Raw genomic sequence first — 115,343 nt, 5'->3', positions numbered from 1 at the left:
TCGAGTATTTGGAAACCCACGGCGTACCCGTGGTTGGTTTCAAAACGAGCGAGTTCCCGTCCTTCTACGCCCGCGAAAGCGGCTACGGCGTTGATTTCCGTCTCGATGAGGCAGCCGAGGTGGCGGCTATGCTGCGCACCAAGTGGGAGCTGGGCCTCGCCGGTGGCGCCATCATCGCCAATCCGGTCCCCGCGGAATCCGCGATGGACCATCTCGCGATCGAAGGCGTCATCCAGCAGGCGCTGGCTGAGGCCAAAGATCAAAACGTGACCGGCAAGAAGGTCACGCCTTTCCTGCTAGCGCGCATCAAACAGCTGACCGAAGGTCGCAGCTTGGAGACGAACATCGCGCTCGTTTACCACAACGCGCAAACGGCCGCGCAGGTTGCAGTTGCCCTTAAGAACAAGTAGTCGAGTCCATCTGACCTCGACTTCTCAAAAAAACGAGCCCCAGAAGTTCTGGCGGCTCGTTTTTTGAATGTCGCCATCTACTTGACAGGGAACTTCACCTATCCCCTGACGGTTCATTTAGGTTCGATAAATCTTTACGCTTACTCGTTTACCCATGTTGTCTTTTGAGCGAACGGCACCCGCGCTGCCTTCGGTGGTTCCATGTCTGGGTAGCCGATGTAGATGAATCCAACCAGCTCCTCTTTTCCCACTAGGCTGAACGCCTCCCGCATCTTCGGATGATAGGTAGGTGCACCCGTCCGCCATATCGTTCCTAGGCCTAATGCGTGAGCTGTTAGCAGCATATTTTGCACTGCGGCATGCGCGGCCGCATATTCCTCGATCTCCGGAACTATAGCCTTCACTGAAGGTGTTACGGCCACAGCAATAACAACAGGAGCGCGGAACGCTTTCTTCTCCTGAGCGCTTTTCAGCTTGGATAACTCCTCCTCAGAAAGCGTCGGATCCGCTTCTGCAGCGGCAACCTCGGCGTAGCCTTGGCCCAACAATCTTCTGCCTTCACCGGTCATGACCCAGAACCTCCATGGCTCTGTATGACAATGGTTAGGCGCCCAAGTACCCGCTTCAAGGATTTCTTCGATAAGTGATTTGTCGACAGGATCCTGTTTAACCTTCCCGATACTGCGGCGATGGCGAATCGCTTCGTTTATATCCATGAATCCCATTCCTCTCCCTTTTGCTTATTCTCTCTATTGTTACACGACCCAAGCTCCCTCTGCAAACCTACATTCGCTAGCTTATTCATACTGATGTTGTACTTTGTACAACACTTTGCAAGCTAATCCTTGCTTTCCACGCGATTGTTGAAAAAAATACAACAATCAGCCAACAGTAGCTCTAAAGCCTCTAATACGGCTAAATTGTTGTACAATATACAACAACCTGAGCTTTCCCAGAAGAAATTCAGGAAATTGTTGTACGCTGTACAACTTGCCTTCCTAATTCCCTCTTCCCCTCTCTCCTAAAAGCAGAAAACAAACAAAACCACCAGGAAAAATAGTCACTGGATCATGAGATTGTTTTCATTGGACACTGCATCGAACCAAGGATCTTCCAGCATGCCACACTTCTTAGCTTTAATTTCAATCAAACTCTCACTAGGCTGCACGAAAAAAAGGACTTCATCGAATTAACATTCGAGGAAGTCCTTTTCCACCTATATTTATAAGACTTATTTATCTTTTTTAGCGTGTGAACCATCGCAGTTACCTTCCGTGTTTTGTGTGTTACCACATGCGCATTTACCCATGTTCTCAGCCTCCTCACTTGTTTGTGGTGCTGAGGTAATTATATCCATTACACTTACAATTGTAAAGCGAATAAATAAAAGTTAGTGAATGAGTTTAATTATCATTCTCATTACACTTAGCACTCTCCCACCGAGACTGCCAAGAATTTGACAATGACGTACTCCATCATGCAAGGTATAGTTATAGCAACATAACAAGCACGATAGATTGCTAGTTTCAAATTATAATTAACCCTTGGAGGTACTATGAAATCCACTAAACTCACGATGATCGCGACGGCCGCAATGGCTTTCTCCTTATTTACTTCGGCTACACTTTCTCACACTGCTTCCGCTGCAGCCAAAACAAGTGCTGATTTTACAGATTTGGCCGGTAGTGATGCCGCGCTTAAAGCTAAGATTGATGCGATGATTGCAGCTGGTATTTTTGAAGGTGTCTCGGACAGCACATTTGGCATTACGCAAAATATGACCCGTGCTCAATTTGCTAAAGTAGCTACATTGATTTATAACATCACCGTTGATCCTACTGTTAAGGTGTCCAGTTTCTCAGATGTTAATGCCAATGATGCAGCAAATGGCTGGGCCATCCCTTATATTGAAGCAGCCAAAAAAGCAGGCCTCATAGACGGTGTTACAGATACTACTTTCGTTCCCGGCGATTCTGTAACGACAGCTCAGCTGGATACCGTACTGCTTAAAGGTTTAGGCAAAAAGATTTCCATGACAGGCTCACCTTGGTACGCAGATGCTGTGAAACAAGCAACCGAGCTTGGTATTCACCCTACTAATAAATCTGGCGACCAGTCTGCTAATCGCGCTGACCTTGTTTTAAGCTCCTACACAGCTCAGCAAGCTTTCGCGAACCAAACACGCATATCGATTACAAAAACGCAAGCCTCTTCTTCCGACAATAAGAAGGTTCAAGTTACTTTCAATAAAAAAGTGGATGCCAGCAAAGCAACACTCACTTTGAAAAATGGGTCAACTGTCGTACCTACGACAACTGAATGGGCTAGTGATGGTCAATCAGTAACATTAACGACTACTATTGCGCTCGCAGCAGGCGATTACACGGTTACGCTCGGTGGACTCGATGCTTCTACTGTTCAAACTGCAACCGGGAGCTTTAGCGTTACAGCTCCTAGCACAGGGAACGTTTCGATTGTCGGCACCTACACATTAGCAAGTGTGCTCGATAGCGGTCTAACAGATGCAGCAACAGGATCAAACGGTCTCGTTGACAAAGCAAAAGCTGAAGACCCAACACAAAGTAAATTAGCTAAAGAAATTGAAATTAAGGTGACATCGGCAAGTGGAGATCCCATTGCTATCCCTGGGGTTGTTCAATCCGTTCATTCCTCTGATTCTAGCATTGCTAAAGTTGCTCTTACCTCAGACCATCATGCATACGTTCTTGGCAACAAGCCGGGAACTGCAGACATCAGTGTCCTTGTTCAAATTGGAAATGGCGACGCAAAGCAATTACACGTTACTGTCACGGTTAAAAGCGACGCGATCACTGCCAAGGAAATAAAAGCAGGACAAACTTCCATCGAGAAGACGGTAACAGGTGGCGTCTACTCCTTCGATGCTTTTACGGAAATGGATCTTTCCATCACAGATAACTACGGCATTAAGTACAAAAGTGCGGACATTAAAGGCTACAATTTCGCACTAGGCACCCTTTTCATCACGAATGATATTAAGGGGGATGCTGCAGGTACCGTAGCAGTTGACGCGGCCGGAAAAGTTACTGTGACTGGTAATGTGACTTCTTTCGAATTAACAGCAGTAACTTCAACAGGTGAAAAAGCAACAAGCTTCGTGACGCTTAATCGATAGTAGAACCAAAGAAAGACCGTCAGGGACAGCACCCTGACGGTCTTTTTAAATTATGGCTTAAACGCCAGCAATGCTTCTCTAACCTCGGCCGCCGTGTCCATCTCCAAAATCCTTTCAACTAACGCCTCGCAATCGCTGCGGTTCAAATCCGTAATCACTTTCTTCACCTTGGAAAGCGATGAAGCCGCCATGCTCCATTCATGCAGACCTAAGCCGAGCAAAAGCGGTGCAGCAATCGGGTCACCGGCCATACTGCCGCACATGCCGGTCCATTTGCCTACATCGTCAGAAGCATCGATGACCATCTTGATCAGTCGAATGACGGCGGGGTGGAAATAATCGTATAAATAAGCTACCTTCTCATTCATACGATCGACAGCAACCGTGTACTGCACAAGATCGTTCGTCCCGATACTGAAGAAGTCCACTTCTTTAGCAAATCTGGAAGCAAGCAAGGCCGCTGACGGAATTTCAATCATAATCCCCAATTCTATTGAATCCGCATAAGGGATTCCTTCTTGGCTGAGCTGTTCGCGAGCCTGCTTATAGATTTCTTTCGCCTGACGCCATTCTTCCATGCCCGAAATCATCGGAAACATGATTTTCACATCACCGTGAACTCCTGCTCGCAAAACCGCACGAAGCTGGGTAATAAGCAGCTCCTTACGGTCCAGACAAAGTCGAATGGCTCGGTAGCCAAGAAAGGGATTCATCTCCTTCGGCAAATCCAGATAAGGAAGCTCCTTATCGCCGCCAATATCGAGTGTACGAATAACTACAGGACGTCCTTTCATTGCTTCTGTCACGGCCCGGTAAGCCTTATATTGGGTTTCCTCGTCTGGCATTTGAGATTGTCCCATAAATAAAAACTCTGTACGATACAGTCCTACCGCTTCAGCCCCTTGGCTCAGCAGGCTTGCCGATTCTTCCACTGTACCGATGTTTGCAGCCAATTCGACACGGAAGCCGTCCTTTGTGACAGCATTTCGTTCCACATACGCCAGCAGCTCAGCCTTCTCGGCTTCATCACGCTGCATGAGAACGTGGTAGGATTCTTTGGTTGGGGCCGATGGGTTTAAGATACAGTTTCCGGTCGAGCCATCAATAAGAAGCTCATCTCCATGCTGAATCTGATCAATCCCATCCCCTAATCCTAGGATCGCTGCGATTCCTAATGAATTGGCCAAAATAGCGGTGTGGGAAGTCTTTCCACCTATACGAGTGACAAAGCCGAGTACCAAATTTTTGTCCAATTGAACTGTATCGGAAGGTGTCAGATCATCAGCTACGAGAATAACAGGCTCCCCGATATCGGACAGTTGTGTTCCTTTGCGTTCACATAGCTGAGCGAACATCCTGTTTCCTACATCGCGGACATCTGCCGCGCGTTCCCGCATATATTCATTCTTCATACTTTCGAACAAAGCAGCAATCTGCGTGACCACTTGATGAATCGCGCTTTCCGCTGTCCTCTGCTCGCCCACGATTAATTTCTCCATGGGTGGATAAAAGGTTGGATCTTGCAGAAAGCTGATCTGCCCTTTCAGAATCACAGCCTTTTCTTCCCCAAGCGTACGCTGCGCCTTCTCAATCAGAACTTGCAGTTCAGCCTGGCAAGCAGATTTGGCTTCCCGAAGCCGTTCAACCTCGGCATCGACATCTTGGGTTTTCTTTTTCTCTACATCCGTTAGTCGCACTGGGGCGTACACGAATGCTCTGCCTGTGCGAATGCCGGCGGAAACCCCAAGCCCTTGCAGTACTCTCTCCGTCATCATAGTTCCTCCTATCCCTCAAGCTGCAATAGGCAGCTCTTATGCTTCTCCAAAGCCGCTTTCCACCAATTCAGCCAAAGCATCCAATGCCGCTTGTTCATCCGGTCCTTCTGTTGTCAGGGTAATGACCGAACCCTTCTCCAACCCAAGCGTCATAAGACCTAGAATACTTTTCCCGTCTATGATTGTGATATCAGGTTCACTCTTATATTCAAGCTTTACAGTTGATTGAAAAGATCCCGCTTTTTCCGTAAACAGTTGGGCAGGACGAATATGAAAGCCGGAATCGTTCCGGATTGTAAGTTCTTTCGTAATCATGTTTTTTGTTCTCCTCTTAAATGGTTTCTAAAATCGTTATTAATTGCTGCGCTTCAGTCACTTTCAACAAGCTTTCACGGAACTCCTCGTTAATCAGCTTACGGGAGAGCGCGATCAGAATTTGGAGATGCTCATTGCCTGCGGCCGCCTCCGGCACAGCGATCATGAAGACGATCTTAACAGGCTGGTCATCCAGCGATTTCCAATCAAGAGGCCCAGTCAACTTGGCAAAAGCAACACCCGGCTTGCTGACTCCGTTCGACTTCCCGTGAGGAATAGCGACCCCAAAGCCTATACCCGTCGAACCGGTCTCTTCCCGCTTCAAAACCGCCTCCAGGTATGCAGCTTTATCCGTAATACAGCCAGCGGCTGCAAGTCCGTCGATCATGGATTTCATACATTCTTCTTTGCTTGTTGCTTCCAATGGAATTAAAATGCTTTGCTCATTCAGCAATTCTTGAATATTCATATGGGTATCCTCCTAAATATACAGGGGACAAGATGTTCAATCCCCCTGCGCTCGGTTAATTGGTGTAAAATTTTAGTCTCTTACAGGCTTCTTCAATATATTCAGCATGATGGCTGTAACAAGCGTTCCTGCTACGATAGCTAGAGCATACATAGCCAGTTGGCCGACGGCATTCGGGATCGGCAGGACGAAGATCCCTCCATGAGGAGCGCGCAACGTAGCGCCGAACAGCATGGATAAAGCGCCTGTTAAAGCAGAGCCAACCATGATCGAAGGGATCACGCGGAACGGATCGCCTGCGGCAAACGGAATGGCACCTTCCGTGATAAATGAAATTCCCAGAACAGAAGCCGCTTTACCAGCATCTCGCTCTTCCTTCGTAAATTTCTTCGGAGCCAGTATTGTTGCCAACCACAAACCAAGCGGAGGTGTCATACCAGCAGCCATCACTGCTGCCATCGGACCGTATACACTGCTGGCCAACAAACCCACCGCGAACGTATATGCCGCTTTATTCACAGGGCCGCCCATATCGAAGGCCATCATCGCTCCCAGCAGAAGACCTAGCAATACGGCATTCGTGGATCCGAGCGATTTGAGCCATACCGTCAAACCATCCATAATTGCTTTTACGGGTTCGCCAATGACATATATCATTAAAAGTCCAGTAATTCCAGTAGCCAATAAAGGAATGATTAGAATAGGTTTCAAGCCTTCAAAATTCTTAGGCATCTTGATATAATCTTTCAACAGCTTCGCGACATAACCCGCGAGAAATCCGGCAATGATTCCGCCAAGGAAACCTGCTCCCATTTTTGATGCGAGCATCCCACCAACAAGACCTGGCGCCAAGCCCGGCTTTTCCGCAATGGAGAAGGCGATGAATCCCGCCAAGATCGGTACCATTAGCGCAAAAGCTGCTCCGCCGCCAATGTCCATTAAAGCTGCGGCAAATGTACCCTGTTCTTTAAATGCCTCAATTCCGAAAATGAAAGAGAGTGCAATGAGCAATCCGCCAGCAACAACCAAAGGAAGCATGTTTGAAACACCAGTCATCAAATGCTTGTAGGCGCCTGTTCGTGAAGCGCTTCGCTGAGATTTCGACTGCTCTACTTGCTTTAGATAATCATCCGCAGAAGCCGCTTCTTTGTTCAACGCTTCATCGAGAAGGCCTGCTGGATTTTTGATTGCCTGCGCCACAGGGACTTTAACAATCGGCTTACCAACAAAACGGGATTCTAACACATCCGTATCCGCAGCTACAATAATGGCATGAGCTTCGGCAATCTCCTGCTCGGTAAACTCATTCTCTACGCCGACAGCTCCTCTGGTTTCTACTTTAATTGTAATACCCTTTTCTCTAGCAGCTTTTGCTAAGGATTCAGCAGCCATGTACGTATGTGCAACACCGGTTGGACAAGCAGTAACAGCAAGAATCTTTTTCATAGACGCCCCCGCCTTCAATTCGAATTTATTGTTTTTGGTATAGACCATATGTTCACACTGCCTAGTTTTTGTTCCACTTCAGCAAGTGTACAAACCTGTGTTCCTGGTTTCAAAGCCGTAACAGTTCCTGCCGTTGAGCTCCACCTCGCGGCTTCTTCCAGCGACATGCCATGCAGCATGCAATAAATGAGCGCGGCTACCATAGAGTCCCCTGCCCCCACTGTACTTAGCGGAGTAATTGGAGCAGGCTTAGCGCGAATCGCCTCCGTCTCCGTTACAAGAATCGATCCCTCTCCACCTAAAGAAACGGCCACGTAAGCAATTCCTTTAACGATTAATCTTCTTGCCGCATCGATAATCTCTTCATCCGTCCGGAAGGACTCTCCGAAGAACGACTCCAGCTCATGAATATTCGGCTTGATCGCGTAGGGAACAGCCTCAATACCATGGACGAAAGGCTCGCCATCGGCATCCAATACGGTCCGAACACCTGCCTCATTCGCAATCTGAATAAGTGTCTTATAGAAATCACTCGGTATTCCCTTTGGCAAGCTCCCCCCCAGGGCAACCAACGAAACATGACGAACCTCGGTTCTGAAATGATCAAGAAATTGACTTAAAACGTCATCATCTACAGTGAATCCTGGCTCATTCAACTCCGTTGTTTCCCTGGTTTGTTCCACATACAACTTCAGGTTCGTTCTCGTTTCACCCTTCGCTTGAACAAACCAATTCGGAATACCTAGACTCGAAAGTGTATCCGTTAGCACATTCCCCTGGCGCCCTGCACACAAGCCCCAAGCCGCCACCTCAAGGGAAAAATTCTTCAGTACTTTGGCAACATTGATACCCTTTCCTCCAGCATCCATTCGCCATTCTTTAATTCTGTTCAATCCGCCAAGAACAAAATCTTCCACCGTTACTGTCTTGTCCAAGGCTGGATTCAATGTAATCGTCAAGACAGGCTTCATGACTTCCTCCCACCCGTCTGTACGACGGTAACGGTAACCCCAGCCGTATCAAGCTCTTTCAGCGCGTTGTCCGATATACCGTCATCCGTCAACAGTTGGTCAATCTCGGACAATGCCGCAACCTTAGCAAAAGATACTCTACCGTATTTGCTGTGGTCCATGAGTAAAATCACTTGCTTGGTTGAACGGAAAAAAGCCCGTTTGGTCGAAGCCTCCAACATATTCGGCGTTGTCAATCCAATGACAGGGTCTAGACCATTGATAGCCACGAAGGCTTTATCGACATGTACGGATTCCAGCGCTTTCTCAGCTAACGGACCTACCATCGCCAACGTTTCATGACGTAAGGTGCCGCCCGTAAGAATCAAATCGATTCCTGTGTTGGCAGATAATTCTTGAGCTACCGCAACGGAATTGGTTACTACTGTAAGCTTTTTGAATGTTTTCAATTCCTTAGCCAAATAATAAGTTGTAGTTCCCGAATCGAGTATGATGGAATCGCCTTCTCGAACCATAGAAGCGGCTTCTTTGGCTATCAGCTCCTTTTGTAAACGATAGCGATCTTCTTTTTCCACAAACGTAGGCTCTGAATTGTCACTGACAAAAGCTACAGCTCCTCCATGCGTACGGCGAAGCTTGCCTTCTTCCTCAAGGATCTTCAGATCTCTGCGGACCGTTGATTCAGACACCTGATAATGCTGAGCCAGCTCTTGAACGGACGCACGCTCTTTTACTTGAACATAATCGGCGATCTTCTGCTGACGTTCTTCCTCAAACAGCATCACGACCCCCCCTATTCCACTTCATAGATTTGCGCATATACGGTCATGCGTTTGATCGTTTGATCTCATTTATGATTATATGTGATCGATATTTATTTGTAAAGCGCTTTCCAGAGGTAATATCTTTCATACTAGTCATATTTGATCACAACATAATAAGCTGTCGAGCATGAAAAACCCACCCTCTAAGGGGTGGGCTTTAGAAGCTTTTATGATGAGGTCACTTTCGCTTTTCTCCGAGTTCGGGCTGAAAACGTCCAATTCACGAAAAAAATACCGATCAGGATGAGTGATCCCCCTACATACACGAACCATTCTATGACTTCTCCAAGCAGCAGCCATCCTGATACAACCCCGAAGAACGGGGCGAGGAATAAGAAGGCGCTCGTTTTACCAGGATCCCCTTGTTTCAATAAGAAGAACCATGAAGCGAATTGCACGATAGAGGCCATGATTGCAAGCCATAATAGAATCAACACGGCAGATACTCCTAGGATTAGCTTCGGAGTTTCCATGGTCAGACTCATAACAAGGAGAAGGAGACCGCCGAACAGCATTTGGTAAGCGGTAAGGACCCACACATCGAAACTGGCTCCCCATTTCTTAACGAGCAGTGTGGAGATAGCCCACGAAACCGCAGATCCCATCCCAAGCAGCGTACCCGTTTGCAACTGCATGTGAACACCTAGCGTGATAAACACGCCAGCACAGCCGATCATGACTCCAATCCATTGGGAAATTCGGTATTTTGCGCCTAGAAACAGCGTTCCCAGCACGATGACGAGCAGTGGATTGGTGAAAGTCAAAATCGATGACTCCCCAGCGGTAATCGTGCGTAAGCTTAGAAAAATGCAGCCCATGACGCCAGCTGTTTGAAACAGCCCCACGCTCATGATTTTGCCCCAGTCTCGAAGATCACCTGGACGCGGCCTTTTTCTCACAAACAGAGCCATAATTAGTCCCGCAAGCGTAAAGCGACAGCCAACCAACAGAAGAGGTGAGAAATACGTCAAACCCATTTTACCGATTGCAAAGGAAGATCCCATCAGTGATGTTGTGACAACAACTATTAATCCAAATAAATAGCGATTCATATTACCCTCCCATTGGCCACATATACGTTCAGGATCTGTTGTCTTCGCACTCAAATTTCGTTTATTATCGAAGTATGACTGTAATACTAATCGTTGTATATATCGATTATAAACTGAAATGATTTCGTTCTGTATCGAAGTATGATTGTATGAAGCGGAGGCTGATATGGATGTGTACAAATCCAAATATTGTGGAAGTGGCTTCACTGATAGGCGAACCATCACGTATCACGATTCTGCTGAATCTTCTCGGCGGCAAGTCGCTGCCCGCAAGCGAACTCGCGCGATTCGCGCGCATTACGCCTCAGACAGCAAGTTCCCACCTATCGAAGATGGTGGAAGGCGGTCTGCTCGTCCATGAGTCGTATGGACGGCACAAGTACTACCGGCTGGCAAGCGCCGAGGTGGCCTACGCCCTGGAGGCGCTGCAAACGATCGCCTCCCCGAAGCCGATTCGCTCACTCCGCGAATCGGATCAACTAAGGGCGCTTCGATATGCGCGCACCTGCTATGATCACATAGCCGGCCAGATTGGCGTAGCCCTAACGGACCGGCTTCTTGAGTTAGGCCTGCTGCAGGAGGCAGGCAAGGATTTCATCCTCAGCCCAGCGGGTAAGCAGCGGCTGGAGCGATTCGGCGTCGAGGTCGAGGAAGACCGCAAACGCAGGCGCCATTATGCGCGGCAATGCCTCGACTGGAGCGAGCGCCGCCATCATATCTCGGGTACGCTTGGCGCTGCGCTCACACGCCGGCTGTTCGAACTTCACTGGATTGAACGGCTGCCCGATAGTCGGGCTGTGCGCATCACCCCTGAAGGTCTGTTAGGACTTCGCGATGAATTCGGTGTTGTGCTGTGACTCCTGACGAATACATAAATTTCAGGAACCACACCAACCACCAGCCACATATATTGGTGTAGCCTATTTCTGGCAAAAAACTCTAAGGAGATCATCCATGAATTATCCTCCTACCTATTACACATCTCCCTATTCACCCTATGATCGTTACCCTATTCCTGCTGCTTACTATCCTGTTTACTGGGCTTGGCATCGTGATTTTCCTCCTGTCGATACGAAAATACTCTCACATTCGCTTGCATCCTCTCAAAAACTTCTTAGAGACGCCTCTCTCTTACTCCAAAAGCTAGCTGACCCAACTATAGCCCGCCAATTGATGACCAATGCCCAGAGCGGCAATCAGAAAGAAGTGGATCGGATCGTCCACACTTTCGGCACTGAGTCCATCATCTTGACCAGTTATTCACCTAGCTCTGTTCGTTTCACCATCGATCCTCGTGTCACGGAGAAACCGTGCTGTGAAATTGTATTGTCGCTTAAATGGGGCGAATGACAAAACTAAGAGCAATCTAAACCAACTTATTCGTTGGCTTGGATTGCTCTGCATAGTTCTTATCGGACGTCCGCTGCATTTAAGAATGGCCATACCTTCCCCAGCCAACCAGCTAGAATGACTAGCATAGTCCAATAAAAGATATAGTAAACATCTAACATCGAATAGGAAGATACGTAATAATAAGTTCGTTTTTTTTGCGCTGAAAAACGTTTCGCTTCCATTGCCACAGCCGTCCGGTGAGCGCGGCGAATACTCTGAGCAAGCAGCGGAATGGCATACATCCGCAGCGTCGTATACCAACCGGTGATGGGATTACGCTTCTTCTTCCCCCGCACCTTCAGCGCATAGCGAAGAGTTTGGAACTCTTCGAGCATGAGCGGCAGCATGCGCATCGCAGCGAGGAAGCTGTAGGCGTATTTCGGCGCGACTCTCCACTGCTGCATCATGGCATAGAACAGCGCAACCGGCCGTGTGGTCAAGCTGAACAGCAGCCCGACCGCGGCAACCTGAAGGCCTCGAAAGCCCAGATGGATGCCGCGATAGAAGCTTTCTTCGGTGATTCGGATGAAGCCCAGCTGGTACCACAGCGTTTCTCCGCTGCCGAACATCATCATCCCCGTGGAAGAGGATAGGAAGATAAGCAGGAACGGTGAAGCATACAACAGCAGGCGCTTCATTGGATGGCCTGAGAACAAGAATAGCGGCACCAGTGCGCCCAAGGTCAAATACATCATGGCATTCAGATTATGCGTGAACACGACAACAATAAACAGAAGGATGGACAGGATAAGCTTCACACCCGGATTCACCCGGTGCAGCCAGGTTTCACGATACGTGAATGTTATTTGCATAGCAGCGGAGCTCCTTCCGGAGCATGTGCGGCGGAGGCCGGCAGCTTCCCAGCTGGCCATTCCTCCACATATCCTGCTTCAACCTGCCAAACGCGAGTGGCGCAGCGTTTCACAATCTCCGGATCGTGCGTAACCATCACGATCACAGTTCCGCTCGCTCGCAGCCGCTCCAGCTGCTGCAAGATATGCAGCGTACCGCGCGCATCGAGCCCGAAGGTGGGCTCATCCAGCAGCAGAATGCGGGGGCCGCGCACCATCGCGGATGCCACGCTTAAGCGTCGCTTCTGGCCCATCGACAACTGAAAGGGATGCCTCTTGCGCAGCGCGAGCAGGTCGTATTCCCTAAGCAGCAGTTCTATAGCCGCCCACTGCACCTCCTGCCCCTGCTCCGCCTCCGGCAAGGAGTAGGCAAGCTCTTCCTCCACCGAATTCGTGACGAATTGGAATTCGGGGTTCTGGAACACAAAGCCGACTTGCTCCGCAAGCTGCTCGACTTTGCTGCCCTTAACCCCCTCGATCCAGCAGCTGCCGTGGGTCGGAATGAGCCGCATGATCGCTAGCAGCAGCGAACTTTTGCCAGCGCCGTTGGCACCGACAACGGTAATCCAGTCGCCCGGATAGACGCTCAAGTTATCCACAGAGGTCTTGATCTGCCCTCCGCGTAACCCTACAAAATCGCGAAGGGTCATGACCGGCACCGCAGTCTGAATGACGGAGGCCTTTTTGTCCTCAGTTTTGTTCCCAGACGTTAGCTCCATCCCATTATCGTCCCAAACACCAGGGTACCAGATCCCATAGTCGATCATTTGCTGTTTGTAAGCTTCGAATACCTCTTGAGGCGAGCCATCCGCAAGCAGTCCTCCATCTGGTGACATGACGATCAAGCGGTCGATGAATCCTAGGATGCCGCTTATTTTATGCTCCACGATAACCAGTGTTTTCTCAGCACTAATCCTTCGAATCGTTTCCCATACCTGCTCAGTACCTTCTTCATCCAGAAGCGCCGTAGGCTCGTCAAGGAACAGCACTTCCGGCTCTAGTGCGAGCACACTCGCAATAGCCAGCCGCTGTTTCATCCCTTGCGACAGATTCCCAATCAGGGTATGGGTATCTCTAAGTTGAAGTCCCACCAACTCCAGATAATACGCGATACGAGCAGGCATCTCCTCACGAGGGACTTGTAAATTTTCCAAGACGAAAGCAATTTCCTCATCCACATAAGGCATGCAGAACTGCGTCTCCGGATCTTGAAAGACATAGCCAGAGCTGCTTGGAGTTTGAATGTCATCTGCTTTGAGCGGAATCTCTACAATATCAGGCACAATACCGCTTAGCACTTGAAGCAGGGTTGATTTACCGCAGCCGCTCGGCCCTAGAAGCAGTACCTTCTCTCCAAGCTCAATCGAAAAGGAAACCCCCTGAAATAACAGGGGGGCGTCTTCTCCAGGATATTTTAACCTTAAATTCGTAACGCTCATTCCTTCGCTCATCACGTTACCCCAATACGTCGTAATCTTTCTTCGAAACAGGACGAACAAGACTTAGCACACCGGTACGAGCCAATGCACCCGCTAAATAGTAAGCGAATACGCCCGCGATCAAAGCGCTGCCCAGTAGACGAAGTCCAATAAACAAACAGTAGTTCCAGAACGTGAGTTGATCAATATAGCCATAGTAATTATCCACAACCAACGATAACCCTGCGGATGCGAATGAGGCTAGGATGGTCACGCCAACATTTGCACGACGGTAAAGGAAAAGGGCAAAAACGAGTTCAGCACCAAGCCCCTGCAGCAACCCATATACTAGCGTTGATACACCCCAAGAGCCACCAAAAAGCGCCTCAATCGTGGCAGCCGCTACTTCAGCCAATAAGGCAACGCCGGGTTTGCGAATAACCAGAAACGCGAAGGTCGCTGCCATAAACCACATGCCATAGCTCAATTGCTCCGCGTGAAGACCGAATGGTTTCAAAACATCGTACATCGGCCCCCATACGCGATAAATTACACCAAACACCGCTGCGATCACAATGGTGATCAAAATATCGGTCAATTTCAAACCCTTTGCTGCTGTTTCTTTTTGTGCCATCTGTTTGTTCGACTCCTTTACATATATAAATGTGTAAAATGAGATAGGCAAACACGAAAAAAAAGCCCACCGGGTAGCGGCAGGCATAAAATTAGTGCAAAAAGGCACTTCATTCTCTACGCTGGCATTACCCAGATCAGATTAACGGTCAGTGGCATGGGGCCACTATCTCAGCCTGACTTCATCAAGCACCCGTGTTGCTATTCATTTGGCTTAACTGTAGCGGATTGCCAACTTTTTAGCAATCCTTTTTTTGGGGCATTCGCTCTACTTTTCAATCAAATGCTGCAAATCATGCGTCAATTCGTTCAGTTGGCGAATGCTGTCTACGATATCTCACCATTAATCCATTTCTTCTGTGCAATTCCAATCGTTGTTCTGACACTGGAACTTCTCTCCTTTTTTTCTACATCAAATGACATTTTATTACATCATTCAAGTAAAGGGATGAATAACCCTCTATTTGGAATGATAAAGAGATAATCTTCACGAAGAAATTGACTTCTAGCTAATAATGAAACTACAATACGTAGTGTTCATACTTAAAATTTATTCTAAAGGAGACATTTATAATGGATCATTCAACTATGCAGCACGGACCTGATTTTATGGCTATTTTGCTTTACATAGGCTTGGCCATTTTTGTTTTGTCGATTATTGGCTATGTGTTGGCCGCGAAAGCGCACAAACAAAACACAAGTCGATTGAAAAAAGTAGAGAAACAGGCTCTGAAAAAAAAGCAAAAGACCTGGCTGCTTCTCTCTCACACCCTTGTTATTATCGCGATATGCTGTGTGGGAACCTCGCTTATTCAGCAAAATTCCAGCAAATACAGTGTAGAAAAACTGAATTTTAATGCTCCTATCCAGGTCGTGACAGATAAAGATTATGGACGAGGGCATGCTGAGGGCACACTATCCTATGAGATGAAAATCCCGACCTCTGGTACACATAGTCCACATGACTTAAAGTTCGGCTTTTATAAGGACAGACCCTCCTATGAAATGCTTGTTCATAATTTAGAGCACGGCGATATCATTATTCACTACCGCCCTGATGCTCCTAAAGAACTGCTAGATCGACTCGACTACTTGGCGCATTTCAAGAAAGCCGGTGCTGGTGTACTAGCTGTACCGAATCCAGATGTACCTAGTGATCAGGAGGTCGTCGTAACCGCATGGACGAAAACGATGCAGCTTACGAAGTTTGACGAAGCAAGTGTGGGAACGTTCATCTACCAGAACATTGATAAAGGACCTGAACAAATTCCTTCCGAAATACGTCGCGGCGGCGGTACCATGTAATTGAGTTTGATAGGTTTTACTTGTACTACTTTCGAATCGTTTCACGGTCGGATACTAAATCCGTTGGTACTAAGCCGGTTAGACGCCTGAATACACGGTAAAAATAAGATGGATCATTGTACCCGATGAACTCGGAGATCTCGGTCACTGACAGCGCAGAATGTCTAAGCATGTAGATCGCCGTTTTGATCCTTGTAGCATGGACGAACTCGCTGATCGTTTGACCTGTTACTTTGCGAAAAAGTACCGCAGTGTAGTTCGGAGATCGGCTTATACAAGCGGCAAGCTCGTCTTTGGTAACGTGTTCACGGTAATGGTTTTGAATGTAGCTTTTCATCTGCTCCACTAGCTGCGCAGTAGCGGTCGTTGTCGTATCTTGGTCCCACTCTCTATGGAGATAGACAAACAGCTCTTTGAGCAGCGCTTCACACAGCGTTAGGTAATAGGATTGTTGGTCTTGCCACTGCTGATGGATAAGCCGCAAACGATCGACAATCAACTCGTATTTACCCGTTAATCGGCTAGTATAATGCGGCAGCTGGAGGAGTGGGAACAGCTCAACTGCTGCATCAGCGGTGAATTGAACCACGTACTTTTCATGGATCTGGGTCGGTACACTTCTTCCATAAAAGGGAGTTTTGCTCGGAATGAGCAGCCATTGCCCTTTCTCAGCTACCTGCTTCTTTTCATTGATCCAATACACACATCGGCCATAGGTAACGAGAACAAGCGTCCAATTGGGGCACCCGTCTAACTCTTCCTTGTACCAATTGCTGCTCTTATCATAAGTAAAGGTTATCACCTGCATAACGGCACCCCTCTGCATACTATAGTACATATATCATACTATAGTTCATAGAACTTCGGCTCATTTAGGCATATAATGAAGCCAAAATTCATTCGTTACTATTGAAAGGAAGTCCTAAACACCATGCGTAAAACAAAAATCATTTGTACCATGGGACCCGCTTGTGATTCCGTCCCTACTCTTAAAGAATTAATTCACGCGGGCATGAGCGTCGCCAGATTGAATATGGCTCATGGCGATTTAGATGAGCATCGGGTACGCATTCAGCGCGTACGACAAGCAGCTGGGGAGCTTGGTGTCATCATCCCTATTCTGATGGATATTAAAGGTCCGGAAATCCGCATCGGTCAATTGAAAGATGCTTCCTACGATTTGCAAAGCGGCGATCACATAGTGCTCACAACTGAACAAATTATCGGCGATTCCAGCCGTGTTTCCGTCAATTACCCTGGTCTTCCGCAGGATGTTAAGCCTGGGAATCTCATTCTTATCGATGACGGCTCTATAGAGCTGCGTGTAGAAATGATTGACGGTACCGAAGTTACTTGCAGCGTCTTGAATCAAAGTGTCTTGAAGCAGCGTAAAGGTGTTAATTTACCGGGCGTGCGTACCTCCCTGCCTGGTGTAACTGAGCGCGATGTGATGCATATTAAGTTCGGAATTGAAGAGAATATTTCCATCATCGCGATGTCTTTCGTTCGTAACGGAAACGATGTTAGAGAAGTTCGCGGGATTTTGGAACAGCATGGCGCTGCGTTTACGCCGATTATTTCGAAGATTGAGAACGAAGAAGGCATGACGAACTTCGCTTCGATCCTTGAAGCTTCCGACGGTATCATGGTTGCGCGGGGCGATCTAGGCGTCGAGATTCCGACGGAGGAAGTTCCGATTGCGCAGAAAGACATGATTCGCGCTTGTAATTTAGCTGGCAAGCCTGTTATTACGGCAACGCAAATGCTGGATTCCATGCAGCGCAACCCTCGCCCAACACGCGCAGAAGTGAGTGACGTGGCGAATGCGGTGCTTGATGGAAGCGACGTTGTCATGCTTTCCGGCGAGACAGCTGCAGGCAAGTATCCCATCGAGTCCGTAACGATGATGGCGACGATCGCTGAGCGCGTAGAGCAAACCATGGAGCGCAGCTCCTTGATCGACGCGCAGCTTCAGTCGAACAACGAAGTGACTGAGGTGCTGTGTCAAGCAGTTGTATCATCCGCTAACAAGCTGCACGCTGCAGCGATCTTGACGCCAACGGAGAGCGGCTTCACTGCTCGGATGATCGCGAAGTACCGCCCGGAAGCGCCGATTATCGCGGTGACGTCCAATGAATCTGCGATCAACTACTTGAGCATGGTGCAGGGCGTTATCCCAATCCTTGGCGAATTCTGCGACTCCACTGACGCGATGATCCGCTCTGCCATCGGTCAAGCTGAGACACTCGGCTACGTGAAGAAGGGTGACATCACTGTCGTCTCCGCCGGTATCCCAGTGGGGAAATCAGGAACAACTAACCTGTTGAAGGTTGAGCGGGTTTAGACCGTCTGCTGTGTCCTTCACCAGACTTATACGAAATGTTCAGCAAAGACACCTCTGGGTGTCTTTTTTTGTTTGGTGGCTTGGGAATTTCCCTGAATTTCGCCTAAAGTCATTACTCCCTTTTGGGGCAGACTAATCTAGCAAAATGATGATGGTATAACGGAGGCCCCATGATTATCCGACTCGGATACGTGTCTATGGCGATGGCGATTTTTAATAATACCCCTAGCTCCACCTTTACATACAAACTGTTCTCACAGCGTCCGCGTGAGGAAGCTTTGCAACGAGCCATTGAGATCGGACGCAAAAATCTCGAAGCGACTCAGCGGATCCTATACTATAATGCCGCTCATGGTATTCACTTATTTCGACTATCGTCGTCGCTCATTCCTCTCGCTACTCATCCGGATGTGCAGATTGATGTGGCCACCGAATATAAAGATGAGCTTCGAAAGCTCGGCGACTTCGCGTACGCGCAGGGAATCCGCTTGAGTATGCATCCTAATCAATTCACGCTGCTAAACGGGAGTGACTCGGTTGTGGAGGCCGCTATTAGGGACTTGTTCTATCACGCGGCGATTTTGGATGGGATGAGACTTGATGAGTCAGCTATCATCAATATCCATGTTGGCGGTATGTACGGAGATAAAGCGGCCGCCACAGAGCGGCTATTTGCTAAGATACCGGATGTGCCTGAACATGTTATGCGGCGTCTTACTTTTGAGAATGATGACAAAACTTACACGCTAGAGGAAACGCTGGCCGTGAGCGAAAGGCTGCAGCGCCCATGCATGCTGGATTTGCACCATGATTGGTGCAATCCATCCGCAACCTCCCCCATCGAACTACTGCCAGACATCGCTAAGACCTGGGGTGACATTCCGATGAAAATTCACGTCTCCTCGCCAAAGGATGAGAAAGAGTTCCGATCTCATTCCGACTACATTGAACCCGATCAGCTCATCCCTTTTCTGAAGAGCTGTAAGGAGGTCGGCCTCCCCCGTATCGACGTCATGATTGAAGCCAAAATGAAAGATCTAGCCTTGTTCCGGCTCGCGGAGCAGCTTGGAAAAATTCGCGGCGTGAAACGAGTGGATGGCGGCGTTTTGACGTGGTAGAACAAAAAACCGTTTCTGACCAACAATCAGAAGCGGTTTTTATTCGCTGTCGTATCCTTTTTATCCAATGAAACCGTATGAATGTGGCTCTTCACATGCTTTATCGCATTAATTTCACCACCAATGATAATGATGAGCGCAGAAATATAGAACCAGGTCATGAGCACGATGATGCCCCCGACACTGCCGTAAGTGGCGCTATAATTCGTGAAGTGATTGACATAGAAGGAAAATCCGAAGGATGTTAATTGCCACCCTGCTGCTGCAAATATCGCTCCAGGAAGGATACTTTTGCAGGTCAAACACGTATTGGGCGCTATGTAGTAAATTCCGATGAAGACGACAAATACGATCACAAAGTTCACGATCCAGCGTAGGTTGTTCCACAGATCCACTTGTTTAGATGAAATGGAAATGTTAGCAAGCGTCCAGTCCCCGATCCAATGACCAAACACACTAAGCAGCAACGCTGAAGCGATGACAATGAGCATGCCCAGGGTCAGCATTACAGCGAGAAAACGCGAGTGTATAAAGCTTTTTCGCTCCGGCAGACCATATGCTTTGTTTACCGCGACGACGATCGCATTCATCGCTGCGCTGGCACTCACCAAAGCCAATATTAACCCGAAGGAAAGTGTGCCTCCTCTTTTCACATCAAGCAGGTTGCTAAGCGTTTCCTCGATCCACCCGGAGACTGCCCCCGGAATATATTCTTTAATGAGTCCGATGACATCATCCGAGGAGAACGGCAAATACCCCAATAAACTCAGAATAAACAGCAGAAAGGGGAACAGGGATAGCAGAAAATAGTAGGCACATTGGGCAGCAAGCCCTGTGGCATCGTGCTTTTCGAACTGATTCCAAAGCAATTTTAAGTAAGATATCCCCATGTACATATATGTCCTTTCATCGGTCTATAAATGTGATAGAATAGGTAGTCCAGTATTGCTATGAAACAGGTGATGATTTTGACTTCTCTTTCTATTTACCCTACACCATTAGGTACGAAACAAACCACGGAGCGACCTATCCCGCATGCGCGTATGGCGCTTTTAACGAATAGTTCCGATTTTGTGTCAGATAGCGATCGTGACGCTTACTTTTTCCGCGACTTGGAAAGCCATCAGATTCTCCTGAATGAAGCGCAGGTACAGGCTGTGCGCCATTTCAAAGGTCCCCTACTTACCCTGGCGGGAGCCGGGTCCGGGAAGACAACTGTTCTGGTGTGCCGAGTTGCTTATTTACTGCGTGTCCACCGGGTCCATCCGTCGAATTTGTTATTGATTACTTTTTCGAAAAAGGCCGCCGAAGAAATGCGGGAACGTCTCACGTCCATGCCGGGTCTTGATCATAGTATGACCAATACGATGCAAGTTCGGACATTTCACGCTTTTTGCCTAAGATTACTGCGAATGAACGGGTTACAACAAGAGATTCTGAGTGATGGCCGCTATCAGCAAATTGTCTTCAAGCGCATCATGCTGGGCATGGGGCTGCAGGATACATACCAACCCGAAGTGCTCATTTCCTTGCTTTCCTCTTATAAAATGCAGCTGATCGAGGTCGAAGACCTCCCTGAAGGAACGGAAGAAGATAAAGAAGTGAAGCGGATTTTCATGCAGTATGAGCAGTGGAAAATGGAACAGCAAAAGATTGATTTTGATGATATTTTGATCAAAGCCTACCACCTATTGCAACAAAATACCGATGTCTTGCGCTCGCTGCAGCGAAAATTCACTTATATCAGTGTCGATGAGTTCCAAGATACGAATACCGTGCAATACGAAATCATTCAAATGATTGCAAAGGACCACGGGAATTTGATGGTTGTTGGTGATGATGACCAGACGATTTATTCGTTTAATGGCGCGAGAAATGAATTTATTCTACAGTTCCATGAAAAGTATCCTGCTGCGAAGACGGTTACTCTTGATATTAATTACCGTTCTACTTCAAGTATCGTCGGTCTAGGGAATGCGATCATCAAACACAACATGCAGCGTAAAAGTAAGACCCTTCTAGCAACCAAACAAAGTGAGACCAAGCCGCAATATGTGAAACCTATGAATAGTGATGACGAGGCCGATTGGTTAGTTAACGATCTTCGGATTAAAGTAGCCGAGGGTGGCAGCGAGTATGGCGATTTCGCTATTTTGTATCGGACAGCCAGCAACAGCCGAGCGATTATCGAGCAGTTAATTCTTCATAATTTGCCTTTTGTGGACTACGGAAGCAATGACTCCTTCTACGATCAGTGGATGGTGAAGCCGATTATCGATCACTTAAGGCTTGCCCATGAACGCCGCAATTTCGAAGCCATAGAAGGTGTACTCCCTTCATTATATATAGGACGAGACCAAGGCATGCGGATTATTCAAGATCAGGAAGCGATTCAGGCGAAAAAGTGGCCGCTCATCCACCTGCTCGGTCTGCCGCAGCTGAAGGATTTTCAAAAAGAAAAGCTGAAGAACCGCATCCGACTCATTAAATCGCTTGCTGAAATGAAGCCTTTGGATGCCGTTCAGGCGATTCGCAAGGATTTCTATGATGCTTTCCTGGAGACGAACAAGCGCAGCAAGCTGACGAGTCACAGAGAGATGCTGAAGGAAACGCTGGACGAGCTGGAGTCTTCGGCCAAGCGGTTCGATACGGTGGAGCAATTTCTTTATTTTATCCATGAGGTGGCGGAAAAACGCAACGAAATGAGCCGGCTCCAAAAAGAACAATTCGCGAATAAAATTTCGCTCATGACGATTCACAAATCGAAGGGACTGGAGTTCCCGATCGTGTACTTGCTCTGTGCAATTGAGGGCAATATGCCGCATAGCTCGGCACTCGATGCCAGCCATCTGGACGATGTGAAGATGGCTGGTGTTACAGGGCGCGACAAGGGAACTGCCGCGCTGGAGGAAGAACGGCGACTCGCCTACGTCGCCGTCACGCGCGCCAAGGCCGAGTTGCTGATCAGCTCGCCGGCGTTTTATCGCGGGAAGAAGGCGGAGCCTTCCCGCTTCCTGCTGTCCGCGTTCTCTGGCGCGGACACGGTGGACAGCCGCAAGCCCGCTGCGGCTGTGGGTACAGCAGCGGCGCGGCGACCGGCCGCCGCTGGGAAACCCGCCGCCGCGACTGAGCAGGTCGCGGCGTGGATCTGCGAGCAGGCCGGCTGCAAGGCCTGGTCACGCATCTCTTCGCCGCAGGAAGCGAAGCTTGCGGCGAAGGCGTGCCCCTTGTGCAGCACAGCCATGGTCAAGGGCAGCCGCATGGTTTCGCTCACGCGTTAGCCGAGCATTGCCTACATGCTCCCTTCTAACACGGGTAGAATTCACCCGTATTTGTTGGAGGGATTACCTAGGCTACTCTACTGCTGTCGGCTTATGCTGTCCTTTGGCGACAATGTTTGTCAATGTTGATGCAATAAAATCAAGTACACCCAAGTCGAATGTATTGAAACATTCACTTGCTCATCCGTGAAAGTTGTACATTGTACAACTTTAGGCAAGCAAATCCCCATTTTCCACGCGATTGTTGCATAAATTACAACAATTCCAGCCAAAAGTAGCTCTATAGCATGGGATGAGGCTAAATAGAATTGTTGTACAACATACAACAATCTTTAGCTTGCACAGAAGAAATCAAGGAAATTGTTGTACGTTGTACAACTTGCCTTCCTAATCTTCCAATAGTCACTTACCGAGCCGATGATTATCATTTATCTACAATCTCACTCAGCTCAGCGGCAAATCCATAGCTAAACATGCTAAATAGGGGTAAGCTTCACCTTACCCCATAACAGAAAAAAGAGCAGCAATCCCTAGTGGGAATGCTGCTCTTTTTTCTGTTACACAAGTTCTTTCAAAGCATCTAAAGCCGCATCATAATTCGGATGCTCCTTCATCTCCGTTAAATACTCCACATAACGAACCGTATTGTTCTCATCCAAGATGAATATCGCACGCTGATCGAGCTGAATCTCTTTAATCAAAACGCCATATGCTTGGCCGAAAGCACGGCTTTTATAATCAGATAAGGTTACGACTTTATCAATGCCTGCAGCCCCGCAGAAACGACTCAGTGCAAAAGGAAGATCCACGGAAATCGTCAATATGACGACATTATCGCCTAGCTTATCTGCTTCCACATTGAAACGACGCGTCTGTGCATCGCATGTGCCCGTATCCACGGAAGGGACGACTGAAATCAGCTTCACTTTGCCTGCATAATCCGATAGGCTGACCTCTGTCATTAAATCCTTATTCACTTTGAAATCTGGCGCTTGATCCCCAACCTTAATCTCCGGTCCTAGCAAAGTAATTGGATTCCCTCCTGCTGTTGCTACCCCTGTGCGTTCTTGTACCTGTGTCATATTCGTATTCCTCCTGTAATTTTATATGTTTTAACAAATTTGATTCGTTGTATGTTATGCCTTCTCGATAACTGCTTTAAGCTTCTCTTTAGGTTGTACCCCAACCATCTGATCAACCAATTGTCCATCCTTGAAAACGAGCAGAGTAGGGATACTCATGACGTTATATTTGGAGGCGGATTCTGGGTTATCATCCACATTGATTTTTACAATCTTGGCTGCATCGCCGATCTCAGCAGATAGTTCATCTAGGATGGGAGCGATTATTTTACAAGGTCCGCACCAAGGGGCCCAAAAATCTACAAGTACAGTACCTGCTTCAATTTCATTGTTAAAAGTAGCATCGGAAATTTGTTTAACTGACATGGCTAATTCCTCCTAAAGGTTTTTATTATTAAAAGCATTAAGCATGCTGTTCTGAAATAAATCGTTCACAATCTAGTGCGGCCATACAACCGCTTCCTGCCGATGTAATCGCTTGGCGATAAATGCGATCCTGCACATCCCCACAGGCGAATACACCAGGCACAGTCGTTTGTGACGTTCCGGGAATAACCTGCAAATATCCGAGTTCATCTGTTGGCAGCTGTCCGCCTAGGAAGCCTGTATTCGGAGTATGTCCAATCGCCAGAAAAATTCCATCGGCCTCCAGCAGTTCTTCCTCACCAGTTACGTTATTGAGCACCATAAGTCCGGTCACTCCAAGAGGGCCAGCTACAACTTCAAGCGGTGTCCGATTGAGACTCCAGGCAACTTTTTGATTGCTGCGGGCGTGATCCTGCATGATTTTCGATGCTTTCAGATCGTCACGGCGATGCACAACGCGCACTTCGGAAGCGAATCGAGTCAAGAACTGTGCCTCTTCCATCGCGGTATCCCCACCGCCAATTACGATAATCTTCTTGTTTCTAAAGAAAAATCCATCGCAAGTTGCACAGGTGCTAACGCCTTTACCAATATTATCGGATTCACCGGGAATGCCCAGTTTCTTGGCCGTTGCCCCTGTTGAAATGATTAGCGAATCCGCCGTCAATTGACCTCCATCCTCTAAAAACAAGGTGAATGGACGTTTGGACATATCGACTTCTGAGACCCGACCTGGCTGAATCGTAGCACCGAAACGCAAGGCCTGTTTACGCATATTATCCATCAACTCCGGCCCCGTGATGCCATCCGGGAACCCTGGGAAGTTGTCTACTTCTGTGGTGGTAGTTAACTGCCCTCCAGGTTGTATACCTTCTATGACTAAAGGCGACATGTTCGCCCTTGCCAGGTAAATCGCTGCGGTTAACCCGGCTGGTCCAGTTCCGATAATGATCGCTTTGTGATGCATAGGAACGCCTCCTTGATGCTTCATGTTATTTGTATGATTTTTTATTGTTTGTTAGCAATTTAATTTGAAACAACTTTATGAATGAATCATACCAATTCCATTTAATATTGTCAACAATTAATTTGCATGCAATATAAATTCAAATACTTAAAACTTTATCTGGTCCATAAAAACGAGCAAAAGCCGCGACAAACGCTGTCGCAGCTTAACCTTGAAAGTGAAATCCAAAGACTTTTGGAATCGAATAAAAAACTCCTTAGCCTTGTACTAACTGAGCTAAGGAGTTTTCACTTTGTACAGCTTACTTATGGCGTCCGGCTTTTCATCTCATCGAGACTCTTGAACTGGTAGCCCTGACTTCTCGCATCGTCAATGATTTTGGCCAGTGCCTCCGTGTTATCTTTGGACACCGAATGAAGCAAAATGACAGCACCTGGATGCAGCTGCGCCATCACATTTTTGTAGGCATACTCCCAGCCCTTCTGATGCTGTGGCTCCCAATCGCGGTAAGCGACGGACCAAAACACGTTCGTATAGCCAAGCCCTTGACTAACTGCTAACGATTGGCTATTAAATATCCCCCGCGGCGAGCGAAGATAGCGCATTTCCTTTTGTACAGTAAGAGTGCTGACCTCATCTTTCACTTGATTTAATTCTTTCTGAATGCGTTCTGCCGATATTTGACTCAAATCCGGATGGCTCCAAGAATGGTTGCCGATCAAATGGCCTTCCTGTGCCATTCTCTTTAACAGTTCAGGCTCCGTCCTGATATAATGCCCCGTCACGAAGAAGATCGCGGGTACTTGCTTCTCCTTTAGCACGTCCAAAATCTTACCGGTATAGCCCTGCTCATAACCATTATCGAAGGTTAAATACAATTCCTTTACAGCTGGATCTCCTGTAAAAATAGCCCCTCGCTGCTTCAACAGAGCTTTGAAGCCCTCTTGGTCAATGGACGGGGCTTGTCCGTTTGAGCTTTTCTTAAACCCAAAATGATAAGACCCGTCGGCCGATGCCATCGTCGCTTGTCCGAGCAGCATGGCGAGCACGATCGTCAGAATTCGCATGTATTTCACGGTTAAACATTCACTCCTTGCCTTCTGTGGATTGGTACAGCCTACATAGACTGTTACTAATATGCCACATGTTAGACGGAGATTATGTGCTCTTTTTCAATCTATCACTTTCCCAAAAGCATCCACAATGTCAGCCCGAAAAGCGTGTCCGACTAGCTTCTGAATTTCTGCGTACGCTTCTCTCGGCGACGTGGCTTGGCGGTATGATCGCGGCGTCGTCATGGCGAGGAATACTTCCACTAAGCCGAGCATTTGCGAAAGCAGCGGTATTTGATCGCCCGTGAGACGATACGGATAGCCAGTGCCATCTACTTTTTCATGATGATAAAGGAACGCTTTCTCGACCTCTTGAAAATCGGGGATACCCTCGCACAATTCCTTCGCCATGAAGCAGTGCTCCTGTACCACTTCGAACTCAAACTCTGTCAATTTCCCTTCTTTTTCAAACATATAATCCGGCCCCTCCGAGTAGGCGTAAGCCGTACCCATAACGAGGAAAGTGGAGAGGCTGAGTGAAACGATCATCACTTTGCGTTTCAAACGAATCATCGTGCTGCCCTGCCTCCTTCTTGTTCTGATCTCGCTTACAAACCTATTGTATCCCGCCATACGATTCGTGACTTCGTCCTTTAGAGTAATTTATACCTACTACTTTCGCAGTGTCATATGGTATACTTTTGTACCAGATACACACCTAATCCACGATTAATGGGGGCTATAATCTTGAATTTATTAGAAGTAAACTACCTGGCCGTACTTGTTGCGACATTAAGCACCATGGTACTTGGTTTCCTGTGGTATTCGCCGGTCTTATTCGGAAATGCATGGGTCAAGCTGCGAAATATGAAAATGGAAGAGATGAAAGGCGGAGGCCCCATCACTTACATCCTTACGGCACTAACCGCATTAGGGGGCGCCTTTATCCTGGCACTTCTTTTGACGCTTGGCAATGAGACAACCTGGTTGACAGGGCTTACGATTGGCCTACTTATCGGGCTAAGCATTTCGCTGAAAATCGGGATGAATTATTTGTTTGAGAATAGCAAGCTGCAGTTGTATTTCATCACCATCGGCTACCACTTGGTATCCTATTTGATTGCTGGCATTATCATTGGATCCTGGCAGTCCTAATGTCATCGGGATAGACTCACAAGAGCGCCTCCACAGGAGACGCTCTTTTTTTATTGCCTTTAACGTGTTTCAAAATCGTCTAAATTGTTTATTCAGGTATATCCCCCCATTCCACTTGGCATTCACTCGAATATACTGGAGCACAAGATCTTTGGGGGTGGAGATAGTGCTTCAACTTAATGGAATCGTTGGCGGTAGCTCACCAATCTCGGTTGGCGCTGGAAAAACGATACTGCTGCAGCAAATACTTATTCGTGTGAAAAGTAAACAAAAGTTAATTTTGAGGGATATTAACTTCTTGTTTCACAATAAAGCCAAGAACTCGAGATCCTTGAGTCGTTCAGATAGTTGGCACATGACCTTTGTGCGGCGTTAAGTATGATGACCAAATGTTTAATCACTAGAAAAGAGGATACAATGAACCGGAAGCAAATGCTCCTGATCAGTACAATGGCCCTTACCTTAAGCATGGGGGGAACCACATGGATTGATCCTTTAAGAGCTAGTCCAATTGCAAATAAACAGAATACTGTTCCTATAAAAGAAGATCTGCTGCATGTCCTGGGGCTATCCTCTGAGGAAGACATTTACATTGCCCAGTATAATGGGTTATCTCTTGCAGATATAGCCGAAGCCAACAAAGTTGATGTTCAGAAAGTCATTGAGCTTCAATTAGCAGAGTTAACCGAACAATTAAATTTACGGCTGTCCAGCGGCAGCATTTCGCCTGAGCAATATGAAGCACAACGTGCTGAATTACCTGAAATTATTATCAAAAGTGTATACGCCATGTAAGAAACGACAACGTCGTCCTTCAGGGACAACTAAAAAACGCCCGCATGGGCGTTTTTTTATGTTACTAACTTGTTGTGAACACACAACTATGTCACTATCAAATGAAGAGAAGCTCATTAGGAAAGGATTACGACTTGATCATGAACTTTCATCAACTTATTCCGCTTGTCCCTCTCATTGAACAGATCGAGACGAATAGTTCCTCTCTTACGGCCGAATGCCCGGCCAATAAGTATCAGCTTATTATCGTACGCCGTGGACACATCACGATACTTGGCCAAGATCAAGAACCGACGGTTTGTTCACAAGCCTATGCCTGCCATCCGGATCAAGGTACCTATTCCATCCAAGTTCCCAAAACCAAAACCGTGGAGTACGTTATCATCACTTACCGAATGCTCCCTGACGAAAACACATGGACGTTACAAGGCCCACTTACCACACTCAGCGAGATCAAAATTCACTATATGCTGGATGAGCTTATCCGAACAACTCATGATCTTCATCCACTCACGGCTGAAGAAGAGGCTGCCCATATATTTCGTAAGCGAATCATGTTGGAGCGCATTCTCTTCATTTATTTATATGAATCTCAATTGACCCAAGAGAAAAAGTCTTCAGCCGAATCGATTGAAGAGACTCTTTCCTATATGAATGAACATTATATGGTTGAGCTTTCACTTCCGATGTTGGCCAGACGAGCAGGCATGAGTATAGGTTATTTTACGGTTCTATTCAAAAAGCATACCGGTGCTACGATGATGAATTATTTGTACACACTGCGTATTGAGAAAGCTAAACAAATGTTTCTCCACACCGATTTACTTGCCAAAGAAGTTGCAGGACGCGTCGGTTTTGTTGATTATTTTCATTTCAGCAAGGTTTTCAAGAAAAAAACAGGCTATTCTCCTTCCGTATTCCTTGCAAGCCAAAACAAAATCTAATAATAGGACATGTTCATTATACATATTAGACATGTCCTAAAACGGAATTATTCGGTATGATTCCAAATGAGAATAATAATCATTGTCATGGGGGAAACCGAAAATGAAAAACCATATCGCTCGTCTTTGTCTTATCGCACTGATCAGCGTATTTGCAATAAGCCTTGCAGCTTGTGGCAAAACGACGAATACCGAATCAGCTGCAACAACACCGGCTGCAGCAAGCCAGAAGCCTAGTGCTCAATCCGAGGGTAAAATTACGGTTCAAGATGCGGTTGGAACCGTCGAACTACCTAAGAAACCTGAACGCATTATTACGATGGAATTCGGGTTCACCGATATCCTCGTCACGTTAGGCGTACAGCCTGTTGGTATTGCTGACGACAACAGCCCTGATCTATTCATGGACTCAGTAAAAAGTCAGTTGACAACATACAAATCTGTTGGTTCCCGCTATGAGCCAAACATTGAGCTAATTAGTTCACTTAAACCCGATTTGATCATTGTCGACGTAAACAAACACAAGAATGCCATTCCCCAGCTCAAAGGAATTGCTCCGGTTCTGGTGTTAGATGATTTCCAAGCTGATTACAATCAAATGCTCAAGAACGTTGCAATTATCGCTAAAGCCGTTGGCAAAGAAGAAGAAGGCAAGAAACGCCTAGCTGAGCATCAAACAAAGGTTGAGTCTTTGAAAAAGAAACTAGGTTCAACGAATCTTCGTGTTCTTCCCGCAGTTGTGAATCCCAAAGGATTCTTCGCTCATTCTGATCACGCTTATAGCGGTTCCTTCCTAGCGATGCTAGGGTACACGGACCCTATTAAAAATACTGCCGCTTATCCGCAGATCACGCTAGAACAACTGGTTGAAGCCAATCCGCAAGTCCTGTTCCTGCTGCCTACGGAAAAAGAAACCATCATCAAACAATGGGAAACAAACCCGTTATGGCAAAAAATTGACGCTGTAGCGAACAAAAAAGTGTTCACTGTAGAACGACGTGACTGGTCTCTATCGCGTGGATTCCTCGGATCTGAGAAAATCCTCGAGGATATCGTGAAGAATTTGGGGCAATAGTCCAATGAATCCTACATATGAGAAGCAGAGCCGTAAATGGCCTCTGCTCTTCCTTTTTTCTATCTCTATTCTCATTATGATGATGGGTGTGATCTGTAGTTTGAAATGGGGCCAGGCTCAGGTCTCCTGGCGCACCTTGATCGAGGCCGTGACCTACCAAGGCAATGACAAAGCTCACCTCTACATCCAAACACTACGTTTACCACGTGCCATCATGGCATGTATCGTAGGCATGCAGCTAGCCTTAGCAGGATTGCTTACACAGCTAACAACCAAGAACCCACTAGCATCCCCACACATTTTCGGGATTAATGCCGGAGCGGCTTTGGCCGTGGTGGTGGGACTTGTCGTTTTACCCCACTTTGGCAATATAGGCCTAATTGGCTTCGCATTCGCAGGGGCAGCCCTAAGCGCGCTGCTCATTTGGTCATTAGCAGGAACGGGACGTCAGCAATACGTGCGTTTAGCCCTAGCCGGGATAACCATCCACTTCCTCATGTCTTCGCTGACGGAAGGCTTCATTATCATGAATCAGCATGCCACTGACAGCATGGTCTTCTGGCTTGTTGGCTCCTTGAATCAAGCGGCTTGGACGGAAGTTCGCATCATTTTACCTTTTTTTGTAGGCGGCATGATGCTATTCAGCTTCATGCTCCCCTCATTCAAGCTGCTGCTAATGGATGACGACATTGCGGTAGGTTTAGGCCAACGTGTTAACCTCGTGCGTGGAATCAGTATTCTACTCGTCATCGTACTCGCCGGATCCGCAGTAGCCTTATGTGGTCCGATTGGTTTCGTTTGTCTCCTTGTTCCGCACATGGCTCGCGCCATGGTCAGCCCGAACTTAACGATTCTTGGCCCGTTTACAGCTCTACTTGGGGGGATTTTACTTCTATACGCCGACTTCCTCAGCCGCTTTATCGCTTTTCCATTCGAATCACCGGTTGGCATTGTGACAGCTGCGATTGGCGCGCCATACTTCATCTACTTAGCTCGCAAGCAAGGAGGTGCGCGGTGAAGAGGATAGCACGAACAATGCGAAAACCTGTTTTTTCCCTGATGTCAGCATGCGCAATTATGATAGTGCTCGCTATCATCTATGCACATGTTGGCGCCGTGCGGATCCCGCTTGGAGATGTATGGGCAGGATTCATGGATGAGAAGAGTCCGTCTTATTTCATCGTGCATCAGGTTCGATTGCCACGCATCTTGGTTGCAATTTTAGCGGGATTTGGTCTAGCGGTTGGCGGTGTTATTCTACAGAGCTTGGTGAGAAATCCGCTTGCCAGCCCTGATGTTATTGGGATTACCAAAGGGGCTGGATTCATGGCTGCGGCTGTTATCTTTCTCTTTCCCAAATCGCCAAGTTACTTCTTGCCGATTGCTGCGTTCGTCGGTGCCTTCTCTGCATTCCTTCTTCTACTGCTGATAAGTCGGCGATTAACACTCCCTCCGGCCTCTCTTGCCTTGGTAGGCGTTGCCATTGGGACTGTGTTTCAAGCCGGCACACAGTATTTGATTATCAGACACCCAAGCGACATCAACATGGCGCTGCTCTGGCTGTCCGGAAGCTTATGGAGCCGAAGCTGGCACGATGTGTACACGCTGCTGCCGTGGATCGCCGGGCTCCTGCCTATCGTGTGGGCGAACTCTGCGAAGCTGAATATTTTTCAGCTTGGTGACGATATCACCACCTCGCTCGGGCTGAACATCGCGAAGCAGCGCTTCTGGCTGCTGCTGCTTGCCGTTGCTCTCGCCGGCATCTCCGTGTCGGCCGTTGGCGCGATCGGCTTCATTGGCCTGATCGCGCCCCATATCGCGCGGAGCATCGTCGGCGCTCGGCATCAATGGCTGATCCCGCTAGCCGCCTTGATCGGCGCCGATTTGATGCTGCTGGGAGACTTGCTCGGCCGCATCATTATCCTCCCGCGGGAAGTGCCTGTGGGCATCATGACCGCCGTCATCGGCGCACCTTATTTTATCTACTTGCTGCGTAGGGAGCGTCTGCGTAGAGGGTAATACACCAAAGAGGATGCAAAACCGATTCACGGTTTGCATCCTTTTTTGCCGGTGAGTAAAGTCAGATACTTTGGGGAGAAATTGTTGTATTTACTGCAACATTCCTGGGGAAAACGCGGATTAGCTGGCCTAAAGTTGTAAAAAATACAACAACTCCTTGACCAGGAGTCATCCCTTGCATGTTACGCATCAACCTGGACTAGCGCTCTCATCCAAAAGATCAGCATAAGCCGTATATGGTCCCTATTCCTTTGCGGGTTACTGTCTACCTTAACTCATACCACGCAGCCGATCCGCAATAACTCTCATCATGCTTCGCAGAACATCAATATTCTGGAAGCAAAAGGTCAGCACCAGATCCCGATGAAGCTGCAGCAGGACGGTAGCTTCCTTCGCCGTACAGTCAGCCGAACGAGGACCGCTGTCGATAATCGCCATCTCACCGAAGAACGCGCCTTCCTGTAGAACCGCGTACTCTTCACTGCCTCTATGCACACGAATGCTTCCTTCGATAATGCCATACATGGTATCTCCGAAATCACCTGCGCGGCAGACGACTTCTCCAGGTTCGTAGGCAACTTCTTCCACCATTTGAGCGAGCCAAATGAAATCCTCAGGAGCTAGATGCACGAACAAATCTACTTTTTGCAGCACGAGAATCCGCCGTAAAATGACTTCGTCCTTCGTTAAGCCTTCTGCTGTCTTGGTTACAGGCAATTGCAGGGTGGCTGCGACTTCTGCGTGACTTTGCTCCAGTTCAGACTTAACCGCTGTCTGTCCCCGCTCCAATTCGGATCGCAACCTGCGGGACAGCAGCTTCATCATTTCAACCGCAATGCTGGTCTGATCGAACATCATATCGTAGAAAACAGAGGAATCCAGTCGCCACAGAAGAACATCCTCCTCGGCTTTAATGGTTGCTGTTCGGGCTCCCTGAGTCAGAATCGCCATTTCACCGAAGCATTCTCCCCGCTTCAGCTCGCCTAGCGGCTGCCAACCTCGGTATACGCCGGCTCGACCTCCATCCATAATCATCAGGGAATCTCCTAGATCCCCTTCCTGAATGATGACTGCCCCCTTCTGAACACTCAGTTTATGTAGTCGCCGTGCAATAACAGAGAGATCTCTGCTGATCATCCCTTGGAACAAAGATACATGACGGAGCAAATGCACGCGATGCATCAAATCCGAGAGATCCTCATTTGGTGAAGTTCTGGGCTTGTCCATGGTGAGATGCTGTATCGCTTGCTTGAGCCAATCATCCCCTTGCGCGGATAACCAGTTCAACTGTTCGCTTAGTGGCATGTCCGTTACTGAATTCCTAACCACCACGCTTGAGCCTGACATAAATGTCGTCATTTCCGTGCGCAGGCTTCCTCGAAGCGTTTGATCGATCACTTCCTCCGCATTGGCCTGCTGCCTGGTATCCCCTTCGGACCAGTCGATATAGACGGCCTGCATCGTTTTCTCTTCATAGATGAGCGATAACAACTGGAAGATGCGTCGACTGATCGCTGTTCGAATTTCTCTTATGATATTCTTGATGTCCGAGCAGCCCTCTATCCCAACAATGCTCGCCCCATGTTCAGCAAACTGCCCATGCAGCTTTAATTCGCGGAGAATATAAGTCTCTACTTTGTGGCTGTCCACAAAAGGTAGTCTCTTATGCATACGAAGCAGCGATTCCAAAATGCGATCACGCATGTCGTAGTTGGCAGCCTCGTAGCAGTCGAACAGCATATCGAAGGCTCTCTGCGTAGCGATTCGTTCGAATACGGCTGGTAAATACAAGCCAATTTCTCTCTGGTTCAAATAAGGCGCTAACTGTGGCAAAATATCCTGCTCATCATAAGCAGCGAGGGCCTGGGTGGCGTAGCGCCGGGTTTGGCTGTCTTTTAACATCGCAACTATCGGTACAATTAACGGAGGTACATGAAGAATAGCGGCAGATTCTAAAGCGCGAATTCGAACCTGCGGACTGCTGTCTTGTAAGAGAGAAATCAGCGGTTTATAGAAATTTTTCACACGAATTTGTCCAAATAAGGCAGCCATCGCAATCCGTTCTTCTTCATGCCCGCTTTCCATCATTTGTTTCAATTTCCCGACCGCTCGAAACATACCTTCAATACTATAATATTTCACCAAACCAGCGATGGCAGCTGCTTGTACCTCCACTGATTGATCTTCTAGATGAACGGTTATTTCATCTACATATTCCTCATTGGCATACGCTGCTAGCGCCATTATTGCCCTAGCTTTCACCTGATTGTTTTCGGTTGCCACCAAGAATTGCAAGATAGGTTCGAAGCCGTCCGGCACCTTTTGCTCCACATAGGCCAAGGCTTCCATACACATTTCAGGAATTGAATGATGCAGCAGTCCGTCTAGATGAGGCGTTAGTTCGAAGGAGTCCATCTCTCGTAAAAGACCGAAGGCGTACAAAGCTTGCTGCTTATCTGAGCTGGATAGCGCATCAATCAGGATTTGCCGACTAGCAGGGTCCATTAGATTGAGTTCAACCTTCTGGAGATCGTCTCCCCCTGTTTTGAGATTAGATAAGAGGGTATGCAGATAGGCTTTCTTGACCTTTATCCCCGCAACGATTCCAATCACAAGCAAAACCAGCACGATATAACTCAATTGTTCAGGAGCAAGCAGCCGCGTTACGATAAGTAAACAAATGGCAGCCAACCCCTTGGCCCCATTGCGGACAATGCCATCTAGGAAGCTCTTTGCTCTGCCCCGCCACTCCGGTGGAACAGGGAACATCACTAATTGGCTCACTGAGGAGTAGAGAGTATCCCCGACAACTTTATCGCTTCCTTTCACGATTACAGCCATAGCCAGTACAGGCAGGACTAAAATACCAAAACTGCCAGCAATTAAGGTAATCGGGAAGACAAGCAAGGCGGTCATCACGCCGAATCGCGTCAAGATGCGACTGGATATAAACAATTGAACAAATAAAGCAATCAACCCGGAGAACCCATAGAAGCTGCCCATAAACCCAGCCAAGGCCTCATTCTGTAAGGTCCCTCTCAGGATCACCTTGAATTGATAATCAATTAATGTGAGAGATAATACGAGTGCTGCAGATAAAATGGCGACATATTTCAGATGAGGAACGCTCGCGAATAAACCTGATTTCCGACGTACGGCCTGCTTCGCCGTTGTTGTCCTAGGCTGAGCCGGTTTGGCTTCTATCGATTCCTTAGCGAAACTTAAGATCAAATAAACGGCCACCAAACCGAGCAGCTGTAGACCCGCATAAAAGTAAATCAGATTCGCCGTGCCTACGAGCGGAACGAGTGCTTTTAGCCCAAACCCGCTTAAAATCCCCCCCGTAATCCCCCCGCTTCCTACGATTCCAATCATCTGCTTGGCTTTCCTCTGATTCATCACTGATGTGGCGAACTGCCAGAAACAAACAATCATCAGGAAATTAAACACGTCATAGCCGATGTAGATAACAGGAAACACCCAACGCAGCTCTAGTCCCACACCAAACCTAGAAACTAGAACCAGTACGGAGATTAGCGGAATTAGGATCTTCATGAGGCTTTCCAACCGAACCTTCGGTGAGTATCGTTGAAAAAGGATCCCCGCCATGATCATGACCAGGGCCTGAGGCAAGTACATCAGAGATAAATAGGAATTATCAAACCGGCTTAAAAAAAGCGTATCTGCCGCGGTTCTCCCGATGGTTGAGGCTGAAACGACACAAAATAAATAAGCGAATAAGAGAAAAACTTTCCCATACTCTTGCTTATCTTCAGCGAATTTATGTAAAAAGATCTGATAAGTTTTGCTAAACATCATACGGCTCATGATACACCTCATTTTAGAATCGACGCTTAAAGACGCCTAATGAAATTGTACCAGAAGTCCTAGGATTAAATAACTAATTTATTAAAAAAAAAGAGACACAATCCGTCACAATACTACGAAACTCAACCGAATTAAATCAGCTAAAAAATGAAAAAAAGCCGCCCCAGCAATGGAACGGTTCTATGCTATGACGATTTCCTTGCAGATCTTCTCTTTTAAGGCGAAGAACTGAGCCCTATTAGGGACTGTTCTACTCCTTATTGGGATCTCTCATGCTCTTGCGTGCCACCCCTGTACGATAGGCTGCTTCAACAACTGCCTCCCTTACCTTTTCCACCACTTTCTGGTTAAAAACGCTTGGGATAATATAAGTCTCATTCAATTCTTCATCGGTTACTACGGATGCAATAGCCTGAGCAGCCGCCAGCTTCATTTCCTCATTGATCTCACTCGCCCTGCAATCCAAAGCGCCGCGGAAAATACCGGGAAAGCAAAGAACGTTATTGATTTGATTCGGCTTATCAGATCTCCCTGTAGCCATCACTCTCACATAGGGCTTGGCAAGCTCGGGATCGATCTCCGGCATGGGGTTCGCCATCGCGAAGACAATCGGGTCCCTCGCCATGGATCGAACATCATCTACTGTTAAAATGTTAGGAGCGGAAACGCCAATGAATACATCCGCATGCTGGATAACGTCGGACAAACTCCCTGCTTCCAAGTTCGGATTCGTCATCTGGGCAAACTCGGTCCAATGCGCATTGTCGTACTGTGTATTTCGGTTAATCGCGCCATAGCGGTCCACTCCGATTAAGTTACGCACGCCAGCGGCGAGCAGCATCTTAGAGCAAGCGATACCTGCCGCCCCAATGCCGTTAACAACAACTTTAATGTCCGACATTTGTTTGCCTGTTATTTTCAGCGCATTCAACAATCCGGCAAGCAGCACGACCGCCGTCCCGTGTTGGTCATCATGAAACACGGGAATATCGAGTTCACGCTTCAGCCGTTCTTCGATCTCAAAGCAGCGAGGCGACGATATGTCCTCTAGATTGATGCCTCCAAACGCTGGAGCTATCGCTTTGATGATGCTGACGATTTCGTCCGGATCCTTCGTATCAAGGCAGATTGGGAATGCATCCACGCCCGCGAATTGTTTGAACAGCATCGCTTTGCCTTCCATCACTGGCATCGCGGCCAACGGTCCGATGTCGCCAAGCCCAAGTACAGCCGTACCGTCGGATACCACTGCGATCATATTCCGTTTGATCGTCAGCAAATAGGCTTTGCTTGGCTCTTCCGCAATGGCGGTACAAATTTGAGCGACCCCAGGGGTATACACCCGGGACAAATCGTCACGGTTTTTGACTGGAATTTTCGAATTTATCTCAATCTTCCCACCTAAGTGGACAAGGAAGGTACGGTCCGATACGTGAATCACCTTTACACCGCTTAGACTTCGAAGAGACTCGCCGATAAGCTGGCTATGTGTTTGATCGAAAACATTCACAGTAATATCGCGGACAGTACTCGTGCGACCGGAAGAAATGACATCTATGCCTACAATGTCTCCCCCTGTCTTTTCTATGGTAGCAGCGATATCGCCGAGCGAGGTTAACTCTTTATCTATTTGAAGCCGAAAAATCATATAAGTCGTTGCACCGCTTGGAACTGACATGTTCCTGTTCACTCTCCCTTTAATTTTGCTCTAATCGAGCCTTTCCTTTCAGCATTATTGCTTGCCTTCCAGCAGCTCAGCTCCCGCGATCCCCGGGTTTGTCATCTCATAAGGATCAAGAATAATCTGCAGTTCCTCTTCCGTCAAAACATTGTAGATCAGACAGAGCTCTCTAACAGGCTTTCCTGTTAAAATGGCTTCTCGCGCAATTCGCGCCACCACTTCATAGCCGAGATGTGGGTTAAGCGCCGTAATCACGCCTACACTTTGCTCCACATATTGTTTGCAGCGCTCCACGTTAGCTTCGATCCCTTCCAAACAATACACGCGGAATGCTTGGAATACTTGATTCATCATGCTAAGCGACTGCAATAAATTGAACACCAGCACAGGCTCCATTACATTAAGCTCAAGCTGTCCCGCCTCGGACGCCAGACATATCGTGTGATCGTTGCCGATGACCTGGAAGGCTACTTGATTGACGACCTCCGCCATCACTGGATTCACCTTGCCAGGCATAATAGAAGAACCCGGTTGGCGTGCAGGCAGCTGAATCTCCCCGAGACCGGCGCGAGGTCCTGAAGCGAGCAATCGCAAGTCATTGGCAATCTTGGACATATTGATCATGCACACCTTCAATGCAGACGACACCTCGGTGTAAGCATCCGTATTCTGCGTCGCATCCACCAGATGTTCGGCATTGATAAGCGGCAGTCCACTCAGCTCAGCAAGCACTTCTACAACCCGCTTAATGTAGCGCGGGTCTGCATTTAAACCAGTTCCAACGGCTGTTGCGCCCATGTTGACTTCATATAAATGATCACGTGTTTGCTTAATCCGCTTCATATCGCGAGCCAGCACCCGACTGTATGCCTCAAACTCCTGTCCCAGTCGAATGGGTACGCCGTCCTGCAGATGGGTCCGGCCCATTTTGATAATACCGTCGAATTGAACGGCTTTGTTGCGAAACGCCTCGAGCAGCTCTTCCATCGTCACAAGCAGCTTCTCAATCTGAGAGAGTGTGGCAATATGAATCGCGGTCGGAAACGCATCATTGGTTGACTGTGCCATATTCACATGCGTATTGGGACTTACTGCAAAATAATCTCCCTTAGTACCCCCGAGCAGCTCGATAGCCCGATTGGCGATGACCTCGTTGGCATTCATGTTGATGGATGTACCCGCTCCGCCTTGTATCGGATCGACGATGAATTGATCATGCCATTTACCATCAATAATCTCCTGTGCCGCTTGAACGACAGCATTCCCGATGCGAGGGTTCAACTGCCTGATCTCCATGTTCGCCACCGCTGCCGCTTTTTTCACAGTTGCCATAGCACGAATTAATTCTTCATGAATGCGGTAACCTGTTATCGGGAAGTTTTCGACTGCACGCAGTGTTTGAATCCCGAAATAAGCATCTATAGGTACTTCCTTTGAACCAAGAAAGTCTTTTTCCACCCTTAACTGAGCTGTTGTCATTGTCGTATCCCCCAAAGTGATTTCAATTACGCAGCTTTCTTAACAGACTCTACATATTGCTTTCCTTTTTTGTTATCGTACTGCCCTTCCCACTTCGCCATGACAACCGCGGCAATCGAATTGCCGATCACATTGACAGCCGTACGGGCCATATCCAGAATACGGTCAATTCCTGCGATAAAAGCAAGTCCTTCGAGCGGAATCCCAACCGATCCCAGGGTAGCCAGCAGCACGATAAAAGATGCACCCGGCACACCAGCAATCCCTTTGGAAGTGAGCATCAGAGCAAGCATCAAAGTGATCTGAGCGCTGATCGACATGTCAATGCCATACATTTGAGCAATAAATAGAGCAGCTATGGCTTGATACAGCGTAGATCCGTCCAGGTTGAATGAATAGCCCGTAGGAATGACAAAAGAGGTGATGGCTTTCGGTACACCGAACTTTTCCATTTTCTCCATCATCTTAGGCATGGCCGTTTCCGAGCTTGCTGTAGAGAAAGCGAGGATCAGCTCATCTTTGAGTATGCGAATAATGGTCATTACACTAGTGCCGCAAAGCTTTGCGATCAAGCCAAGTACGACGAACACGAACAGGAACATTCCCAGGTACACAGCAAGCACCAGCTTACCCAGTGGAACCAAGGAGCCTATACCAAATTTGGATACCGTCACACCAATCAACCCGAAAACACCAAGAGGTGCGAATTTCATAATTTGGTTGGTCACCCAAAACATCGATTCGGAGAGCCCCTGAAAGAATGATAAAACCGGTTTCCCTTTCTCACCAACTGCGGCAATACCCAAGCCAAGAAATACCGAGAAGAAAATAATGGCCAGCATATCACCTGCAACAAAAGATTCAAACACGTTTCTCGGAACGATATTGACGAACGTATCAATGAAGCTGTGGCTGGTTACCTTCTCCGTCGCTTCGACGTACTTGTTAATATCCGTCTTGGCAAGCGCAGACATATTGACACCTGCTCCAGGCTTCAATATATTGGCCACGACTAATCCGAAAATAATGGCGATCGTCGTTACGATTTCAAAATAAAGAATCGTCTTTCCGCCAAGCTTGCCCAGCCTTTTCATATCCCCAACGCCCGCTACTCCGACAACAAGCGAAGAAACGACGATAGGAACGACAATCATTTTAATCAAACGGATGAAAATATCGCCCAATGGCTTTAAGTAGCTCTCAACAGTTGGGTTTCCGAAAAATATAGCTCCTACGATAATCCCCAAAATGAGACCAAACAAAATTTGAAATGCTAATCCGAATTTTTTCATTATGATTCCCCCTTTTATTAAGCGCTTTCTTTTTCATGAAAGCTTTTGGTTACGCTTTAATAGATTTCATCTTAGTGGGGAATCTACAGAAAGCTAGACGAATCTACAATTTCTCTTTTTTATTTTTTCAAAAAATATACGTGTGTAAAAGTAAGCTATAGGTATAGAAGGAATAACGCAAACTATGTCGAATGACTTTTACTTCATGTGAGAAGGAGGGAAACAAGAACTTTGAAGGAAAAATGGTTCCTGCTCATACTCATGATCATTTCGGTTCCCATCGCAGGCGAGTTGAATTTCTATCCGTTTCGAGATGAGTTTCGGGTTAGCTTAGGCACCCCCACCTTCTTCCTTTTCCTGTTGTGGCTGCGGACTCCATCCCCTCTTATCTCAGGTCTTCTTGTCGGGATATCCGTTGCCCTCTTTCGCACAGGGCTTCAGGCGTTCCTTGACTCAGATTGGAACTGGTCCGCTTCCTTTCATCATCATTATCCGGTATTCTTCTACTACCTGACCTATGGAATCGTCTTCACGGCCGTTCGTATGAACCGGTATCATAATCGGCCGCTTATAGTCGGCTTTCTAGGCGTTTCGATTGAAATCGCCGCGACGTCGGCGGAACTACTATTTCGATATACATCCATCACCGAGATGACTTCTCTTACCACCTGGAATCAGATTGCATTAATTGCTTTTTTTCGCAGTTTTTTCGTGCTAGGTATTTTCAATATCGTGAAGTTGCGACATTCGAGGGCAGCCGAAGAGCAGCAGCGCAAAGAAAACGAGAAGATGATCATGCTTATCTCCGAGCTTTATGAAGAATCTATTCAGTTGAAGAAAACGCTGCACAATGCGGAATATATAACGCGGGTTAGCTATGAACTCTATCGGTCTTTAAAGGATGTACATCTACAGGGGATCGATGACTTGTCGCAAAAAGCACTCCGAATCGCCGGTCAGGTTCATGAAATCAAAAAAGATAATCAACGGATTTATGCGGGGTTGTCCGGTTTAATTTCACATGATAGCGATTACTTACCCATGGATGAATTGGCCGGAATCGTCTTACGTTCTAATGAGAAATATACCAGATCCCTCGGCAAGAAGATTACATTCTCACTACAGATCGATGGCGAACTCCCATTATGTCACGTGTATGCCACCTTATCCTTGCTTAATAACCTAGTGACTAATGCCGTTGAAGCAATTCGGGAGTCGGGCTATATCAGGATTAGCGTGATACGAAACGGAGATGATATCGTTATTCGTGTAATTGATAACGGTCCGGGTATTGCGCCTAAGCATCATGATCGGATCTTCATACCAGGGTTTACTACGAAATACGATGAATCCGGCAACCCTTCCACGGGTATAGGACTCGCTTTCGTGAAACAAGAAGTCGATCTGCTTCATGGAACCATACGGGTTCAAGCCGGTAGTGACGGGGTTGGTGCTAATTTCATCATCACATTGCCAGTGGGCCAGATAGGAAAGGAGGAATAGCCTTATGCGTTTCTTTATTATCGATGACGATCCGGCCGTACGTTACATGCTGGAGCAGATTATCGAGGATGAGGATTTGGGAACTATCGTAGGTGAAGCCCCTGATGGGGCATACATTGACAGCGATCTACTTGCCCTCAAACAAGTGGATATCGTTCTTATCGATTTATTGATGCCTGATCGTGACGGTATAGAAACCGTTCGTGAGATTTCCGGTAAGTTCGAAGGCAAAATCATCATGATTTCTCAAGTAGAGTCGAAGGAAATGATTGGGTTGGCTTATTCCTGCGGAATTGAGTATTATATCACGAAACCGATCAACCGATTGGAATTGATCGCCGTTATTCGTAAGGTTTCCGAGCTGCTTAGGCTGCACCAATCCATAAGAAACATTCAGAAATCACTAAGCGCCATCGGCATGAACGGCGTCCTTACGGAGAAAGATCCGACTTCCAGTGCAAAAACAATAGTAACAAGCGGGAATTATGTCTTATCGGACCTTGGATTAATCGGTGAATCCGGCTGCAAAGATTTATTGGAGATGCTAGATTATTTGTATCGTGCCGATATGAATCAACCGCTCGCGCTTAACTTTCCACCGCTTCATGAAATTTTTCAAAACGTCGCCGAAAAAAAATTAACTCCCTCAGCCTCCGACAGCGATTTGAGAAAAGAAGTCAAAGCAGCCGAGCAGCGGGTACGACGGACTGTGAACCAAGCGCTAACAAACCTAGCCTCCCTTGGATTGCTTGATTATTCGAATCCTAAGTTTGAGGAATACTCGAACAAATTTTTCGATCTAAGCGATGTCCGCAAAAGAATGAGGGAATTGGAGAATAAGGAAGATGAATCTCAAAGTATCATCCGACAAAATACAAAAAAGTTTATTCAGGTGCTTTACTTGGAAGCCAAAAAATTGATTAGCCAGCTGTGAGGTAGGTTCCGTATCATTTGACCCGGAATATTCAATCCGGGAGTCAACGATGCGATCGCAAAAAAAATGGCGGAGCAAGAATAAACCTTGCACCACCATTTTTCTGCTTTTCTAACATAAAGGAGCCGCACTATACTCGGTAATTGTCGCTTCTCCAGCTCTTGATCGACTTCTTAATCGCGTCAGGCGATAACTGCTCAGCAGAAGCTTTCTTACAAAGTGTAGGAAACTCCTCATCGGAAGCAAAGCGCAAAGCTGTAATTTGCCCCATCGTGAGCTTGGTATCCAGCAGCTTCTGGGTCAACACATAATGCCTGAGATTTTCTTCTGCCCGTATCGCGCGATCCTGCGCTTTTAAAGGATAGGACCGTACAAGAAGAAATATAATGACAACAATGATAGAAATGAGCAGAAAAATAGCCGCGGGCAGCACGTCTGTTCCGGATTGTACTGACCTAACGAGCTGGGTAAGTGATAGGATCACTAAACCCAGCGCCAGCACACTGTAAACAAAATGAAACAGCGGATGCATCCTACGATGATTCGCATAGTTTTGATGACCGTTACTCATAACTTCTCTACGATTTCATCAATCTCACTTTTTAATAAAAGGTACCGATGTACACTTCTCATAATTGGCACTTTGGTTAATTTGTTTTTGTCCACATACAGTTTCATCTGATCTTTAGAAAGACCTAATGATTCTCCCGCTTCCATAACGGTTAGTACTTCTTCATTACTTGTAGCGTTGAACGTTGACTTCACTTTTTGATTCCAGTCTTCAAAAGTATTCATATGCTCGCACCCTTCTAATTCCGTTACTTTAATTATACCACAGAAATTAAAAGAGGCATCATCCAATTAGCGGATACTACTTCACATCCTCATCGTTTAAAAGCTCCAGCAGCGCTTGTGGCAGGGCAAATTGCTGATTGTTAATAATAATTCGATTCAACTTATCGTCCATTGTTTCCGAATGCTCTTCTTTAATGACTTCAATTTCGGCATGCAAGCGTTCCATTTGCAGATCCAAAGCTGACGCGGCTGCAGCCGCTTGCTTTAATTCATCCAGAAGCCGCGCTGGTACAGCTTGATTGCCTTGATTGAACTTATAATAGATTTTATGCTCCAAACTTGCCCAAAAGTCCATTGCAATCGTTCGAATCTGAACTTCGATGCACACACTTTCTAGTCGATCCGACATATGTACAGGCACTTCGATGATCAAATGAAGACTTTGGTAGCCATTAGGCTTTGGGTTCTTAATATAATCCTTTTCATCTAGTACTTTAAGGTCGCCTTGACTCTTCAGCATCTGGCTTATGACATAAATATCAGAGACAAACGAACACGTAATCCGCATCCCTGCGATGTCCTTAATACTCTCCTTAATCCCTGAGAACGAGAGATCGCCTCCCTTTCTATTGAGCTTGTGAAAGATACTTTCCGGAGACTTCAAGCGTGATTTAGTATGTTCAATCGGGTTATATTCATGCAGCATTTCGAACTCCTGCACAAGAATTTCAATTCTGGTCTCTATCTCATCCAGTGCGAACTTATACGTCATCATAAATCGTGTCAGTTCGTTCTTGAATCGTTTTAAATCATTGATCGAAAGTTGATTCATCATGGTTGTTTCCATCCTTTGGTCGTGGTTATTTTACCAGTCCTAGCTAGTGTAATGCACATGTATCACTTGGTGCAAATTTGGTGTTCGTATTGACATCTTCTGTGGCGTCTTGGTATAGTACTCCTATCATATTCGAGTGAATACTTACGACGGAAGCACCCGTAAGATAAGGCCGATGGCCTTTCTTGCAGGTGCTTTTTTTGTTGTATTCATATCCATTTCCCAATTTGAAGGAGGTTGTCTATTGAAAAATTTCACCGCTTTGCTCACCGCTTTAGCCCTCGCCTCGGCCATTCCAGCCGAATTGGCTTCAGCCGCTTCATTCGAAATCACAACCACGATTCAATCCTCTCTCGACAAAACGATTGCCGGCGCGCCTCAAACCCAAGCTAGTAAAATCAGTTCGCTATACACCGAATTCCTCAACATTCAGAAGCAAGAACAGGACTGGGAAGCCAAGATCAATACGCTGCATAGCAGAAATAAGGATACATCGGCAGAGCTTAGTAAACAGGCCAAAGATATCGATTCCGCTAAATTGGCGAAATTGGAGGAGGAGGTCACGCGAACAAGAGCTCGGCACCAGCCCTTATTATCTCAATACGCCGCGCTAAACAAACAAATCGAAGCCGCCCGAGCGCTGAAAAGCAAGAGCTTGAGCGCACTGCTAAGATTCCAAGCTGCTGCTATGAAAATACCCGTACAACTAGCTCGACTCGACATCAGCGCCAAGGTAAAAGCTTCCCAAGCCGCTAAAGACAAAGCATCCAAGGCGACGAAAAAAATCCGCAGCAGCCTGAATGACATTGACCCCATAAACGTACAAATCAAAGCTAAGCAAGGTGCTATCAAAACGATCCAAAACAGCCTCTCCCCGATATGGACCGCATTTAAACAAGGAGCAAAAAAAGAAGATACGAATGCTGTTCAAAGCTCACTCACCTCCATGATTTCTCTATCCCGTCAAATGAATGCAGAAAAAGAAAGCATCTTTAAGCTTGAAACGAAGATAAGTGATGCACTCACGGCGATTAAGGCTCAGATCCCGTAGGTTGGAGTCGCTGATAAGGAGTCTGCTTTATTGCCCCCGCAATCATCAGCCTTTGGAGATGTTGCTTATCCAAGCATCTATCAAAAAGCAGCAGCTTTGTTCGAATTCTTGGGACAACATCTCCCCTTTCAAAATGCGAACAAACGTACAGCCTTTACTGCACTAGTCACCTTTCTCCGTTACAACGGTTATCGTTTCTCGATGGATAACAAGGCTGCGGAAGATTTGACAGTAGACATGGTTAACCACCAATATTCTTTCGATGACGTAGCTGAGATATTCAGGAGACATACAGTGCCCATTGACTAATGAGGCTGCCCCAAAAGTTCATCATCTCCCCTCGCTTTAACACCCATACAACTCAAAAAAGCACCCTCTCAGGTGCTTTTTATGCTTATACTAGCAAAGTACTGCTTAACGCTTCCTAAACTACCTTGCAAAGGCTTATGGTTTGAAATACGGAGGTGCTTTAAACCACCCTTTTCTCATTAATACATCTTTTAACGTTATCGCGTATGTAAACTTCTTCATCTGAAATTTGGCGAACATTGCCGCAACATCCGGCCGTACTGCCTCTGTCATGCCCCGGCAAGCATAAGAAATTCCCAGTACAATATTGAAGCTGAGAAGATTCGCTACTTCCTCATCAGACAGTTTGGAGCCCTCCGGAATATTTCGAAAATCGCCAATCGGTATAACCGGCGTTGCCTCGGGCACCGGGACGCCTTCTGCTTTTAAAAACTCAGTTAGCTCTGCAAAAATTGGACCATGAACATCGTTAATGACTTCTTTCAGCTTCTCCTTAAGTTCTAGATCCTCTACAATATTAAGAGACACCTTTTCACCGCGCATTGTTTGATCCGTTGCAGTCAAATAAAACCACAGATTCATGACTTCTCCGACGTTTAAAGGCGGTTTTTCACCATCCAGAAACGGCTTAATCGCATCATTGAGTACTTCCATGATATTCATGTTCGCAGCTCCTTTTTTGCTAGTTAGCGTTCCCATTTGTTTGGCTTTTATTTCATTTCATTCATTAAAAATATTTTTCAACCAGTTTGTCAGCTGTTCGTGTAGCGAGAGCTTGCGTTGTAAGCGTTGGATTCGCCCCGCCCAATGCGTTAAAATGCACACTATTATCAGCAATATATAACCGCTTTGTCTGATAGGATTCACAGCTGTCATCTACGACAAACCCCATCCTCATGGTGCTTTCCATATGTATCATCAGAGAGGCCGGCCAGTCGGTCCGGAGCACCTTCTTGGCTCCTGCTTTCCGCAAAATTTCCACGGCGATTTTAACCAGTTCGTTACGGTTCCAACTCCCCCGTTGTCCGGGAACATAGCTCACCTTCGGGACAGGTCCATTTTCATCCTTATTTGCAGGATCAACCGTAACCCCGTTTCTATAATTAACCTCATCGTCTGCAAATATAACTATGCTTAACGTTCTTCGATAGTTTTCCATCCATTGCTGCAGCTCAGGCCCTATAACTCGGCCTTTAGCATACCATGGCATACCGGTAAGGGGCGGCTGCATGGAGCTGTATCCAGACTGACTTAATCCATAGCTCATAGAGGCGCTTAGTCCGGGGCTCATCCCTGTAACCTGAATGGATCCAAGTCCAGGATAGTCAAGCCTCCCCCCTGATGTATGGCCAACAAAGGGATTGATATCCGGACTTCCCAGAATGGCGACCAGATCTTTTTCATCGAACATACCCGTGACCCAGTCAAAATAATGATTAACCAGCCCCCGTCCAACCCATGGATTACTGGGCAAACCAGAATTTAGCCAAAGCCGGGGACTTTCGATCGTTCCCGTAGCCATGACCACGACTCCGGCTCTAATCTCTTCTGTCTCCCCTGTCCATGTTTCCCGTATGCGCACGCCAATTGCTCGCAAGCCTTCCGTCAGATGAGTTTCCGTCAAAATTTGGGTGACAAAGGCATTGGGCCTTATGGTTACACGGCCTGTCTTTAAGGCTAGCGGGACATAGCTAACGTTGGTTGAACGCTTTGCAATTTTATCCACAGAAGGCCCGTGCGGGCATCCGTTGATACAATGACCGGCAAGAGTACAACCTTGCATCCAAGACAACTGTTCAACGGAATAATCTGGATTGGTAAGGTTCTTATTCGGAGGCAAAATGGCGTTGGGCTGCGGGCGATAGCCAGGAACTGTCACATTCAATGTGGGAATCAGCTGCCAGCCGGCCTTTTTTGCACCGTAAAAAAACAGCTCCTCTTTGGAAGTCATTGGAGCAAACTCAACCGGCAGCGTCGCTTCGACTTTTTCATAATAAGGAATAAGTTCGCGATAAGAAATCGGCCAAACATGATCAACCGTCACGGGAAAAGCGCGGGGCGAATTGGCAAGATAAGATTGCGTCGTCCCTCCTACGCCGGAATTTTGCCAAACAAACCCTCGCTCCGTTACACTCCGGAACCACGGAGGGCGATTTCTATCCGCAGGCCCCCAGCGAAGTCTCCCTGTGATCAAGTCATTCATTTCATCTTCATTCTTGTTGTACTGCTCCTTGAAAAGGAATATATTCAAATCATCCGGTTTGGAGCTGCTTTGAGCTCCGCGGTTCGTATTCGGATCAGGCCACTGTGAATTCCCATACCAGGGACCTGCCTCCAACACCAAGACCTGAAGGCCCTTTTCCCCAAGCTCTTTGGCAATCACGGCTCCACCGCCACCCGAACCGATCACAATAACATCAGGGTCAGTCATTCGAATATTCCCCCTTAGCATGCGGATATTTTAATAAAAATCCACGAAAATCACGGTATCCGAATGCCGGCCCGGGATAACCAATCATACGCCAACCCGGAGGAAAAAACGCAACCTGTCGGTAGGCCGGAGGAGAGAGACGGGTTGTTCCATACCCGAACCATTCTGAATAGTAACCGAACATCGTTAATTGAGTTAACGAATCTATCATGGTTTGTATCATTCCGGGGTTGTTTTGATAAGGAGGAGGCATCAAGTGGAGAGGGATCTCGAGCCGATCTAGTAGAGCCAATGTTTGCAGCCTATCATCGCGGGACAGAGCGGAAAACAGTCCGCCTCCGGGGAAAATCCAAGGGCTTAAGGGATGTTGAGCTAGCCCTCTCCGAATTAATTGCTCAGCCCCCATATCAAGTAATTGAGCTGTTAACCTCGAAAGAGGAATCTGAATTCGATGCTCATCGTTTATAGGAACAAATTGCGAATGATCGATTTCGTTCATCACGAATTCATCCACACAAAGCTGAACCGCCCCGGCTATAGGGATTGCTCCTATCGCTTCTGCCTGTCGAAGGGTAGGCGGAATAATCGTATCTACTAGCGCTTGAAAGGTCGCTTTGATGTTCATATCCCCTGTGCCAGTGCTTCCATTGGAACGCGACATTAAACTCACCACCCCATTTAGTCGAGTCGTTACTATCTACATATATTTGAATCTGTGCTCACTATGTCAAAATAATAGACATTAGCTGCAGGCAAATCGAAATATTCCTATTTGTTGCCAAACACAATAAAAAGAGCCTGCCAACGATCACTTGGCAAAGCTCTTTTTGCAGCTTAAGAAATATTACTCCCATGGATACTGAGTTACCAAATAGTCAGCGAACTTCTTGCTTTCCTCACGGCGGTGTTTCCTCATTTCCGTTCTATGCTCAGCCGTTTCATGCAGCTTTATTTCTTCTTCCGTCTCAGGTATTATACGAGGTACAAGTATCGTCTTATTCTGCTCATCCAAGGCAACAAAAGTAAGAAAAGAGGTCGCGGCGATCTTCCTCTCACCACTTCTTAAATCTTCCCTGATCACTTTCACAAATACCTCAATTGAACTCTTGCCCGTCCATGTGACGAAAGACTCTAAGGATACAGAATCCGTTGGCCTAATAGGGTGTAGGAAATCAACGGAATCCGTAGAAGCTGTCACAGTTGTCACACGACATAATTTGGTAGCAGATATTGAAGCAATATCGTCGATATAAGACATTAGCTTGCCTCCAAACAAGGTATTATGGTTATTGACATCCGTTGGAAAAACTCTGGAAATTTTAAAACATCGTGTTTCTCTTACATATTTCTTTTCCAACATATTCACACAACTTTCTTACAAAATGTAGTCACTTCGGACATTTTTCCCCGTTCATGATGCCGCTATGCTTTGATAAAAAAACACTACCCAATTCATATAAATGGATAGTGTTTTATTTGTTTTGTATGGAGTAATGCTCCCTCCGCTTTCGCTTAGGTATTAACAGATTTTCCACCTACAGAGGGAAGCCTGCTATCTCTTTTCTTTAAAGTCCCTATCACAATACCAACCGTAGTAAGTATAAAAGCCACAACGTGAATCCAGCCAATTTTTTCATCCAAAAAAATAATTCCCCCAACCATACTGGCAAAAGGCAGCCCGTTTAGAAACATAGCTGTTTTATTGGCGCCTAGAAATTTAATACCCTGATTCCACCCTAGTGTACCCAGTGAAGATGCTATCCAAGCTGACATCAACATAACGGCCCAAGCCATGGCTGGCAAATGAATCTGTGCATACGACGAAGGCCCAAAGAAAGTCACTGTACCCAGATTTAGCATGACTCCCCCAATTAGCGTGGAATAGGTAGTGACAACTAAAGTTGGCATGGAGGTTGTCGACAACTTCTTGATGAACAATGCACCAACAACATAAGCTAACATGGATAGAAGCATGATGACATCACCCCATCCAGATAAACCAACCGAACTATCTGCCGATTTGGAGGTTACAACCAAAACGACCCCTGAAAATCCAAACAGAATACCGAGGCCCAATCTCATACTGAATTTTTCCCCAATGAAAATGGATGCAAGCAGCGCGGTAGTTAGCGGATTTAATCCTAGGATCAGCGATGCATTTGTAGCTGTAGTTGTTACAACCCCATAAGCTAAAAACAACTGATGAAAGAAGATCGATGTTAGCCCTATAAGAAAAAGAAGTCCCCACTGCTTTGCATTAGGTTTATAGAATCCATATTTTTTAAATACAAACGGAAGCAACACAATTCCAGCGAGCGGCATCCTAATTGCGGCTACAAGCATGGGCGAAATAAACTGTGTAAGGTATTTAACCATTACAATATTTAAACCCCACGAAATGACTACCATAGCTAAGATAAAATAAATGGTTTTCTCCGACTTTACCAAGATGATGCACGCCTACTCTCTATCGATTATTAACTAATATAATCTTATTACACCACAAAAAGACACCTAAGACGGTGTCTTCTAGTACCTATCATCTTACTACACTCTTTGCTTCCATTCTATTAGATCATTACAATTATTTTCTTGTTCACTCAAACCAAACTGTTTATCTTTAATAATCAGATTTCCAATGATACATTTCAAAATTTCGCTCCTGCGTCCTAACTTCTCTGTATAGCGAAAACATCCTACCCTATCCTCCCAATTAAGTACCTCATAAAGCAAAAGACACCCTCTCGGGTGTCTTTGTTCGACCATAATTCGTCACGGCGTGAAGGTTGTCTCGTGGGAAGTTAGACGGAACGATTACGCGGATGCTCCGAAAGAATGGAGCTAACCAAACTCCTCACACTCGGGTGTGGCGATTGGAAAAACTGCGATTTATCTTCGCACAGCTCGACCACTTCCCCTTTCTCCATCACGGCCAGAACATCAGAAATAGAGTAAGCTGCTTTAATGTCATGAGTGATAAATAGGTAAGAGAGGCCAAACGCTGATTTCAGGTCGCTCAAAAGCTGCAAAATTTTCGTTTGATTCACCATGTCCAGGCTGCTTACCGCCTCATCGAGTACGATCAGCTTCGGTTTTAAGGCAATCGCTCTCGCAATGTTGACTCTTTGCAGTTGTCCGCCGCTAAATTGATGAGGATACTTGTGCCTGTCATCCGATTTCAACCCGACTGTTTCCAGAAGCTCTCCGACCGTTCGTTTGTACTCCTTCTGGGATAATGTCTCGTAGTTTTGCAGTGGCTCTCCGATAATTTGTTCCGCATTCATTCGCGGATTAACAGCCGAATAACAATCTTGAAAAACCACTTGAAGATCTCGACGAAGTCTCCTGCGGGTGGACGAGTCCGTGTTGTAAACATCAATCCCCTGAAAAAAAACTTGCCCTTTCTGCGGTTTTTCCAGTCCCAAGATGACCTTGCCCAGCGTGCTTTTACCTGCTCCGCTCGTTCCGAGAAGGCTTAAGCACTTGCCATGTTCGATGGAAAGAGTAACGCCGGAAAGCACTGTTGCCCGCTTCTTCTCCTTAAAGAACAGATGGGGTGCTCCATAACTATGAGTAACGTCCTTCACCTGAAGCAAACTCAATTCTTCACCTCCTGTTTAGACATTAGTAGGATAAGCAGCAGGGCGGCCACCCCGATAACCACACAACCGGAAAACATGACTTCGTACGAATACGCATTCGCAATCAGACTCATCCCCCAAATACCTACCGATGTTCCGAAATCGGCGGCTGCGATGAACAGCCCGATCCCCCTGCCTCTGAACCGTTCTGGCACAATGAACGAAACATAGGTCAGCAGTGTTGGATACAGCATCGACAAGGCTATTCCATTGCAAACTGCGGCAAGCAGGATCACAGGCAGCGATTCAGCCATTCGAACCAAACACACGGCGACCGTTATGAGGAATATGAGGAGAGCAGCTGCACGAACAGGAAAACGACCGTTTGTCGGAATGAGTTTTCTGCCGAAGAAGCGTAATGTAATAAGAACAGCGGTTTCGGTCATGAAATAATATCCTGCATACGGCAACTCGCGTCTCTCTAGATAAAGCGGGAGAAAAGCCGCCACCGTTCCGATGATCGCCGAAGCTAGCAGCATCGATAGGGATGGAAGCAGCAGCTTCCGATCTTTCCATCCTTGATAAAGCTCCTCACTTCGCAAATTCGCAGCAGCTTGCGAACCGATAGGCTTATTATTTCGACGCTCAGGCAGCTTGACGTTCATACCAATGAGGAGTGTTATCACACTGATCGGAATCAAGGCCATTAAGATGTAAGGTATGGGAACTTTTCCTGCAAAATAAAGAGCGAGAAAGGGTCCGTACGTGTAAGGCAGCATCGACGAGAGTGAGAAAAGGGAGAGCCCCTGCCCGCGAGCTTTCTCCGATAAGGCCTCGATGATCATCAGGTGCGATACCATGGAGAAGAAAGCAAGAATCACGCCCTGAGCAATTCGAAGCAGAGCGTAAACCCATAGCTCCTGAATAAGATACATGGAGATGACTACTACATTAAGAATTAACGCTGCGGCGAGTATCCGCTTTGCACCGAGTTTATCAACAATTTTACCGGCAACGGGCCGTAAAAACATCGAAGTAAACATATAAGCACCCATGATCAGTCCGATCTGCGACGGGCTTGCTCCAAGCTTGTGCGAGCTAAGCGGCAGCAGAATCAGAAGGATATGGCTGCTAGTGAAAAATAAGGCGGTAACGAGGTAAATCTGCATCGCTTTCGCACCAAAGGGACTACCCTGCGAAGCAATCTCAGATTGCTGCATAGCATTCATGACAATACAAACTCCTTGGTCGGTTGGTTGATCTGTTGGTTAATCTGCAGCTTGGGTCTGGCATCGAGCAATTCCTTCGTATACGCATGCTGCGGATGATCAAATAGCTCGTAGACATCTGCTTTTTCAACAATCCGTCCATGCTGCATAACGGCCACATCGTCAGCCATTTCCGCAATGACCCCCAAATCATGAGAGATCAATAAAATTGACGTACCATGTTCGGAACGAATGCGATTGAGTTGACGCAGCACCTGCAGTTGATTCGTCACATCCAGTGCGGTGGTCGGTTCATCAGCAATAAGGACAGAGGGCCGCAGGCACATCGCGACAGCAATCATAACCCGCTGCAGCATCCCCCCGCTCAATTGAAACGGATACCGCCGCATGAGCCCGAAAGGATCCGGCAAGTTCACATCCTGTAAAGAGTCGACCGCCAAATCGACCGCTTGTTTTTTGGTTAGAGCGGTATGCGTACGGATCGTTTCGACGAATTGATCGCCGATCGTAAACACAGGAGAGAAGGCATTCATCGGATTTTGCATAATGAGGGCGATCTCTTTCCCACGAATACACCGCATCTCCTCGGCCCTGAGCCCATTCAACTCGCGACCGTGTAATCGGATACTACCTTCCATGCATGCTGTTTTTTGGTCCAGCAACTGCAAGATGGAAAGACACGTGACTGATTTGCCGCTGCCGCTTTCTCCGACAAGACCAAGCACACGACCAGGTTTCAGCTCTAAATCGATATTGTGAACAAGGGAAAGCGTTCCCTGCTCCGTCATTACCTTTACGTGCAGGCCGCTCACCTGCAACACATTGCGCAATTCTTCTCTCAATGGTCTCATTCCTTTTCAAAACGTCGCTTAACGCCAAACCGCTCCGACAGAGCTTCGCCCAGTAGATTAAACGAAACAACTACGAGCAAAATCAAAATCCCCGGATATATCATTAATTCCGGATTACTGCGAATAAACGATTTTCCTTCATGGATCATGGCGCCCCACTCCGGCGCGGGCGGCTGAATACCGAGCCCCAGGAATGAGAGGGCCGAGATATCCATAATAGCCCAACCCATTTCCAGTGTTCCCATAACAACAATCGGGGGAAGCACATTGGGGATAATATGCTGCCTGATAATCTTCCATTGCGAGGATCCGCTTATTCGGGCAGCGGTGATGAAATTCCGTTCCTTTAAACTGAGAACCATACCTCGAAACATCCGGGCGTAATACACCCACTGCACCAGCATCATTGCCAAAATAACCTGCGTCAGTCCAGGCCCGAAAATCCCTATCAGCCCAAGAATGAGCACGAGATTCGGAAAGGACATCACCCCTTCGCAGAACCGCATCAGTACAAAATCTAACCAGCCACCTTTGTAACCGGCAATCGCTCCGATGAACAATCCAATTCCTAAAGAAGAAATGAAGATCAGGGATGCAAAGCCTAATGATACGCGGGCACCGTATAGAAGGCGAGATAGCGTGCAGCGTCCCAAGTGGTCGGTTCCCAATGGATAGTCAAACGAAGGTGGCTGCAGCTTGAGTGCCAAATTCACATGAATCGGATCATGCGGAGCGATCCATGGAGCCAAGATGGTAAGGATAAAGAGAGTGAGCAAAAGACCCAAACATACCAGAGCGGTCTTCTGACTCCTAAGGCCAGTACGTATACTCGCGATCATGGGCTGGTTCTTCCTTTCCAAGAAATCCGCGGGTCCATTACCATTTGCAGAAGATCCACGATCAGGTTGCACACGATATATATACAAGCAACGAGGAACACATAGCATTGAATGACCGGTATATCCCGGTTTAAAATCGCCTCAACAAAATAACGGCCGAATCCGGGCCAAGAAAAGACGACTTCCACGATGATCGTACCGGAAAGCAATTTACCTATATTCATACCCAGACCGGTAATCATCGGCGAAATCGCAATTTTCAGCACGTGCTTACCCATAATGACCTTCTCTTTGATGCCTCTGGTTCTGGCGTATAGCACATATGGCTCCTGCATCTGCTCAAGCACACTGGTTCGCAACAGGCGGGTATAGATGGCGATCAACCCCAAAGAAAGCGTTAATGACGGCAGAAACAGATGCGCCCATGTGCCCTTTCCTTGTACGGGAAATAGATCCAGCTTGACGGATAAGAAAAAAATCAATAAATATCCGAGCCAAAACTGCGGAATGGAAGCGCCAAAAAAAGCAAGCAGCCGACTGAAATGGTCGATCACGCTGTTTTTATAAACCGCCGATAGAAAGCCGATGGGCACGCTGATCAGCACGGCCAGACAAATGCTGCTGAAGGCAAGCTGGAGCGTTGCAGGCATCCGATGCGCGACCTCCTGCCAAACCGGTTCCTTCGTAACATAAGATGTGCCGAAATCAAGTCGGCACATCTTCATAAGGGACTCCACATATTGGACAAGCAGCGGCTGATCCAGACCGAATTCATGTCTTACCTCGGCCAGCAGCTCTTCCGTCGGGTGAATATGGGCTACAGTCAGATAGACTTCAGCCGGATCGACGGGCGAGAGATGGATCAGTACAAAAGAAAGAAGGGTGGCAAAGAGAAAGATGGGAATGATGGCAAGGAGCCGTTTCCCGATATAGCTGCGCAAATCATAACCTCCCTGCCATTTACTTTTTCACAGTGTCGAGCCCGAGGAACGGGTTGTCATCCCGATTGGCCGGGAATACGAAGCCCTTCACGTCTTTTTGATAAACTGCCGTTTTCTTAATATAAGAGATCGGCAAAAATGATGCCTGCTCATGCAGTGTCTTCAAAATAGAGCTGTACAGTTGTTGGCGCTTGTTCTCATCGGTTGAGAGGACAGTGTCATTTACTTGTTGATCCAGTTCTTTTTTCATCGGTAAGCTTGAGAGCGACTCTGAGATACCGAAGCCCTTTGTAGCTACAACATTAATGAAAGAGTGTGGATCATACGGCGCTCCGTAGTTGCTCCAGAAGTACAAATCAAAATCCGCTGCCCGCAAGCGTTTTATTTGTGCAGTGAGCTCCAGACTTGTAATGTTCAGCTTGACGCCGATCGCTCCCCATTCGGCCTGCAGCGTTTCAGCCATCGGCTTTTGAACCTGATCCGACTTTTCATACAACAGTTCCAGCTCAAGCGGTTTTCCGTCTTTCTCGCGAACGGTTTTCCCAGCAGGCAGCTTCCAGCCCGCTTCTTCCAAATATGCTTTGGCTTTGTCCACGTTATATTCCAGCGGCTTAACGTCAACGTTCGTGTACGGCAAGTTTTTGGATAAAATATTATCTGCTTTTTCCTCAAGGCCAGCCGTAATCCCATCCACCATCGCCTGTTTATTAAAGCCGTGATGGAGTGCCAGACGCACTCGCAAATCCGCAAGTATATCCTTGGTGGTGTTCATAACCACCTCTCTTGTTGCGATAGGCTCGGAAAGGCTTGTTTCATATTTACCGGAAGCTTTCAGCTGCTTAAAGGCATCCAAACTGATAACGCCTTCTCCATAGATCAGGTCGAGCTCCTTTTTCTCAAAGGCAAGTACGCTTGTTTCTCCGTCAGGAATAATTTTGATGACCATTTTATTGACTTTCGGTTTTTCTCCCCAGTAATTCGGATTACGGGTGAATTCCGCATATTCGTCTTTCTTATAGGACGTCAGCATCCACGGTCCGGTACCGACCGAGTTCTTTACACTCTTGGACGTATCGCCATCATCCGGGAATCCGGCTTCCCCAAGGAAGCGTACCGGACGGACGACTGCCAGCTCCTGTATGGTCGGATAATAGGCCTGCTTCAGTGTCAATTTAAATGTATACTCATCCACGGTTTCGGTCTTGTCAAGCACATTAATAAAACCTAGCCAGCTATGATTTTTAAAATTTTTCATCACCGCATCGAAATTCTTTTTGACGATAGCGGCGTTAAACACCGTTCCATCGGAGAATTTCACATTTTGACGGAGCTTGAAGGTGTACTCTTTCCCATCCTGTGAGATAATCCACGATTCCGCCAGATGAGGTTCAAGCTTGCCTCCCTCTTTATAGCTAACCAACGGTTCGTAAATCATTGATTGCGCAATTAATTGCGATGGATTATAAACATGCGGGTTCATCGGTCCGATATCCCTTGGCAATGAGACAGTAATCGTTTTATCCTTCTGAACCACTTCAGCACCGGAGTTCTGAGCTGCGTTTGGTTTGGAGCAGCCTACAAGTGTAATAGTCAAAATAAGCAGCATAATGACTAGTATTTTACCTTTTGATTCAAACATTAGATTAATTTCCCCTCTCGACATCCACCCATGATAATGATTATCACTATCAATGAATACTATACGATAGGCACTTTCCTGTCAATAAAATTGTTACTTCTGAGAATAATTTCACTTAAATAGGTAAATCAACAAACCATTCTTTCTATCAAAGAATACATAGTAGTAATACTAGAGTAGGAGAGTGGTGACTTATCAAAACATTCAGGGCACTGTTAAGAGGTCGAAATGAGGTACCTCCTGTAAGAACTATAGCCTCTGGAAATGCGTTATTCGAGCTAAACAACAGCGGAACTCAATTAAGATTTGTGCTTATCATCCGAAATATTTCTCGCGTCACACAAGCCCATATTCATCTTGGACGAATAGGTCAAAACGGTCCCGTTGTTGCCTTCCTGTTTGGTCCGTCGAAATTTGGCATATCAGTTAGACGTGGTGTTGTTCGAGGTGTTCTGACTAATCAAGATCTAGTCGGTTCTCTGCAAGGCAAGACGCTTAGAGATTTAATCCGTGAATTCGAAAGCGGCAACGCCTACGTTAATGTTCATACCATTCAAAATCCAAACGGAGAAATTCGTGGGCAGGTCAGAAGGTAGCATACTATCCTCAGACAGAATCCTTAAAGGTTTTTTCCTCCGAACATTCAAATTTAACAATCAAATATAAAAGCACCCTCTCGGGTGCTTCAGCCTGTTGATAAAGCTCAACGGCTCTTTTTTTATGCTTTCCATTCCAATAAATCATCGATAATTTGATTTTGTCCGATTGGTGCCCAGCTCATACTAATCCAATTCGGAATCATTCGTGTCTGATTGTTCCTTACCGCTTTCATCGCATTCCAGGAAGTGCCCTTCAGTACCCCCGAAAATATATCAGTTTCCTCTGACTGAATTGGATGTTTATAAATAAACAAATAGTCCGTTTCAAACGGAGGCAAGCTCCCCAGTGCGAACTCCTTGGTTCTTTCGTTTAAGGGCACGCAGCTTCCAGGTTTCAACCCAAGCTCTGAATAAAGTAAGTTACTTAATGGGTGGTCCACCAGTCCCTGCACGCGAATCTTCCCGCTGTAAAGCCTTATTATTGACACCGTTCTATTACCAATCGTTTGAGTTAATAGATTACGAGCATATTTCACTCTTAACTCCAGTTGGCTACAATTTTGCCGTGCTTCTTCTTCCCTTCCGACCAATTCTGCAATCCTCATATAATTGATGCGCCAATCCATCGTGAAATTTATGATGACTGTTGGGGAAATCTGTTTTAGCTGCTCATAGAAAGGAAGATGTCTGTAATCTGCAATAATTAAATCCGGGCGGTATTTACGCAATTCAGTCAGTTGAACTTGAATGAGCCGCTTGTTCTCTTCAACACCTAATTCCAAATGTCTATACCCATTCATTTCAAAAGGAGCATCTACACCTAAAGAGTGCAAACAATCCTTATAACGGAAGCAGGAAGCAACGGCTATCTTCAACTGTCTCCTCTTCACATACATCGTTGGAGATATACCCACTGTGTTTTTAAACGTTCTGCTAAAATAAAACTCATTACCGAAACCGACAGAAGTCGAAACATCCTTGATAGAAAATTCCTGCTGCTGCAGCAACTGTTTAGAAGAATCAATCCTAATATGATTTAAATATTCAACAGGAGACATCCGTTTTGTTTTCTTGAAACTCCTTGAATATGAGGTTGGCGTTAATCCAGCGATGTCCGACAAAGTCTCTAGCTTAATTTTATGACGAAAATGCTTGAGCATATAGCCGATGCTTTGATCGATCCCTTTAGATGCTTCCTCTTTTTCACCCTGATCCGACTGGTCATGTACGATACAATGGATAAGGCTTTGAAATTTTAATTGCAAATCGGTATCATCTACCCATTTTTTTCTGCTTTCCTCATACAGCTGCTCGACAACTTCAAGCATTTGTTTGGCATTTTTGAGTTGAATTCTGCCAGTCTGTAATAAAGAGGGGCTAGCACCCTCATTAGAAAGACTCCAGCCGCCTTTCCGCTTTGAAATCGTTACCCTTTTAATGATCATGATATAAAATTCTATAAGTTCAGACTCTGACATTACTTCTATACTCATTCCTTGTGTAAGGAAATAAGATTGGCGCGGGTAGATTTGGAAAGCTTGCTTATCTATGCAAAGATGACCGTTACCTTGAGTCACAACAAAGAGCATATCTCCCGGAATATGCCTCGTCTGCAATATATTCCTCTTTTGATATCTGCGTTTGCGAATTGAAGAGAGCAGTAATAGGGAATATTCGTGTCCAGAAACCGGCACCATATGCTGCTGCACCCCCTCTTAAAGTAATAACGATTATCATTATCATTCATTTTAGTATAAATTGTTTCCATACACTTGAAAAGGTTTTTTTAAATGGCTCGTTACTCCGACTTAAAATCAATAATAGTCAGCATCTCTTCCGCTGTTTTACGCGGCTGTTTGGCTGGTACCGTTTCCGGATATCCGATGTGCAGGACGCCGGCGATCTTCTCCCCTGGTTGCACACCCACCGCTTGATGGTACTTAGGGGCATAGTTATAACTATTGGTTTTCCACACAACTCCCAGTCCTTGTTCCCAAGCAGCCAGCTGAAAATTTTGGATTAAGGCACAGACTGCTCCATAGTCTTCATCCCACTGCTTTTGACGTGGGTCTTCCTTTAATATAACGACGAGATGAGCCGGTACCTTCATGAAATAATCCCATTTCGGCTTTCCATATCGTTCCTTTTCTTCGGCAGAGTAGGACTGAAGCATTGCATCAGCTAATGTAATCCGACCCTCTCCTTTGTACAAAATGAACCTCCAAGGCTGTCTGTTGCCATGATTTGGCGCCCAAACCGCCACATTCAATAATTCCAACAGCAATTCATTGGATACGGGATCACTTTTGAAATCTCTGATGGTTCTTCTTTCTTTAATTAAATGTGCAATTGTACCAGCTTCTTTATATTCTAATGAGTTCATTTTTCGATTCCTCCTTGGCTTCATTTATAAATTCGATTGCTTTCGATTCGAGCTTGTCAGACCTTCTTCCTTTACCCTTGGGAATGCACATTGGCGTAGCAAAGAATGGATCCAACAAAATTTCACATTCCATTCCAAACACATGCCGGACAAGTTCCGAATTGATCACATCCTCCGGTTTCCCTTGCGCGTAAACGGTTTTATCTTTAATAGCAACCAGATGATGGGCATACCGGCAAGCCAAATTAAGGTCATGAAGAACCATAACAATTGTTCTCTGTTCTCGTTCGTTTAACTCAAATAGCAAATCCAAAATATCGACTTGGTGGGCCATATCCAAATACGTTGTCGGCTCGTCTAACAATATCGTTTGTGTTCCTTGAGCCAATGTCATAGCTATCCACGCCCGCTGCCGTTGTCCACCTGACAAGGAATCGACTGACATTTCAGCTAATTCTGTTGTTTTGGTTACGCGCAAGGCCTCTTTCACAAGACGCTCATCTTCATCTGACCACTGCTTTAACCAATGCTGATACGGATACCGTCCTTGTTTAACTAACTGGAACACGGTTAACCCTTCCGGAGCAATCGGGCCTTGCGGCAAAATGGATAGACTCTTAGCTATTTCCTTGGTTGGAATACCCGCGATATGCTTGCCATCCAGAATGATTTCTCCCTTTGTAGGCTTCATTAAACGAGCCATCGCACGAAGGAGCGTTGATTTACCGCAGCCATTTGAACCGATAAATACGGTAATCTTCCCTTTTGGAATAGACAGGTTTAGCTGTTCGATTATGTTTTCGTTTCCGTAGGTTAAATTTAGATTTCTTGTCTCTAATGTTTGCACCACGATCACTCCTATCTTGAATTGCGTTTCGTGTACAGCAAATAGATGAAAAAAGGTGCACCAACAGCTGATGTGAACACCCCGACCGGAACATCCAATGGTAAAAAAAACGTTCTCCCTGCCAGATCAGCCAGCATGACAATAGCGCTCCCGAGCAAAGCAGATACAGGTAATACACTCTCGAAGCTCGAACCGACCAACTTACGTGCCATATGCGGTGCTATTAAACCAATAAATCCAATGCCACCCGCCACAGAAACTGCCGAACCCGCTAATGCCACACTGATAAGCAGCAGCAATAAACGATTAACCTCGACCGCGCTTCCTGTGCTTGCCGCTATATCGTCCCCCAGTTGTCCAATATTGACATGGCGAGCTAACAGAAAGGCGAGTGGGATCAGAATAACCGTCCAAGGTAGTACAGTGAATACATTTTCCCAGTTAGAAGCGTAGACCGACCCCGTAAGCCATAAATAGGCTTGGCTTGGATCGTAACTTGGGCTAAAAACAATCATCATCGTTGTAGCAGCAGACATCAGAGATGACATCCCGATTCCCACCAAAATAAGCCGAATGGGTGTGACCCCTCTTTTCCAGGCAAGCAAATACAAAATAGCTGATACGACTGCTGCGCCAATCATCGCCGTTACAGGCAGCCAACGAATGCTTACTATGCCAGCGAAATAAGTTAGGAAGGTTACTGCTGCAACGGAAGCTCCCCCTGTAATGCCCATCATATCGGGTGAAGCCAATGGATTACGAATAATCCCCTGCAAAATAGCTCCAGCTGCAGCCAGTGAAGCACCTACTAGCATAGAAACGACAATGCGCGGGAGCCGCAGTTTTTGAATGACCATCGCATGATCTTCTGCCCCAATCCCCATAATGCCTCTAATTACATCGGTAGGAGAGATGTACATTTCTCCCAACCCTGTACTTACAATGGCAATGACCGCGCAAACAATTAGTAAAACCACGGTCATCGCTGCCGCTTTCTTATGTACTAAAAAAGAGACTTCTCCGCGCTTGAATCGAATAGGAACATGCAGCTTCATGATTTAACCAGCCCCCTCCGAGCAATATAAATAAAGAACGGGGCACCTATGATAGCCGTCATTACACCAACCGGCATTTCCTCAGGAATCATAATAAACCTGGCAATTAAATCAGCCAGAATCAGCAGTATGGCGCCAAGCACCGCACAATAGGGAATCACCCAACGATGATCAATACCAATGAAAAACCGTGAGATATGCGGGATCACAATGCCGATAAATCCGATCGGACCGGCAACAGACACCGAGCAACCCGCCAGTACGACAACGATAATGCCTGCAGCCGATTTTACCCATATCGTTTTTTGACCCAAGCCTTTGGCTGTATCCTCTCCCATCATGAGCAGATTCATATCTCTCGCGATGAACCATGCGGCTACCCAGCTTACCGCCATATAAGGAAATACAGAAATAATCATTTCAGGAGAGCGCCCTGCTATCGTACCTGTCAACCAGAACAGCACCGTGCTGAGACCTTGTTTGTTCAGCACCAGTATGCCTTGTGTAAAAGAAGAAAACAGGGCAGTCATAGCTGCACCTGCCAACATAATTTTCAACGGAGTCAGTCCATCTCTTCCAAGCGAGCCCAAAATATAGACAAAGACTGCCCCTATTGCAGCTCCCAGAAAAGATATCCACATAAGTAATTGCATAGATGAAACAGAGAAGGCAACTGCAGCAAGCACAACGAAAAAGGTAGCTCCGGCGTTGACCCCAAGTACACTTGGTGAAGCAAGCGGATTGCGTGTCAAAGTTTGCATCAGCGCACCTGCGATAGCCAAGCTGGCTCCAATAGCAGCTGCAATACAAGCTCTTGGCACTCGTGTTGTGCGAATAATAATTTGGTCGCTCACATTTTCATCATAATGAAAGACGGAAGACCATGCGGTATGCCAATCATACTGCGTTGCACCAAAAAGTATGCTTGAGACAAAGCTACAAAGTAGGATTAGGACGAAAGCAAATAGCCCGGCAGCTCTCCATAAGCTCGTATTTATAAGGTTCATTGTGAAAATCTCCTTGTAATCTACAAAGGAATGAACGAAACGTTCATCCCTTTATGCATTCCTTTTATTTAATGTCAAAATATTTGTACAGATCATCCAACATGGCTTTAGCTGCCATGGAGCCTCCGGCTAAGTTCCAAGTAATCGTATCCACCTTATAATATTTGCCGGCCTTAACACCCTTCAAATTTTTCCAGAGCGGGTGGGAGGTCCAATCTGTTAGAGATTTCTCTACCGTAGGATCATTAGGATTAAGCCGGGTAATATCGAAAATATAATCCCCATCTAACTGCGGCATTTGTTCTTTGGTGGTTATATTGACAACAGCCTTACCTTCCACCATTTGAGCCTTTGGACGCGGTAACCCAAGTTCCTTGAAGATGGTTCCGGCAAACCCTGTCGCGTAAAAACGCGCACTGCCGTCTTTCTCAAACCGGACAATCGATACCTCGGATTTAGCCAGCTTATCGCCCGCCTTTTGTTTAAACTCAGCAACACGTTTATCCCAATCGCTTAAAATTTTCGCTGCTTCATCCTGTTTGTATAGCGCATCAGCAGCAATCTTCAGGTTTGCTTTCCAATCAAAAATCTCATCCGTGATGACCGTGGGAGCAATGCTTGCCAGTTGGGGATAGATTTTTTCGTGACGCGCTTTGGTTCCGATGATCAAGTCTGGTTTTAACGCAATAATGGCTTCCACATTGGGCTGCGTTTCTTCTCCAAGACTTTTTACACCTTCCATATTGGCACGTAAATAGTTGTACCAAGGCTTTTCTTCCCATGACTCAACAGAACCAACGGGCTTTACTCCCAGGTGGGTAGCAATATCCGTCATCCCGTTGAATAGAACGACAACCCTTTCCGGCTTTTTCTTCAAAGTGGCTGTACCCATAGCATGCTTAATCGTTTTCTCTCCAGTAGCGGCAGCAGTTGATTGAGCTTGATCTTTCGGTTTTGCAGCTTCTGGCGAAGTTGTCGCACTACCGGTGCTTACATTTCCGCCTGTTGTCGATGCTCCGCAAGCAGTAACTGCAAGCGTTAATAACAGTACCATCATCATTTGTAAAGCCCTCATCTGTTTCTTCCTCCTTGTACAGCAAAGCAAACACAGTTGATGATCAAGCCATCTCTATTTGGAATGCGGATGCTGAACTCCCTTTATATTTTGTATTGATAATAATTATCAGTCTCAATTATAAGGTTCATCATTTACATTGTACATATCTGATTTTATCCGTTTCATTTACTTAATTTGTCTTACCTTTGTTCTTACATAACGTACTTGCACAATAGAAACAAGCACTTCGCGAAAAGTATCCCTTTCCGAGAGTGCTTATTGTGTATTTGGTATAGACGAGCTGTGTGAATCATATTTATGAGAGAGATTACTTGGAAGGATGCGATTTACTCCCTATGGAACACCTTTTACCACTACAAATAGAACTTATTCTGCAGTTTGGGGTAGCCTTTTTTTGGACAATCACATATATTTGGATTATTTATAAAGGGTTCCGGGATCGAACCTGCGGAATGCCAATTGCCGCTCTATGTGCAAATATCACTTGGGAATTTCTGTTTTCCTTCGTCATGCCTTTCCACCCGCTCCAGCAAATCGTAACACTACTATGGTTTTTATTAGACTGCATCATCCTGTTTCAATTTTTCTATTATTCAAAAAGCCTCTCTCCAAAATGGCCTATAAAACCTATAGTCTTCTCCTCACTTGGCATTGCTCTGCTGCTTCACTACGGAATGGCTGTCGAATTTCAGGATCCTGAAGGCAAGTATTCCGCATTTGGAATCAATCTAATGATGTCCATGCTATTTATAAAAATGCTGCTGAAACAAGATTTACAAGGCCAATCCATCTACATCGCCTACTCTAAAATGGTCGGTACCCTGTGTGCATCTATTTGGTGCTATTCCCTATACCCACATTCAATTTTGTTAAATATAATGTACATACTTACATTTATTCTAGATGTCGTTTACATCTTGTTGGTCTATAACAAGTCAGTAAAGATCGTTCCTAGATCCTCCACAACTCACCGTGCCTTCTATTAAGGGACTATAATCTTCATTGATTTCTCGTTGTTGTCAAATTGATCGGCCGCATTGCGCCCTAATGAGAAAATAATAGGTTTTCCCGGATGTTAACCCTTCCACCTTATCCTCGTAGGGGTATCGTTTGGTACGATCACCTCGTCCAGCATAGTCTAATGGAATGCCCAAATGCAGTGGAACAGCCTGTATCTCTGGATTTTTCATGTCCTGTTTAAAATCAAAATCTTGACCCTCTTTCACATAAAGCATGTACGAAATAGGACGAGCCTGAGAATGTGCCACATCCCACTGAACAAAAACATTTTTCCCACGGATATCTATATTCTGAATACCTACTCTCGCTTCAGAGTAAGGTTTACCGAACGGAGGTGTCATTGTATTTCCCCAAATTGGCGGTTTAGCCGTAGCATCCCGATGATCAATGACATAAGTATCTATAGCTGCAACCTGAGCATTGGATATGTAATGAACCATCCCTAAGTCATTTGCTTCTTGTACATCAGCAAGTAACATTTTTGATGCTTCATTCTGTTCTCCATTTAGCACTTTTTTCATCAAATCACCGTTCGGTCCTTCCGCATAACCAAGGCTTAGAACACGAGATCCGTCAGTACGATCCGATTCGGCTAAAAGCTTTTGTACATAATTATACTTATTATCATTAAATGTAGCTTCGTTAAACCACTGCGCCTGGCTGCTATCCAGCCGATAACTTTCAAATAAAGCAAAATCAACTAATCCTCGTAAAGTGAACGCATAGGCTGTCAAGTCAGGATTATAGAAAAAAAGCCCGCGATTCGCTAACAAAAACCGATCCGGATATGCTTGTCGAATGTTCGTAATTAATTGCTTCATCCCAGGCTGAACCCACTCAAATTGACCTTGATTGGAACTGGATGCATTGGTAAAAGAGTTTGGTGCCGCAGTATCCAAAGTGTCCAAAAACAACCCGTCACAACCATAACCTTGAATAGAGTCGTGGCTCAAAAGCTCTTTGAATTCCCGATACCTTATCCGTTTGAAGTTTCATGTCGAGTAAAGCTTTAAACCATTCTGGATGACCGGGATTCAACTGATGCAGCGCTGCTTCTCCATCATACGCGGATACAGTTTGATAGTTTTCTTTATGTAACAGGTCACTAGGAGTTCGTGAATTTCCCTATCGTCTTCGACAATGCTTGAGGCTGTCTAGAAAGTCTGCAAAGAGTTGAAACGGTGAAGGCTTGGCTAGGAGAGGGAAATGTACTCCCCCGCGACGTACCTTTAGAACCTGTGATGGCAAGCCAAAAGTTTACAGCTTCTTCGATTGTTTTGCATAGGACGAAGGAGTCATTCCGGTAATCCTCTTGAAAATCCGACTGAAGTAAAATTCGTCCTCGTAGCCGACGAGCTTAGAAATATCGGTTAATGTCAGCCCAGAGCGTCCCAGCAGTTCCTTCGCTTTAGTAACCCGCAGACGAATGATATAGTCCTTTGGCGCGAATCCGGTGAGCCGCTTGAACTGCCGGGTGTAATAGCCCGCGCTGAGCCCGGCCTTCTTGGCCAACTGCTCAACGGTTAAAGGAGACTGGAAATGGTCCGCGATATACCGGTATGTGAACTGAATCGCCGAATCCGCATCACTGCTGTACTGTTGATCGTACATATTGTCGATCAAGGAAAGCCATAGCTCCCGAAACGCCAAATTGCAGCGATATTGCGATATGGGATCGTAGGCTTTCCATAGTTGAAACACCTTATCAAAGCATCTACGAACTTCAGCCGGCCGAACCGTCTTAAGCATGCCGCGCAAAGGGGCAAGCCAGCTGTCGGAAGACTGTGAAATCCACTCCTGCTTCTCTTTATAACAAATTCGGTAGTCGAATCGGACATGGTAAATTTCAACGTCTTCTGCCTCCGAGACCGACCATTCGAACGTCGTCTCGGGAACGAACATCATGACGGCTCCCGCTTCCAGAGCATATTTGACGTTGTTCATCACGTAGTAACCCGCGCCTCTTACGATGTAGTGAATGGAATGAATGTTATGAACGTACGGCGCTTGATACGTACCGGCCTGGAGTATCGTATTTCCAGCAAAAGTAATCGAGAACACGGATTTATCAAGATAATCGGCCAGTTGGGTCGCGTTTATCAATGCTTACTCTCTCCTTGCAGATAAGGAACGTGCTCAGTTCGCAGGACGCAGAATGATGTGCTGCTTCCCCCGCCCGATCGGCACCGTCGCCTCCTGATACGAAACGATGAACGCCCTTCTAACTTGATCCGTTTCGTTGCCTTTCGAGGAATGCCAAGTCAACGAATTAAAAAGCAGCATGGAGCCCGCCTTCATTCGCACCGGTTCGGCTTTGGACAAGTCGACCTGCTCCTCGTCCAGCGCCTTCCGGCAAGTGCCGTTATTTTTGACGGTATATGGCTGGTGCCCTTGCTTATGACTTCCGGGAACGATCCATAAGCATCCATTCAGCTCGTCGGTATCCTGCAGCGGTACCCAGATCGACATCCGAGTATCGCTGTTTACCACTTCGTTATAGTATGCGTCGTCCTGATGCCAGTGACAGACAGATGCGCTGTGCGGCAGCTTGGTCAATAGCTTTGAGGAAAAGATGGAAATGCCCGGCTTCACGATGTCCTCTATCAAGTTAAGGATCCGCTCGTCGTGAGCGAATTGTTTCGTCTTGTCGGTCAGCATCGCCAGCTGGTACGTAAATCCTTCGTGTTCCCCCGACGTTTGGACTGGCTCTTCGCATCCATCAAGTTCTTCGTTAATCTCCCTTAGTTCGTCCGCCGAAAATAGATCCGAAACGACCACATAGCCAAGCTCATCATAATGTTTTTTCTCTTTTATCGTCAATTTTCCCACCTGATTCACTCCCTTATTAATCGCTTGATTGTATTGTAGCACTTGGCTTTACGACTCTGCCATGGAGAAATACGATAAGCAATCTGGACAAATCGGATGTCTCCGGATATCGCATTAAAGCGGAAAACGGTCTGAAAAATGCCCAGGATTGGGTCGAAAAACGTTCACCGACAGCACCCCGTCTATAAGAATTGAAGTTGGTAGTCAAATGTTTGTTCCAAATTCCCTACAACCACTACATAGGAAGACATCCCCATATAAAGCAAAAAAGACACCGCTTGAGGTTCGCTTGAGGTGTCCCCTTTGATGGTATTGGTGGAGGCGAGTGCTCACACTCTGTTATCGCGGACTACAAATGAAAAAAGCACTCTTTCAGGTGCTTCTTCATTTTGTATGGAGGTGAGGGGAGTATTGAAATGTCCATTTAAATTGCTCCGAAGTTCATTCATCGATGATTCCCTTAGTGGTACATTTCAATGCCGTGCTCCCTCCGCATAGGCTACGGTCCGCGCGTGCAAAACCTCGAGGTGTTCTCTTCCCCTATCCCATACAAATGAAAAAGCACCCTCTCGGGTGCTTCTTCATTTGTATGGGAGGTGAGGGGAGTATTGAAATATCCATTAAACTTGCTTCGAAGCGAATTCACAGATGACTACCCTATTGGTACATTTCAATGCCGTGCTCCCTCCGCATACGCTACGGTCCGCGCGGGCGAACCCCGAATGAGTACTTACGTCAGTTCGCTTGACGATGATTATGTTTAGCTTTAATGATGCGGTAACAGAGCTTAATAAGATTCGGCACGGAAAGTACTTTTTCCATAAGATATGAGAATGCTGAACGGTTTCCTCGTTTCGTGTTGCATTCCATGCAAGAAGCGAGTAAGTTTTGGGGAAGATCCGAACCGCCTTTACTTGAGGGAACAATATGATCTACTGTCGTTGCGTGACGCCCACACCACAAACAATTGTAATGATCCCGTTTTAATGCAGCATTTCGATAGTCTCGAAATGAAAATGGGTTGTAAAGTAATTGGATTGTCTGCTCGTCGATCCAGACGGCACGGGCTCGATCAACTTCCCTCCAAGCCCGGTGAAGCAAACATGGGGTTAGTTTTTGGCCATCCAGATTGAGCACTGTTATCATAGTCAATCGCCTCCTAAGGCTAAAGTTAGATAATAACCACAGACCAATTGATTATTTGATTCGTGGTTATGTATATTGGAGACGAGACGAGTATCGGATATCTGCCTAAAGCGTGACCAATAAATGTCTTCCTTGAAAAGGCGAAAACCCGCTCTGGGAGCAGGTTTTCAGTAATGGAGGTGAGGGGAGTCGAACCCCTGTCCGAAAATATCGCCACACAGGCATCTACGGGTGTAGTCACAGTTTTGATGTCACCCGAGCATCGCCCCGTAACCGGCTATGCGTTGGGTCAGCCTGATTGTCTTCCTACGTCCGACCCCAGGCGGAGACCAAACGTCGTATCCCACTATAGTTGAGCCCCTATCCCAGTCACATGGGCGATGCTGAGGAGGAGCACGCTAACAGGTTATTAAGCTGCTAAAGCGTAAGGTTGTTGTGTTTTGCCATTTAATAGGCTTTAGCGTTTTATAGTGGACGCGGCCCCACTACCCGCAACCCGTGCCCAAACTATCCCCGTCGAATCCAAGAACACCCCCGGATTGCCTTCGTTGCCGTCATAGACGGTGAAGGTAAAAGAAAAGCAGGATAATCATTTGAGCCAAATTGCTTTCAAATCTTTGCTGCTAAATTAGTATAACACATGCTAAAGAAAAATGAACGACTAGGTTCATGGAAGTTGAGGTGTTGCCTTCCAGTATGGGCTGGCCACCTATCTGGCAATCTTCTGCTTCTCACGCAGAGCACGTTGAATGTCTCGCTGTGCATCTTTTTTCGCTGCGGATTCACGCTTGTCGTACTGCTTTTTCCCTTTGCCTATGCCAACCAAAAGCTTAGCGTAACCATTTCGGATATACACCTTCAATGGAACGAGGGTATAACCTTCTTGCTTCGCCTGCCCTAGCATCTTGGCAATCTGCGCCTTTTTTAAGAGCAGCTTCCGCGTCCGTGTTGGGTCTTCCGGATTGCTTCGGTTGCCTTGATCGAAAGGACTTATATGCATGTTGTGCACAAATGCTTCGCCATTGCGAATAGTCGAAAAGCTATCGCCTATGTTTGCTTTACCTGCCCGTAAGGATTTGATCTCCGTGCCGGTCAGGACAAGACCGCATTCATACGTTTCTTCAATAAAGTAGTCGTGTGAAGCCTTTTTGTTCTGGGCGAGTAATTTGCCATCTGCCTTTTTCGTTGCCACGTGAGATCCTCCTCCCGCACGTTCAATGCAGGTAAAAACTGCTACAATGTGCATCCTATTGTAGCAAGATCAAGGCAGAAAAGCAAGAAGCGGCGTTATCTCCGCCGCTTCTTGCTTTCATCGCCGTCGTCACTCCGACGACGACCACCCTTGGCTAGCGCGTTCACGCCGCTCGCCCAATCACTGCCGCCTGTGCTGCGCGGAGCAGCAGACGAACCGCCACCCGCTTGGGCTTCGCTCCCAAGCACAATCCCACCGCGGCCGCGCTTGCTTTCGCTGCGAGCCGCACCACTCTCTGTCCGCCCCGCGCCGACAGATTCAAGCCTTGCGCTCAAGCTGCCGCCTTCGCTCAGCTTAGGACCGCCCGCTTTGCCGCGTCCAGTTCCACCTTTGCCACGCTTCTCGCTCCACGGCGTGCTTCCAGACTTACCGCGGCGCGATTTGCCTTGCCCTGCGGCACCCTCTGCACGGCCTGCTCCACCTTCTGCGCGCCCAGAGCCTTCACCGCGCCCTTGCCCAGCTCCGCCTTCGACTCGCGCTGCGGCTTCTATTCTGCGAGCAGCGCCACCTGCAGCGCGTCCTGTGCCTCCAGCCCCGCCACGCCCTTGACCAACTCTTTCAGCTCTTTCCTTGCCTTCAGCTGTACCTCCGACTCCTGCTCTTTCCTTACTGCGCTCTCCACCAGCAGCACCAGAGCCCTGAGCCTTCGCATAGCCGCCCTTGCCCTTGGCGGCGAATCCGCCTTTACCCTTTTCAGGTTTGCCTTTATCGGATCCCCCGCGGAAGCCTTTAAATCCAGCTGCACCCTTAAATGGAGGTTTTCCACCGCGACTAAACCCGCCCTCTTTGCGAGGCTTCATATCGAGCAGTTCAAAATCAATCGTATGCTCATCCATATTGACACGAGCAACGCGAATCTTGATCTCATCACCGATTCGATAGATCTTGGACGTACGTTCACCGATGAGAGCAAACTGTCTCTCATGGAAATTGTAATAATCGTCGGTCAAATCGCTAAGGCGAATCAAGCCTTCAACCGTATTGTCGAGCTCCACGAACATTCCGAAACCGGTAACGCTGGAGATAATGCCTTCGAATTCCTCGCCGACTTTATCCAGCATGTATTGAGCTTTCTTCAGCGCTTCTGTCTCACGTTCAGCATCAACGGCAACTCGCTCACGTTCTGAGGATTGCTGCGCAATATCACTCATCCGCGAAGATAAATATTCATGACGCTTATCGGATAACGTACCGCCGCTTTCCAGCACCTCGCGAATCACCCGATGAATAATTAAATCGGGGTAACGACGAATCGGCGATGTAAAGTGCGAATAAAATTCCGCCGCCAAACCAAAATGCCCCAAACTCTGCGCATCATAGCGAGCTTGTTTCATGGAGCGAAGCATAATCTTACTAAGAACCGTCTCTTCGGGAGTCCCTTTAATCTCTTCCAAAAGCGCCTGCAAAGCCCGTGGATGTACCGAATTCCCTTTACCTTTAACCGAGTACCCGAAGTTCGTCACAAACTCCATGAAATTCATCAGCTTCTCAGCATCAGGGTCTTCATGAACACGGTATAGGAAGGGCACTTTCATCCATGAAAAATGCTCAGCAACCGTTTCATTAGCGGCTAACATAAACTCTTCGATCATCATTTCGGCGACGGAACGTTCTCTTTTCACGATATCCGTAGGTTTGCCTTCGGAATCAACGATAATTTTAGACTCCTCAAAGTCAAAATCTATCGCCCCTCGCTTCATCCGTCTAGAACGCAGCCTTGCAGCCAACTCTTCCATTCGTTTGAAATCTTCCATCAAGTAGGCATATTTCTCGACAATTTCCGGCTCAGCTTCACCTTTCAGAAGTTTACGCACATTCGTATATGTCATGCGTTCGCTAGTTTTAATAACACTCGTGAAAATTTCGTGGTTCACCAGTTTTAAATCCTCATCGAACTCCATCTCACAAGACATGGTTAAACGATCTACACGAGGATTCAACGAGCATATTCCGTTAGACAATCTATGAGGCAGCATCGGAATAACACGATCAGTCAAATATACGGAGCAGCCGCGATTATATGCTTCAATATCCAGAGCAGTACTTTCACGCACATAATAGCTAACATCGGCAATATGCACGCCCAAACGAAGGTTGCCGTTTTCCAAAAGCTCCACATTTACCGCGTCATCCAAGTCCTTCGCATCTTCACCATCAATCGTTACAATGCGCTTCGAACGAAGATCGCGGCGTCCTTGACCAATAATTTCTTCTTCCGTAATGGAATCCGGTGCGGCATCTGCTTCCGCCAGCACGTCCTCTTGGAAAGCTTCTGGCAGTTGGTGTTTGCGTACGATAGCCAAAATATCAACGCCTGGATCATCTTTGTGGCCAAGGATCTCGATAACTTCCCCTTCAGCCGCAGAACGGCCCTCTGGATAGTTAACAATCTTGACAACGACTTTTTGCCCCGTAACAGCTCCCATGAAGGCATGCTGAGGGATGAAAATGTCCCGAGACACACGCTTATCATCCGCAATCACGAAACCAAATGTCTCCTGACTCTGAAAAACGCCAACAATTTGCGTATTCGCACGCGTAATTACTCGCACGACTTCGCCTTCCAGACGGCCTCCGCCTTGACTCCTCGCAGTCACCTTTACGAAGACAATGTCGCCATTCATCGCGGTATTTAGATCATGTGCATTAATGTATACGTCCGGGTGGTCCCGATCATCTGGAATTAAGAAACCAAAGCCCTTCGCATGAGCTTGCAGCTTACCTCTCACCAAATTCATTCGTTCAGGAACGCCGTAGCGGTCATTTCCGCCTCTGACAATGTGACCACTTTCCTCTAATTGATTTAACAATTTAATAAAATCCTTAAACTCATTCGCACTTTCAATCCCAAAATGCTTCTCAAGTTCCTTATAGGACATAGGCTTATAAGCCTCTTCTTGCATCAAACTTATGATTTCTTTATCTGTCATCATACTCTCTTCACCTTCTTGTTGTTGTTGAGCCTAGCTTTCTAATTCGCCGTACTTGTTTCCTTTACTCCATAGTATGCCACTTTCAGAGAAAGGATAAACGCAGTGATATCGGCATAGATAAGCTCTCTCTCTTGATCCAGCAGCATCCCGTGGGATGACTCTGGGTAATAACGAAGTTCTTTCACTTGGGAACTAATGCGCTTATGTAAAAACGCTGCGCTTTCCTGATGGACCACGCCATCCTTGCTCCCTTGACCGATCCATATCGGTACTTCGACTTGAGGTAACAAGCTTTTTACTTGTTTTAACAGCTTACGTAAACTTACTACGCAACGAATCGGCGTTTTGGTATATGCACATGACTCATCTAATAACGTGGAGATTTGTTTGGGTTTCTTGGCTACATATTTGATAAAATATTGCAGCAGTGCGGCCAGCGCCGACTTCCTTGATCTCAGAAAAATAGGCGTAGCCAGTGAAATAACACCAGCCGTACGACGTTCCACAGCTAGCTTCAAGGCAAGCAGTCCGCCCATTGAATGTCCCATAACAACAACGCTTTTGCATTTCGCTGCAAGCTCGTCATAACTCTCCAGCACATGCCCATACCAATCCGTCCATCCGGTTCGTATCATTTCTTCGGGTGAGGTACCATGTCCTGGAAGCTTTACAGCTTGGATGGTGTAGCCTTCATCTCTGAGCACATACCCAATCCGTCTAAACTCCGAGGGCGACCCCGTGAATCCATGGATCATCAGTATGCCTGTCTCTTGATTATCTCCACTTCCTGACCAAAAGAATGGTTCTGTCGACTTGTAAATTCTGCTCTCGATGGTAACCAGCTCCTACTCCTAACACCCATTTAAAATGAAAAAACAGCAGGAGTAGATTTCCCCTGCTGTTATCGTTTTATGTGTGTTAGGCCTTCACTACGTATGCTACGACAATGGAAAGAATGAAAAATGCAGCAGCAAGCCCCATTGTAAAACGGGACAAAAATAGTTCCAAACCGCGTGCTTTTTGCTTACCAAATAAGTGTTCTGCACCACCGGAAATGGCACCGGACAAACCTGCGCTTTTGCCTTTTTGTAAAAGTACAATCGCAATTAATCCAACCGAAGCTATGATTAACAAAATTTTCGTAAAGATTACCATGTTAGCACCCCAATTGCCTATTCTTTGCCTTATACAACTAGCATGAGTATTTTAACACAGTTCGTCCTAGAATACAAGAAAGGGCCACTTTGGTGGTGCTCTTCTAGTCGCGGTAGGATGGTGTTGGTGATTGTTGACCCCAACTTTTAGCGCGTTTTTTTCGCCCCAGAAAAGCTTGCACGGCCTGTTTAGCACACCACAAAGCAAAAAGCGTAAATAGGACGGCCCACACCATAGCCGGAATGCCGGTATGCTGCGCCAAATTGGAGGCATCACCCGCTTGCCGTGCATTCCCCCATGCATAGATGATCAAAGAGAAGGGGCCAAATACAGACTCTTCTAAGCATAAGAAAGCAAGCAGTAAGTAGTAGAAATCACGCAACCACTTTGGCGTAAGCGCCATAACAATGATCGTCAGCGCAATGAAACCGACTAAGAACATAATCCCGAATCCGTTACGGACAAACAATACCAACGAGAGAGCAGAAAGCGCGATCATCACCTGTAGACCTAAACGCTGCTTGCCTTTCGAATAAGCCGAGAACAGGAACCAAGCAAAGAGAGACGCCGTCACATAACCTGCTAAGGCCACTGGAATGATCGCCCACGGTTTCGATATGGCTGAGTACGTCACACCACTATGATTGGCATAGAGCTCGATGTACATCACTTTCCCCGATAGCGCCAAGGTCACCACAGCATGCCCAAATTCATGAACCATCGTGTCTATGTTGCGAAAAAAAGAAGAAGGGATCCAGTGCGTGAGCACCGCGGAACCTATCAGAAATAAAATAGTTTTCACCCAGTTGCTCATACAGCAGACCCCTTCGGTATTTAATTAATTAATCATATCTGAGAGACTTTGAACTAGTTCAAAGATCCCTATATAAAATTTGAGCTCCGCCCAAACATCCCTATATTATGGCTGAAATTATTTGAAGTTTCTCAAGTTGTAGAATGCTTTTTTACCAGCGTATTGAGCTACAGTGAATAACTCGTCTTCGATACGAAGAAGTTGGTTGTATTTCGCTACACGGTCCGTACGGGACGGAGCACCTGTTTTGATTTGACCAGCGTTGGTAGCAACAGCGATGTCAGCGATTGTGCTGTCTTCGCTCTCACCGGACCGGTGGGAGATTACTGCTGTGTAACCAGCGCGTTTTGCCATTTCGATTGCATCAAAAGTCTCAGTAAGCGTACCGATTTGGTTAACTTTAACCAAGATGGAGTTACCGATGTTTTCTTCGATCCCTCTGGAAAGACGCTCAGTGTTCGTAACGAATAGATCGTCACCAACGAGTTGAACTTTGTTACCCAATTTCTCAGTAAGCAATTTCCAACCTTCCCAATCGTCTTCGGAACAACCGTCTTCAACCGTGATAATTGGGTATTTATCAACCCATGCAGCAAGGAAGTCAACCCACTCAGCGGATGTGAAGGATTTGCCTTCGCCTTCAAGGTGGTATTTACCATCTTTGAAGAATTCTGTGGAAGCAACGTCCATACCCAAGAATACGTCAACACCTGGTTTGTAACCAGCGTTTTCGATTGCTGTAAGGATCGTCGTGATTGCTTCTTCGTTGGATGTGAAGTTAGGAGCGAATCCGCCTTCGTCGCCAACTGCAGTGTTAAGGCCTTTTTCTTTCAATACGGATTTCAAGCTATGGAAAATCTCAGCGCCAATGCGAAGAGCTTCTTTGAAAGTAGGCGCGCCTACCGGCAGAACCATGAACTCTTGAACGTCAACGTTGTTATCGGCATGTGCCCCACCGTTGATGATGTTCATCATAGGAACTGGAAGCGTCTTAGCGTTGAATCCGCCAAGGTATACGTAAAGTGGAACATCCAAAGCATCTGCTGCTGCGCGAGCTACTGCCATGGAAACAGCTAGGATTGCGTTAGCGCCTAATTTTGCTTTGTTAGGAGTACCGTCAAGCTCGATCATTTTGTGGTCGATGCCAACTTGATCAAGCGCGTCAAGACCGATGATTTCTGGAGCGATGATTTCGTTCACGTTCTCAACGGCTTTCAGAACGCCTTTACCAAGGTAACGACCTTTGTCACCATCACGAAGCTCAACAGCCTCGTATGCGCCTGTGGAAGCGCCTGAAGGAACGATAGCGCGGCCGAAAGCGCCGGACTCTAGATATACTTCTACCTCAACTGTTGGGTTACCGCGGGAATCCAATACTTCGCGTGCATAAACATCAGAAATAATCGTCATTGTTAGAAAACACTCCTTTAATAGTATGTTTTAATTAGCGCTTTATGATGGTTGTCCCGGTCATCTGTTCCGGTTGTGTAACCTCTAAGAAGTCTAGCATCGTTGGGGCAATATCTGCCAAAATTCCGCCGTCTCTTAGTGTAACAGATTTGTCCGTAACAATAAAAGGCACAGGATTCGTTGTATGTGCTGTGTTGCGTGATCCATCTGCATTCGTAACAAGATCTGCATTCCCGTGATCTGCTGTAATACACACCACGCCGCCTTTGGCGAGGATCGCTTCTACAACTTGACCTAGACAATCATCTGTTGCTTCGATTGCTTTCACCGTAGGCTCCAACAAACCTGAGTGACCTACCATGTCAGGGTTAGCGAAGTTGAGGACGATTACGTCATTACGATCTGCTTCGACTTCCTTAACTACAGCAGCTGCCAACTCATATGCACTCATTTCTGGTTGCAAATCGTAAGTAGCTACTTTCGGCGAAGGAATGAGAAGACGCGTTTCCCCTGGCAGTTCAGCATCCCGACCACCACTGAAGAAGAACGTCACGTGTGGATATTTCTCTGTTTCCGCTGCGCGAAGCTGCTTCAGACCGTTCTGAGCCAGCACCTCGCCAAGGGTATTGTCGAGATCCTTAGGCTTGTAGGCAACGAAGCCGTCTACGGATTCACTGAACAGTGTCAGACATACGTAGTACAGGTTCTTAGCTACTTTAGGACCACGGTCAAAACCGCGGAAATCTTCATTCGTGAAGACTTGCGAAAGCTGAATCGCACGGTCAGGGCGGAAGTTGAAGAAGATAACCGCATCCCCTGATTCTACAAGACCTACCGGCTTGCCATCATCGGAGACGATAACCGTTGGCATAACGAACTCGTCGAAGATCGATTTCTCATAGGATTCAACAATAGCTTTCATTGGATCTGTGTAAGCAGGCCCCTCGCCATAAACCATGGCACGGTAGGATTTCTCCGTCCGCTCCCAACGTTTATCGCGATCCATCGCATAATAGCGGCCTTGAACGGTTGCGATATGCCCTACGCCGACTTCCATGATTTTGTGCTGCAGGCTGGCCATATAACTCTTTGCGGAATCTGGAGCCACGTCGCGGCCATCTAGGAAAGCATGGATGTACACATCATCAAATTGTTCTTTCTTAGCCAAGTCCAGCAAAGCGAACAAATGCTGAATGTGACTATGTACGCCGCCATCGGAGAGCAGCCCGTAGAGGTGCAGCTTCTTTCCGTTTGCTTTTGCATGTCGAAAAGCGCCTAGAATCGTTTCATTATCGTAAAATTCACCATCACGAATCGATTTGGAAATCCGCGTCAGATCCTGATAAACGATACGGCCTGCGCCAATGTTCAGGTGTCCTACTTCAGAATTCCCCATCTGGCCTTCTGGCAAACCTACGGCCTCACCGCAAGCGGTAAGGGTTGTATGTGGATAACTCGACCAGTAACGGTCGTAGTTAGGCTTTTTGGCATGAGCAACCGCATTCCCCTGCTCTTCCGAGCGGAGTCCGAAGCCATCGAGAATGATGAGTGCTACCGGTTTCGGTCTCGACATGTTACTTCGCCCCCTGGACAAGCTGGATGTAGGAAGCTGGCTCTAAGCTCGCTCCGCCTACAAGTGCTCCATCAATGTCAGGCTGTGCCATGTACTCAGCAATGTTGTTCGGCTTCACGCTGCCGCCATATTGAATGCGAACTGCATCTGCTACGGACGCGCCGTATAGACCGCTCACAAGTTGACGGATGTAGCCGATGACGTCTTGTGCATCTTCAGCAGTGGAAGATTTACCTGTACCAATAGCCCAGATTGGCTCATAAGCGATAACAACTTGTGCTGCTTGTTCTGCACTAAGGCCAGCAAAAGCTGCTTCTGTTTGCACTTTACAAACATCTTTCGTTTGACCCGCTTCGCGCTCTTCCAACTTTTCACCTACGCAAAGGATCGGAGTTAGGCCGTGTTTGAAAGCTGCAACGACTTTCTTATTCACGATTTCATCTGTCTCAGCGAAGTAAGCTCTACGCTCGGAGTGACCGATAATAACATACTCCACACCAAGATCCTTCAGCATAACGCCGCTGATTTCGCCTGTGTATGCGCCATTGTCTTCGAAATGCAAGTTTTGCGCACCTACGTGAACGTCAGTACCTTTCACAGCTTCAACCAAAGTAGGCAGATTCGTGAATGGGGAGCAAATTACGCTCTCAACGCCTTCTACTGTGCTGCCTTTTACTTCATTTACGAAGCTAATTGCTTCGGAAACAGTTTTGAACATTTTCCAGTTACCCGCGATAATCGGTTTTCTACTCATTGGATAGGCTCCTTAAAGTTATTCGTCAGAATAACTGACGGCGTAAGCATAAGCTTTTTCGTGAAAATCATTATTTATCGTTCAAGGCTACTACGCCTGGCAATGCTTTGCCTTCCATGAATTCCAAGGAAGCTCCGCCGCCTGTGGACATATGGTTCATTTGGTCAGCCAAGTGGAATTTCTCTGTTGCTGCAGCGGAATCGCCACCACCGATAACGGTATAACCCTCAGTAGTTGCACAAGCTTGTGCTACTTCACGTGTACCGTGGGAGAAAGGCTCGATTTCGAATACGCCCATCGGTCCGTTCCAAACAACCAGCTTGGATTTCGCGATAACGTCTGCGTAAAGCTCACGCGTTTTCGGTCCGATGTCAATGCCTTCCCAATCCGCAGGAATGCCGTCAACGTCAACGATTTGTGTGTTCGCATCTGCGCTGAATTTATCAGCGACAACGATATCAACTGGAATTAAGAAGTTAACGCCTTTTTCTTTGGCTTTCTCAATGAAGCTAAGCGCTAGGTCTAGTTTCTCGTTATCCACGAGGGATTTACCGATTTCGTGACCTTGTGCTTTCAGGAATGTATAGGACAGACCACCGCCAATAAGGACGTTATCTGCAATGTTCAGGAGGTTCTCAATGACAGCGATCTTGTCTTTCACTTTGGATCCGCCAACGATGGCTGTGAAAGGACGCTCTGGGTTGTTCAATGCTTTACCTAGAACATCAAGCTCTTTCTCCATCAATAAGCCGGAAACTGCTGGAATGAAGTGTGCGATTCCTTCCGTCGAAGCATGCGCACGGTGAGCAGCACCGAATGCATCATTAACGAACAGGTCTGCAAGCTCAGCAAAAGCTTTTGCGAGTTCTGGATCATTTTTCTCTTCACCTTCATTGAAACGAACGTTTTCAAGCAAGAGAACGTCACCATTTTCAAGAGCATCCACTTGCGCCTTCACGATTTCGCCAATCGATACATCCGCTTTAATCACGGATTGACCAAGTAATTCAGCCAACTTTGCGGCTACGGGCGTCAAACGCAATTCTTCCACGACTTGACCTTTCGGACGTCCGAAATGACTCGCAAGGATGACTTTCGCGCCTTTTTCTACTAAGAATTTAATCGTAGGCAGTGATTCTCTAATTCGTGTTTCGTCGGTGATTTGACCATTCTCTACAGGTACGTTGAAATCAACGCGAACAAATACTCTTTTACCAGCTACTTCAACATCGCGAACACTTTTCTTACTCATAGGTCAAAGCCTCCTGAACGTGTAGGGTATACTTGCGGCCAAGCTTTTATATGGGTAAATCGCACATAAAGAGGAGAATCTCTTCTCCCCTTCATGTGGTTTTTCATGTGATGTCTATGAAATTACAGACCTTTTTTAGCGATGAAAGCTACCAAGTCAACAACACGGTTGGAGTAGCCCCACTCGTTATCGTACCAGGAAACCACTTTCAGCATGTTGTCGCCAACTACCATTGTGGAAAGAGCATCGATTGTGGAGGAAGCTGGGTCACCATTGAAGTCGCTGGATACTAGCGCATCTTCTGTGTAGTTCAGAATGCCTTTAAGCGGGCCTTCGGAAGCTTGTTTCAGAGCTGCGTTTACTTCGTCAACTGTTACGTTAACTTTCAATTCAACTACCAAATCAGTAACGGATACGTTAGGTGTAGGAACACGCATAGCCATACCGTTCAATTTGCCTTTAAGTTCAGGAAGAACAAGACCGATTGCTTTTGCTGCACCAGTGCTGGAAGGAATGATGTTCTCAGCTGCTGCGCGAGCACGACGAAGATCTTTATGAGGAACGTCAAGCACGGATTGGTCATTTGTGTAAGAGTGAACAGTTGTCATCATACCTTTTACGATACCGAAGCTATCGTTGATAACTTTCGCGAAAGGAGCCAGACAGTTTGTCGTACAAGAAGCGTTGGAGATAATTGTGTGAGCTGCTGGATCGTATTTATCTTCGTTAACACCAAGTACGATTGTGATATCTTCGTCGGAAGCTGGAGCGGAAATGATAACTTTCTTAGCTCCGCCTTTCAAGTGAAGGGATGCTTTTTCTTTAGCTGTGAAAATACCAGTAGATTCGATAACGATTTCTGCGCCTACAGATGCCCAAGGCAAGTTCCCAGGGTCACGCTCAGCAAAAACTTTGATGGAACGACCGTTAACGATCAATTCGCCTTCACCAGCTTCAACTGTAGCGTCTAGTTTACCGTGAGTTGTGTCATATTTGAGCAAATGAGCCAATGTTTTAACGTCAGTCAAATCGTTTACTGCAACGATCTGTACTTCTGAGTTGTTCAAAGCTGCGCGAAATACGTTACGACCAATACGTCCGAAACCGTTAATACCTACTTTTGTTGTCATAGCCAATTCCTCCTAAGATTAAATAAATAATTATATTTCAAAACGCAGCTGATGAAGGCATACGTTATGATGTCTTTCGTCTTCATTAAACATGCTTCATAATTTCCAAAGCTGCTGCCTCATCGGTCACAAGAACATCTTCCTGTCCATGACGAAGCACGGAAGCTATTGCTTCCCCTTTACTCTTCCCGCCGGCTACACCAATGACGACTTCAATACGCTGAAGATCCTCCAGACGAAGTCCTACGGTTGGCATCTTGTGAACCACATTGCCTTGGCGGTCAAAATAGTACCCTAACGCCTCTGCGAGAGCACCTTCGGCTTCCAGACTGCGTGTCGTCTCCGCGTCGACCTTACGTCTGCGTGCCATGACCATAGCATCCCCGATACCGTGTACAACGATGCGACAACTGCGAACTGCGTCAACAACTTCTTGAATTTGCGGATCTTGGATAAGCGATTGGTACGCTTCCTCCCCGAGATGATCCGGTACATGCAGCAATCGGTATTTACCGCCTGTTTTCTTGGCCATAATAGAAGCAATGGTATTCGCCTGCATATCCACACTCTCACCAAGTCCACCGCGAGCAGGTACGAACCAGCTGCCTTTCATGGAAGAGGATATCGCCAGGTTATTGGCAATCTGCGCCATCGTAGATCCGCCGGTTACAGCGATGATATCATCTTTGGACACATACTTGCGGAGTGCTGCTGCACCTGCACGTCCTAGCTCCTTCTTCGTAAATACCGAAGTGTCGGAGTCTCCCGGAACAACAATCACTTGCGAGATGCTGTACGACTTAGCAATGCTTTCCTCCAAGTCCGTCAATCCAAAAGCCATCTTAATGATGGGCTGCATGTCTTCAAGCAATTGACGGCCGGACTCTGTAATCTTCATCCCTGTGGCATCCGATTCGAGAAGTCCAAGCTCCTTAAGGAAATCAACTTCCCCGCGCAGCACGCGTTCAGTCATATCGAGTGAAGAAGCTAACGTTCTACGTCCGACAACACCTGAGACTAAGATATGATGAAGAATCGAGTACCGCTTCTTCATGATGTCCATGAGATCCGGCAAGAGCTGTTTCTGAATGTCAAGTATTTCTCTCATATGACGACTTATAACGCTCCTGATCCGTCGATGGACGTTTTATGTCCCGGGTATACATTTTGCGTCCCACCCGGGCGAAAAAAAAGTTCCTTGCACAATTCACACATCAGAAAGTTGAATTCACTGAAGATTGTTAAGCGTGAATGTTTTCTGATAACTTACTTTTTCATTATAACCAATAATCTTTCCAGATTCAACATTTGTTCAAACATTTTTCACTAATCTGGGCTGAAAGGGCTTACTGTCTTGCTTTTTCTGGGCGTCTGACATATAATAACCCTTGCTTCACTTTTTAACTTTTTATGCGCCCGTGGTCCAATGGATATGACGTAGGCCTCCGAAGCCTGAGATAAAGGTTCGATTCCTTTCGGGCGCGTTCATAAGAATTTCAGCAGAATCAGCAGCAGAATGGCCAAAATCAGCATTGTTGCTGATTTTTTTTGTTGTTAGTTTGACCTTTCTTGACCTTCAGAGGTTTTTTCGTTATCATACTTGTAGATACTGTAAACAGTATGTACAAAGGAGATCAATTTCATAATTCAATGATGACATTGACTCCAAGCATCAATCTTTTAAACCATGTACCCACCCCAAGGAGGTCATTCTCATGAGTTTTATTCCTATGGTCGTCGAACAGGACGCGCGCGGTGAAAGAGGGTATGACATCTACTCTCGCTTGCTGAAGGACCGCATTATTTTCTTAGGCACGGGTGTCAACGATGTTGTGGCGAATTCCATCATTGCTCAGCTACTTTTCTTGGCCGCACAAGATCCTGATAAAGATATCTCGCTTTACATCAACAGCCCTGGCGGTTCCATTACAGCCGGTATGGCCATCTTTGACACGATGCAGTTCATTAAGCCAGACGTATCCACGATCTGCGTTGGTATGGCGGCTTCCATGGGGGCATTCCTCCTCACAGCAGGTGCCAAAGGCAAACGCTATGCTTTGCCAAACAGTGAAGTCATGATTCACCAACCACTAGGTGGTGCTGAAGGTCAAGCCTCAGACATCGAAATCCGCGCTAAGCGTATTTTGAAAATGAGAGACAACCTGAACAAAATCCTAGCAGAGCGCACGGGTCAAACTTTCGAGCGCATTGAAAAGGATACAGACCGGGACAATTTCATGAGTGCTGCGGAAGCGGCCGAATACGGACTCATCGATAAAGTCATCGAGCGCGTCTAATTTGTAGAATAAAAACCAGCCTGCATGATTGCTCAAACGAGCGGCCGTGCGGCTGGTTTTTTTACGCCTCGTATGGAACCCTATTCGTCACTTTCCACTCCTCACAGCTGCCGTAAACTCATAAACATAAAAATAAAAGCCCCCCGAAGTACTAGTGTTATTAACTAGTCTCCGAAGGCTCCTATCTTTTCAAACTTTTTTTTATTTTTTATCTTCCAGCGGATAGAAAATCAGGTCAATCGGGAAAGCCGAGCCTGCCGGAGGCGTGAACTCGATGTCCAGCGCATCTTCCGTACCCGTTGTACGAGCGAGCACTTGCATTCCGTCAAATGCTGTGATGACACCGGAATATGGTACCGGAATGATCTCACCGTTTATTTTGAACGGTCCTTTGAACACGCCGCCTTTGGCCATAATCATTACAGCCATTTTGCGCGGCTTATCCGCATGGATTTTATAGACTACGCCATAATTACCGCCGTTCTCGACATTCTGCTTCCGCATCACGTCATACCCTTTAACGAACGGATCTGTCTTGTTATCCCCGATCGTTAGTACCGACGTTTTTGTGAAGCTTGTGGCGTCTATATCCCATTTAATCTCCGATATCGGGAACGTCCCTCGTACATGGCCTGTGAAGCCCAATAACGGAAGCTCTTGTGCAATCGTTGGCGTCAGCATGCGATCCGTTACACCGAATGAGATTTGCAGCTCACCGTCTGTTTCCACATCGTAAAATAAGTTCACACCCTGCCCCGGATAAAAGTCCGGAAGCTTCGCATACACGTAAGTCTCATGAGGAGGAACCGTCAGTTCGTCCGTGTATACATTGCCTAAAAGGAAGTCAACTGACGCTTCACTACCGATCAAATTCGCATAAACGGAAGGATATACCTCTCCTTTGTTCGTTGTCTTGATTTTAACCGGTTTATCCGAGTTATTCGTTGCGAATATGGCCATGGTCATCTTTTGCTTCGTACCATTGATGTGATCGGCATACAGTCGTGCCTTACCATTGATGTTGTCGCGGTACAAAATACCACTCTCAAAAAACTCTTCCGGACTGTCACTCACTAGAAGCGTACGTCCTGGAACCTCAGTTACTTTCTTAGGCAAAAGAGGCATCTCATTGAAATGAGCCCAAATCGTGCCCCAGTCCGACTTGATGAAACCACCAACCGGCTTCGTATAAATCGGGTATTCCACTTCAGTCAAATAGGGTTCGTTAACTACCGTTACAAAGCTCTTGAACAATTTACTTACATGCCCGTGACGATCTTTAACTGTCAAAGTAACCGGATATTTACCTGGTTTGAAAAAAGCTTCCTGATTGCCTGCCCAATCATAGGACGCAATACCTTCCGCATCGGGATCATAGCTTAGATCAAGATACTTCACAGGCTCTCCAAGACGGTATGTAGGCTTCGCTGTTGTAAACTTGGCTACCGGTCTGGAATTGCTATCCTGGTCAATGTAGATGCCCTCAGGCGACTTAAAGTGTACGATTTCCACTCGACGGAGTTCGTTGTTATATTTATACTTCGCGCCCATATAGTCTGCCAACCAAGTAAGCTTCACCAGAAGCTTCCCATTTACGATCGCAGCAACCGTGTCGAAAGGTGTATCTACCCCATTAGTCGTCACTGTCTTATGATCAACATCGAGAACAATGTCGTAACCCGGAGGAGTCATCTGTATGGTCCGTGAAGCATCATTCCACTCCACCTTGAAACCCATCGTATCCCCAAGAAACTTAGCAGGTACGAATGTACTGCCATTGATAATCGTAGACGGAGACTCCAAATGGATTTGCTCCTCATTCACGAACGCTTCTGACTTATCGATATAAAGTAAAATGAAGGACGAGCTTGTCGATACCGCATGAGCTGCCGGAGCTACGATCGTACTAGCAAGAAACACGATCAACGCAAGCAGGAGGGTAACCTCTTTTTTTAGCGAATTCAATTTCATTCTCTTCTCTGGCTCCTTTAACATTTGAATGCAGCACGGTGGAAATGGCAAATAGCCCTTTCCTTCGTTGACCACGTTCATTAGACGTCGACAAGAGAAAAAGGTTGCTAATTTCCCTAATTGTTAACAAATTTGACACTTATTAAACTTCGCTGTACGGTACGGCCACTTCACTCGCAAAAAAGCCTCCTCGAAAGGAAGCTTTTGAAGGATTATTGGTTTTCCAATTCTTCCTTGCTGACTAATGTGACTAAAGCGTTTACAGCCTGCTCGGCGTCCGAACCTTCTGCACTTATGAAGACTTCGGTCCCTGTACTGATCGCAAGACTCATAATTCCCATGATGCTTTTCGCATTCACTTTCTTTTCATCTTTCTCAACAAAGATCTCAGATGAAAATTTATTCGCCTCTTGAACAAACAATGCCGCAGGTCTGGCATGAAGTCCTGTTCTCAACTTCACAACGACTGGACGTCTGGACATGGAACTAATTCCCCCTAATATGGAGCTTATATGAATTACTATTGATAACAGTGCTTTACCTATGTTTTAACATTATAGCATTTTTCCCTGAAGTACACTAGAAAAAATGAGAAAAACTTATAGATGCACTGTACAGGGCCTTCTTATCTACGAATTCCGCTGTTTTTCAGCCAATTCATCGATTTTTCGTAGACGATGATTGACGCCAGATTTGCTTACACTGCCCTTAAGCATGTCGCCAACCTCCTTGAGATTCAGATCGGGATGCTGAAGTCTAATCTCGGCAACCTCTCTTAGCTTCTCAGGCAAGCTATCCAGTCCGACCTCCCTTTGCAGGAGACGGATATTTTCGATCTGTCTAACAGCTGCACCAATCGTCTTGTTGAGGTTCGCTGTTTCACAATTGACAATACGATTTACCGAGTTACGCATATCCTTCATAATTCGGACATCTTCAAAGCGCAGAAGCGCTTGATGTGCGCCAATGATACTTAGAAACTCGATAATCTTCTCGCCTTCCTTGATATACAAGACGAACCCTTTTTTGCGTTCGATGCAGCGGGCATTCAAGTCGAATTTGTTCGCAAGCTGCGATAACGCCTTGCAATGCTCCTCGTAAATCGAGGCAATCTCGAGATGGTAAGAAGAACCCTCGGGGTTATTTACCGAGCCTCCAGCCATGAATGCCCCACGAAGATAGGCCCGTTTGCAGCAGTTGCCTCGAATGATCTCTTTGTTAATTCCCGTGGTGAAGATGAAGCCTTCGGAAACAATTTTCAGATCACTGAGCAGCTCCTGGACCTGACCAGGAACTCTAACAATGTACACGTTATTCTTCTTCAAACGCATTTTTTTACGCACGAGCAGCTCGGTGTGCAATTTGTACGTCTTTTTGATGAGCGTGTATATCCGTCTAGCAATAGCTGCATTTTCGGTTGAAATATCAAGTACGACGCGTTGGCTGGTTAACTGCACAGATCCATTCATTCGAATCAATGCCGACAGCTCCGCTTTTTCACAACATGCTTCCGCATCTGTAATTAGCGTCAATTCTTTTTTGGTTGTTGCCGCAAAGGACAAGGGACTCACTTCTTCCTTAACATCCAGCTTTCGACGAGCTGATAAATATGGTCACTCAATTTCTCTGCATCATGACGAAGGTAGGTACGAAATAGCACGAGTCGATCAGCGATAATCCGATACCCTCTCTTCGTGACTTCTTCTAGGTCCAAATGAACCGCTTTCGAACCCTTTTCCGCATATCTCGCCTGGACTTGCGGAGGGATTTCCCCATTATTCACAATCACATAGTCAAACAAATGTTGGCCCAAGTGATCATAAATGGCATCCAGATGATCGCTGACTGAGTAGTCGTCGGTTTCGCCTGGCTGTGTCATCACATTGCAGATGAACAACTTTACAGCATTCGATTTAACAATCTCTTCCGCGATCCCAGGGACAAGTAGATTCGGCAGCAAGCTGGTATATAAACTGCCGGGGCCGCATAATATAGCATCCGCTTCGCGTATAGCTTGAACGGCTTCAGCTAGCGGTGTCACGTTGGCTGGCTCGATGAATACACGCTTGATGCGTCCATCCGCTTTTGGAATCTTGGACTCGCCTACGACTAAGGTACCATCTTCCATGATCGCTTTCAACACGATAGCTTGATTCGATGCGGGAAGCACCCGGCCTCTGACAGCAAATACCCGATTCATCTCCTGAACCGCAGTGACAAAGTCACCTGTAATATCCGTAAGAGCTGCTAGTATTAGATTTCCCAGACTGTGTCCAGCTAAACCTGTACCCACCTGAAATCTATATTGCAAAATAAGCGACAACAAGGGCTCGACATCAGCAAGGGCCGTTAGCACGCTGCGAATGTCACCTGGAGGCGGCATCTGCAATTCATTCCGGAGAATACCAGAGCTTCCTCCATCATCGGCTACCGTCACAATGGCTGTAATATCAACCGGCTTCTCCTTCAATCCTCTAAGCATAACCGAAAGACCTGTTCCACCGCCAATAACGACTATTCTGGGCTTGCGTTGTAATTCAACATGTTCCATACTTCTTTCACCCTCTTAATCGTAGGACTGCTTATACACGGTCCCGCTCGGCATCTCGATGACTCAGACGCACGGTTTCGGTTTCGCTGTTCCCCATCACCTTACCGAGATATTCAGTGATGGCGACGGATCGATGTTTACCTCCAGTGCAACCTATGCCAACAACAACCTGACTCTTGCCTTCTTTTTTATATTGAGGCATTAAGAAATTTAGCATATCGAGCAGCTTATTCAGGAACTCTTGCGTTTCGCTCCACTTCATCACGTAGTCATACACATCAGGATCTTGACCTGTTTGTGGACGAAGCTGTTCTACATAGTGTGGATTTGGCAAGAAGCGAACATCGAAGATTAAATCAGCATCAATAGGGACACCATACTTAAATCCGAAGGAGATTACATTTATAGATATGCGGTTTGTTTCCAAATTGGTAAACCGGGAAATAATTCTTTCTTTGAGCTGCACCGGCTTAAGCGTGCTTGTGTCAATAACCTGTGTGGCTAGGCCTTTCAGCTCTTCCAGCAGTTTACGCTCAAGACCAATACCTTCAAGCGGCGCTCCATCGGGAGCTAGCGGGTGACGGCGGCGACTTTCCTTATAACGCTGTACTAGCGTCGCATCGGTAGCATCTAGGAATAGAATTTCATAACTAAGCGTGTAATTCTCTTGAATATAACGAAGCGACTCCTGAAGTGCAGTGAAAAATTCACGCCCTCGCAAATCAATCACCAGTGCCACTTTGCCGATTTTCCCCATCGACTGCTCGATCAACTCAGCAAATTTAGGAATCAGCACAGGAGGTAAATTATCGACGCAGAAGAATCCTAGATCCTCTAGACTCTGTACGGCAATCGTCTTACCTGCACCTGACATTCCTGTAATTATGACCAGTTTCGCTAAAGGGTGGTTTTCTTCCATGAATGACACCTTCCTTTGGAGTGCTTCTCGCAGGTCAACTCAGATCCGCTAACCATACGAACAGTACGTTTTACGTCTATCTTAAATTCAAACCAGCAGCGCCTACGATACCTGCGTCGTTACCGAGCGTTGCAGCAACGATCTCAACACCTTCTGAGGCTGTCTCTGGCGTGTATTTCTTAAAGGTTTCGCGAATCGGTTGGAATAAAATTTCCCCTGCTTTAGAAACACCACCACCGATAATGAATCGTTTCGGGTTAACAATAACAGCCATCGCAGCCATCGAACGTCCAATATAATATGCAGCACGGTTCACGATGCGCAGAGATACTTCATCTCCGCTTTTGGCTGCATCGAAGACATGCTTCGCTTCAATCTTCTCATGAAGAGCTAATGACGTTTTCTCGCCGCGTTCGACCGCTTCATTGGCCATACGAACGATGCCTGTTGCCGACGAAACTGTTTCTAGACAACCCATTTGTCCACATCCACACTGAATCGCTTCAATGTCGGGCACAACGGACATATGACCAAGCTCTCCAGCCATACCCGTAGAACCTTGATAAATTTTCCCGTTAATAATAATACCACCGCCAACACCTGTTCCAAGCGTATAGCAAACCACATTTGGAATTCCTGCTCCGCTGCCTGCCCAAGCTTCGCCTAAAGCAGCTACATTGGCATCGTTGTCAATCTTAACTGTTTTACCAAGAAATTCTTCCAACATCTTCTTCGCAGGGACATTATGCCATAGCAAATTTGGAGAGAATTTGACGAAGCCTTCCGGAATATCCATGAATCCGGCTAAACCTGCGCCAATACCAGCCACTTGCTCCCATTCAAACGGAGACTCTTCGACAACTTGGCGTACATACTGCGCAATTCGCTCAATTACAAAATCAGAACCATTCTCCGCGCCTGTAGGGCCTTCAAACGTTTGCAGCAGCTTCCCCTGCTCGTCGCAGATACCCACTTTGATATTCGTACCGCCTAAATCTACACCGATATAAATCTGATCTGACATTGCAAGGTCACCTCATGAATATTCATATAATTTTCGGATATTTTCCGGGGTCCCCGCAAAGTAATTGGAATATGCTTCGAAGGCTATGCGTCACTTTGTGGGGTTTACTTATGCTCCTGTTCCAACTATAAGTCAAGCCTGTGAACTGGTCAAGATTCAACAGCTCCCAAAGAAATGAGAAAACGTGGAGAGATTAGCCCTCCACGTTTGCTGTAAAGACTCCAGACCACTTACAGCGACTGGCTCCAATCGTGTACGATGTTGCCTTCTAGGAACTTTTCAGCTTCCAGGGCAGCTGCGCATCCACTTCCTGCCGCTGTAATCGCTTGGCGATACTTCGTGTCTTGCACGTCACCACAAGCAAATACACCAGGGATATTCGTCTCCGTCGTGCCCGGCTTCACAATAATATAGCCTTGCTCATCCGTATCGATTTGTCCACCTAAGAACTTCGTATTCGGTGTATGGCCAATTGCTACAAAGATACCATCTGTTTCGATGATTTCATCTTCACCGGTTACGTTATTTTTGACCTTCAGGCCTGTTACACCTTTTTCACCAGCTATAACTTCAAGCGGTGTATTATTCAGTGCCCATTTCACTTTTTCGTTGCCGCGAGCACGGTCCTGCATAATCTTCGAAGCACGAAGCTCATCGCGACGGTGGACTAAGCGAACTTCAGATGCAAAGCGAGTAAGGAAATTCGCCTCTTCCATGGCGGAGTCACCGCCACCAACGACAACAATCTTTTTACCGCGGAAGAAGAATCCGTCACACGTTGCGCAAGTACTTACGCCGCGTCCGATGTTTTCTCTCTCATTGGTAATTCCTAGCAATCTGGCAGAAGCACCCGTGGAGATAATCAGTGTTTCTGTCTCGATCTCGCCAAGACCTTCAACTTGCAGTTTAAACGGACGATTCGTTAGCTCAACAGAGTTCACCCAACCGGTTTTGAATTCGGCGCCGAAACGTTCTGCTTGCTTACGCATATTCTCCATTAATTCAGGACCCATAATCCCTTCAGGGAAGCCGGGGAAGTTCTCTACTTCGGTAGTAGTGGTTAGCTGTCCGCCTGGCTCTGGCCCTTCAATAACGAGTGGGCTAAGGTTGGCGCGTGCTAAATAAATGGCTGCTGTTAGACCGGATGGTCCTGTTCCTACAACGACTGATTTGTACATATGGTTTCCCTCCTAGGTGCTTTCCTCAGGAAAGCTATCTACGTAAGCATCGCCTGCGTTTTGCTTCAGCAAGACAGCCCTCGTATGCTCCGCTTTATTTATGTATGAAAGCCAGGTCTTTCGACAAGGCAAAAGACTGGCTATCAAATACTCGTGAATTTGTTAAAAATAGCTTCCATTTTCTCACGCAAACCGCACGTGTCATCAATCAACTTTACATTGCGGCTTACTGTTGAGACTGTAACACCATAGCGTGTAGATACTTCCTGATAGGAAATAGCTCGGCGATGCATTTTGGCGATCAAATATTCTAACGCTGCCGCCCAGCCCTCGGATTTATGAATCTTAGGCACGCCTGGGTAGATCTTCGTCAGAAATTCAACCCATAGTATTTCCAAATCATACTGTTGAACCATATCGTAGCGCTTGTGCATATGGGAAAGCGCTGTTTCCATCACACTCTGCCATTTGGCATCCCAAATGGGCAAATGCGGCGAGTAAGGAGAGGCCTCTACCGTAATCTCTTGGTTCTCAAGATAGGCAGGAAGTGACTCTCGGATCCCCATGCTGCGAAGCACGAAAATCGCAACCCGTTTCAAATAGTCATCTTCTTGACGATCTAGGATGAAATCCTGCAAAGCATCTCTCACTTCATTATCAGCAATCAAGCCGAACGCTTGGATCACCTGCAGCTTCGTCTCGATATCACCATGGCGCAAAGCCCAGAAGAAAGAGGATCGCACCAACGGATCTTTCTTCAATTGATCTGGTATTCCTTGCGTGGATTTCTCCAACACCCTAAACTGCTCTTCAAAGGGCAGATGGTAATGATAGCTCCACGTTAACGGCCCTTCGACCTTCTCGCGTGAGCGCAGCTGCTCCAAGTAAAACTTGGAGATTTCGGCGCCGGGATCAAGCTTCTCAGCTTGCTTCCAATAGCGGTAAGCCTCGCCGAATCGACCGATATGGCTGGCTGCTACCGCTGCATAATGATAGAGGCATGGGTCTGCTGTGCCGTCTCCTGCTTTAAGCAGGCGCTTAAACAAGTGGTATGCCTTCTCATGCTCAGAAAGGATACCCATCGTTGTAGCAAGCTTGAACACATGATCCTGCTGAAAAGGAAATGTCTTGCAAAGTAGAGATGTTAGCTCAGCTAACTCCTCCTTGTTACCGAAATGCTGATGGAAAATGGCCATATTACATAGCGCATGCAGATTTCCGGCATCGATATCGAGCACCGCACGAATCGTTTCCATTGCCTTCTCAAACTGCCCCATATAGTAATAAGCAAGTGCCAGATTGTTGCGGGCAGCTGTGAAATCAGGCTGATTCTTCACCAATTTCTCTAACTGCCTCACAGCTTCGGCGAATTTCCCCTCTTCGAGAAGCGCACGGGCTTTATCATGCTCGAAGAGCCCTTCTCGACTCTTAATGCTAGTGAGAGGGGCGGGACGTTCAAGCTCGTAGCTCAGCATTTCCATCATTTCTTCGGATTCATCCATGAATTGACCTGTTGGGTCAGTTTCCAAATATCGAACCAACGCTTGTTCGGCCTGCTCGAAATTTTCCATGTTGGCATAGTTGTTTGCCATATAAAAGTGACATTCCGTCATCTCGGGATCGATCGTATCAAGGACATGCTGCAGAATTTGGTTCGACTCGTCATAATTGCCCATTTCGGAGAGAACTCCTGCGAGATTGCAGTGATTCACAGGGTTATCCTGCTCATACTCTGCAGCTCGCCGGAAATATTTCAATGCCTTATCATAATGAAACCGATCCAAAGATTGAACCGCTCTCTCGAAAAAGAATGCGGCATCCATGTTAATTGAGATAACTTTAGGCTTTGGCGCTTCGGACACACGCTTAATCTTTTCCATAGCAAGACACCTCCGGCAATTTGATTACACTCAAATTATACCATAGATCGCTTGGAAGCCAAAAACATAATCCGAAGGTAAGATCTGGTCTTGAATTTTTGCATTTGAACTTTGCCTTAGATCCTATTTCAATCGAGGCTTAAAAAGTCGGCTTTCAAAACCGAGAAGGTTGAACGAAATCCGAGGAACGAGGAACGGAGCGTAGGTGAGCCTACGTGAGTACCGCAGTTCCCGGATTTCGTTCAAGATTCGACGCCGAGCTACTTCCAGAGTAACCTTCGTTTTCAAAGGCGATTTTTTAAGCTTCCGCTTAAACGCCACCGTATTTGAATAGGGAGGATAGGGACCCACCTTCATTAATAATGCGAATCGCATCAGACAACAGCGGAGCTACTGAAAGCACATTGAATTTTTCCGAATGTCCTTCCGGAATCGCAATGGAGTCCGTAATGATAACTTCCTTAATGCTAGGGTGATCTAAACGCTGCAGGGCTGGTCCAGAGAACACAGGATGTGTCGCACAAATATATACGTCATGCGCTCCTCTTTCCTTCAGACTCTCAACAACGTTGACAATCGTCGTACCGGTATCAATCAGATCCTCGATAATGATCGGTGTACGTCCTGCAACATCGCCAATGACGTGGGTAATCACAGACTCATTGTGTTCTGGGCGCTTCTTAATCATCATCGCGAATGGCGCATCGAGAATGTTCGCCATTTTTTCAGCAGTTGTCGCACGTCCCGCATCCGGAGATACGATGATCGGGTTAGGTAAATTTTTCTTCTTGATGCAATCACTGATAAGATCAAGAGCCGTCAGATGATCCACCGGAATATTGAAGAAGCCTTGAATCGCAGGTGCATGAAGGTCAATCGTTACAACACGAGTTGCACCTGCTGCACTGAACAAGTCAGCTACTAATTTAGCAGAAATCGGCTCACGCGGAGCAGCTTTACGTTCTTGACGAGAGTAACCATAGTAAGGGATGACAAGGTTGATCGTTCTTGCAGAAGCTCTTTTCGCCGCATCCATCATGACCAGAAGTTCCATCATGTGCTCATTAATCGGATGGGAAAAAGTTTGTACCAGGAATACGTCACAGTTACGAATCGTTTCTTCGTAAAGACAGTAAATTTCTCCGCTTTTAAAACGGGAAAGCTTAATTTGTCCAAGCGGCTGGCCGAGCTCTTTACAAATACGTTCCGCAAGCTTCGGATTCGAAGATCCGGAAAAGATTTTAACATTGTCGCTATGCATGGTTAATGGTTACCTCCGAAGGTTCATTAAATAGATTATACAGTTCCTACTCATTATACATGAAACATGTCGAAATTATAAAGTCACAAGATGTCGTTTTCGGGCAGAAAATGTGGCTAATTCGTTAAATCCAATGGATTTCAAGAGTTCCCTAGCTTCGTCCAAATATTGGGACAACCGATCCGGCTGGTGCGCGTCCGAACCTATCGTCAATGGAATTCCCACCTTATGACAATATTCCAGCATTCGGCGGCTCGGGAACATCTCTTTACACGGGTGGCGCAAGCCCGAAGCATTCAGCTCAATCGCAAGCCCACATTCTTTCACAGTGTCCAGTGCCGCCTTCTCCAGCTCCCACGGATCACGATCCGGGACGTAACCAAATCGTTTAATCATATCTATATGACCGATATAGTCATACAGTCCAGTTCGGACTGCTTTCTTCACTGCCTCGTAGTATTGGGTATAAACGGCATAAATATCCTTGCCATCCCAACCCGCAAGCTGCCTAAAATCAGAAATATCCCACTCGCCAAGGAAATGAACAGAACCGATAATATAGTCCCATGGGTACGCTTTGACGATTGCGGCAATCTCCGTCTCAAAGCCTTCGATATAATCGCCCTCTAGCCCGACACGGATATCAATCTGATCTTTGTACTTCTCTTTAAGATGCAGACACTCCTCGACATAACGAGGCAGTTCTTCCATCGGCATGGCCATTTCCGGCCAATAAGTCGCAGGGTCCACATGCAAAAGCGGCATATGATCCGAAAGCCCCAACTGTGTGAGTCCGATCTCGATGCCGCGTTTGACGTATTCCTCCAGTTCCCCAGAGGCGTGACCGCAGCGTACATGATGTGTATGATAATCAATCAACATCGTGAATTCACTCCAGGTCGTTTTTTTTACTTTTTGACGTGCCGATTGGCCAGCTCTTTCATAATATCATCCAAAGGCAATTTATTATTACGTAAAAGGACCATTAAGTGAAAAATAAGATCACTCGCTTCATAGCGAAGCTCTTCGTTATCTTTGTTTTTGGCTGCGATGATCACTTCGGCTGTTTCTTCGCCTACTTTTTTGAGAATCTTATCGACACCTTTTTCGAAAAGATACGTGGTATAAGCGCCCTCAGGACGCTCAGCGTCACGCGAAGCAATCACAGCTTCCAACTCGCCAAGGATCGCGAAACGATCACCTACAGAGGCAGCAGGTACGGCTTCTTGCACAGAACCTTCATCTCCCAGAGGAATGTTAGCTGTGAAGCACGTGTAAGTACCATTGTGGCAAGCAGGTCCCACTTGTTCCACGAGAACTAGCAGCGTGTCTGCATCGCAGTCGTAGCGCAGTGATTTTACTTTTTGCGTGTGACCGGAAGTTGCCCCCTTGTTCCACAACTCTTGACGGGAACGACTCCAGAACCAAGTATCACCTGTTTGTATCGTACGCTGCAATGACTCGCTATTCATGTAAGCAAGCATGAGCACTTCTTTGCTGACTGCGTCCTGCACGATGGCAGGTACAAGACCCTGTGCATCATAAGTAATCTGATCTATTGAAAATGTCATCGGATTTCAACCCCTTTACCTTTAAGGTCATCTTTGACCCCTTGAATCGTTAACTCTTTATAGTGAAAAATGGTTGCCGCCAGCCCTGCATCGGCTTTGCCTTCGGTAAATACATCGTAGAAATGCTCCGCTTTACCCGCTCCACCGGAAGCAATAACAGGAATCGTGAGCAGCTCGGATACGGCACGTGTTAGCTTTAAATCAAAGCCATCCTTCGTTCCGTCTGCATCCATGCTAGTAAGCAAAATTTCTCCCGCGCCAAGCTCTTCCATACGCTTCGCCCACTCCAACGTCTTGATGCCAGTGGCGTTGCGTCCGCCATGCGTGAACACTTCCCACTCGCCCCACTCTGCATTAAATTTCGCATCAATGGCAACGACAATACACTGGGAACCGAACTTCCTCGCTCCATCCGAAACAAGCTGAGGATTGCGAACCGCTGCAGTGTTGATACCGATCTTATCAGCTCCGGCGCGAAGCAGCCCTTTCATGTCGTCCACACTGGAGATGCCGCCGCCTACGGTGAAAGGGATCGTAATCTCCCCTGCCGTTTGACGGACAACCTCCACCATCGTCGCCCGACCTTCCACCGATGCCGAAATATCGAGGAACACCAATTCATCCGCGCCCTCTTTATCGTAAATCGCTGCCAACTCCACCGGGTCGCCTGCATCGCGCAAATTAACGAAATTAACGCCCTTGACCACCCTGCCATCCTTGACGTCTAGACAAGGTATAATTCTTTTGGCTAACATGATGGGCACTTCCTTCCTTACCTGATTATCTAAAAGCAAAAGAGCAAACTATTTGCACATTTTCAGAAAATTATTAAGCAATTGCATGCCGATATCCCCACTTTTTTCGGGGTGAAACTGCATGCCGTATATGTTATCTCTGCCTACAATGGCCGTCACTGGCTGATGGTAATCCGTTACCGCCAGCAGGTCGCCTTCGCGCTCCGGCTTCGCATGATAGGAGTGGACGAAGTACACGTGCCCTTCATCGATACCTTGAAAAATCGGACTGTCATTTTGCTTGTGGACTAATCGATTCCAACCCATGTGCGGTACCTTGTAGTCGCCGCGAAAGCGAACGACCGAGCCAGGCAAAAGGGCAAGCCCCTCATGATCCCCGTGCTCCTCGCTGCTGGCGAACAACAACTGCATGCCAAGGCAAATACCCAACAGAGGCTTACCCGATGCCGCATAACGGATGACGACATCATTCAGCCCCGACTCACGCAGCTGCTCCATCGCATCCCCGAATGCTCCTACACCTGGCAGGATAGCACCCTCAGCTGCTAGGATCTGCTCAGCATCCCCTGTTACAACAGCTTCGTAGCCTAGACGTTCGACAGCCTTGCTTACGCTGTGCAAATTACCCATTCCATAATCAATAATGGCGATCATTCTTACAGCACTCCCTTCGTCGAAGGAACCCCCTGCACACGAGGATCGATCGATGTCGCTTCATCCAGCGCTCGGCCTAAAGCTTTAAACACTGCTTCAATCATGTGATGCGTGTTTTGTCCGTAATGCATAATAACATGCAGCGTGATACGGGCTTCCAGAGCAAACTTCCACAGAAACTCTTGAACAAGCTGCGTATCAAAACTGCCCACCGTTTGTGAAGGATACTGCGCGCGATATTCGAAATGCGGTCGGTTGCTAATGTCGATGACAACTTGAGCAAGGGCTTCATCCATAGGGACGAATACGCTGGCATAGCGTTTAATCCCTTTTTTATCGCCTAGTGCTTCACGAAGGGTTTGACCTAAACAAATGCCGATATCTTCAACCGTATGATGATCATCGATCTCGATATCGCCTTTAGCGACTACGTTTAGATCGAACTGTCCGTGTTTCGTGAACAAATCAAGCATATGGTTCAAGAAAGGAACATCAGTTTGGATCTCAGAGACCCCTGTTCCATCTACTTGAAACGCGAGGGTAATGTCAGTCTCATTCGTTTTACGGGCTACACGCGCTGAGCGAGTGATCCCTTTATCTTGTTCAGCCATTATGTCAACTTCCCTTCCTTCTTGAGTCTAATCTCTACCGCTCTTGCATGACCTTCCAACCCTTCGTTACGAGCAAGCGTCATAATCATTTCGCCGTTTGCGATCAGTGCTTCCTTGCTATAGTGAATAACACTTGATTTTTTGAGGAAATCGTCCACATTCAGTGGCGATGAAAAGCGGGCTGTGCCATTTGTCGGCAGCACATGGTTAGGTCCAGCGAAATAATCGCCGACGGGTTCCGTGCTGTAGGCGCCGAGGAAAATAGCTCCAGCATTCTCAATGCGAGGCAGCAGGTTAAAAGGCTCCTGTACCAACAGCTCGCAATGCTCCGGCGCCAAACGATTGACAACGTCAACGCCCTCGTCCAAGTTATCCACAAGGAGTATAGCTCCTTTGGTCGCTGTGGACACAGAGGCGATGGCTTTCTTCGGCAGCACATCCAGCTGCCGCCACAGCTCTTGCCGAACCGCTTCGGCAAGCTCTCTTGATGGTGTCACCAGAATCGACGGTGACATCTCGTCATGCTCGGCCTGCGCCAGCAAATCGGCCGCGACATATTCAGGATCGGCGTGCTCATCAGCAAGCACGACGATGTCGGTTGGTCCGGCGATCATATCGATATCGACAACGCCGAACACGAAGCGTTTCGCCAGCGCGACGTAAATGTTGCCTGGCCCGACGATCTTATCGACCGGCGGGATCGATTCCGTGCCGTAGGCCAGCGCGGCTACCGCCTGCGCCCCGCCTACGCGGTAGATCTCTTTTACACCCGCTTCGGCCGCTGCCACGAGGATATGCGGGTTGATGCCCTCTTCCCCAGCGGTGGCCGGAGGCGTCACCATCGCGATCTCCGGCACCCCCGCGACGATCGCGGGGATGGCGTTCATGAGCACGGAGGAAGGGTAAGCCGCCTTCCCTCCGGGCACGTACAATCCGACCCGCTTCAGCGGTCGGATGATTTGGCCCAGCAGGCTGCCGTTCGCCTGCAGGTCCATCCACGACGTGCGTTTCTGCTTCTCATGAAACGCACGAATGTTAGCGGCGGCTTGTCGCAGCGCCGCCAGGAACTCGGCGTCGACCTGCGCGTACGCCGCTTGGATCTCCTCGTCGCTGACGCGAAGCTCAGCGACGGTGACGCGGTCGAACTCCTGCGCCATGCGTCGCAGCGCGGCATCTCCGTCCTGCCGCACCTCATCGATGATGCGGCGGACGGTCTCATTTTGCTCGGGTGAGCCGTATTCGACCTCGCGGTTCAATTGATATTCCGAGGCGGGAAGTATCCGCATCTTCATCATCCTCTCTTGAGTGTTACTTATCTAATCCCTCTAAACCTTCATTACAGGCAAAACAGCCTGCAGCATATCACATAACCGCTGAATAGAATCATTCTTCATGCGGTAACTCACCCGATTCGCAATTAAGCGGCTCGTAATCTGAAAAATCTCCTCTTGCTCCACAAGTCCGTTCTCCCGAAGCGTCTCTCCTGTTTCGACCATATCCACGATCCGGTCAGCAAGACCAATAAGCGGCGCAAGCTCGATAGAGCCGTTTAGCTTGATAACCTCAACCTGCTGCCCTCGCTCGCGAAAATACTGAGAAGCGACGTTCGGATACTTCGTCGCGACGCGCGGATTAATCTCTTGCTTCCAATCCGGCAGTCCAATAACCGACATCCGGCACCGTGCAATGCCCAGATCCAGAAGCTCGTACACGTTGCGGTTCTCCTCCATCAGAACATCCTTGCCGACAACCCCGATATCCGCTACGCCATATTCGACATAGGTAGGAACATCCACCGGTTTCGCCAAAATGAATTCCATTCTTGCCTCATAGACAGGAATGATTAACCGGCGTCCTTCTTCCAGGTCCTCCGGAATTGGCAGACCCGCTTTATGAAAAAGCTTCGCTGCTTGTTTATAAATACGGCCTTTCGGCATCGCTACTTTTAGAATATCATCCAACGTTCCAACCTCCTTCAAACTTCCAACCAACGGAGCGAGATCCCTTCATGCTTTTGATTTCGCTTTTGCTTCTGCACTTGCGGCTCTTGCACTTGTTCTTGAACTTGCTCTTAAACTTGCTCTTGTTCTTGTTCTTGCTCTTGCTCTTGTTCTTGTTCTTGTTCTTGTTCTTGTTCTTGTTCTTGTTCTTGCTCTTGCTCTTGCACTTGCTCGAATCAAACCGCTACATCAATCATCGTAATAACATCACTATAAACCGTTCCGTGAAGCTCGTACTGGCCGTCTCCCTTGTTCAACAACTCGTTCGACCAAGCTTCATACTCGCTCACTAATTGTGTGATAATGATAACCTCATCATCACTGCTGCGCATAGCTTTCGCCAGCTGCAGCGCTTCTTCACGATGTTCAGCATCATAAGCAATCAGCACACGACCTGGCTGCTCCACGTTCTCTTTTCCTGTAACCTCGAGGATTCGATTCGTCTTGAGCGCAAACCCCGTCGCCGGAGCCGGACGTCCAAACTGACTCAGCAGATTATCATATCTGCCTCCACTGCAAACTGGGAAGCCTAAATCAGACGCATATCCCTCAAAGGTCATACCTGTATAGTAGGAGAAATCTCCAATCATCGTTAAATCAATCACAACATGCTCACTAACCCCATAGGCTTTCAATACATCCCAGACTTCGCATAAATGACGAATCGCATCCATCGCGATAGGGTGCTGTGATACCATGCGAGCTTGCTCGCAAATTTCATCTCCGCCTCTAAGCCGCAGCACGCCATTCAATTCACGTTCCACTTCAGGTGTAAGAGCCAACGACTTAATGGCTTCGCGGTATCCCACATAATCCCGACTAAGTAAATGCTCTTTCAGCGCTAGCTGTTCATCACTGCGCCCTTCCAATGTTTCCTGGAACAAACCGTTCAGGAAGCCTACGTGACCGAGCGCAATCTTAAACGCGCCTACGCCAGCCGCCTGCAACGAAGCAATCGCTAACGCTACAACCTCAGCATCCGCTTCGGATGAAGCATCTCCAATAAGCTCGACGCCCGTCTGGAAAAACTCTGAATCCCGCCCAGCTTCCTCTTCAATCGAACGAAAAACATTCGAATGATAAGATAAGCGCAATGGGAACGCATGTTTTTTGAGCAAGGAAGAAGCTACTCGAGCTATTGGCGCTGTCAATTCAGACCGCAAAACAAGCGTCTTTCCCTTACGGTCGAGCAGCTTGAACAGCTTCTTATCTTCTGTGGAGCTCGCAACACCAACGGTATCGTAATATTCGAGTGTAGGCGTAATTATCTGGTTATAACCCCAGCGTTCCATACAGGCCAATACACGGAATTCAATATTTCGCAGTTTCGTAACCGCTTCGGGCAAATAATCTTTAACCCCTAACGGTTTTTCAAATACTTTTGGCTTTGACACCGTCTCACCTCAACATGTAGGAATTCAATTTCCTTTTTATTTACTTTAACACAGTAACGTGCTACCATACTACCAAAATAAAGAATGTACGGCTATTTTATCACGTAAGCTTAGGACCGTCAATCGTCTTTCCCCTGATTATCAGCTCTTAGATATCCTCATTCGTACGCAAAAAAAAAGAGCTGTACGGCTCTATAGCATACAACTCTCATTTCTCATTCATTCTTTCACGAATCGTCTGAAGTGGATTTCCTGCCACAAAGCTATACGGCGCTACATCCTTGTGCACAACCGAACCCGCTCCAATAATGGCATAGTCTCCAATCGTCACACCGGGCAGAATCGTCGTATTAGCACCTACCATCACATGCGATCCAATATTTACATCCCCGAGTCTATATTCATTGGTTAAATATTCATGAGCCAATATCGTCGAGTTGTACCCAATAATCGTATTGCTCCCTATATGAATCTTCTCTGGAAAAAAGACATCCACCATCACCATCAAAGCAAAAGCGGTATGCTCACCAACCTTCATCCCCAGTACGTGTCTGTAGATCCAATTTTTCATACGCAGTGAAGGCGAGTACCGCGTTATTTGAATGAATACGAAATTCCGCATCGCCTTCCATTTGCTAACGGTATGATAGATTTGCCACAAAGCATTAGGTCCATCTACCGGATACTTATCCGTTTTTCTCAAACAGCATCCACATCCGACGTCAGCCCCACAATAGGAAGCAGGTCTAGCATATCGTTGATCAGATGATCCGGGTTGTACTGCTCTAAGTAGGAGCGCCCTTTCCATGACCAAGATACGCCAACAGATATAACGCCCGCATTATGGGCTGCCTCAATGTCATAATGGCTGTCTCCAACCATCACCGCTTGGTCCGCAGTACTTCCTAACACCTTAAGCGCTGCAATTATGCCTTCCGGATGCGGTTTCGGCTCCTTTACATCTTCAACAGTCACGATGGTACTCACGAAAGCATCCAGTCCGTAAAGCTTTAAGCCCATCAAAGTGGTTTGCCGAATCTTGCTCGTTACGATTCCTATTTTAATCCCGTTTGCGTGCAGCTTTGCCATCGCTGTATGTACATTCGGGAATTCTTTGACCAGCTCATCATGCTTGGATAAGTTGAAGGTTCGATACTTCTTAATGATTTCTTCAACCTCTTTTCGGCCTGTAAAAAATTCCATTTGTTCCACAAGCGGACGCCCCATATTCGGAATGATGAGTTCCCGACTGACAGGCTCTGCCGTCTCGCCTTCCAAACTATGCAAAAAAGATTGCACAATAAGCTCGTTCGTATCAACAATCGTTCCATCCAGATCAAACAGTACGGTTTGAATCATAGTCTGCTCCTTTATCTACATCTTGATCTTTCATTACTTTGTTATTTTCTTCAGCTTTCGTGGAAACAATCGGATCTGCATAGCGCACATTTGCGTATCCCTTTTTCCTTCTCACGATAATAACAATAACCATCCCAATCACGATCAGAAGCGCTAACAGCTGCGAGAATCTCACATTGCCACCATAGGTAAGTACGCCCGGTTCAAATACAACTGTCATTGGTGACCACAATGCATTCAAAAGCGACGCAAGCCACGTAGGCCCTGTGAAATCAAGACTATCTGTACGCACACCTTCGATAAAGAAACGACCAATGGAATACCAGATAAAATAACTGAAAAATAATTCTCCTGCCCGCAGGAAAGGTCTGCGACGAAGCCAGAGTAGAACTAGCAAGCCTAAGAAATTCCAGACCGATTCATACAGAAATGCCGGGTGATAAAACGTACCCTCAATGTTCATTTGATTCACGATAAAATTAGGTAGGTGTAAAGAGTCACGTAAGAATGACTCCGTAACAGGGCCTCCGTGGGCTTCCTGATTCATAAAGTTACCCCAACGTCCTATCGCTTGTCCCACAATTAAACCTGGTGCACAAATATCCGCGATTCTCAAGAACGAGTACCCTTTGGCCCTTACGTAGAAAAAAGTACCGATAATAGCACCAATAAGCGCTCCATAAATGGCAATACCGCCGTGCCATATCATAAAAATTTCAGCTAAATTGTCCTTATAATCGTCCCACTGAAAGGCTACATAATACAGTCTAGCGCCAACAATGGCTGATGGTACCCCAATTAACAATAAATCCATGAAAAAGTCAGGAATGATTCGGAATCGCTTCCCTTCTCGGATTGCCAGTAACAAACCTATTAATGCGGCTGTACCTAAAATAATGCCATACCACCGGACGTCTATCGGTCCTAAGGAAAACGCAACACTTTCGAGCATAGTTTCACTCCTTCATTATCATTACATTAGATGCTACTTAATCAATCGAAATCCTCAAAATCTTCATTCAGCGACTCTGTCAGCTTATTCGTAAACTGAAGTGCCGCGTTATATCCCATTCGTTTTAAACGATAGTTCATCGCGGCCACTTCCACGATAACCGCTAAGTTTCGTCCTGGTCGAACAGGAATCGTGACTAGCGGCAGATCCGTATCAATGATGCGTGTTAATTCCTCATCAAGACCCAATCGGTCATACTGCTTATCCTGCTGCCAATTTTCTAATTTAACAACAACCGAAATTTTCTTCACGTTACGGATGGCGCCAGCTCCGAATAAAGTCATCACATTAATGATACCCACACCGCGAATTTCAAGCAAATGGCGAATAAGCTCAGGAGCATTTCCTGTCAGCACTTTATCGCCATTTTGACGAATTTCTACTGCATCATCAGCAATAAGCCGATGGCCTCTTTTTACAAGCTCAAGCGCTGTTTCACTTTTCCCGATGCCGCTGCTCCCTGTAATGAGCATACCAATACCGTATACATCTACAAGTACGCCATGGATCGTTGTACTTGGAGCTAATTTATTTTCTAGAAACCCAGTTAACCGACTTGCGAAGATCGTCGTAGACATTTGGCTGCGAAGGACCGGGAGATCACGCTTTGTCGCTTCTTCCAGAAGTTCAATTGGAACATCAAGTCCTCTTGTTACGATAATACAAGGTGTTTCCTCCGGTGAACATAGCTGTTCTACCCGATTCCTTCTAACGCCTGTTGTCAACATCTCCATGAACGTGACTTCCGTCTTCCCTAACATTTGGATACGTTCTCGTGGATGGTAATTGAAGTATCCCGCCATCTCAAGACCCGGACGGTACAGATCACCGGTTGTTATTGGACGTTTCAGTCCAGATTCACCTGCAAGAACCTCCATATGTAGTACCTCTACCAATTCGGAAACCTTCACTTTTTTGGCCATCGTCCTGTCTCCTCCGAGTTTTGCCTGCGCAAAACGTGCTTCTCTGCATATTTGCTATTATTCCAATAGTTTCATGGTAAAGGAATAGCTAGTTGAAATCAACTAAAGTGTTCGTTAATCACCATCATATACAAAAAAGCCAGCCGATAACGGCTGGCCTTTCTGTTAAAGCTTATAGGTTAGGGTTAACCAAGATGGACAATGTTGTATCTTTATCGAAGAAATGAACTTTGTTCATATCAAGTGCTAATTTAACGTTTGTGCCTTCTTTGATTCCTGAACGACCGTCAACACGCGCGATAACTGTGTTAGCGCCGATACCTTGCAGGTACAAGTACATTTCATGACCCAAGTTCTCTGTCAATTCAACGTTAACGTTGAATACTGTTTTCGGGGATGCTTCCAAGAATACTGGCTCTTCGTGGATATCTTCTGGACGAACACCCAAAATAACTTCTTTACCAACGAAACCTTTGTCTTTCAGTACTTGTGCTTTACCAGCTGGAACTTCAACATTCACAGTACCTGCTTTGAAGAAAATACCGCTGCCTTCTTGCGTCAATGTACCTGTCATGAAGTTCATGGATGGGGATCCGATGAAGCCCGCAACGAAAATGTTCACTGGGAAGTTGTAGATTTCTTCAGGTGTAGCTGCTTGTTGAATGATACCTTTATCCATAACAACAATGCGATCGCCCATTGTCATTGCTTCGATTTGGTCATGCGTTACGTAGATCGTTGTAACACCAAGACGTTTTGTTAATTTTGTGATTTCCGCACGCATTTGTACACGAAGTTTCGCATCCAAGTTGGAAAGCGGCTCATCCATTAAGAATACTTGTGGCTCACGAACAATCGCACGACCCAAGGCAACACGTTGACGTTGACCACCGGAAAGAGCTTTTGGTTTGCGATCAAGCAAATGAACGATATCCAAGATTTTCGCTGCTTCACGAACGCGAGCATCGATATCTGCTTTTTTGAATTTACGAAGTTTCAAGCCGAATGCCATGTTTTGATATACAGTCATATGTGGGTAAAGAGCGTAAGATTGGAAAACCATCGCGATATCGCGGTCTTTTGGAGCTACGTCATTTACAAGGCGGTCGCCGATGTAAAGTTCACCTTCAGTAATTTCCTCTAATCCTGCGATCATACGAAGAGTTGTGGATTTTCCGCAACCGGATGCTCCAACCAATACAACGAACTCTTTATCTTCAACTTCAAGATGGAAATCTTTAACTGTGGATTCTTCTGCACCAGAATATCTCTTAACGATATGATTTAAACGTACGCCTGCCATGGTTTCATTCCCCCTACGATTTATCGATCATATGCTTGCTGATCAACTTTTCAATATACTCATCTTACCTTACGAAGACCGGACTGACTATGCACAATCCCTACAAAAAAATCACTTTCTTTTCGTTACTTTGTACAATAGTAATGCAAGTCTCACTAATACCGCATGATTGAACGTTCTCACATCGAGTCCGGTCTCATTTTTAAACTTGTCCAAACGATATAGCAAGGTATTTCGATGTATATATAACTTCTTCGCTGTTTCACTAACGTTGCAGTCTAGTGTGAAGAAATGTTCCAGCGTGATTACGGTCTCTGCATCCAGTACATGGTCTATGCCGCGAAGTACCTGCTCTAGGAATTCTGCCTTTTCCTCTTCATCAATCAAGTGCAGCAGCTTCTCCAAACGAAGCTCCCAACGAAGATGAATAAAGCTGCCTACATGAAAGGAACGCCCTAACATGATCGTCTCCCTCAGCTTGAGAATCGTGGCAAACAGCGATTTCGAAGGCTTTACTGGATAATCAATGGCTAGGTGGCATTCGCCAACCCACTCATTAGCGAGCATTTCATACAGCCCTGAGCCGAGAGCGTCGAGTATCTGCTCTACGCTTTCTTCCTCATCCCCTTCTCGCTCTTCGCTACCACTAGTTAGTAGACCTTCGGGTGCTAGGATCAGCCACTCTTTTTCTAGTAAAGGAATCAGGATAATCTCCGATTCAAAGAAGGACTCCAACAGTTTCTTCAGTTCCGCATAGGAAACGCGCTGATTCTGAGAATAGTCCCCATATAACAACAGCGGAATTTTCGTTGAATACAGAGAGGATTGTGAAGCAAGCGCATCTGGCAGCTCAGCATGGGTTGAACCGCGTTCCATCTGTTGTAGCAGCCAATCTCTTAATTGGTGCGCCTTTCTTTCATCTTCAGATAAAAAGACTCCCCACTGCTTTTTTTCTTGTGTCATCTTAGACTCTACCGTTAACTCGACAAGCTTGCGCTCTGAAGATGTTAGTTTGGCTTCTGAAACCTGCAGAATGCGAATATCTTTGTGTTCTTTGGATAAATAAAAAAGTACATCCTGACCACGCACAACACTTCGACTAAAGCTCTCAAGATTCTCTGCCTGCTCTTCCGCCAAATGCTCCCAATCTGCCTCGGGTATCAAGTTAATCTGCATAGGCGACTGTAAAACCGCTTCCAAACGCTCTTTTACACGCTCCCAATCCATCTGCCTCTCTCCTTACTCCTATATATCTTCTATATCTATCTTCATCTATCTTCTTAATTGTAACATATGTGCCCCCACTCATGTGAATGTGAAAGACCCCTCCTGCAGCTGCTGCAAAAGGGATCTGTTTCGTTAGGTGATTTAGTTTAACACTCGACGAGCCGTTACATAATGATCCGCCCACCATTCTTTATTGATGGAAGTGAATTTCACGCCACCTTCACCATACGTATGGATCATATTTCCGTTACCCACATAGATACCAACATGTCCGATATTTTTGCCGGAATCCACAGTTGTGAAGAAAACTAGATCTCCGGTCTGCAAATTACTTTTGCTAACAAATGTACCTTCCTTCGCTTGATCACGGGAAACACGCGGCAGTATAATGCCATATTCAGCAAAAACCGTTTTTGTAAAGGAAGAGCAATCCATCGTTTTGGTTTGTCCATATTTTGCCCCAAAGACGTATGGTGTACCTAAGTATTTCTGAGCCGTTAAAATAAGTTCAGCTTTCAAACGATCCTTGGCGGATAGAATGCTCCGGCCACTTATGAAATCCTTCTTAACATCATTTACATTGCGAGTGACGACTTCGTCTTTGCTCTGAGATGCCATGACCATTTTGCCTTGACCGACATAAATCCCAGCATACGATGGCTTCCCACCACTACCAAAGAACAAGACGTCACCAGGCTCTGCTTTTGCTATGTTCGTAATCTTCGTTTTATTCATCTTAAACTGCTCATCCAGTGATCTAGGAACCGAGTAGTTGAGAGTTTGAAAGACGTAATAGATCAGGCCTGAAGAATCAAAACCTGCCGAAGGCGATTCATTACTTTTGGAATAATCAACACCCGTCATTTTCTTTGCCAGGGAAACCGCGTCCATATCATCATTAGCCGCGTAAGCAGAAACTGCTGTAACAGCAGATAATGCAATGGTTATCGCCGCTGTAAGCCCCAAAGTACGGTGTGCAAGACTCTTTATCATAAATATTTCCTCCAGCATCATGTTATTTGTAGAAATGGGAAAGTTCTCACTTCCTTGTACAAGGTTACCATGGTAATGAAAAGTCTTTCATTCCTAAATTATTTCCTTTCAGGCATACCATTGGTAAGTTTGCCAAATATATCATTGGTTTAATTTAGATCATGAGGAGCTTGGCAAATTTGGTTAATTAAAACAAACTCATAATCTTTGTTAATTTGGAAATAATTGTACTGGGGTGATTTCATCCTATAGGAGGTTCAGACAAATGGTTTGGAGTCAGTGGTCGTTAGATCGTGTCATCATTTTCTTGGTTGGAGTAACCTATCTCTTCATATGGGTCCAGGTGACCTTATCGCATTATCGACAAAACTTTCATAACAAATTTATGTGGGGTCCGGTTATCCTGGCTCTTGTTATTAGTTTCGTCTCCATCATCAGTACACTGCTAAATAGCAAAGGCTGGTATATAGTGACCCATATCTGCTTCTGGCTTGGTGTCATTCAAGGAATAATCGGCTTTATTTTTCACATCAAGGGTGTTCAGAAACGGGTAGGCGGCTTAGCATTACGTAATTTTCTTACGGGGCCGCCAGTGATGATGCCTTTACTATTTTCAGTCATTAGCATTTTTGGTCTTACAGCTATTTATGGAGGTTGACTTACCATGAAGAATCATACCTATTATCCGACCTACAACGTCATGGATGAACAAAAGGAATGGGATTCCCATACACGGTCTATTGTGACCTCCCGACTTCAGCGTGAACATTCGCACCGTTTTTTAACGCCAGTAGAAGCGGAAACATTACGGGTTTGGTGCGCTTTGCTGATGGATGATCATCGAGGAGATATTATTCAAGCGATTCTTACTCATATTGATCAAACGTTAGCAGAAAATAAAGGGGAAGGACAGCGCAAGGTCAATGTCCCCCCTCTTCAAAAACTCTTGCGTCAGGGACTTAAAGCTATTGACGAGGCTGGATGGATAGCCGATAGCCGACCTTTCTTCCAATTAGACGAAGCTGCTCAAAAGCAAATCATGCGCCAAATCAGCGATGCTAGCTACCCTCTAACAGAAGCGTGGGAGGGCATTCCACAAAAAGCACTGTTTCATAAACTCCTTCAATTAAGTGTAGAGGCCTATTACTCACATCCTTTAGTTTGGTCGGAGATCGGTTTTGGCGGCCCTGCCTATCCTCGTGGATATGTGAGAGCAGACCCTGGCCAACTTGATCCTTGGGAGGCAGTGAGGAAGCCATGAAGTGGAGACATGAACATGATGCTGTCGATATCGTAATTGTAGGTGCAGGTGCAGCAGGCGGTGTACTAGCCAAAGAGTTGAGTGAAGCCGGCCTAAGTGTTGTTGTACTCGATGCTGGCCCTTGGCGGGATCCTCAGAAGGATTTCGCTAGTGACGAGCTGAGTATGCGGAGTTTAGCATGGGAGGATACTCGTATTGTTGATGGGACAGAACCATTTGGAATGGGGAGCCACCATTCGGGTAGGGGAATAGGCGGCGGGACGCAGAACTTTACCGGTGTTTTTTTACGCTTCCATGAATCAGATTTCAAAACAAAGTCCATTGACGGCGTAGGTGAAGATTGGCCCATTCACTACAAAGATCTTGAGCCCTACTATAGTAGAATCGAAAAAGAAATAGCTGTTTCCGGACCGAAACATTTCCCCTGGGGAAATTTCAATGGGCCTTACCCTTATCCAGAGCGCGACCCCCTAAGTCCTAATGCTTATTTATTTCAAAAGGGCTGCGAAGCACTTGGTATTCAATCCGCGGTTACACCGCTTGCTATTCTATCTGCTCCTTTTGAAGGTCGTCCTCCATGTACCAATCGTGGCTTCTGTATCGAAGGCTGTATGCCGAATGCCAAGTTTAGTACCTTGATCGTTCATATTCCTAAGGCCGTTCAAGCCGGGGCCGAAATTCTTCCTAATTGTATGGTTACACAAATTGAAGTCGATACACAGGGACATGTTAATGGTGTTCTCTTTGTTAACCAGGGAACCACCTACCGCCAACGTGCCAAAACGGTTATTTTATGCGCTCATGTTGTCGAGACCCCTCGCCTGCTGCTTCACTCAGCTACTCCTCAATTTCCTGACGGTCTAGCGAATTCCAGCGGCTGGGTAGGCCGTTCGATTATGACGCATAGCAGTAATGATGTCTACGCCAAATTTGAGCAAGAGGTTCGATTGTACAAAGGCACACCTGTGTTAGCCTCTACACAAGATTTCTATGAAACTGATCCGCACAGAGGCTTCGCACGTGGCTATACGATTCATTCTCATGGCTCGAGACCTATAGATATGGCTCAAGGGATCAGCAAAGCGTCTCACGAGCCCGTCTGGGGGCCACAGCTTAGGCAAATCATGCTGGATTACAACTATTATGGACGTTTAACCATGGTTGGTGAAGTGCTACCACAATGGGACAACCATATCTCCTTATCCGCTGAAAAAGATGAAAACGGAATGCCTCGTGCCTCCGTGACCTTCAATTATGGAGATAACGATCTTAAATTAATCGATCACGCTGTAGAGAATATGAAACTTATCCTCAAAGCAGCCGGAGGCGAGGTTGCCTACGTGGTATCTGATACACAGCATCTCATGGGCGGCTGCCGCATGGGGAATAATCCAGCTACCTCCGTCGTCAATTCTTACGGTCAAAGCCACGACATCCCGAATTTGTTCATTTGCGATGCGAGTCTCTTCGTAACCTCCAGTGGAGGGAATCCCACCAACACGGTCATGGCGCTTGCAGCTAGAACTGCCGATTATATTATTGAACTTGCTAGCTCTTAATTGGCAAGCTAGCTTCATGGTGAATTGCATTGCCTGTAGTTACTCATCTACAATGGAAGAGAGCTTTAGACAATGAAAGGAGAAGTGACCTCCATGGCTATCGCAGAATTCACCATTATCCCTATAGGAACAGCTACCACCAGTCTTAGCGGTTATGTTGCAGATCTGCACAAAGAACTAGAGAAACATTCCGATATCGCTTTTGAAATGACACCTATGGGTACCATTCTAGAGGGTCCCATAGATCGATTGCTTGAAGTCATTCGAGCCGTCCACGAAGTCCCTTTTACGAATGGTGCAGAGCGAGTCTCGACATCTATCAAAATCGACGATCGCCGTGACAAACCGGCCTCTATGAAGCAAAAAATGAAGTCCGTTGCAGACAAGTTGAAATAGAAAAAAGCATCCTGCTTATGGATGCTTTTTCTTTATGTAAGGGGCGAACTCTGCCTTTTGGAGATTATATAAAACAAAAAAAGACCTCGCGGCCTTCAACGTTTACTTATAAAAGTGAGTCATGTAGGATTCGAACCTACGACACCCTGATTAAAAGTCAGGTGCTCTACCAACTGAGCTAATGACTCAAGGTAAAATGGAGGCTGATGGATTCGAACCACCGAACTCGAAGAGAGCAGATTTACAGTCTGCCGTGTTTAGCCACTTCACTAAGCCTCCAGATGAGAGATAACCATGCTGCATTGTTGCAGCACAACCATCTCAATGGCTCGGGACGGAATCGAACCGCCGACACGAGGATTTTCAGTCCTCTGCTCTACCGACTGAGCTACCGAGCCTTATGTAATTGTCTTTAGCTTGTCCTAATTTACTAAAAAAAATAAATGGCGGAGCTGACGGGATTCGAACCCGCGGTCTCCTGCGTGACAGGCAGGCATGTTAGGCCACTACACCACAGCTCCAAACTATAAATGGTGCCGTCGAGAGGACTTGAACCCCCAACCTACTGATTACAAGTCAGTTGCTCTACCAGTTGAGCTACAACGGCATAAAGATAAAAATGGTGGAGGCTGACGGGATCGAACCGCCGACCCTCTGCTTGTAAGGCAGATGCTCTCCCAGCTGAGCTAAGCCTCCGACTGGATTGGTTTTATGATAGCGGCAGAGGGGCTCGAACCCCCGACCTTACGGGTATGAACCGTACGCTCTAGCCAGCTGAGCTACGCCGCCACATAAAAGGTATATATATTTGGAAACTGGCGGAGAGAGAGGGATTCGAACCCTCGCACCACTTACGCAGTCTAACCCCTTAGCAGAGGGTCCCCTTATAGCCACTTGGGTATCTCTCCAAGATATATATACACTCAGGAAATATTATTCCCTGAAAACTAGATACGAAACTTGCGTAAAGTAATTCATCTTAGGTTTATTGGTTAAGCCCTCGACCGATTAGTATTCGTCAGCTGCATGCATTGCTGCACTTCCACCTCGAACCTATCAACCTCGTCGTCTACAAGGGGTCTTACATACTGGGAAATCTCATCTTGAGGGGGGCTTCGCGCTTAGATGCTTTCAGCGCTTATCCCCTCCGTACATAGCTACCCAGCGATGCCTCTGGCGAGACAACTGGTACACCAGCGGTACGTCCATCCCGGTCCTCTCGTACTAAGGACAGCTCCTCTCAAATTTCCTACGCCCGCGACAGATAGGGACCGAACTGTCTCACGACGTTCTGAACCCAGCTCGCGTACCGCTTTAATGGGCGAACAGCCCAACCCTTGGGACCTACTTCAGCCCCAGGATGCGATGAGCCGACATCGAGGTGCCAAACCTCCCCGTCGATGTGGACTCTTGGGGGAGATAAGCCTGTTATCCCCAGGGTAGCTTTTATCCGTTGAGCGATGGCCCTTCCATTCGGTACCACCGGATCACTAAGTCCGACTTTCGTCCCTGCTCGACTTGTAGGTCTCGCAGTCAAGCTCCCTTATGCCTTTGCACTCTGCGAATGATTTCCAACCATTCTGAGGGAACCTTTAAACGCCTCCGTTACATTTTAGGAGGCGACCGCCCCAGTCAAACTGCCCACCTGACACTGTCCCCATACCGGATCACGGTACTAGGTTAGAACTCCGATACGATCAGGGTGGTATCCCAACGATGCCTCCACCCAAGCTGGCGCTCAGGCTTCAAAGGCTCCCACCTATCCTGTACAGATCGTACCAAAGTCCAATATCAAGCTGCAGTAAAGCTCCATGGGGTCTTTCCGTCTTGTCGCGGGTAACCTGCATCTTCACAGGTATTAAAATTTCACCGGATCTCTCGTTGAGACAGCGCCCAAGTCGTTACGCCATTCGTGCGGGTCAGAATTTACCTGACAAGGAATTTCGCTACCTTAGGACCGTTATAGTTACGGCCGCCGTTTACTGGGGCTTCAATTCATAGCTTCGGGCTTGCGCCCTAACCACTCCTCTTAACCTTCCAGCACCGGGCAGGCGTCAGCCCGTATACTTCGCCTTGCGGCTTCGCACAGACCTGTGTTTTTGCTAAACAGTCGCTTGGGCCTTTTCACTGCGGCCCCCTCGGGCTATTCACCCTACCGAGGCACCCCTTCTCCCGAAGTTACGGGGTCATTTTGCCGAGTTCCTTAACGAGAGTTCTTCCGCGCGCCTTAGAATTCTCTTCTCACCCACCTGTGTCGGTTTGCGGTACGGGCACCTTCGCCTGGCTAGAAGCTTTTCTTGGCAGTGTGAACTCATGACCTTCGGTACTTAAATTTCCCTCCCCATCACAGCCCAGCCTTACGATGTGCGGATTTGCCTACACATCAGCCTCACTGCTTGGACGAGCATCCATCAGCTCGCGTCACTATCCTTCTGCGTCACTCCATTGCTCATAACGGCTACGGTGGTACAGGAATTTCCACCTGTTGTCCATCGACTACGCCTTTCGGCCTCGCCTTAGGTCCCGACTTACCCTGAGCGGACGAGCCTTCCTCAGGAACCCTTAGGTTTTCGGCGGATCAGATTCTCACTGATCTTTTCGTTACTTATACCGGCATTCTCACTTGTATGTGCTCCACCTGTCCTTACGGTCAGAATTCAACGTACATACAACGCTCCCCTACCCATGCACAAATTCATGTGCAAGCCATAGCTTCGGTGGCGTGTTTAGCCCCGTTACATTTTCGGCGCAGAGTCACTCGACCAGTGAGCTATTACGCACTCTTTCAATGGTGGCTGCTTCTAAGCCAACATCCTGGTTGTCTGTGCAACTCCACATCCTTTCCCACTTAACACACACTTGGGGACCTTAGCTGATGGTCTGGGCTGTTTCCCTTTTGACAATGGATCTTAGCACTCACTGTCTGACTCCCGGATTTAAGTTTATGGCATTCAGAGTTTGACTGGACTTGGTAACCCTTGGCGGGCCCCGCACCCAATCAGTGCTTTACCTCCACAACTCAACATCCGAGGCTAGCCCTAAAGCTATTTCGGGGAGAACCAGCTATCTCCGAGTTCGATTGGAATTTCTCCGCTACCCCCACCTCATCCCCGCATTTTTCAACATGCGTGGGTTCGGGCCTCCAGTGAGTGTTACCTCACCTTCACCCTGGACAGGGGTAGATCACACGGTTTCGGGTCTACGTCCACATACTAAAGCGCCCTATTCAGACTCGCTTTCGCTGCGGCTCCGTCTTTTCAACTTAACCTCGCACGGGAACGTAACTCGCCGGTTCATTCTACAAAAGGCACGCCATCACCCATATAGAGGGCTCTGACTTCTTGTAAGCACACGGTTTCAGGTTCTTTTTCACTCCGCTTCCGCGGTGCTTTTCACCTTTCCCTCACGGTACTGCTTCACTATCGGTCACTAGGGAGTATTTAGCCTTGGCAGATGGTCCTGCCGGATTCCGACGGGGTTTCACGTGACCCGCCGTACTCAGGATACCTCTAGGGGTTTCGTTCGATTTTGGCTACGGGGCTTTTACCCTCTATGCCGGACCTTTCCAGATCACTT

At 46.8% G+C, this 115,343-nt stretch carries 107 protein-coding genes, 9 tRNA genes, 1 rRNA gene and 1 other RNA gene (2 of these 118 running past the window's edge); 27 read left to right on the top strand and 91 right to left on the bottom strand.

The features are described 5' to 3' along the window. A protein-coding gene (locus QFZ78_RS24800) for a pseudouridine-5'-phosphate glycosidase (protein ID WP_307551480.1) crosses the window boundary here: on the top strand, window positions 1–410 show its 3' portion. The gene continues 505 nt to the left of window position 1, outside the view; the window shows 410 of its 915 coding nt (coding positions 506–915); its start codon lies beyond the left edge, outside the window; its stop codon occupies window positions 408–410. A gap of 140 nt (window positions 411–550) precedes the next feature. Here QFZ78_RS24800 and QFZ78_RS24795 read toward each other — a convergent pair whose 3' ends face one another. Then, the gene (locus QFZ78_RS24795; RefSeq protein WP_307551478.1) at window positions 551–1,126 is read right to left on the bottom strand and encodes a nitroreductase family protein; all 576 of its coding nucleotides are present in this window, start codon (window positions 1,124–1,126) and stop codon (window positions 551–553) included. Window positions 1,127–1,965: 839 nt separating this feature from the next. Here QFZ78_RS24795 and QFZ78_RS24790 point away from each other — a divergent pair. Next, window positions 1,966–3,564: an S-layer homology domain-containing protein gene (locus QFZ78_RS24790; RefSeq protein WP_307551476.1), complete on the top strand. Its 1,599-nt coding sequence runs from the start codon at window positions 1,966–1,968 to the stop codon at window positions 3,562–3,564. Window positions 3,565–3,614: 50 nt separating this feature from the next. Here QFZ78_RS24790 and ptsP read toward each other — a convergent pair whose 3' ends face one another. The 7 genes from ptsP to QFZ78_RS24755 form a co-directional block, all read right to left on the bottom strand. Continuing rightward, the gene (gene ptsP, locus QFZ78_RS24785) at window positions 3,615–5,336 is read right to left on the bottom strand and encodes a phosphoenolpyruvate--protein phosphotransferase (RefSeq protein WP_307555878.1); all 1,722 of its coding nucleotides are present in this window, start codon (window positions 5,334–5,336) and stop codon (window positions 3,615–3,617) included. 39 nt (window positions 5,337–5,375) lie between these two features. Beyond that, complete coding sequence (locus tag QFZ78_RS24780) at window positions 5,376–5,654, bottom strand: HPr family phosphocarrier protein (protein WP_307551475.1); 279 nt, start codon at window positions 5,652–5,654, stop codon at window positions 5,376–5,378. 16 nt (window positions 5,655–5,670) lie between these two features. Then, window positions 5,671–6,123, bottom strand: coding sequence for a PTS sugar transporter subunit IIA (locus QFZ78_RS24775; protein ID WP_307551473.1), 453 nt, complete (start codon window positions 6,121–6,123; stop codon window positions 5,671–5,673). A 72-nt stretch (window positions 6,124–6,195) separates the two neighbouring features. After that, window positions 6,196–7,569, bottom strand: coding sequence for a PTS fructose transporter subunit IIC (locus QFZ78_RS24770; RefSeq protein WP_307551471.1), 1,374 nt, complete (start codon window positions 7,567–7,569; stop codon window positions 6,196–6,198). Window positions 7,570–7,583: 14 nt separating this feature from the next. Continuing rightward, window positions 7,584–8,540 carry a 1-phosphofructokinase gene (pfkB, locus tag QFZ78_RS24765; RefSeq protein ID WP_307551469.1) on the bottom strand — a complete coding sequence of 319 codons (957 nt, stop codon included), beginning with the start codon at window positions 8,538–8,540 and terminating at the stop codon, window positions 7,584–7,586. Next, a complete protein-coding gene (locus tag QFZ78_RS24760; protein ID WP_307551468.1) occupies window positions 8,537–9,322 on the bottom strand; it encodes a DeoR/GlpR family DNA-binding transcription regulator in 786 nt (261 codons plus the stop codon). Before QFZ78_RS24760 ends, pfkB begins: the two co-directional genes overlap by 4 nt. Window positions 9,323–9,531: 209 nt before the next feature. Continuing rightward, window positions 9,532–10,416, bottom strand: a complete 885-nt coding sequence (locus tag QFZ78_RS24755) for a DMT family transporter (RefSeq protein ID WP_307551466.1) — start codon at window positions 10,414–10,416, stop codon at window positions 9,532–9,534. A 170-nt stretch (window positions 10,417–10,586) separates the two neighbouring features. Between QFZ78_RS24755 and QFZ78_RS24750 the strand changes: the two genes are divergently transcribed. Together QFZ78_RS24750 and QFZ78_RS24745 are read left to right on the top strand one after the other, a co-directional pair. Further along, window positions 10,587–11,273, top strand: a complete 687-nt coding sequence (locus tag QFZ78_RS24750) for an ArsR/SmtB family transcription factor (RefSeq protein ID WP_307551464.1) — start codon at window positions 10,587–10,589, stop codon at window positions 11,271–11,273. Window positions 11,274–11,370: 97 nt separating this feature from the next. Further along, window positions 11,371–11,766, top strand: coding sequence for a YuzC family spore coat inner layer protein (locus QFZ78_RS24745; protein ID WP_307551462.1), 396 nt, complete (start codon window positions 11,371–11,373; stop codon window positions 11,764–11,766). 59 nt (window positions 11,767–11,825) lie between these two features. Here QFZ78_RS24745 and QFZ78_RS24740 read toward each other — a convergent pair whose 3' ends face one another. Genes QFZ78_RS24740 through QFZ78_RS24730 form a run of 3 tightly spaced genes read right to left on the bottom strand, consistent with a single transcriptional unit; the run spans window position 11,826 to window position 14,711 of the window. Beyond that, entirely contained in the window at window positions 11,826–12,620 is a 795-nt protein-coding gene (locus QFZ78_RS24740) for an energy-coupling factor transporter transmembrane component T family protein (RefSeq protein ID WP_307551460.1), read from the bottom strand. After that, entirely contained in the window at window positions 12,611–14,110 is a 1,500-nt protein-coding gene (locus QFZ78_RS24735) for an ABC transporter ATP-binding protein (RefSeq protein WP_307551458.1), read from the bottom strand. Before QFZ78_RS24735 ends, QFZ78_RS24740 begins: the two co-directional genes overlap by 10 nt. A 4-nt stretch (window positions 14,111–14,114) precedes the next feature. Next, window positions 14,115–14,711 (bottom strand): ECF transporter S component, encoded by a 597-nt coding sequence (locus tag QFZ78_RS24730; RefSeq protein ID WP_307551456.1) that lies wholly within the window; start codon window positions 14,709–14,711, stop codon window positions 14,115–14,117. A gap of 572 nt (window positions 14,712–15,283) precedes the next feature. Between QFZ78_RS24730 and QFZ78_RS24725 the strand changes: the two genes are divergently transcribed. Beyond that, window positions 15,284–16,015 (top strand): DUF3105 domain-containing protein, encoded by a 732-nt coding sequence (locus QFZ78_RS24725; protein WP_307551454.1) that lies wholly within the window; start codon window positions 15,284–15,286, stop codon window positions 16,013–16,015. Window positions 16,016–16,040: 25 nt separating this feature from the next. Here QFZ78_RS24725 and QFZ78_RS24720 read toward each other — a convergent pair whose 3' ends face one another. After that, entirely contained in the window at window positions 16,041–16,823 is a 783-nt protein-coding gene (locus QFZ78_RS24720; RefSeq protein WP_307551452.1) for an AraC family transcriptional regulator, read from the bottom strand. A gap of 123 nt (window positions 16,824–16,946) precedes the next feature. Between QFZ78_RS24720 and pyk the strand changes: the two genes are divergently transcribed. Together pyk and uvsE are read left to right on the top strand one after the other, a co-directional pair. Continuing rightward, a complete protein-coding gene (gene pyk, locus QFZ78_RS24715) occupies window positions 16,947–18,359 on the top strand; it encodes a pyruvate kinase (protein ID WP_307551451.1) in 1,413 nt (470 codons plus the stop codon). A 170-nt stretch (window positions 18,360–18,529) separates the two neighbouring features. Next, window positions 18,530–19,477: a UV DNA damage repair endonuclease UvsE gene (gene uvsE, locus QFZ78_RS24710; RefSeq protein ID WP_307551448.1), complete on the top strand. Its 948-nt coding sequence runs from the start codon at window positions 18,530–18,532 to the stop codon at window positions 19,475–19,477. Between the two features lie 26 nt (window positions 19,478–19,503). Here the strand turns inward: uvsE and QFZ78_RS24705 are convergent, their stop codons facing one another. Further along, on the bottom strand, window positions 19,504–20,367 hold the full coding sequence (locus QFZ78_RS24705; protein ID WP_307551446.1) for a YihY/virulence factor BrkB family protein: 864 nt from the start codon (window positions 20,365–20,367) through the stop codon (window positions 19,504–19,506). Between the two features lie 60 nt (window positions 20,368–20,427). On the opposite strand from QFZ78_RS24705, the gene QFZ78_RS24700 reads away from it, so the two are divergent. After that, complete coding sequence (locus QFZ78_RS24700) at window positions 20,428–22,758, top strand: UvrD-helicase domain-containing protein (RefSeq protein WP_307551444.1); 2,331 nt, start codon at window positions 20,428–20,430, stop codon at window positions 22,756–22,758. 557 nt (window positions 22,759–23,315) lie between these two features. On the opposite strand, the gene tpx is transcribed toward QFZ78_RS24700, so the two are convergent. From tpx to QFZ78_RS24675, 5 genes are all read right to left on the bottom strand, one after another. Next, window positions 23,316–23,840, bottom strand: a complete 525-nt coding sequence (gene tpx, locus QFZ78_RS24695; RefSeq protein WP_307551442.1) for a thiol peroxidase — start codon at window positions 23,838–23,840, stop codon at window positions 23,316–23,318. Window positions 23,841–23,894: 54 nt separating this feature from the next. After that, window positions 23,895–24,206 (bottom strand): thioredoxin, encoded by a 312-nt coding sequence (trxA, locus tag QFZ78_RS24690; RefSeq protein ID WP_307551440.1) that lies wholly within the window; start codon window positions 24,204–24,206, stop codon window positions 23,895–23,897. A gap of 37 nt (window positions 24,207–24,243) precedes the next feature. Further along, window positions 24,244–25,173, bottom strand: a complete 930-nt coding sequence (gene trxB / locus QFZ78_RS24685; RefSeq protein WP_307551439.1) for a thioredoxin-disulfide reductase — start codon at window positions 25,171–25,173, stop codon at window positions 24,244–24,246. Between the two features lie 305 nt (window positions 25,174–25,478). After that, on the bottom strand, window positions 25,479–26,240 hold the full coding sequence (gene pdaA / locus QFZ78_RS24680; RefSeq protein WP_307555876.1) for a delta-lactam-biosynthetic de-N-acetylase: 762 nt from the start codon (window positions 26,238–26,240) through the stop codon (window positions 25,479–25,481). Window positions 26,241–26,345: 105 nt separating this feature from the next. Further along, window positions 26,346–26,798, bottom strand: coding sequence for an HD-GYP domain-containing protein (locus QFZ78_RS24675; protein ID WP_307551437.1), 453 nt, complete (start codon window positions 26,796–26,798; stop codon window positions 26,346–26,348). Window positions 26,799–26,972: 174 nt separating this feature from the next. Between QFZ78_RS24675 and QFZ78_RS24670 the strand changes: the two genes are divergently transcribed. The 7 genes from QFZ78_RS24670 to QFZ78_RS24640 all read left to right on the top strand — a co-directional run bounded on the left by QFZ78_RS24670 (window position 26,973) and on the right by QFZ78_RS24640 (window position 32,213). Then, window positions 26,973–27,380, top strand: a complete 408-nt coding sequence (locus QFZ78_RS24670) for a DUF1761 domain-containing protein (RefSeq protein WP_307551435.1) — start codon at window positions 26,973–26,975, stop codon at window positions 27,378–27,380. A 166-nt stretch (window positions 27,381–27,546) separates the two neighbouring features. Further along, entirely contained in the window at window positions 27,547–27,756 is a 210-nt protein-coding gene (locus QFZ78_RS24665) for a hypothetical protein (protein WP_307551433.1), read from the top strand. Between the two features lie 41 nt (window positions 27,757–27,797). Beyond that, window positions 27,798–28,175 carry a hypothetical protein gene (locus QFZ78_RS24660; RefSeq protein WP_307551432.1) on the top strand — a complete coding sequence of 126 codons (378 nt, stop codon included), beginning with the start codon at window positions 27,798–27,800 and terminating at the stop codon, window positions 28,173–28,175. A 140-nt stretch (window positions 28,176–28,315) separates the two neighbouring features. Then, window positions 28,316–29,119, top strand: coding sequence for a helix-turn-helix domain-containing protein (locus tag QFZ78_RS24655; RefSeq protein ID WP_307551430.1), 804 nt, complete (start codon window positions 28,316–28,318; stop codon window positions 29,117–29,119). Window positions 29,120–29,222: 103 nt separating this feature from the next. Continuing rightward, window positions 29,223–30,194 (top strand): ABC transporter substrate-binding protein, encoded by a 972-nt coding sequence (locus tag QFZ78_RS24650; RefSeq protein WP_307551429.1) that lies wholly within the window; start codon window positions 29,223–29,225, stop codon window positions 30,192–30,194. 4 nt (window positions 30,195–30,198) lie between these two features. Continuing rightward, on the top strand, window positions 30,199–31,212 hold the full coding sequence (locus tag QFZ78_RS24645) for a FecCD family ABC transporter permease (RefSeq protein ID WP_307551428.1): 1,014 nt from the start codon (window positions 30,199–30,201) through the stop codon (window positions 31,210–31,212). A gap of 41 nt (window positions 31,213–31,253) precedes the next feature. After that, window positions 31,254–32,213: a FecCD family ABC transporter permease gene (locus QFZ78_RS24640; protein WP_373461136.1), complete on the top strand. Its 960-nt coding sequence runs from the start codon at window positions 31,254–31,256 to the stop codon at window positions 32,211–32,213. A 270-nt stretch (window positions 32,214–32,483) separates the two neighbouring features. Here the strand turns inward: QFZ78_RS24640 and QFZ78_RS24635 are convergent, their stop codons facing one another. The 4 genes from QFZ78_RS24635 to QFZ78_RS24620 all read right to left on the bottom strand — a co-directional run bounded on the left by QFZ78_RS24635 (window position 32,484) and on the right by QFZ78_RS24620 (window position 40,493). Further along, the gene (locus tag QFZ78_RS24635; RefSeq protein ID WP_307551426.1) at window positions 32,484–36,041 is read right to left on the bottom strand and encodes an Npt1/Npt2 family nucleotide transporter; all 3,558 of its coding nucleotides are present in this window, start codon (window positions 36,039–36,041) and stop codon (window positions 32,484–32,486) included. 250 nt (window positions 36,042–36,291) lie between these two features. After that, entirely contained in the window at window positions 36,292–37,719 is a 1,428-nt protein-coding gene (locus QFZ78_RS24630) for an NAD-dependent malic enzyme (RefSeq protein ID WP_307551425.1), read from the bottom strand. A gap of 54 nt (window positions 37,720–37,773) precedes the next feature. Next, window positions 37,774–39,201, bottom strand: a complete 1,428-nt coding sequence (gene aspA / locus QFZ78_RS24625) for an aspartate ammonia-lyase (RefSeq protein WP_307551422.1) — start codon at window positions 39,199–39,201, stop codon at window positions 37,774–37,776. 26 nt (window positions 39,202–39,227) lie between these two features. Next, window positions 39,228–40,493 (bottom strand): cation:dicarboxylate symporter family transporter, encoded by a 1,266-nt coding sequence (locus QFZ78_RS24620; protein ID WP_307551420.1) that lies wholly within the window; start codon window positions 40,491–40,493, stop codon window positions 39,228–39,230. Window positions 40,494–40,724: 231 nt separating this feature from the next. Between QFZ78_RS24620 and QFZ78_RS24615 the strand changes: the two genes are divergently transcribed. Both QFZ78_RS24615 and QFZ78_RS24610 read left to right on the top strand, forming a co-directional pair. Further along, complete coding sequence (locus tag QFZ78_RS24615) at window positions 40,725–41,996, top strand: ATP-binding protein (protein WP_307551418.1); 1,272 nt, start codon at window positions 40,725–40,727, stop codon at window positions 41,994–41,996. Between the two features lie 4 nt (window positions 41,997–42,000). Then, a complete protein-coding gene (locus tag QFZ78_RS24610) occupies window positions 42,001–42,930 on the top strand; it encodes a response regulator (RefSeq protein ID WP_307551416.1) in 930 nt (309 codons plus the stop codon). A gap of 130 nt (window positions 42,931–43,060) precedes the next feature. On the opposite strand, the gene QFZ78_RS24605 is transcribed toward QFZ78_RS24610, so the two are convergent. The 3 genes from QFZ78_RS24605 to QFZ78_RS24595 all read right to left on the bottom strand — a co-directional run bounded on the left by QFZ78_RS24605 (window position 43,061) and on the right by QFZ78_RS24595 (window position 44,557). Beyond that, window positions 43,061–43,501, bottom strand: a complete 441-nt coding sequence (locus QFZ78_RS24605) for a DUF6526 family protein (RefSeq protein ID WP_307551414.1) — start codon at window positions 43,499–43,501, stop codon at window positions 43,061–43,063. Next, the gene (locus QFZ78_RS24600; protein WP_060646304.1) at window positions 43,498–43,725 is read right to left on the bottom strand and encodes a hypothetical protein; all 228 of its coding nucleotides are present in this window, start codon (window positions 43,723–43,725) and stop codon (window positions 43,498–43,500) included. The genes QFZ78_RS24605 and QFZ78_RS24600 overlap by 4 nt, the downstream gene beginning before the upstream one ends. 76 nt (window positions 43,726–43,801) lie before the next feature. Further along, complete coding sequence (locus tag QFZ78_RS24595; RefSeq protein WP_307555872.1) at window positions 43,802–44,557, bottom strand: GTP pyrophosphokinase; 756 nt, start codon at window positions 44,555–44,557, stop codon at window positions 43,802–43,804. A 247-nt stretch (window positions 44,558–44,804) separates the two neighbouring features. On the opposite strand from QFZ78_RS24595, the gene QFZ78_RS24590 reads away from it, so the two are divergent. Next, the gene (locus QFZ78_RS24590) at window positions 44,805–45,611 is read left to right on the top strand and encodes a hypothetical protein (RefSeq protein ID WP_307551412.1); all 807 of its coding nucleotides are present in this window, start codon (window positions 44,805–44,807) and stop codon (window positions 45,609–45,611) included. Window positions 45,612–45,641: 30 nt separating this feature from the next. Continuing rightward, window positions 45,642–45,920, top strand: coding sequence for a type II toxin-antitoxin system death-on-curing family toxin (locus tag QFZ78_RS24585; protein ID WP_307551410.1), 279 nt, complete (start codon window positions 45,642–45,644; stop codon window positions 45,918–45,920). 135 nt (window positions 45,921–46,055) lie between these two features. On the opposite strand, the gene QFZ78_RS24580 is transcribed toward QFZ78_RS24585, so the two are convergent. The 11 genes from QFZ78_RS24580 to nikA all read right to left on the bottom strand — a co-directional run bounded on the left by QFZ78_RS24580 (window position 46,056) and on the right by nikA (window position 57,431). After that, a complete protein-coding gene (locus tag QFZ78_RS24580) occupies window positions 46,056–46,583 on the bottom strand; it encodes a DUF3231 family protein (RefSeq protein WP_307551408.1) in 528 nt (175 codons plus the stop codon). Between the two features lie 64 nt (window positions 46,584–46,647). Then, window positions 46,648–48,351 carry a GMC family oxidoreductase N-terminal domain-containing protein gene (locus tag QFZ78_RS24575; RefSeq protein WP_307551407.1) on the bottom strand — a complete coding sequence of 568 codons (1,704 nt, stop codon included), beginning with the start codon at window positions 48,349–48,351 and terminating at the stop codon, window positions 46,648–46,650. Further along, entirely contained in the window at window positions 48,344–49,012 is a 669-nt protein-coding gene (locus QFZ78_RS24570) for a gluconate 2-dehydrogenase subunit 3 family protein (protein WP_307551405.1), read from the bottom strand. Before QFZ78_RS24570 ends, QFZ78_RS24575 begins: the two co-directional genes overlap by 8 nt. Before the next feature lie 183 nt (window positions 49,013–49,195). Next, window positions 49,196–49,708 (bottom strand): acyl-CoA thioesterase, encoded by a 513-nt coding sequence (locus QFZ78_RS24565; RefSeq protein WP_307555870.1) that lies wholly within the window; start codon window positions 49,706–49,708, stop codon window positions 49,196–49,198. A gap of 155 nt (window positions 49,709–49,863) precedes the next feature. Beyond that, the gene (locus tag QFZ78_RS24560) at window positions 49,864–50,799 is read right to left on the bottom strand and encodes a DMT family transporter (RefSeq protein ID WP_307551403.1); all 936 of its coding nucleotides are present in this window, start codon (window positions 50,797–50,799) and stop codon (window positions 49,864–49,866) included. A gap of 353 nt (window positions 50,800–51,152) precedes the next feature. Beyond that, complete coding sequence (nikE, locus tag QFZ78_RS24555; RefSeq protein WP_307551401.1) at window positions 51,153–51,953, bottom strand: nickel import ATP-binding protein NikE; 801 nt, start codon at window positions 51,951–51,953, stop codon at window positions 51,153–51,155. Next, complete coding sequence (gene cntE / locus QFZ78_RS24550; protein ID WP_307551399.1) at window positions 51,950–53,161, bottom strand: staphylopine family metallophore export MFS transporter CntE; 1,212 nt, start codon at window positions 53,159–53,161, stop codon at window positions 51,950–51,952. The genes nikE and cntE overlap by 4 nt, the downstream gene beginning before the upstream one ends. Beyond that, a complete protein-coding gene (gene nikD / locus QFZ78_RS24545) occupies window positions 53,158–53,949 on the bottom strand; it encodes a nickel import ATP-binding protein NikD (protein WP_307555868.1) in 792 nt (263 codons plus the stop codon). Before nikD ends, cntE begins: the two co-directional genes overlap by 4 nt. A 59-nt stretch (window positions 53,950–54,008) precedes the next feature. Continuing rightward, entirely contained in the window at window positions 54,009–54,851 is an 843-nt protein-coding gene (gene nikC, locus QFZ78_RS24540) for a nickel ABC transporter permease subunit NikC (RefSeq protein WP_307551397.1), read from the bottom strand. Then, complete coding sequence (gene nikB, locus QFZ78_RS24535; protein WP_307551396.1) at window positions 54,848–55,792, bottom strand: nickel ABC transporter permease subunit NikB; 945 nt, start codon at window positions 55,790–55,792, stop codon at window positions 54,848–54,850. The genes nikC and nikB overlap by 4 nt, the downstream gene beginning before the upstream one ends. Window positions 55,793–55,811: 19 nt before the next feature. Beyond that, the gene (gene nikA, locus QFZ78_RS24530; RefSeq protein ID WP_307551394.1) at window positions 55,812–57,431 is read right to left on the bottom strand and encodes a nickel ABC transporter substrate-binding protein; all 1,620 of its coding nucleotides are present in this window, start codon (window positions 57,429–57,431) and stop codon (window positions 55,812–55,814) included. 194 nt (window positions 57,432–57,625) lie between these two features. Here nikA and QFZ78_RS24525 point away from each other — a divergent pair, with 194 nt between their 5' ends. After that, a complete protein-coding gene (locus tag QFZ78_RS24525; protein WP_307555866.1) occupies window positions 57,626–58,027 on the top strand; it encodes a CHRD domain-containing protein in 402 nt (133 codons plus the stop codon). A gap of 122 nt (window positions 58,028–58,149) precedes the next feature. Here the strand turns inward: QFZ78_RS24525 and QFZ78_RS24520 are convergent, their stop codons facing one another. From QFZ78_RS24520 to QFZ78_RS24495, 6 genes are all read right to left on the bottom strand, one after another. Next, window positions 58,150–59,646: an AraC family transcriptional regulator gene (locus tag QFZ78_RS24520; protein WP_307551393.1), complete on the bottom strand. Its 1,497-nt coding sequence runs from the start codon at window positions 59,644–59,646 to the stop codon at window positions 58,150–58,152. 182 nt (window positions 59,647–59,828) lie between these two features. Then, complete coding sequence (locus tag QFZ78_RS24515; RefSeq protein WP_307551391.1) at window positions 59,829–60,413, bottom strand: nitroreductase family protein; 585 nt, start codon at window positions 60,411–60,413, stop codon at window positions 59,829–59,831. Continuing rightward, entirely contained in the window at window positions 60,394–61,260 is an 867-nt protein-coding gene (locus QFZ78_RS24510) for an ABC transporter ATP-binding protein (protein ID WP_307551389.1), read from the bottom strand. The genes QFZ78_RS24515 and QFZ78_RS24510 overlap by 20 nt, the downstream gene beginning before the upstream one ends. 11 nt (window positions 61,261–61,271) lie before the next feature. Further along, window positions 61,272–62,315, bottom strand: coding sequence for a FecCD family ABC transporter permease (locus tag QFZ78_RS24505; protein WP_307551388.1), 1,044 nt, complete (start codon window positions 62,313–62,315; stop codon window positions 61,272–61,274). Then, the gene (locus QFZ78_RS24500) at window positions 62,312–63,322 is read right to left on the bottom strand and encodes a FecCD family ABC transporter permease (RefSeq protein ID WP_307551387.1); all 1,011 of its coding nucleotides are present in this window, start codon (window positions 63,320–63,322) and stop codon (window positions 62,312–62,314) included. The genes QFZ78_RS24505 and QFZ78_RS24500 overlap by 4 nt, the downstream gene beginning before the upstream one ends. Window positions 63,323–63,386: 64 nt before the next feature. Continuing rightward, window positions 63,387–64,397 (bottom strand): ABC transporter substrate-binding protein, encoded by a 1,011-nt coding sequence (locus QFZ78_RS24495; RefSeq protein ID WP_307551385.1) that lies wholly within the window; start codon window positions 64,395–64,397, stop codon window positions 63,387–63,389. Window positions 64,398–64,711: 314 nt separating this feature from the next. Here QFZ78_RS24495 and QFZ78_RS24490 point away from each other — a divergent pair, with 314 nt between their 5' ends. Then, window positions 64,712–65,386: a transmembrane-type terpene cyclase gene (locus QFZ78_RS24490; RefSeq protein ID WP_307551384.1), complete on the top strand. Its 675-nt coding sequence runs from the start codon at window positions 64,712–64,714 to the stop codon at window positions 65,384–65,386. Between the two features lie 33 nt (window positions 65,387–65,419). Here the strand turns inward: QFZ78_RS24490 and QFZ78_RS24485 are convergent, their stop codons facing one another. The 16 genes from QFZ78_RS24485 to QFZ78_RS24410 all read right to left on the bottom strand — a co-directional run bounded on the left by QFZ78_RS24485 (window position 65,420) and on the right by QFZ78_RS24410 (window position 82,776). Beyond that, window positions 65,420–66,373 (bottom strand): hypothetical protein, encoded by a 954-nt coding sequence (locus tag QFZ78_RS24485; RefSeq protein ID WP_307551383.1) that lies wholly within the window; start codon window positions 66,371–66,373, stop codon window positions 65,420–65,422. Between the two features lie 304 nt (window positions 66,374–66,677). After that, window positions 66,678–67,523, bottom strand: a complete 846-nt coding sequence (locus QFZ78_RS24480) for an AraC family transcriptional regulator (protein ID WP_307551382.1) — start codon at window positions 67,521–67,523, stop codon at window positions 66,678–66,680. A gap of 33 nt (window positions 67,524–67,556) precedes the next feature. After that, window positions 67,557–68,249 carry a phytanoyl-CoA dioxygenase family protein gene (locus QFZ78_RS24475; protein WP_307551381.1) on the bottom strand — a complete coding sequence of 231 codons (693 nt, stop codon included), beginning with the start codon at window positions 68,247–68,249 and terminating at the stop codon, window positions 67,557–67,559. Window positions 68,250–68,984: 735 nt separating this feature from the next. Beyond that, the gene (locus tag QFZ78_RS24470; RefSeq protein ID WP_307551380.1) at window positions 68,985–69,395 is read right to left on the bottom strand and encodes an HNH endonuclease; all 411 of its coding nucleotides are present in this window, start codon (window positions 69,393–69,395) and stop codon (window positions 68,985–68,987) included. A gap of 171 nt (window positions 69,396–69,566) precedes the next feature. Continuing rightward, window positions 69,567–69,931, bottom strand: a transfer-messenger RNA (tmRNA) gene (gene ssrA, locus QFZ78_RS24465). Between the two features lie 173 nt (window positions 69,932–70,104). Further along, the gene (gene smpB / locus QFZ78_RS24460; protein ID WP_307562890.1) at window positions 70,105–70,587 is read right to left on the bottom strand and encodes an SsrA-binding protein SmpB; all 483 of its coding nucleotides are present in this window, start codon (window positions 70,585–70,587) and stop codon (window positions 70,105–70,107) included. A gap of 95 nt (window positions 70,588–70,682) precedes the next feature. After that, the gene (gene rnr, locus QFZ78_RS24455) at window positions 70,683–73,580 is read right to left on the bottom strand and encodes a ribonuclease R (RefSeq protein WP_307551378.1); all 2,898 of its coding nucleotides are present in this window, start codon (window positions 73,578–73,580) and stop codon (window positions 70,683–70,685) included. A gap of 38 nt (window positions 73,581–73,618) precedes the next feature. After that, window positions 73,619–74,335 carry an alpha/beta hydrolase gene (locus QFZ78_RS24450; protein WP_307551377.1) on the bottom strand — a complete coding sequence of 239 codons (717 nt, stop codon included), beginning with the start codon at window positions 74,333–74,335 and terminating at the stop codon, window positions 73,619–73,621. 163 nt (window positions 74,336–74,498) lie between these two features. Continuing rightward, window positions 74,499–74,735 (bottom strand): preprotein translocase subunit SecG, encoded by a 237-nt coding sequence (gene secG, locus QFZ78_RS24445; protein ID WP_307551375.1) that lies wholly within the window; start codon window positions 74,733–74,735, stop codon window positions 74,499–74,501. A 103-nt stretch (window positions 74,736–74,838) separates the two neighbouring features. Further along, window positions 74,839–75,549 carry a M50 family metallopeptidase gene (locus QFZ78_RS24440; protein ID WP_307551374.1) on the bottom strand — a complete coding sequence of 237 codons (711 nt, stop codon included), beginning with the start codon at window positions 75,547–75,549 and terminating at the stop codon, window positions 74,839–74,841. Window positions 75,550–75,666: 117 nt separating this feature from the next. Beyond that, on the bottom strand, window positions 75,667–76,959 hold the full coding sequence (gene eno / locus QFZ78_RS24435; RefSeq protein WP_171641369.1) for a phosphopyruvate hydratase: 1,293 nt from the start codon (window positions 76,957–76,959) through the stop codon (window positions 75,667–75,669). A 34-nt stretch (window positions 76,960–76,993) separates the two neighbouring features. Further along, window positions 76,994–78,532: a 2,3-bisphosphoglycerate-independent phosphoglycerate mutase gene (gene gpmI / locus QFZ78_RS24430; RefSeq protein WP_307551372.1), complete on the bottom strand. Its 1,539-nt coding sequence runs from the start codon at window positions 78,530–78,532 to the stop codon at window positions 76,994–76,996. A 1-nt stretch (window position 78,533) separates the two neighbouring features. Continuing rightward, entirely contained in the window at window positions 78,534–79,286 is a 753-nt protein-coding gene (tpiA, locus tag QFZ78_RS24425; RefSeq protein ID WP_307551371.1) for a triose-phosphate isomerase, read from the bottom strand. A gap of 70 nt (window positions 79,287–79,356) precedes the next feature. Beyond that, window positions 79,357–80,538, bottom strand: coding sequence for a phosphoglycerate kinase (locus QFZ78_RS24420; RefSeq protein ID WP_307551370.1), 1,182 nt, complete (start codon window positions 80,536–80,538; stop codon window positions 79,357–79,359). Window positions 80,539–80,660: 122 nt separating this feature from the next. Continuing rightward, window positions 80,661–81,668: a type I glyceraldehyde-3-phosphate dehydrogenase gene (gene gap, locus QFZ78_RS24415; protein ID WP_171641362.1), complete on the bottom strand. Its 1,008-nt coding sequence runs from the start codon at window positions 81,666–81,668 to the stop codon at window positions 80,661–80,663. Window positions 81,669–81,753: 85 nt separating this feature from the next. Then, a complete protein-coding gene (locus QFZ78_RS24410) occupies window positions 81,754–82,776 on the bottom strand; it encodes a sugar-binding transcriptional regulator (RefSeq protein WP_307551369.1) in 1,023 nt (340 codons plus the stop codon). Between the two features lie 304 nt (window positions 82,777–83,080). Between QFZ78_RS24410 and QFZ78_RS24405 the strand changes: the two genes are divergently transcribed. Continuing rightward, a tRNA-Arg gene (locus tag QFZ78_RS24405) sits at window positions 83,081–83,152 on the top strand. A 231-nt stretch (window positions 83,153–83,383) separates the two neighbouring features. Continuing rightward, entirely contained in the window at window positions 83,384–83,965 is a 582-nt protein-coding gene (gene clpP / locus QFZ78_RS24400; protein WP_029195996.1) for an ATP-dependent Clp endopeptidase proteolytic subunit ClpP, read from the top strand. Between the two features lie 201 nt (window positions 83,966–84,166). On the opposite strand, the gene QFZ78_RS24395 is transcribed toward clpP, so the two are convergent. From QFZ78_RS24395 to QFZ78_RS24280, 24 genes are all read right to left on the bottom strand, one after another. Further along, complete coding sequence (locus QFZ78_RS24395; protein WP_307551367.1) at window positions 84,167–85,936, bottom strand: copper amine oxidase N-terminal domain-containing protein; 1,770 nt, start codon at window positions 85,934–85,936, stop codon at window positions 84,167–84,169. A 212-nt stretch (window positions 85,937–86,148) separates the two neighbouring features. Continuing rightward, the gene (locus QFZ78_RS24390; protein WP_028555561.1) at window positions 86,149–86,418 is read right to left on the bottom strand and encodes an HPr family phosphocarrier protein; all 270 of its coding nucleotides are present in this window, start codon (window positions 86,416–86,418) and stop codon (window positions 86,149–86,151) included. A 147-nt stretch (window positions 86,419–86,565) separates the two neighbouring features. Next, complete coding sequence (gene whiA, locus QFZ78_RS24385) at window positions 86,566–87,498, bottom strand: DNA-binding protein WhiA (RefSeq protein ID WP_029195994.1); 933 nt, start codon at window positions 87,496–87,498, stop codon at window positions 86,566–86,568. A gap of 5 nt (window positions 87,499–87,503) precedes the next feature. Further along, the gene (locus QFZ78_RS24380; protein ID WP_057302620.1) at window positions 87,504–88,487 is read right to left on the bottom strand and encodes a gluconeogenesis factor YvcK family protein; all 984 of its coding nucleotides are present in this window, start codon (window positions 88,485–88,487) and stop codon (window positions 87,504–87,506) included. Window positions 88,488–88,518: 31 nt separating this feature from the next. Then, window positions 88,519–89,406 (bottom strand): RNase adapter RapZ, encoded by an 888-nt coding sequence (gene rapZ, locus QFZ78_RS24375; RefSeq protein ID WP_171641358.1) that lies wholly within the window; start codon window positions 89,404–89,406, stop codon window positions 88,519–88,521. A gap of 76 nt (window positions 89,407–89,482) precedes the next feature. After that, entirely contained in the window at window positions 89,483–90,430 is a 948-nt protein-coding gene (locus QFZ78_RS24370; RefSeq protein WP_307551365.1) for an ROK family glucokinase, read from the bottom strand. A gap of 230 nt (window positions 90,431–90,660) precedes the next feature. Beyond that, window positions 90,661–91,608 carry a thioredoxin-disulfide reductase gene (gene trxB, locus QFZ78_RS24365; protein ID WP_307551363.1) on the bottom strand — a complete coding sequence of 316 codons (948 nt, stop codon included), beginning with the start codon at window positions 91,606–91,608 and terminating at the stop codon, window positions 90,661–90,663. 143 nt (window positions 91,609–91,751) lie between these two features. Next, window positions 91,752–93,488, bottom strand: coding sequence for a tetratricopeptide repeat protein (locus QFZ78_RS24360; RefSeq protein WP_171641352.1), 1,737 nt, complete (start codon window positions 93,486–93,488; stop codon window positions 91,752–91,754). Window positions 93,489–93,798: 310 nt separating this feature from the next. Continuing rightward, window positions 93,799–94,749 (bottom strand): ribose-phosphate diphosphokinase, encoded by a 951-nt coding sequence (locus QFZ78_RS24355; protein ID WP_307551360.1) that lies wholly within the window; start codon window positions 94,747–94,749, stop codon window positions 93,799–93,801. A gap of 75 nt (window positions 94,750–94,824) precedes the next feature. Then, complete coding sequence (gene hisJ / locus QFZ78_RS24350) at window positions 94,825–95,631, bottom strand: histidinol-phosphatase HisJ (protein WP_307551359.1); 807 nt, start codon at window positions 95,629–95,631, stop codon at window positions 94,825–94,827. A gap of 26 nt (window positions 95,632–95,657) precedes the next feature. Then, entirely contained in the window at window positions 95,658–96,320 is a 663-nt protein-coding gene (hisIE, locus tag QFZ78_RS24345) for a bifunctional phosphoribosyl-AMP cyclohydrolase/phosphoribosyl-ATP diphosphatase HisIE (protein ID WP_307551358.1), read from the bottom strand. Beyond that, window positions 96,317–97,075 carry an imidazole glycerol phosphate synthase subunit HisF gene (gene hisF, locus QFZ78_RS24340; protein WP_307551357.1) on the bottom strand — a complete coding sequence of 253 codons (759 nt, stop codon included), beginning with the start codon at window positions 97,073–97,075 and terminating at the stop codon, window positions 96,317–96,319. The genes hisIE and hisF overlap by 4 nt, the downstream gene beginning before the upstream one ends. 48 nt (window positions 97,076–97,123) lie before the next feature. Continuing rightward, window positions 97,124–97,729 carry an imidazole glycerol phosphate synthase subunit HisH gene (hisH, locus tag QFZ78_RS24335; protein WP_307551356.1) on the bottom strand — a complete coding sequence of 202 codons (606 nt, stop codon included), beginning with the start codon at window positions 97,727–97,729 and terminating at the stop codon, window positions 97,124–97,126. Window positions 97,730–97,731: 2 nt separating this feature from the next. Beyond that, entirely contained in the window at window positions 97,732–98,340 is a 609-nt protein-coding gene (gene hisB, locus QFZ78_RS24330; RefSeq protein WP_307551355.1) for an imidazoleglycerol-phosphate dehydratase HisB, read from the bottom strand. Beyond that, complete coding sequence (gene hisD / locus QFZ78_RS24325) at window positions 98,340–99,626, bottom strand: histidinol dehydrogenase (protein WP_307551354.1); 1,287 nt, start codon at window positions 99,624–99,626, stop codon at window positions 98,340–98,342. The genes hisB and hisD overlap by 1 nt, the downstream gene beginning before the upstream one ends. A 39-nt stretch (window positions 99,627–99,665) precedes the next feature. Continuing rightward, window positions 99,666–100,301: an ATP phosphoribosyltransferase gene (gene hisG / locus QFZ78_RS24320; protein ID WP_307551353.1), complete on the bottom strand. Its 636-nt coding sequence runs from the start codon at window positions 100,299–100,301 to the stop codon at window positions 99,666–99,668. Window positions 100,302–100,516: 215 nt separating this feature from the next. Beyond that, window positions 100,517–101,734 carry an ATP phosphoribosyltransferase regulatory subunit gene (locus QFZ78_RS24315; RefSeq protein ID WP_307551352.1) on the bottom strand — a complete coding sequence of 406 codons (1,218 nt, stop codon included), beginning with the start codon at window positions 101,732–101,734 and terminating at the stop codon, window positions 100,517–100,519. Between the two features lie 208 nt (window positions 101,735–101,942). Next, a complete protein-coding gene (locus QFZ78_RS24310; RefSeq protein ID WP_171641338.1) occupies window positions 101,943–102,437 on the bottom strand; it encodes an acyltransferase in 495 nt (164 codons plus the stop codon). Further along, window positions 102,434–103,093 carry a pyrophosphatase PpaX gene (gene ppaX, locus QFZ78_RS24305; RefSeq protein ID WP_307551351.1) on the bottom strand — a complete coding sequence of 220 codons (660 nt, stop codon included), beginning with the start codon at window positions 103,091–103,093 and terminating at the stop codon, window positions 102,434–102,436. The genes QFZ78_RS24310 and ppaX overlap by 4 nt, the downstream gene beginning before the upstream one ends. Continuing rightward, window positions 103,071–104,045, bottom strand: coding sequence for a prolipoprotein diacylglyceryl transferase (gene lgt / locus QFZ78_RS24300; protein WP_307551350.1), 975 nt, complete (start codon window positions 104,043–104,045; stop codon window positions 103,071–103,073). Before lgt ends, ppaX begins: the two co-directional genes overlap by 23 nt. Before the next feature lie 41 nt (window positions 104,046–104,086). Beyond that, window positions 104,087–105,028 (bottom strand): HPr(Ser) kinase/phosphatase, encoded by a 942-nt coding sequence (gene hprK / locus QFZ78_RS24295; protein ID WP_171641333.1) that lies wholly within the window; start codon window positions 105,026–105,028, stop codon window positions 104,087–104,089. Between the two features lie 172 nt (window positions 105,029–105,200). Further along, window positions 105,201–106,331 carry an ABC transporter ATP-binding protein gene (locus QFZ78_RS24290; protein WP_307551349.1) on the bottom strand — a complete coding sequence of 377 codons (1,131 nt, stop codon included), beginning with the start codon at window positions 106,329–106,331 and terminating at the stop codon, window positions 105,201–105,203. 111 nt (window positions 106,332–106,442) lie between these two features. Further along, complete coding sequence (locus tag QFZ78_RS24285) at window positions 106,443–107,558, bottom strand: PucR family transcriptional regulator (protein WP_307551348.1); 1,116 nt, start codon at window positions 107,556–107,558, stop codon at window positions 106,443–106,445. 141 nt (window positions 107,559–107,699) lie between these two features. After that, entirely contained in the window at window positions 107,700–108,551 is an 852-nt protein-coding gene (locus QFZ78_RS24280) for an NlpC/P60 family protein (protein ID WP_307551347.1), read from the bottom strand. Window positions 108,552–108,816: 265 nt separating this feature from the next. Between QFZ78_RS24280 and QFZ78_RS24275 the strand changes: the two genes are divergently transcribed. The 4 genes from QFZ78_RS24275 (at window position 108,817) to QFZ78_RS24260 (ending at window position 111,767) form a co-directional block, all read left to right on the top strand. Beyond that, window positions 108,817–109,209 (top strand): hypothetical protein, encoded by a 393-nt coding sequence (locus QFZ78_RS24275; RefSeq protein WP_307551346.1) that lies wholly within the window; start codon window positions 108,817–108,819, stop codon window positions 109,207–109,209. A 6-nt stretch (window positions 109,210–109,215) separates the two neighbouring features. Further along, window positions 109,216–109,812, top strand: coding sequence for a gluconate 2-dehydrogenase subunit 3 family protein (locus QFZ78_RS24270; RefSeq protein ID WP_307551345.1), 597 nt, complete (start codon window positions 109,216–109,218; stop codon window positions 109,810–109,812). Next, window positions 109,809–111,371 (top strand): GMC family oxidoreductase, encoded by a 1,563-nt coding sequence (locus tag QFZ78_RS24265; protein WP_307551344.1) that lies wholly within the window; start codon window positions 109,809–109,811, stop codon window positions 111,369–111,371. Before QFZ78_RS24270 ends, QFZ78_RS24265 begins: the two co-directional genes overlap by 4 nt. Window positions 111,372–111,464: 93 nt before the next feature. Further along, on the top strand, window positions 111,465–111,767 hold the full coding sequence (locus tag QFZ78_RS24260) for an MTH1187 family thiamine-binding protein (protein ID WP_307551343.1): 303 nt from the start codon (window positions 111,465–111,467) through the stop codon (window positions 111,765–111,767). Between the two features lie 115 nt (window positions 111,768–111,882). Here QFZ78_RS24260 and QFZ78_RS24255 read toward each other — a convergent pair. From QFZ78_RS24255 to QFZ78_RS24215, 9 genes are all read right to left on the bottom strand, one after another. Continuing rightward, window positions 111,883–111,955: transfer RNA gene (locus QFZ78_RS24255), tRNA-Lys, on the bottom strand. Window positions 111,956–111,964: 9 nt separating this feature from the next. After that, window positions 111,965–112,046 (bottom strand) — tRNA-Tyr (locus tag QFZ78_RS24250). 46 nt (window positions 112,047–112,092) lie between these two features. Further along, window positions 112,093–112,165, bottom strand: a tRNA-Phe gene (locus QFZ78_RS24245). Between the two features lie 46 nt (window positions 112,166–112,211). Next, window positions 112,212–112,288, bottom strand: a tRNA-Asp gene (locus QFZ78_RS24240). A gap of 10 nt (window positions 112,289–112,298) precedes the next feature. Beyond that, window positions 112,299–112,374, bottom strand: a tRNA-Thr gene (locus QFZ78_RS24235). 13 nt (window positions 112,375–112,387) lie between these two features. Next, a tRNA-Val gene (locus QFZ78_RS24230) sits at window positions 112,388–112,463 on the bottom strand. Between the two features lie 19 nt (window positions 112,464–112,482). Further along, window positions 112,483–112,556, bottom strand: a tRNA-Met gene (locus QFZ78_RS24225). A gap of 27 nt (window positions 112,557–112,583) precedes the next feature. After that, window positions 112,584–112,675, bottom strand: a tRNA-Ser gene (locus QFZ78_RS24220). 80 nt (window positions 112,676–112,755) lie between these two features. Next, window positions 112,756–115,343, bottom strand: a 23S ribosomal RNA gene (locus tag QFZ78_RS24215); it runs 333 nt beyond the window's last position.

This window comes from Paenibacillus sp. V4I5, from assembly GCF_030817255.1.
GTDB lineage: Bacteria > Bacillota > Bacilli > Paenibacillales > NBRC-103111 > Paenibacillus_E.
This window is presented reverse-complemented; position numbering and strand designations above follow the sequence as displayed.

Coding starts and splice junctions, on each gene's coding strand:
- QFZ78_RS24795 (WP_307551478.1), bottom strand. CDS start 1,126: ATGGATATAAACGAAGCGATTCGCCATCGCCGCAGTATCGGGAAGGTT.
- QFZ78_RS24790 (WP_307551476.1), top strand. CDS start 1,966: ATGAAATCCACTAAACTCACGATGATCGCGACGGCCGCAATGGCTTTC.
- ptsP (WP_307555878.1), bottom strand. CDS start 5,336: ATGACGGAGAGAGTACTGCAAGGGCTTGGGGTTTCCGCCGGCATTCGC.
- QFZ78_RS24780 (WP_307551475.1), bottom strand. CDS start 5,654: ATGATTACGAAAGAACTTACAATCCGGAACGATTCCGGCTTTCATATT.
- QFZ78_RS24775 (WP_307551473.1), bottom strand. CDS start 6,123: ATGAATATTCAAGAATTGCTGAATGAGCAAAGCATTTTAATTCCATTG.
- QFZ78_RS24770 (WP_307551471.1), bottom strand. CDS start 7,569: ATGAAAAAGATTCTTGCTGTTACTGCTTGTCCAACCGGTGTTGCACAT.
- pfkB (WP_307551469.1), bottom strand. CDS start 8,540: ATGAAGCCTGTCTTGACGATTACATTGAATCCAGCCTTGGACAAGACA.
- QFZ78_RS24760 (WP_307551468.1), bottom strand. CDS start 9,322: ATGCTGTTTGAGGAAGAACGTCAGCAGAAGATCGCCGATTATGTTCAA.
- QFZ78_RS24755 (WP_307551466.1), bottom strand. CDS start 10,416: ATGAATCGCTATTTATTTGGATTAATAGTTGTTGTCACAACATCACTG.
- QFZ78_RS24750 (WP_307551464.1), top strand. CDS start 10,587: ATGTGTACAAATCCAAATATTGTGGAAGTGGCTTCACTGATAGGCGAA.
- QFZ78_RS24745 (WP_307551462.1), top strand. CDS start 11,371: ATGAATTATCCTCCTACCTATTACACATCTCCCTATTCACCCTATGAT.
- QFZ78_RS24740 (WP_307551460.1), bottom strand. CDS start 12,620: ATGCAAATAACATTCACGTATCGTGAAACCTGGCTGCACCGGGTGAAT.
- QFZ78_RS24735 (WP_307551458.1), bottom strand. CDS start 14,110: ATGAGCGAAGGAATGAGCGTTACGAATTTAAGGTTAAAATATCCTGGA.
- QFZ78_RS24730 (WP_307551456.1), bottom strand. CDS start 14,711: ATGGCACAAAAAGAAACAGCAGCAAAGGGTTTGAAATTGACCGATATT.
- QFZ78_RS24725 (WP_307551454.1), top strand. CDS start 15,284: ATGGATCATTCAACTATGCAGCACGGACCTGATTTTATGGCTATTTTG.
- QFZ78_RS24720 (WP_307551452.1), bottom strand. CDS start 16,823: ATGCAGGTGATAACCTTTACTTATGATAAGAGCAGCAATTGGTACAAG.
- pyk (WP_307551451.1), top strand. CDS start 16,947: ATGCGTAAAACAAAAATCATTTGTACCATGGGACCCGCTTGTGATTCC.
- uvsE (WP_307551448.1), top strand. CDS start 18,530: ATGATTATCCGACTCGGATACGTGTCTATGGCGATGGCGATTTTTAAT.
- QFZ78_RS24705 (WP_307551446.1), bottom strand. CDS start 20,367: ATGGGGATATCTTACTTAAAATTGCTTTGGAATCAGTTCGAAAAGCAC.
- QFZ78_RS24700 (WP_307551444.1), top strand. CDS start 20,428: ATGAAACAGGTGATGATTTTGACTTCTCTTTCTATTTACCCTACACCA.
- tpx (WP_307551442.1), bottom strand. CDS start 23,840: ATGACACAGGTACAAGAACGCACAGGGGTAGCAACAGCAGGAGGGAAT.
- trxA (WP_307551440.1), bottom strand. CDS start 24,206: ATGTCAGTTAAACAAATTTCCGATGCTACTTTTAACAATGAAATTGAA.
- trxB (WP_307551439.1), bottom strand. CDS start 25,173: ATGCATCACAAAGCGATCATTATCGGAACTGGACCAGCCGGGTTAACC.
- pdaA (WP_307555876.1), bottom strand. CDS start 26,240: ATGCGAATTCTGACGATCGTGCTCGCCATGCTGCTCGGACAAGCGACG.
- QFZ78_RS24675 (WP_307551437.1), bottom strand. CDS start 26,798: ATGATTCGTTTGAAACGCAAAGTGATGATCGTTTCACTCAGCCTCTCC.
- QFZ78_RS24660 (WP_307551432.1), top strand. CDS start 27,798: ATGAACCGGAAGCAAATGCTCCTGATCAGTACAATGGCCCTTACCTTA.
- QFZ78_RS24655 (WP_307551430.1), top strand. CDS start 28,316: ATGAACTTTCATCAACTTATTCCGCTTGTCCCTCTCATTGAACAGATC.
- QFZ78_RS24650 (WP_307551429.1), top strand. CDS start 29,223: ATGAAAAACCATATCGCTCGTCTTTGTCTTATCGCACTGATCAGCGTA.
- QFZ78_RS24645 (WP_307551428.1), top strand. CDS start 30,199: ATGAATCCTACATATGAGAAGCAGAGCCGTAAATGGCCTCTGCTCTTC.
- QFZ78_RS24640 (WP_373461136.1), top strand. CDS start 31,254: ATGTCAGCATGCGCAATTATGATAGTGCTCGCTATCATCTATGCACAT.
- QFZ78_RS24635 (WP_307551426.1), bottom strand. CDS start 36,041: ATGAGCCGTATGATGTTTAGCAAAACTTATCAGATCTTTTTACATAAA.
- QFZ78_RS24630 (WP_307551425.1), bottom strand. CDS start 37,719: ATGTCAGTTCCAAGCGGTGCAACGACTTATATGATTTTTCGGCTTCAA.
- aspA (WP_307551422.1), bottom strand. CDS start 39,201: ATGACAACAGCTCAGTTAAGGGTGGAAAAAGACTTTCTTGGTTCAAAG.
- QFZ78_RS24620 (WP_307551420.1), bottom strand. CDS start 40,493: ATGAAAAAATTCGGATTAGCATTTCAAATTTTGTTTGGTCTCATTTTG.
- QFZ78_RS24610 (WP_307551416.1), top strand. CDS start 42,001: ATGCGTTTCTTTATTATCGATGACGATCCGGCCGTACGTTACATGCTG.
- QFZ78_RS24605 (WP_307551414.1), bottom strand. CDS start 43,501: ATGAGTAACGGTCATCAAAACTATGCGAATCATCGTAGGATGCATCCG.
- QFZ78_RS24600 (WP_060646304.1), bottom strand. CDS start 43,725: ATGAATACTTTTGAAGACTGGAATCAAAAAGTGAAGTCAACGTTCAAC.
- QFZ78_RS24595 (WP_307555872.1), bottom strand. CDS start 44,557: ATGAATCAACTTTCGATCAATGATTTAAAACGATTCAAGAACGAACTG.
- QFZ78_RS24580 (WP_307551408.1), bottom strand. CDS start 46,583: ATGAATATCATGGAAGTACTCAATGATGCGATTAAGCCGTTTCTGGAT.
- QFZ78_RS24575 (WP_307551407.1), bottom strand. CDS start 48,351: ATGACTGACCCTGATGTTATTGTGATCGGTTCGGGTGGCGGTGGAGCC.
- QFZ78_RS24570 (WP_307551405.1), bottom strand. CDS start 49,012: ATGTCGCGTTCCAATGGAAGCACTGGCACAGGGGATATGAACATCAAA.
- cntE (WP_307551399.1), bottom strand. CDS start 53,161: ATGAATGCTATGCAGCAATCTGAGATTGCTTCGCAGGGTAGTCCCTTT.
- nikD (WP_307555868.1), bottom strand. CDS start 53,949: ATGACGGAGCAGGGAACGCTTTCCCTTGTTCACAATATCGATTTAGAG.
- nikC (WP_307551397.1), bottom strand. CDS start 54,851: ATGATCGCGAGTATACGTACTGGCCTTAGGAGTCAGAAGACCGCTCTG.
- nikA (WP_307551394.1), bottom strand. CDS start 57,431: ATGTTTGAATCAAAAGGTAAAATACTAGTCATTATGCTGCTTATTTTG.
- QFZ78_RS24515 (WP_307551391.1), bottom strand. CDS start 60,413: ATGAACTCATTAGAATATAAAGAAGCTGGTACAATTGCACATTTAATT.
- QFZ78_RS24505 (WP_307551388.1), bottom strand. CDS start 62,315: ATGAAGCTGCATGTTCCTATTCGATTCAAGCGCGGAGAAGTCTCTTTT.
- QFZ78_RS24500 (WP_307551387.1), bottom strand. CDS start 63,322: ATGAACCTTATAAATACGAGCTTATGGAGAGCTGCCGGGCTATTTGCT.
- QFZ78_RS24495 (WP_307551385.1), bottom strand. CDS start 64,397: ATGAGGGCTTTACAAATGATGATGGTACTGTTATTAACGCTTGCAGTT.
- QFZ78_RS24470 (WP_307551380.1), bottom strand. CDS start 69,395: ATGATAACAGTGCTCAATCTGGATGGCCAAAAACTAACCCCATGTTTG.
- rnr (WP_307551378.1), bottom strand. CDS start 73,580: ATGATGACAGATAAAGAAATCATAAGTTTGATGCAAGAAGAGGCTTAT.
- QFZ78_RS24450 (WP_307551377.1), bottom strand. CDS start 74,335: ATGATCCATGGATTCACGGGGTCGCCCTCGGAGTTTAGACGGATTGGG.
- secG (WP_307551375.1), bottom strand. CDS start 74,735: ATGGTAATCTTTACGAAAATTTTGTTAATCATAGCTTCGGTTGGATTA.
- QFZ78_RS24440 (WP_307551374.1), bottom strand. CDS start 75,549: ATGAGCAACTGGGTGAAAACTATTTTATTTCTGATAGGTTCCGCGGTG.
- eno (WP_171641369.1), bottom strand. CDS start 76,959: ATGACGATTATTTCTGATGTTTATGCACGCGAAGTATTGGATTCCCGC.
- gpmI (WP_307551372.1), bottom strand. CDS start 78,532: ATGTCGAGACCGAAACCGGTAGCACTCATCATTCTCGATGGCTTCGGA.
- tpiA (WP_307551371.1), bottom strand. CDS start 79,286: ATGAGTAGAAAACCGATTATCGCGGGTAACTGGAAAATGTTCAAAACT.
- QFZ78_RS24420 (WP_307551370.1), bottom strand. CDS start 80,538: ATGAGTAAGAAAAGTGTTCGCGATGTTGAAGTAGCTGGTAAAAGAGTA.
- gap (WP_171641362.1), bottom strand. CDS start 81,668: ATGACAACAAAAGTAGGTATTAACGGTTTCGGACGTATTGGTCGTAAC.
- QFZ78_RS24410 (WP_307551369.1), bottom strand. CDS start 82,776: ATGAGAGAAATACTTGACATTCAGAAACAGCTCTTGCCGGATCTCATG.
- clpP (WP_029195996.1), top strand. CDS start 83,384: ATGAGTTTTATTCCTATGGTCGTCGAACAGGACGCGCGCGGTGAAAGA.
- QFZ78_RS24395 (WP_307551367.1), bottom strand. CDS start 85,936: ATGAAATTGAATTCGCTAAAAAAAGAGGTTACCCTCCTGCTTGCGTTG.
- QFZ78_RS24390 (WP_028555561.1), bottom strand. CDS start 86,418: ATGTCCAGACGTCCAGTCGTTGTGAAGTTGAGAACAGGACTTCATGCC.
- QFZ78_RS24380 (WP_057302620.1), bottom strand. CDS start 88,487: ATGGAACATGTTGAATTACAACGCAAGCCCAGAATAGTCGTTATTGGC.
- rapZ (WP_171641358.1), bottom strand. CDS start 89,406: ATGGAAGAAAACCACCCTTTAGCGAAACTGGTCATAATTACAGGAATG.
- QFZ78_RS24370 (WP_307551365.1), bottom strand. CDS start 90,430: ATGTCAGATCAGATTTATATCGGTGTAGATTTAGGCGGTACGAATATC.
- trxB (WP_307551363.1), bottom strand. CDS start 91,608: ATGTACAAATCAGTCGTTGTAGGAACAGGACCATCCGGTCTAACAGCA.
- QFZ78_RS24360 (WP_171641352.1), bottom strand. CDS start 93,488: ATGGAAAAGATTAAGCGTGTGTCCGAAGCGCCAAAGCCTAAAGTTATC.
- QFZ78_RS24355 (WP_307551360.1), bottom strand. CDS start 94,749: ATGCATAGCGACAATGTTAAAATCTTTTCCGGATCTTCGAATCCGAAG.
- hisJ (WP_307551359.1), bottom strand. CDS start 95,631: ATGTTGATTGATTATCATACACATCATGTACGCTGCGGTCACGCCTCT.
- hisIE (WP_307551358.1), bottom strand. CDS start 96,320: ATGACATTTTCAATAGATCAGATTACTTATGATGCACAGGGTCTTGTA.
- hisF (WP_307551357.1), bottom strand. CDS start 97,075: ATGTTAGCCAAAAGAATTATACCTTGTCTAGACGTCAAGGATGGCAGG.
- hisH (WP_307551356.1), bottom strand. CDS start 97,729: ATGATCGCCATTATTGATTATGGAATGGGTAATTTGCACAGCGTAAGC.
- hisB (WP_307551355.1), bottom strand. CDS start 98,340: ATGGCTGAACAAGATAAAGGGATCACTCGCTCAGCGCGTGTAGCCCGT.
- hisD (WP_307551354.1), bottom strand. CDS start 99,626: ATGCGGATACTTCCCGCCTCGGAATATCAATTGAACCGCGAGGTCGAA.
- ppaX (WP_307551351.1), bottom strand. CDS start 103,093: ATGATTCAAACCGTACTGTTTGATCTGGATGGAACGATTGTTGATACG.
- lgt (WP_307551350.1), bottom strand. CDS start 104,045: ATGCTCGAAAGTGTTGCGTTTTCCTTAGGACCGATAGACGTCCGGTGG.
- hprK (WP_171641333.1), bottom strand. CDS start 105,028: ATGGCCAAAAAAGTGAAGGTTTCCGAATTGGTAGAGGTACTACATATG.
- QFZ78_RS24290 (WP_307551349.1), bottom strand. CDS start 106,331: ATGGCAGGCGTACGTTTAAATCATATCGTTAAGAGATATTCTGGTGCA.
- QFZ78_RS24285 (WP_307551348.1), bottom strand. CDS start 107,558: ATGGATTGGGAGCGTGTAAAAGAGCGTTTGGAAGCGGTTTTACAGTCG.
- QFZ78_RS24280 (WP_307551347.1), bottom strand. CDS start 108,551: ATGATAAAGAGTCTTGCACACCGTACTTTGGGGCTTACAGCGGCGATA.
- QFZ78_RS24275 (WP_307551346.1), top strand. CDS start 108,817: ATGGTTTGGAGTCAGTGGTCGTTAGATCGTGTCATCATTTTCTTGGTT.
- QFZ78_RS24270 (WP_307551345.1), top strand. CDS start 109,216: ATGAAGAATCATACCTATTATCCGACCTACAACGTCATGGATGAACAA.
- QFZ78_RS24265 (WP_307551344.1), top strand. CDS start 109,809: ATGAAGTGGAGACATGAACATGATGCTGTCGATATCGTAATTGTAGGT.
- QFZ78_RS24260 (WP_307551343.1), top strand. CDS start 111,465: ATGGCTATCGCAGAATTCACCATTATCCCTATAGGAACAGCTACCACC.